The following is a 115,343-nucleotide window of genomic DNA, read 5'->3' on the forward strand; positions in this document are numbered from 1 at the left end:
GATTGACAAGGGCCGACAGATTTATTATCTGTCGGCCCTTCATATTAATTAGTTTATTACCTTCTATCTTTTCAAGTCGTTATTCCAACTCCACCATGGCCTTAATGACACCTGTAGCCGGATCGAGCCAGCTTTCAAATTCGTTTTTTACGGCATCAAAAGGTACGCGGTGGGTAATATAGGTAGCCGGGTTTACCAAGCCTTTTTTCATGCTGGCAATAACGTGCTCAAAATCCTGGCGGGTGGCGTTGCGGCTGCTCATCAGGGTACTTTCGCGCTTGTGAAACTCAGGGTGACTAAAGCTGAATGCTTCTTTCTGCAAGCCAATCAGCACATAGCGGCCGCCATGGGCCAGGTAATCAATACCGCCATTAATGGCGCGCAGGTTACCGGTGGCGTCTACCACTACAGATGCCATATCGCCGCCCGTAATCTCCCTGATTTTTTCTACTGCATTACCATCCATCGGGTTTACGGTGTGGGTGATGCCTAAGTTTTCGCGGCAAAACTGCAGGCGCTCGTTACTTACGTCCATCGCAATCACATTACCACCAGCTATGCGGGCAAACTCAATAGTGCCCAAGCCTATCGGGCCGGCACCAATTACCAGTACAAAATCGCCGGGGTTGATGCCGGCACGGCGTATGCCGTGTGCACCAATGGCTAAGGGCTCAACCAAAGCCAGCTCATCATAGGTCAGGCCTTCGCCATGTACCAGCGAGTACGAGGGTACCTGCAGGTACTCTACCATACCGCCATCGGCGTGCACGCCGCAAACCTGAATGTGCGCGCAGCAATTAGGCTTACCCGTACGGCAGGCCACGCAATGCCCGCAGTTAAAATAAGGAATAAAAGTTACTGCCTCGCCTATGCTAAAGCCTGGTGCGTCATCAACCTCTACCAACTCGCCCGATAGCTCGTGGCCCAAAATGCGAGGATAGCTAAAAAACGGCTGCGTACCTTTAAAGGCATGCAAATCGGTACCGCAAATGCCAATACGTTTTATTTTTATAATAGCGTGGCCGGGTTTTAGTTCTGGTTTTTCGGTTTCGCCGTAATCAAATGTACCGGGGGTGGTACAGGTTAATATTTTCATGGTGTTGTTATATATTGGGGCAAACCTGATGGCTTGCTTTGGTATTCAATTTTAGTTTATCAGATTTTTGGTGGTCACGTCGGCCTTAATGAGTCCCTTTTGTTCCAGTTCGCGCCAAAAAGCTTCGGGCACGGGTTGGTCTACCATGGCAATGTTCGGTTTAATTTTTTCGGGCACGGTTGTGCCAATGGCCAGCGTTTGCACACCGGGGGCCTGCACGGCAAACTGCACGCAGGCATGCGCCGGGGTTATGTTAAACTGTTCGCAAACGGCAAAAAACTTTTCGCGCCATTGCAGCAGTGCAGCACCTTCCGGCGTATCGGCACTTACAGGTTTGTAGTTGTAATGCTTACCGCCGGTTAAAAAGCCACCGTTAAACACTGCCGAATTGATGATAGTTACACCTTTGGCACTTAACTCCTGCATGTAGGCCCACAAGTCGGCCGGGTGACTGTGCAACGTCATGCTGTTGGCAATCATCACCCAATCCAAATTTACCACGTCGGTAATTTGTTTGATGATGTGCCAGTCTTTAGCGCCAACGCCCACGGCATCTACCTTACCGGCAGCCTTAAGCTCAAAAAGCGCCCGGTAGGCTTCTTTTACATCTTCAAAACGCCTTACTTTATCCTCATCAATATGGGCAGCGGCCAGGTACTCGTCCGGGTCGTGCACCGATACCAGGCCGGTGTGGTAACCGTCCAGCAGCTCAAGCCCCTGGTGGTAGCAATCCAGTATGCCCTGGTAGCTGATGCGTTGTTCGGCATCGTATTGTAAATCTATCCATACGCCCGGTTCAAAAGTAGGCTCCGGGGTTGTGAGCGGAATCCGGTACCAGCCCAATTTATTGCTGATCATAACCTCCTCCGGTTTTATTGCCAGGCTGCGCAGGCATTGGCCCAAACTTTCGAGCGCCAAACCTGCACCATATTTGCCTGCCGTATCAAAAACGGCCGGCTGCGGCGACTCGGCTATCCATTCTTTTACCAGGCTGCACTTTTCGTCGTCGCTTTTGGCCACATATAAGTTGCCTAACGGACTGGTGCCAAATACCACGTGCGGCAACTGGATAACTTTTTTTTGAGCGGTTTCCATCTTTGTAAATCTATAAAAAAACAGGTTTATCTGTAAGTACATGGTGAGCTGGTTGGCAAGCCGGAAAAACACGGATCTTAACAACCTTACCCTGATTGGTTAGTGAGTAAGTAAGCGCGACGGCAACCGGCCCGAACCGGCTACCGCCGCTGTTTACACTTAAATACAAAAGTAACGGCCGCTACTGATTAGCTTTTATCTATATTAGACTTTGTTTTATACAAAACCGACATTTTAATATATACAAGTTATGAAACGACGGCTGCTCACCTATTCATTCTCTTTACTCAATGCCGACTCGGTAAAGCTCGACCAGCAATGGAATTATACCAACGTCATCAGCCCTTATTACCGGATGTATTATATTGATGGCGGCAGCGGCGTGCTGTCTGATGCACAGCATACGCTCACCCTACAGCCCGGTTATTTATACCTGGTGCCAAGTTTTACGCTTTGCAGCTACCACACACCCGAATTTTTGAGCCAGCACTTCATCCAGTTTTTTGAAGATTCGGTCGATAAAATTTCGCTGTTTCATGCCAACCGCACGGTCATGCAGCTGGAGGCTGGCCCTGCAGACGTTGAGCAATTTAAGCGTTTACTGGCTATTAACCCCGGCCGGGGGCTATACCGGTCGGACGATCCACGCATATACGAAAAAGACATTTACTATAAGGAGTACCAGGAACTCAATAACCGGCAAAGCCTGCCGGTATACCTCGAAACGCAGGGTATTTTGATGCAACTAATTTCCAGGTTTTTAACGCCTGCAGTATTTAAGGCGGGGCAGTTAGAAAACATCCCGTCAAAAATCATGGACGCTATTAGCTACATTCAGCTCAACCTGCATCAGCCTTTAACGGTGAACCACCTGGCCGAGCGGGCCAACCAGCACCCCGACTATTTTTCGCGCCTGTTTCTGGAGTATACCGGCGCCCGGCCGGTAAAGTATATACAAGATAAACGCATTGAGCGGGCACAGTATCTAATAACCACCATGAACCTGCCCTATGCGGAAATTGCCCAGCAGACCGGCTTTGAGCACCTACCCTATTTTTCGAAGTTGTTTAAACGGATTACCGGCTTAACACCGGGCGAATACCGCAGGCAACACCAGTTGTTTAACCGGGTTAGTTAAAATGATCAAGCGTTCCTGACAGGTAAATAAACTTCGGCCAAAAACATTCCACCAGTAACTGATAACTGCAGCTGCCCGCCATGTGCCTCAATAATTTGTTTGCACAACCACAAACCCAGGCCCGAGCCTGAGGTAACCGAACGGTTAGTGGTAAAGGCATTATCTAAGTGATGTACTGATATCTGCTGAACGTCTACTTCATTTTTAAAGACGACTTTTAACCCTGTTGTTGCTGGTAAAATGTCAGCAAGTATAGTAGTGCCTTTAGGCGAATGTTTGATGGCATTTTGCAGCAGGTTTTGCCAAACCACGTCCAGTTTGTCGGCATCGGCATCTAATACAAAGCTTTCAACCTCATTACTAAAGTTTAATATAGTTTGCTTTTGCCAGGTTTGCGCTAAGGGGGCATTTCGGGCAAAAACTGTCATCAACTGGTCCGACAGGTCGGTTGGGCGGGTATTGAGCACCAGGCCTTTGTGCTTTAGCTGGCTCACCAGCAAAAACTGCTCAACCACCTGCTGCAGACGCCTGATTTCTGTAAGCTGACTGTTAAATAATTTTTGATCAGCAGCCTCATGGGTCTGATTGAGCCGCAGTTCGGTTTCGGCCTGCAAAATGGCCAGCGGGGTGCGTAACTCGTGCGAGGCGGCGGCAAAAAAGTTATTCTGAATTTCCTGCTCGTGAGCTATGTGGCCAAGCATGTCATTAATGGTTTCGGCCAGTTGCTGCAACTCATCGTAAGTGGACCTGATGCGCAGGCGCTTATCCAGCCGGTGAGTGTTAATATCGGCAGCTTGCCGGGCCAGGTTACGGATGGGTTTTAACAACCACATGGAGGCAAAGTAAGATGCCACCGACCCTGCCAGTACACTTACCACCGTAGTGAGCAGCAACATGAGCGACAGATGCCTGAGCCGGGCCGCTATATATCTGTTAGGCACCGTCAGCAAAATTTCTACCGGGCGGCCATCATAATTTTCGCGCTTCAGGTAAACGCCATGCTGCTCAAGGGTATCGGTAACGCCCAGCCGGTAAGGCACGGGCAATTGGGCAATGGGTCCCGGCGATTGGAAAACGGTAACCGGCCGGCCATCATTATCATGGTAAAAGATGCGGATAGATTCGCCCGAGTCGGGCAAGGCAATCAGGTCAGGGTTAATTTCGGTTCGGCTTAAAACGGTTTTTGCCCGGTTAAACAGGTATTTGTTGTAGTTATTAAGATAGGTGTTTTTAAAATAGCGATAGGTGAAGCTGCTGAGCACAATATTAATCAGCAAAAAAACAACGCTGAAAACCATCGTTATTTTAAACCGTATGCCTTTATAAATATGCCGGTTCATGATGCCACGGCTACGGTTTTAAGGGTATAACCCCGGTTAATAACCGTTTGTATATGCTGATGCTCAAAGCCCTCGTTTATTTTGCGCCTCAGCTGGTACAGGTGCACCTCAATCACATTGCTGCCGGGGTCAAAGCTCATATTCCATACCTTATCCAGTATCTGCGTTTTGGTGAGTACGGTATCCGGGTTGAGCATCAAATATTCTAAAAGTAAAAACTCACGGTTGCTCAAATTTATTTGCTTATCCCCGCGCTTTACCTGCCGGGTGTATACGTCAATCTCCAGGTCGTTAACCTTAACCTTGGCCTGGTTTTTTACCGTTTTTTGGCGCTGTAACACCCGTACCCTTGCCAGCAGTTCCTGCATCTCAAAGGGTTTTTTCAGGTAGTCGTTAGCACCGGCATCCAAGGCTTTAATTACCTGCTCAGTACTGTTTAAAGCACTCAATACAATCACCGGCACCTGGTTATCAAACGCACGCAGATTTTTAAGGATATCAAACCCATTTTGGCTGGGCAGCATCAAATCCAGCAAAACAAGGTCGTAGCTATTTACCATAGCGGCCTGCAGGCCTGCGGCCCCATCGGTTTCATGGTCGGTTACGTAACCGGCCTGCTCAAGCGCGGTTTGCACAAAACCGGCCAGCTTAACCTCATCTTCTATCAGCAGTATCTTCATGTATATTGTTAGTCGCGGCCTTTAATCATACACTGTACGGCTTTGCTGCACCGTACAGTGTTTAGTTTTATTATTTATCTTACCAGGTAAGCCTGCCCGTTAATGCTTATGGTTTGGGCGGCAATCATTGTAACATTCTGGCTATAAACCACGCCCGGGCGTTTTGGTTCTGCGAATCCGTTTACAATTACTTCGGTACCGGCTTTTAGCTGGCTGCTCAGCTGGTTAGCTATATGCGGTGGTATGTTTACCTGCTCACCCGATGACAGCGTAAAGCCATTTACTTCTTTCTGCGGCGTGTAATTCAGTTCCTTAATTTTAGCGGTGATGCTTTTTTGCTCGCGCGCTACGGTTAACTGAGGTGCCACAGGTGGGGTATCGGTAATCATGGTGCCATTCACGTTAAGCGTTACCAATCTAAACTCAGCTTTACCTTCGGGGTTAGTGCGTTCAAAACCGGTAATGGTTACGGCCGCCCCGCCTTTGGCCTTAGCCAAAATCTGCTCGCCTAAATGCGGCGGAAACAGCACCTGTGTGTTGCCGCTGGCTGTTTTTACCAACAGGCCATTATACTCAAAGCGGTCATTAGCTACCGGGTTTACCACGGTGCCCTTCAGAGTAGTTAGTTTAAGGGCCTCTTGGGGCATCTTGCCGTTTTCGGGACCAACCGGCATAGGCCTTTTAGGCGGGCGTGGCGGCTGCGGACCGCGGGCTAGCATATCAGGGCCGTCTTGCGGCTTTGGTGGCTGAGGTAATTGCTGTGCCTGGGCTGCAAAAAAGCCGGTTACTAAAACGGCTGTCATCCATACTTTATTCAATTGCTCTTTCATGTTGTTTAAAATTTATACCTCAAAATTACGGTCACCCTATGAGGCCGGCATGAAAGCCAAATTAATTTTTCTTCATATCGGTATGCCGGGTAAACATTTAAACAGGCCTTTAGTTGTGTTCACAATTGAGCGAGATACTGATTATATATAGTTGATGATGAGTGAAGAAACAGAAAAAAAACACAGCCTGAAGTACCTTAACTGGCTTAATTTTTCGGCTGCCGACGTAGCCACAGGCCTGGGGCCGTTTTTGGCAGTCTACCTGGCCTCCAACCTGCACTGGAACCCTTCGCAAATTGGTATAGCCATTGCCGCTATGAGTTTTGCCACTGTGGTTGCACAATCGCCGGCCGGGTGGTTATGTGATATTAGTCAAAAAAAGCGATTGGGTGTAGTGGTGGTATCGATTGCCATTGCGGTGGCCGGGTTTTGCATGTTATTTTTCCCTGAATTTTATGCCGTGATTGCCTGCCAGATAGCCATTGGTATTTCGGCAGCTTTTTTTGCACCAGTATTGATTGCCCTGGCAATGGGCATTGCCGGCCGAAACCAGTTTGACAATACCATCAGCAAAAACCAAACATTTAACCACGCGGGTAACGTAGCCTCGGCCGTGCTGATTGGCCTGCTAGGCAAGTTTACCCATAATGCCGGTATATTTTACGGTCTGGCTGCTTTTTGTGCCATGAGCGTTATTTTCTCGCTGTCTATCCGCGAGGAGGATATCGACCATCAGGCCGCCAGTTCTGCGGAAGACGAAAAAAACAAACGAGCCAAAAAAGAAACCTCGTTTTTAGACATGCTCAAAAACAAAGGCTTTTTGATTTTACTGTTCTCGGCTGTTTTATTTCACTTTGCCAATGCGGCCATGCTGCCCCTGGTTGGGCAGGAATTAGGCCAAACCCGTGCTTCTAACGCTTCCTTATATATGTCGGCCTGCATTGTGCTGGCGCAGTTGGTGATGGTGCCTATGGCGTTTTGGAGTGGTAAGTGGGCGGCTAAGGGGCGCAAAAAATTGCTGATGATTGCCTTTATCATTTTGCCTATCCGCGGTGTACTCTACACCTTAGGCCATGGTTCTGCCTACCTGGTAAGCGTCCAGATTTTGGATGGCGTTGCGGGCGGTATTTTTAGCGTAGTGTCTATCCTCGTGGTTTCCGATTTATTTTGCGGATCGGGCAAGGATAATTTTGCGCAAGGCATACTGGCAACTGCTGTGGGTTTAGGGGCGTCGCTAAGTAACGTCATCAGCGGGTACATTGTTAAAGCCAGCGGGTTTGATTTTGGGTTTTACGTATTGTCGGCACTGGCGCTGATAGCCTTTCTTGTGTTTTGGCTGGCCATGCCCGAAACTGTATCCTGCGCTAATGATCAACGGCCCGAATCAGACATGAACTTAAAATTAGCCTGATCCTGCCATGAGTAATACCCCTTTATTATACGCTCACCTCGGCGATCTGCACATCACTCAGGCTAAAGAGCAAAATTATACCGATCTGCTCTCTATCATCGCACAGTTAGAAACCGAATGTGCCGGCAAGCTGGATTTTGTTTATCTGCCCGGCGATAACGCCGACAATGGCCTGCCGCAGCAGTACCGGCTGGTAGCTACCGCCCTTAAAATGCTGAGCGTACCGGTACATATCATCACCGGCGACCACGATATGGAGCAAGGCAGTCTTGATAATTTTTACCGGTATCTATCAACCGAAAAATTACCTAAAGCCGTGCAGGTTAAACGCGTACGCTGCCTGTTTTTAAACGTTTGCGGCCCGGGCACTGGCGGGCCGGATTTTAAGGTGGCACAGGCGCAAATGGAATGGCTGCGCCAAGAATTGCAATCGGCCCAAAGCACCAACCAGAATACTATTATTTTTACCCATACCTACCCCGACGATTTAACCGGCGACGGCGAGACGCAGGTGCTTAATCAACTCATTGCCGAGTATAAAGTAACGCTGGTTGACATGGGGCACACCCATTACAATGAACTGGCCAACAACGGGCAAACTATTTTTGCGGCTACACGTTCAACCGGGCAGATTGAAGAAGGGCCGGTAGGTTACACCCTGGTTTCGGCAGATGACGGTGTGGTGAGCTGGCGCTTTAAACCCCTGCATGATGCGTTTCCACTGGTGATGATTACCTCACCGGCCGATTACCGGTTGAAGGCCGATAACGCAGCTGCGCCGAACGGCATCACCGCTGTACGCGCCGTGGTTTTTGGTCATCGCAATACTACGCAGGTAGCTTGCAGCACAGACGGTGCGCAATGGCACGTCATGAGTTTAAGCAACGACGGCAAAACATGGCTGGCAAACGTAGATTTGAACGGTGCAGCTGCCTTAACTGTTAAAGCCACCGACGCAAGCAACCGGCCGGCAGTACACACCATTGAGTTGCAGCCGCCAGCCGGTTATCAGCCCGTACGTAAGGCCGACGGCAGCGATGCTGACAGTATTGGCGCATGGCCGCAAAACGGGATTTTTGGAACACAGCTTGGCCCTAACCGAAATGGTAAGCCCTCTTAATTTTTATATACAGAGATGACGAATATTTATATATGGCTGATTTCTTTTTTAGCCATTGCCGGGGTAATTGTACGCCCGTTTAAAATTGCAGAAGTATACTGGGCGCTGGCAGGTGCCTTAATTTTATTGTTGTTTGGGTTAATTGCCCCGCGTGATGCCGCCGCCGGTGTAGGCAAAGGGCTGGATGTTTATCTGTTTTTGACCGGCATGATGCTGCTGGCCGAAACTGCCCGCGAAGAAAAACTTTTTGACTGGCTGGCCGCCCATGCCACCCGCATGGCCAAGGGGTCGCCCAAACGCCTGTTTTTTTTAATTTACCTGGTGGGTGTGGTGGTCACTTCTTTTTTATCTAATGATGCCACCGCCGTGGTGCTCACACCTGCTGTTGCTGCTGCGGTTAAGGCCGCCAAGGTTGAAAAACCTTTGCCCTACTTGTTTATTTGTGCTTTTATTGCCAACGCGGCCTCGTTTGTGCTGCCTATCTCTAACCCGGCCAACCTGGTTATTTACGGCAAACACATGCCCACCCTGTTAGCATGGATGTCGCATTATCTTATCCCCTCAATTGTGTCTATCGTGGTAACTTACCTTATTTTATTTACCACCCAGCGCAAAGACATTGAGGGCAGTGTTGCAACCGACGTTGACCTGCCCGAGCTTACCGCCGGTGGTAAAACCGCACTAATTGGCATTGGGGTTACGGCTATCGTATTGCTGATTTCTTCGGCGTTAGATATTGAACTGGGCTTACCTACAGCCGTTACGGGCATCCTCACCTCTATCATTGTCATCATCCGGGCGCATAAAAACCCGATGATCGTGATAAAAGGTGTTTCGTGGGCAGTGCTGCCACTGGTGGCCGGTTTGTTTGTAATTGTGGAAGCCCTGAACCATACCGGCATCACCCAAAAGCTGGCGCAACTGTTGCAACATCATGCCGCGCAAGACCCAACCGCCACGGCCTGGGGCAGCGGCATCATCACGGCTTTTGCCTGTAACCTGATGAATAACCTGCCCGCCGGACTAATTGCCGGCAACGTAGTGCAAGGCGGCCACGTACCCGAACTGGTTAAAAGCGCCACCCTCATCGGTATCGACCTGGGCCCTAACCTATCCATGACCGGCTCGCTGGCCACCATTTTATGGCTGGTAGCCCTCCGCCGCGAAGGTCAGGAAGTAAGCGCCTGGCAGTTTTTAAAAACCGGCGCCGTGGTAATGACGGTAACACTGTTGTTTGTACTGGCCTCGTTGTGGATTTAGCAATTACCTTGTAAAGTAGAACTTTGAGTTATAGTGATATTCTACTTTCTTTAATTAGCATAAACTATTTAAACAACAGCGCCTTATGATTTCGCTATCATAAGGCGCTGTTGCTAATATATTGTAATTAATACTGATTGCTTACAACGGCTAATTCACATCAAACCACAATTTAGTCGTCAGTAAATCAGCCCCCTGCCGGCTAACGGCGGCGGTATAGTTGGCGCCATTGAGCGATTGCTCGGTGCCGGGGTAGATAAAACGCACAGGCATTTTGCCATTGAGCGAACCGGCAACGGCGGGTTGCAGCTGCGGGTAGTCCAGTCTGCGCCACTCGGCAAACGCTTCCAGTCCTTGCCCAAACAAGGCAATCCACTTTTGCTCACCTATTGACTTTTTATAATTAGAGGCATTGTACCGCACCGCTGCCGAATTAGCATAAGTTGCTGCCGCAGTACCGCTGATACCGTATTGCGTTAAAGAGGCTTGCACGGCTTGGTTGTATAAATCGGCAGCCGACTCGCCGGTAAACCCTCTGGCGGCGGCCTCTGTCCTGTCAAACAGCACTTCGGCATAGCTCATAATAACGGCCGGTGCATTGGGTGCTCTAAAGTATGTGCCCGGTTTAGAGGTTTTGGTAAAGCCCAGGTTACTGGCATCGCCCACCAGCAAACCATTCGGTATACCTACATAAGTTTGTGCCGTAGCATCCTGCGTTGGTGCCGCATAAATGGGCAAACGCGGGTCGTTGAGGGCAAACAAACGGTCGACAATGCTTTTACTGATGCGGTAGTCATCGCGGGTATCAAACAAATTGCTGATAGGATTTTGGTTAGGCGAGTTTTGGTAAACGAGTTGTGCAATCTCGCTGTTGGCACTGATATAGCCGCTGCCCTCGGCCTGTATGTCGGCTATTACCTGCCGGGCTTTGGCGGCATCGCGGTCGGCAATGCGCAGGGCTACCCGCAAGCGCAACGAGTTGGCAAACTTTTTCCATAAGCCTATATTATTGTTGTAGATGATATCGCCACCGATGGCTTTGCCCGAGATGCTGAGCGATGCCTGGGCAGCTTTCAAATCATCCAAAATGGCGTTGTAAACATTTTGCTGGGCATCATAAGCCGGTGTAAGGTATTGGTCGATGCTTGACGCCTGCTGATAAGGCACATCGCCAAAGTTATCGGTAAGCAAGGTAAACACCCACGAGCGTAGTACCAGCGCCACGCCCTTATAATTGGGGTTAGCCTGTGCATCGGCCAATTTAATGATCTGGTTATAGTTCACTACGCCTTTAGAGTAGCCAATGTTCCACAGATCGGCAAACGCCGTGTTGGCATAAATATAGCGGTCGGGGTCGGTATACTGTATTTTAGCCCAGTGCTGTACAAATAGCAGGGCGGCATCCATGTTGTTACTGGTTCCCCAGTAGGTATCTACTACGGCCTTGGTAGCACCGGTAAGCAGGTAATCGGGCTGCGCGTTTTGTGAGGCATTAGGATTCTCATTAATGCCGGTCAGGTCTTTTTTGCAAGACGTTGCCGTAAACGTTAAAGCTGCAGCCAATACCAGGTTTATATATCGTTTTTTCATTTGATTAAAATCTGAGGTTAATGTTAAAGCCAAAGTTGCGTACAGTAGGCAGGCCTAAGTCTTCCAGGCCTTGTCCGTTGCCGGTGTTAAAGGCAATTTCGGGATCAATATTCGGCACGTTTTTGTGAATGATCCATAAGTTACGACCCACTACAGATACCGTTGCGCCCTGAAACCCTACCGCTCTTACCCATTTAGAGGGCAGTGTGTAGCCGAGTTTTACCTCGCGCAGTTTTACGTAAGAGGCATCGTACACAAAAGCCTCATCTACGTTAGTAAATCCTTTATAATAAGATTGTGCCGAAAGAATTTTGGTATTCGGTGTACCATCAGCTTTCACACCGTTAAAAACCATCCCGTCGGTGTACACGGTTTCGCCATTGGGGGCACTACCGCCGGAAACCTGCACGGCATTAGCCGCTGTATTGTTGGCCGGGTAGTAATAGCTTAAGCCACCGTTAGCTGTACCGCGGCCCGGCAAGGTGCTGGCCAGCACACCAGTATACGTACCGGTACGGTTGGTGTTGGAGTAAATAGAGCCGCCAATGCGTGCATCCACCAAAAAGCTCAGGTTAATACCTTTGTAGTAAAAGCTGTTGTTGATGCTGCCTAACCATTTTGGGGTATACTTGCCTAAGTATTGTTTGGTAGGATTAATGGCCGGTGTACCATCGGCATTTACAATAATTTGCCCCTGCGCATTACGCAGGTAGGCGTTGCCAAACAGGGTACCATAAGGCTGCCCCACGGCGGCCAGCACCTGCACGGTACGGTTGGTACCCAAAATGTAACTTTGCAAACGGCCCTCGGCATCTAATGATACCACCTTGCTGCGGTTAAACGAGTAGTTGGTGGTAATGTCCCAGCTAAAATCTTTGGATTTTACCGGGGTGATGCCTAACTGCACCTCTAAACCTTTGTTGTTAATTTTACCGCCGTTAATCAGTTTTTGAGCGTAGCCGGTGGTTGAGCTTACATCAACATTTAATATCTGATTAATGCTGTTGGTGTTATAATAACTTACATCAAGATGCACCCGGTTATTGAGTAAACCTAACTCAAAACCGGCTTCGCTTGATATAGTGGTTTCGGGTTTCAGGGCCGAATTTAAGCTGATGCTGGCTGCCGTTTGCTGCGGATTACTGCCAAACGGAGCGATGAAATTATAGGTATTCATGAGTTGGTAAGGTGTAGTGGCCTTACCAACCTTAGACCATCCGCCTCTTAATTTAGCGTAGCTAAGCACGTTGCTTTTAATGCCCAACGCTTCAGAAAGCACCAGACTGCCGTTTACCGACGGATAAAAATACGACAGGTTTTCGGCAGGCAGGGTCGACGACCAGTCGTTGCGGCCGGTCACGTTCAGGAAAGCGTAATTGCGGAACCCGATTTGGCCCGAACCAAACAAGCTGTACGTTTTAAGTTTGCCGTAGTAGTTAGACGATACCAGCGGATCGCGCGAGTTGCTAAGCGTGTACAAACCAGCTACGGCCAGTTTAGGCGCCACCTGGTCGTTTTGCTCGTTTAAGATAGCATTGATGTTACCGCCGCCAAATACATCCAGCGAGAAATCACTGTTCAGCTTTTTGGTGTACTGCAAGCGGGCCTCGGTATTGGTTTCAGTTACGTTGTATACGTCCTCCTCGTACGAGCCGAACGGCGTGCCGTTGGTGCCATAGGCCACTTTAATGCGGCGTTTATCATTATAGTAATCGGTACCGGTACGGAAGTTGGCCGACAAGCCGTCTGCAATTTTATAATTCAGCTCAATGCTACCGATTAGCCGGTTTTTGTTTTGGCTCACCGTGTTTTCGTACGCTAAAAAGTACGGGTTAGAGTAGTAGCTGTTGTTCCAGTTAAAGGTGTTACCGTTGGCGTCGCGGTAGTTTTTAAGCTGGTTAACATCCACCTGGCGGCCAAACCACGTAAACTGCAGCATGGTACTGGTGGCACGGCGGCCGTAAGCACCAGGCAGGTTACCGGCATCATCTTTTAAATAGTTGGCAATGGTGGTAACAGTTAATTTAGGCGTTGGCCTGAACGTGCTGTTAAACGCAAACGAGTTGCGGCCCAGCGAGGTATTAGGCACCACACCGGTCTGGTGCAGGTTATTGTACGACAACCGGTAATCAAACTTATCGCTGCTGCCGGCCAGGGCAACGCCATTGTTGAGCGTTACGCCGGTTTGAAAATAGTCGCGCACGTTGTTGGGGTGAGCCACAAATGGCACGGCCTGCCCGTTAGAGAAAAACTGCGGAATTAAGCGGCCATCCAGCGGCGGGCCCCAGCTTTCGTCAACACCATCGTTTATACCGCCGCCTTTACCGTCAACATAACTAAAACGACCGTTTGAGCCCTGACCAAATTCGTTTTGATACTTGGGCAAAACCTGGATGTTAGAAAATGTGGTGTTAGAATTGATGGTTACCCCTAAGCCTTTGGCGCCTTTACCGGTTTTGGTTTTTACCAGAATAACGCCTGCTGCCGCACGGTAACCGTAAAGCGCCGCTGCGTTTGGCCCTTTGAGTACGCTGATCGACTCAATATCCTCGGAAGGAATACTGGCCAGTGCGTTCGGGAAATCGCGCGAACCGTTGGTGCCCTGAAATTGCGAGTTATCTACAATGGTACCATCTATCACAAACAAGGGCTGATTGTTGCCCGAGATAGAGGTTTCGCCCCGGATGACGATACGCGACGAGCCCATATCGCCCTGGCTGTTGGTGATGTTTACGCCGGCTATTTTACCGCTTAGGGCGTTGATGAAGTTAGTTTCTTTAGCCTCGGCAATATCCTTAGCTTTTAAGCCCTGCACGGCGTATCCTAACGACTTTTTATCTTTAGAGATATTAAGTGCCGTTACCACCACCTCGTTAAGCGAGTTAGGCTGTTCTTCGAGCACGATTTTGAGGTCGGCCTGGTTACCGGTCACCGGTATTTCCTGGGCAATAAAGCCTACAAAAGAGGCCCTTAATATATCACCTTTTTGCACGTTTAAGGTAAAACGGCCATCGCCATTGGTTTGCACGCCGTTGGTGGTGCCGGTTACGGCCACACTTACGCCGGGCAGCGGCTGTCCGTCGGCCTTACTCACAATAATACCGCTTACCTTGAGGCCTTGGGCAGCGGCGGTTTTAAACAGAAGTGCCTGCAATAATACAACAAGCAGCAACAGATACTTTTTTGACATGTTTTTTGTTCGGGTTGTGATGACGAGGCGCCACACTAATGGCCTTGAGGCAGCCTATGGAGCATGCCTTTATACCTCAGCAATAAAAAAAATTTATTAAAACCGGGATGATTGATCGGCACTCAGCCGCAGCACGTATTAGCGCAGGCTGCAACAGCAGCAGCAACAAGGATGGGCAGGTACGAATGAGGATGAGCAAACGGTGTGACGGGTGGCGGGTGCTGCGGTGGCAAACGCCGGAGACGCGGCTCTTGTCCGTCTATGCGGATTTACAGCGTGGGCCTGGAGCGATAAGTAAAAATTTGCGTTCATATACTGTTTTGTTGGATGATGTTTGTTTTGTTAACAGAGGCGTGAGGACGGATTCGAACCGCCGTACTGGGTTTTGCAGACCCGTGCCTAACCACTCGGCCACTCCGCCATGGGCACCGTTTATAGCGATGCTTTTACTGAGGACTGGCTGGCCAGGCGGTCAATCACCTGTACCATTTGGCCGAATTCTTTTTCGTCATATAGCCGCGTCAGGTAAACGATTTTGCCCGATGGATCAATCACCACATTACGGGTAACGCCCGACTTTTTATTGGCGAAACGTCCAAAAATGTCGGCCCCCGGGTCTAGTGCCAGCGGATACGTGATTTGCATATCCTGATGGAATTTCTGTACTTTCTCCAGCGGTTCGTCGCGGTCTACGCCTATCAGCACCACGTTTTTATTTTGGTAGGCTTTCCAAACATCTGCTTCCAGGTGCGGCATTTCTTTGCGGCAAACGCTGCACCAGCTGGCGGTAAACTGCAGCACCACTATTTTGCCGCGTAACTGCTTAAGTGAAGTCTTTTGTCCGTTTTGCAGCACCAGTTCAAAATTATCGGGTGCTTGGTCGCCTACTTGTACTAGGTAGCCACGGTCGGCATCGGCTGGGGCAGGCGTTGCAGCAGTAACGTTATTTTGCTGGGCGCGGGTGATATTGGCCACGAGCAACATGACGGCAAATCCAAGTGTGTATGTAATTTTTGATAATGTTTTCATTGCGTAATTAAGCAGCTAAGGTTTGATAAATTTGATGCAGGGCTTCCAGTACACGGTCAATCTCGTGCCGGGTGTTAAACTTGCTGAATGAGAAACGGATATGGTCCTGATCATCAGCGGCAGCAATGGCCTGTAGCACGTGCGAAGCTGAACCGGTAGAACAGGCACTCCCGCCCGATACCGCAATGCCGGCATCGTCCAAACATCGCAGCAGGTTGGGGCCGTAGCTTAATGCTGGTAAGCCTACATTTAATACGGTGTAAAGACTTTGCTGTGCGCTGGCCGAATTACCGTTAAACGTTACGCCGGGCACCTCGCTGGTTAAGCGGGAAATCATGTAGTTTTTTAGATTTTGGATGTGCTGATGGTGCTCGTCGATATGGCTATAAGCAATCTCTAAAGCTTTGGTAAGCCCTACAATACCGTGGATGTTTTCGGTACCGGCACGTAAGCGGCCTTCCTGTCCGCCGCCATGTATGAGCTGCGACAGCTGGATGCCCTTACGACAAAATATAAACCCTACCCCTTTTGGGCCATGGAATTTGTGCGCCGATGCCGCCAGAAAATGCACTTTTAGTTTTTGCATATTGAGCCGGTAGTGCCCCATGGTTTGTACCGTATCGGTATGAAAAAGCGCATCGTAACGCTCGCTTATTTCGCCTATTTGAGCGATGTCGTTCAGGTTGCCAATCTCGTTGTTGGCATGCATTACCGATACCAGGCTGCGCGGATGAGTTTGCAGCAACTGCTCCAAGTGGCCCAGGTCGAGGTTGCCTTTAGCATCATGTTTAATAAAACTTATTTTAATGAGCCCTTTACGTTGCAGATTACTTAACGTATGTAATACTGCATGATGCTCAAACCGGGTAGTGATAACATGCTGTATGCCATAGCCATGTACGGCTGTAAGTATAGCTGTATTATCAGCCTCGGTACCGCCCGAGGTAAACACAATTTCTTCGGGCAACGCGCCAATTAAACCGGCAATAGTTGCTCTGCACTGCTCAATAGCCTGCCGGGCCTGACGCCCCTGTGCATGGTGCGACGACGGGTTGCCGTAATGGTTTAGCAGGTACGGTGTCATGGCATTAAACACTTCGGCGTCGAGTGGTGTGGTGGCTGCGTTGTCTAAATAAATACTCATAGCTTTTGTATGCTGCTTGTTAAAAATTGGAAAGTCTTGTAAATCAAACCCAGAGAAGGCTGCAGCACAGCACAACAATTTTAACAAGCAGGAGCACTTGTTATCTTATCTTTCTTTTGCATTAGCAAAAGCAGGAATTAGCACCTTATGCAGCTTAAAAAGCCGTATAGGTTGCCAAGACGTCGCAGGGCCTTTCCCTCAGTCTTTCTGGATAAGTTGACAAAGAACTATCGTTTACAGCAGCAAATATAGCCCAAAAAATATAATTCCTATAGAATTTGTAGATATTTTTATTTTTAGATGTTTTGATGACAAACGACAGTTTCGCCTATGAATTGGAGAGCGCAGATTTAATGGCCAAAACTGCCCAGAAATAGCGTTCGGCTTAAACAAAATTCGCTGCAAGTCTGTGCTTTAAAGCACAGACTTGCAGCGATATGTAATGCTATAAATAAAGCTTTTTTTTATTTAGCTGGATTTACCTTCCACCAGTCAAAATAAAACAGGTCTTTTTCTCCTTTAAAAACAAAGTACACATCATGTACGCCTTTAACATTTTTAAGAGGACTGGTTACATTGCCAAATACATCGCCCTGGGCAACATTGTTTACGTTAACCACCCCCACTAAAGGGCCATCAATTTTATCCGTATGCACTTCCATCTTGCCGCCGCGTAACGCCGCTACACAAACCTCAATAGCCGAAGCACCCGATGCAAAATCAACGCCCTGTACTTTTAGATAGTCGCCATTATTTATAGAACTCACAAAGATGCGTTCAGCTTTCTTTTTCCCTTTATCCCAAGACACGTTACGCTCCCACTCGGTTACGTTATCCGTTTTTAGGCCTTCACTGTAGGCGATGGTTTCGGCCTCAACCTTGCTGTAAGGATTTAACGTGCCGCGCTGTTTAACGCCGGTTACCGACCAAAACGGCAAATGCTTAATTGTACCGTCGGGGTTAAACGTTAATTCTTCGAGCGATACCGACCGGCGTTCATAATGCTTTGACACGGTTTGCTTCATGATATTATAATTGAAGCCGAAAACGTACCAGGTGCCTTTGTAATTGATAATGCCCGGATGGTTGCCTGACGAACGCGGGTCGCCATCCATAATGCTGCCACCGTACTCCCATGGGCCGGTTGCGCTTTTACCCATAGCATACCCTATCCCTTCGGGGCAGCAGGTTGAGGCATATGCCATGTAATATTTACCATCGCGCTTAAATGCCCAGGGGCCTTCCTGGTAATGGAATGGGTCGGCCTTACCGGCCACTTTGGCTATAGAAGGGTCTTTAATGATCTCGCCTGAATACGAAATCATATCCGGGTTTAGTTTTACGTAGTATAAATTGGGGTTGCCCCAGTACAGGTAGGCTTGCCCGTCATCGTCAATTAAAACCGTCGGGTCGATATCGTCTTTACTATTTTTAATCAGCGGCTTTCCTATCGCGTCTTTAAACGGCCCGTACGGGCTATCAGACACCAGCACACCGATGCCTACATTGTTGGGCAAAGGGCAGTACAAATAAAATTTGTTATTGCGGTGCACGCACTGCAGTGCCCAGGCCCCGTTATCAATACCGCCCCATTTAAAATCTTTTACAGAGGCTATAGCGCCGCGGTCGGTCCAATTTACCATATCGGTAGAGGTATACAGCAGCCAGTTCTGCATTTTAAAGCCAAATGCATCATCCTCATCATGGCCGGTGTATAAAAACACGGTGTCGTGGTAAACCAGCGGTGCCGGATCGGCCGTAAACTTGGTTTGAATAATAGGGTTTTGGCCAAACGCAGTGGCCGCCATGGCGCAGAGCATGGCAAAGATGCTTAAGGTTTTCATACAACTGGTTTATTATGGTAGCCGCCCCTAGGATGAGCGGCTACACACTACAAATATGCCCAGGATAAATAAAACTGTAGTTGAATAATGTAGCAATTTTGTTGAAATATTGAGGTTACAACCCATAAAACCAGGCCTGACGACTATTAGGGTACGAGTTTCTGTAAATCCTGTACTGTAAGAGATTGCATCCAGGCAATGTTTAGCTTATGGGATATTTTACTGTTTTGGTCTAAACAAAAGTAGCTGGGATAGCCACCTTTACCCAGCATGGCCATCAATTCGCTTGACAAGTTTTTGTCAATAAAAATGTGGGTACCGGGTTGTTTCAATTCTATAACTTTAGTCTTCCATCGTTCGAGCGTTGAGCCATCGGCCGTACACAGGTAAACAAATTCGATAGGTAAACCGGCAGCTTGCGTATGCAGCTTTGCGCTGTAGGGCATATCGCCAAGGCATGGCGCGCACCAGGTTGCCCATAAATCACAAACTACGGCTTTGCCTTTAAATCGCTGCGCAAATTTGCCTAAAAACTCGGCTGCTTTCATCCCCTTAACGGATGATAATGTTGCGCCGAATGCAAACCTGGCCACGGGTGTTCCAATCACAGAATCGGCACTTACATCGCTGCTCTTTTTAAGCGCCTCGTTTAATTTACTTAATTTACTTAGCGTGAGCCGCTGTTCATTTTCCACGACGGACTTTACCCAGGGCGTATGTATCTTGCTTAAGATGCTTTTTTGTATCTGCACATTTTCATCAAGATTGCGTGCCGTGCTTTTTAAGAACAACCTATCTGCTGCGGGCATTCCCATCAACTCGGCAAACTTTGCGTCGTTGTGTTCCGCTTTCCGGTAATAAGCATAATTAAAAAGCGCGTTAGCAAAATTTTCGGCATCGTTAGATACCAGTTTAGGCTTGTGGCTTTTAATTTTATCCCATAACCCGGGCGTAGCGTGTTCGGGCATCCAGAACCACAGCAGTGTATGGTAGTAATCTGATAGCCGTTCGTTTTCGGGTATCCATGAAAAGGGAGCCGGGTTTAGTTTGACATATTCCTGGTTAACCGTCTTGAGCAAATCACTTAACGAATCCAGCTTACTTAAATAATCAGCCTGCGTTGGTTTGAGCGCCTGTATAGCACTGCCAATAGCAAGCTGATCCTTTCGTTTATACAATACTTTATTATTCATCCAGGCAGTAAGAGCTCCGTCATTGCCGGAGTACATTACTCCCTTACCATTAAACTGCACATTTTTCTTTTTTAGTTGCGCAAAATCAAGCGTTAAGTTTAAACCGCGGTTTAGGTATAAGCCGGCATAAAAATAGTCGCCCACGCTAAGCCAAACCTGCTGATAGGGAAACGGATAAGGCAGCTTTACTTCAAAACTACCATCGGCTTTAATGGCCGTAGTACCTTCTTGCTGCATTTGCCCCATAGGCTCAACTAAACTGTAAGAAACCTGTAAAGCCGGCAAATCATTATTGGTAAAGTTAACGATCTTGCCTTTAATTATCGGCGGACTGGTTTTGAAAAAGTAGATGTTAAATGCAGGGTCGGACAGCGAAACGGGTTGTTTTACAGGCTGAGCAAAGCCGAGTTTTACCAATAGCAAAAAGCTTAATAAAAGTGACAGGCGCATGGTTGGGTGTTTTGATTGCTGTAAGTTAAGCAATTATGTTGGTTTTGAACTGGGTACCAACATTCAGAAACAAACAATTCTTTTAATTGAATTAACCAGATATTGGACTTTCCGTTTTACCGTTCCTATGCCCGGGCATGCCATCACTATCCGCCTTATTTCAGCGTCCTGATAAAAGGGTTTGTGGCACGGCTTTACGGAGATCTGTTGCTTTTCAGGATACATTTATCCGGGCGGACAAGTGCTTAATTAAAAAACCTGGTTGAAGACCACCCGCTGTGTTACGATTGTTGCTACAGGCTTCCCATTAAGCAGGCCCGGAGCATGATCACCTTTTATCGACTTAATACAACGCAAGGCTTCGGTATCCAAACTGCTGTCTACCGGTTTGGCCACGTAGTAATCTTTGGTATGACCATGCTCATCTACGGTAAAAGCTATCATAACAACTCCCAACGCCCCGCGGCGCATAGCATCGGCCGGAAAACGTAGCCCACGCACCAGCGCTCTTCCTTTTACGTCGTTGCCTGGCAAATAAAAAGGTACGCGGTCGAGCCGGACAGAAACCTGTTGCCCGTTTTGCAGGATGATATTATCGACACTATCTTGTGCAACCGGCTTATGGTATACAAACTGCCCGGTATCAAAATTATAAACGTTTTCTTTTTCACCGAAGCGGTCAGTATATGTCCACTCGCCTACCGGCTTGCCGTTTTTGTAACTGCCCTGTACCGCTACCTTGTTCTGGTAATTATACTCCTGCCATACATTATCTTTCAGGTTATCTTTATAAAAGCCGGAGGTAAGCAAGCGGCCTTCACGCGTACTGACCTGGTAAGGGCCATGCTTAATTTTTTTATCGCTTTTAAGTACGGTAAAGGTTTCGCGAGACGAGCCGCCCTCAACTGTGTGTGAAATCTCTTTAACCGGCTGCGCCATCAGTTTTAAAGAACTCAACAGGCTTAATAATAATATCAGCTTTTTCATCAATTGTGAACAGAATGGTTTAAGTACTGCTTCGTCAGCGATGTAAATATAGCTTTTACCGTCAAAAACATTACTATGATTTCAGGAGTATCGCAACTGACTTTACACTTTTTGAGCTGATACCGCGCAGCCTACCGGAAGCCGCGCCTATGTACGACTTTGATAAACTACTGCAGTTGCCTGCAGCTCCGCATAAAACCAGAGGAGATAAACTGTTATCAATTAAATTTTCCGGGACAAACATCAACCATCTTCTTCAACCCCAGAAACCTTTAATTTTAATATTGAAATGGCCAAGGCTTTTAAGCACTTTACGCAAACGTACTACCAGGGCCTTGTTGCCTGTAAGGTAAAAAGATGTATGGTCGGTACAATATTGCTCAGTTAAAAGCCAGTTAACAAGCGCATCCTCGTTTAAATGCAATGCGGGCGACCATGGAAAATAGCTTTTTAATAACTGACCGGTAGCTGCGCTGTCCGTGAGTACGGCGCAGGTAAAGCGAATGGCAGGCAACGTCATTTGACGCAAAGCCAAGAGGTGTGCCAAACTGGTATTATCGCCCAGAGCTACCACTAAGTGAGTACCATGAGGTGTTTGATGCGTGCTTTCTGTTTTTAAATACTGCACCGTTTGGCCAATCGTCAAACTTTTTGCCCAGCAACTGCCAGGCCCGTTATGAGCAGCATCAATAAGCAAAGAGCAGGTGGAGGTTTCGGCATCCCAGCCAAAAGGCGTGTAATCTCTAAAATACCATTCGCCTACATTAAACTTTATAGCGGGCACTTCGCTCCATTGGTGCATGGCCGCGCCCGGCAGGTGTAAGTCAATTTCTATGAGCGGCGAGTTAGGCCAGTATCGTATATCCAGCACTTTACCTTGCTTTAAAAGCCGATGATTTATTACATTTTGTACTTTATTTTTAAACTGACGAGCAATAGACAATTCCATGTGTATCTGATTTATTAACACAAAGAAACCGCCATTGTACGTTAAAAAAAATAGATGGATTAGCGTAAAGATAGGACTATTTACGGTTTTGTACTCTAAACTCGTTGGCAGGCACACCGGCTACTTTTCTAAAAAGCCGCGAAAAATAGGAATGATCGGTATAACCCAGTTGGTGTGCTATTTCTTTAACAGTTAACGGACTGTAGTACAACAAACGTTTGGCTTCCATCATCACTTCTTGCTGTATCCAATAAAGAGCAGTAAAGCCGGTGGCCTTTTTAAGCGCTTCGCTCAAATAGGCTTCAGATACATTTAACCGTTCGGCAAATGCAGCAGGACTTTTTAACGTTCGTATTTCGGCCGTTAACAGCGTACGAAATTGTGCTGTTATTTGTGTTGCGCGAGACGACTTAATTTCTAAACCCAGACAGCGCTCGTAATGCCCTGCTACGGTAGCTAAAAATGAGGTGAGCAGCGAATGCCACGCCAATGTGCCTAAAGTGCCATTCTTTTCTTCTTCACATTTAAACTGTAGCAGTAGCAACAACTCGTTAAGTTGTTTAACTTGAGCAACATCAGGACAAACGGGCTGCTGTAGTAAAAGATTCCCTTCAAAAACTTTACGGCATTGGGCGTGTATCAAGGCTGTGTCGACCGCAATAAACCAACCATCGGCAACATTACTGTGCAGGGGCTGATGCACCTGGCTCGGCAAAACATAGTATATAGAACCACCGGGCAAGTGCATCGTTTCGAAATCAATCATGAGCGAAGCCGAACCTTTCTCTAACAGAAAAAAGATATAATGATCGTCGCGGTGGGCCTCTTGATGTTTAATGTGCTCATTATACCTAACACTGCTCTCGAAGCGCTTAAGAATAACGCCTTGGTCTGTCCGTTCTTTTAAGATATGTACCGGTATTGGCTTCATCTGTCAAAAATAATATTTTGAGCTGCTTGCTACTGTTTTTCGCCTTTTCTTTGCGTGTTAATGTATTGCGAAGACTAAACCTAATGATAGAATATGCCCCCGTTATGTACCACTCTAAGCTAAGTATTCCAAAAATTTATTGGGCCGCTAAAACATAAAATTACACATATCAACTTTCGTCAATCAAAAAAATTAATGTCCTTTACGCCTACCATGACCGAATTGGAGCAATACATTCATCAGCACTTTGCCATGAGCGTTGAAGACTGCGAAAAGGTAAGCAGTCTCTTTTATACAGAAACGCTTAAAAAAGGGGATTACTTTTTACGATCAGGTACGCACTGCAATAAGCTTAGCTTTATTCGGGATGGCATTTTAAGGGTGTACGTCACCCTGCCCAATGCCGAGGTAACGCAATGGATAGCTACCCGCGGTTATTTTATGACCGATTTAAACTCGTTTTTTTATGGTCAGCCTGGCAGGTTTAATATGCAGGCACTTACAGATACGCCATTATATACCATTGATGCCGACCAATATGCCAGATTAGGTAAACTGGTACCGCGATGGAACGATTTTGAAAAACTGTTTATGGGCAGATGTTTTGTAACGCTCGAAAACCGGGTGTTTGATTTGATTGCCCTGCCCGCCGAAGCCCGCTACCAAAAACTATTTGAACAAAACCGCGATTTATTTAACCAGGTGCCGCTGCAATACCTGGCCTCGATGCTGGGCATGACGCCCGAAACGTTAAGCCGCATCAGGCGTAAAGCGCTTTCTTGATTTTTGTCAAGCGCAAGGCCTTATTTAGCATCGTAGGTTTGTATCAACAAAACAAATCAACGATGAATACTATAAAATCTATGGCCATCACCCTGCAGGCCGAGGAAGCTGCCATTACCGCTCTTGCTATATACGGTTTAACAAGTTTAGACCTGCATCTGCCACTATGGGCCTGGGTACTATTGTTTTTTGCTCCGGATTTGTCCATGCTGGGCTACCTTGCAGGTACCCGGACAGGCGCTTTTACTTATAACTTATTTCACCACCGGGCGGTGGCCGTAGCAATTACAGCTGCCGGTATAGTATTGCATCATGATGCCGTTATTGCAGGCGGATTACTACTTTTTGCACATTCGTCATTTGATCGTATGATGGGCTTTGGCTTAAAATATCCCGACAGCTTCAAAAATACGCACTTGGGCAAAATGCAACAGCCGGCCCTGCTACCGTAAGTGTTTAGTCAAATTAGGCCATTACCCCCAAAAGACACTGTAATATTGTTAGGCTTATGCATATTTGAGGGCCAATAGGCGACAACATTATGTACGATACGGCCGGACTACTGCAAACTATAAAACATCATCCCAAACTGCCCTTACTCATCAATGAGAACTGCGCCATACCATTACCGCAGGAGGTGTTGAATAAACTGTTCAGCCCGCATAAGCTATCGTTTTATTACCTAATGTTTGTGTACCGGGGCCGTGCTAGTTTTGTGGCCGATTTGCAGAAAATTTCGCTAACCGACGGACAGCTTGTATTTGGCTTGCCCAACCAGGTTTTTGCCAACAAACGTTTTAATGCAGATGACTTGCATTACTCATTATCGTTTGACGAAGAGGCATTGAGTTTACTGCCCAACACCTACGCCTTTATGTTAAACCCTAAAGGCGGGCAATCGGTTACGTTTGACCTTAACGCACAAGAGCGGGTTAAGCATTTATTTAGTACACTGTTCAGGCTGGTGCATGCAGGCACCGAGCCTCAGCAACCGGAAGTAATTTTGGCATATTTGAATACGCTGCTTATCGAAATCAATTCGGCTTACTTAGCTCAGCACGAGATAAATGCTACACAGCATGATAGCAGACTGAAAAAATATACTGCTTTTAAACTGGCTGTTGAAACACAACTTACCAAACAGCCGGAGGTGAATAATATTGCCGCACAACTTTCGCTCAATACGCATACGTTATATGGCATTGTGAAAGAGTTTGCAGGAGTATCGCCCAAAGAGTGGATGACTAACCGGCTTATACTGGAGGCGCGGCGCCGGCTGCAGTATGCTACCCCATCGGTTAAAGAACTGGCCTACCAATTAGGCTTTAACGACCCGGCCTACTTTTCCAGGTTGTTTAAAAAAAATACAGGTAAGAGCGTGACCCATTACCAGGCAGACTTGCAGGATTTGTACCGCAATTAATACGATTTGTCCTCACTGCGTATTACAAGACCAGGTACCTTTGTTTTAAATTAAAACATCGCATGAAAACAGCATTAGTAACCGGTGCCAACAAAGGTATTGGCTTTGAGGTGGCCAAAATACTGGCACAAAACGGATTTTACGTATATATAGGCGCCCGCAGTTTACAAAACGGACAAGCCGCAATTGCCAAATTAAACGCAGAGGGCATTACCACTGCCGAAGCTTTAACGCTTGACGTTACCAACCAGGCTTCGGTAGACGCTGCCGCCGCAACCTTAACCCAAAAAATTGACGCGTTAGATGTGCTGGTTAATAACGCCGGTATATCGGGTGGGTTTCCGCAATCGGCTTTGGATGCCACCTCCGAGCAATTTACCGAAGTGTTTGAAACCAATGTATTTGGTGTGGCGCGGGTTACGCAGGCCTTTATCGGGCTACTTCGCCAATCGGCACAGCCTCGTATTGTTAACGTAACCTCGGCTATGGGTTCGCTCAGCCTGGCGGCCGACCCATCGAGCGGTACTTACAATTACAAGATGGCGGTATACCAGTCGAGCAAGGCAGCACTGAACATGTACACCGTTAACTTGGCTTACGATTTACGCAATACCCCGTTTAAAGTTAATGCCGTGTGCCCGGGCTGGACACAAACCGACTTTACCAACCAACAAGGTACCAGCACCCCCGCCCAGGCCGGCGCGCGCATTGCCAAATACGCGCTTGTGGGACCTGATGGCCCCACCGGCCAGTTCATCAGCGAAGAGTACTTTCCGGCACCGGCCACCTGCCCCTGGTAGTTGAAAAAATCTTTTTGTTGAATAACAATCATAAACAAAAACGGCTTCTGCATAATTAATGCAGCAGCCGTTTTTGCAAATATATATAAACGATTATTCGCCAACCACTTCCTGCAGCGTATCGGCCAACCACTGTGGGTCTTCAAGCTGGTACAGGTGCCCAATGCCCAACGTAGTTTTAAGCTGGGTATGCGGTGGCAGGTTGGGCAAGGTATCTTCTACCGTCATTTTAAACGTAACGGCAGCATCATCGGTTGAGGTGATTACCGTGATGGGTAATGTCAGCTTTTTAGTGTCGTTGGCAATAGAATGATTCATGCCCTCCTCAATCCACCAGCGCCAGGCGTTGTTGTCCGTTAACGACTGTGTACCCACGGCCATGGCATACCGCTCGGTATCTAATGGCTTTACCGTCACTTTTTTTACTGTGATTGCAGCCTGCTCGGCACTCGGGTGAATTAGCATCCGCTGCTTTTCGTCGTCGGGCATACGCTCAACAGACATAGGCGACGGCGCGAGCAAGATTAATTGACTGATTTTGCTCTTACCTCCCTGCTGCTCATTGACAGCCACCTGGGCGGCAATTTTACCGCCCATGGAGTGGCCTATTAAAACATAATCATCTATCTCTAAATCCTCAACAACTTGCTGCACATACGCGGCAAAACCGGCAATCGAGGGCTGCTCGAGTGCGGGGGCACCGCCAAAACCGGGCAGGTTGATGCATACACATTTATAACGGTCGGCAAGGCTATCCAACATCCACTGCCAACTGGTAGCGGCTCCGCCAAAATAATGCAGAAACACCAGTACCTGCTCGCCTGCCCCTCTCACTATAGCCTTACCGGCCGAAAATGTGTTATTCATCACCCACTAAATTAAAATGCCGACTCTACTGCGCCACCGTCTACACGGTAGTTGCTGCCATTTACGTAACTGGCTTGTTCAGATACTAAGAAAGCAATTACTGCAGCTACTTCTTCAGGTTTACCACGACGACCTACGGCTAAATGCGGACGATCATTTTTCAGGAAAAACTGAATAGCTTCTTCTTTATCGGTACCACGCTCTTTGGCCAAATCTTCCATCATGGCATCGGTCATCGGTGTTTCGATGTAGGCCGGTGACACACAGTTAATCAGCAGGTTAGCGTTTGAGTAAGCTCTCGATAAGCATTTCGATAAATTGATTACTCCGGCTTTACAAGCATTATACGGGCTTTCTTCTTCGTATGGCTGGTATGCATTTTCGGAAGCGATAAGCACCACGCGGCCCCAACCCGATTTTTGCAGCTGCGGAATAAACGCACGGCAAATGCGCACGGCGCCCAGCAAATCGGTGTTGATGGTGTTTTGCCAGTCCTCGTCGGTCAGGGTTAAAAAGTCGCCGGCAGCACCGCGAGCACCTGCACAGTTGATGAGGATGTTGGCTGCGCCAAACTCACTCTCCACTTTGGCGGCCAGTTGCAACACGCTGTCGTTTTGGTCGATGTTGGCCTTGGCAGCTACCACTTTTACCTGCGGATAGGCGTCCCTAATTTTTTGCGCAGCTTCTTCCAGACTATCAGCGTCAACGTCTGATAATACAATATGAGCGCCTTCGGCAGCTAACAGCATAGCTGTTGCTAAGCCCAGTCCCGAATCGCCGCCGGTTATTACGGCTACTTTTCCTTCAATGTTCAAATTCATAACTGTTTCTCGTATCGGTTAAAATGTTAAGGAAAAGCAGCCGCTCAGGTTAATGTAAGATTGTGCCGCAATCCCGGTGAAATCAACCATAAAAGTATGCTGATGTTTTATTACGGCCGGAAATAGTACAATTATGTTTAAACAAAAAAGGAATACACCACGCAATTACAGCTAAATCTTTATTTACCTGTAAGAAAGTTAGTTGCTGAAGGAGGTGTGTTGCCTGATGTTTGCTTCGTACTTGTTGCCTAATAATTTTTGCGGGATGAGTATTGCCTTAAATACATATCATTTAAAAACTAAGCGAATGATTATTGCCCGATTGTGGCTAAGGCTTGTTAATTTTACACCCTATGCGTTTTGATATTATTACCGTACTGCCGGGCCTGCTCGAAAGCCCTTTTGCCCATTCTATTTTACAGCGGGCACAAAAAAAGGGAATAGCCGAAATTCATGTGCACAACCTGCGCGACTATTCGGCTAATAAGCATAAAAACGTAGATGATTACCCCTATGGCGGCGGCAGCGGTATGGTAATGATGATTGAGCCCTTCGCGGCTTGCATTGATAAACTTAAAGCCGAACGCCACTACGACGAAATTATTTTTATGACCCCCGATGGCGTAACGTTAAACCAGGGCATTGCCAACCAGCTGTCTACCCTGCAAAATGTGATTATTTTGTGCGGCCATTATAAAGGCATCGATCAGCGGATACGCGATTTATTTGTAACGCGCGAACTTTCTATAGGCGACTATGTACTTTCGGGTGGCGAACTGCCGGCCGCTATTGTGGTTGATGCCGTTGTGAGGCTGATTCCGGGTGTACTGTCTGACGAAACCTCGGCTCTGTCTGATTCCTTTCAGGGTGATTTGCTGGATGCCCCGCTTTATACCCGCCCGGCCGACTGGAACGGCCACCGCGTACCCGACATTTTACTGAGCGGCAACACCCCCGAAATTGAAAAGTGGCGCTTTGACCAGGCTATGGAACGCACAAAACAGCGCCGGCCCGATTTGTTAGAATAACACCGTAAGCGCGACTTCAAGCCCCACCCCGGCGCTCCCGTTAACTGAAGGGAGATATGATTCAATTAGTTGTAATTTACCAGGATCTTAACCGGGCGGTTTAATTCATCGTTCGATAATTGTTGGGTGTAAAACCTGTTTTTTGTTTGAATAAACGGGTAAAATGCTGCGGGTATTTAAAACCTAGTTCATAGGCAATTTCGCTCACCGATTTATACTTGTCAAACACCCGTTCTTTGGCCATATCTATAACTTTTAATTGGATGTATTCCTGAGCAGACCGGCCGGTTTCGCGCTTAATAACGTCGCCAAAATAATTGGGCGACAGATGCAGTGCTTCGGCGCAATAAGCTACCGATGGCAAACCTTCTAACTGTGGCTTGTCAGACGCAAAATAACTTTGCAGCAGTTGTTCAAATTTTTCCAGTATGCCTTTGTTGGCATCGTCGCGTGTAAAAAACTGGCGGTCGTAAAAACGGGTGCAGTAATTAAGTAACAACTCAATATTAGACGTAATGAGTGTTTTACTGTGCTTATCAATGCTCTGGTCAATTTCGTCTTCTATCTTATCAAAGCAACCCAGCACTATACCCTTCTCTTTGTCTGACAGGTGCAGTGCTTCGTTTGCATCATACGAAAAAAATGAATACTCCTGCATATGCCTGCCTAATGACGTGCCTTTTATCAAATCGGGATGAAAGATGAGTACGCGCCCTTGAGGGAGAGACCGCTCTGCGCCGGGATGCACACCTACTACCTGTCCGGGTGCTAAAAAAAACAAACTTCCGTTTTGGTGATCGTAGTGGCTTCTGCCGTAACGCAACTGCCCCAAGTGCAATTCTTTTAAACTGATAACATATAAACCAAAATTTATCGAATGGGCAGTTATCACCTGTGCATCGGCGAGATCAATCACCGTAATTAAAGGGTGTTTGGTGGGACAGCCCCGCAGCGAATTGTAGTGGGCAACGCTGTCAATTTTTAGAATTTCTTCCATTATTTGTTGTTTACCATATAAACATAGGCAATCTCCCCCGCATCAGTATCTCTGCTTTGGGCAATCAGTAATTTTGGTAGCAAAACCAGTAATCTATATAATCAGTTGGCCAATTTGCCACCCTAATTTTGCAGTAAACGAATAACTACATGAAAACACGAAAATTAGGAAACTCAGGGTTAATGGTGTCTGAGCTTGGTTTTGGCTGTATGGGCCTTAGCCATGGCTACGGTGCCGCAACCGCTGAGCAAGAGGGTATTGCACTAATAAGAAAGGCCTACGAACTGGGCGTCACTTTTTTTGATACAGCAGAAGTTTACGGCCAGGGTGCCAATGAACAACTGGTAGGTAAAGCATTACAACCTATGCGTAACCAGGTGGCTATAGCTACCAAATTTGGCTTCAACAACGGCCGAAACACCGATGGCTTAAATAGCAGGCCCGAACGCATCAGGCAAGTGGCAGAAAATTCGTTAAAGTATCTGCAAACTGATTATATCGACTTATTTTACCAGCACCGTGTTGACCCTGATGTGCCTATGGAAGACGTGGCTGGTACAGTAAAAGATTTGATTGCCGAAGGTAAAGTGAAATACTTTGGCATGAGCGAAGCCGGCGCCCAGAGCATATGCAAGGCACACGCCGTGTTACCGGTAACAGCGCTGCAAAGCGAATACTCCATGTTTTGGCGCGAACCTGAAAAAGAGATAATCCCATTACTCGAGGAACTGGGCATCGGTTTTGTTCCGTTTAGTCCGCTGGGTAAGGGATTTTTGACCGGCAAGATCAATGCCAGCACCGAGTTTGAAAAAACCGACTGGAGAAACGTACTGCCCCGGTTTAGCAAAGAAAATCGCGAAGCAAATCAAAGCATTGTAGACCTGGTGACCGTCATTGCGGCCGAACATAAGGCAACACCTGCGCAAATTGCCCTGGCGTGGCTGCTGGCTCAAACGCCACATAACGTGCCCATACCCGGAACTACCAAAGTTACACGCCTGGAAGAAAATATAGGTGCCCAATATATCACGCTAACCGCGGACGATTTAACCAATATAAAGCAGGCCTTAAATAACATTAATTTGTTGGGAGAACGGTATCCGGCAATACTGGCTGGCTTGCAGGGCAAGTAGCACATTTTACGGCGACCAACATTTTAAAGGCTTGACACCGTCTTGCTGAAACGACAAAAATAACCATTTAACATGGCGACGCTGTTATTGCGGGCACTGAGCCTGTAATAACAGCGTTAAATATTTTCGGTAATTTACCCAGATCTTTTCCAAACGTCCGCGGTAGAAAATTTAATTCATGTATAGTTTGAACCGACCATCCAAGTCCCTCCCCTTTGCAGAGGGTTAGGGAGAGGTTACCTTGTCCAAACCTTTACAAACAGCACCGCTAAGAAAAGCACCATCAACCCCAAACCAATGGCCAACCACAGCAGGCCGCGACTTTTGGCCGTCAGTGCTTCTTTACGCTGCTCGGTGGCGGCCTGGGTTTGAGCCAGCACTAACACTTGCATGCGCAGGCTATCTTCAACCGCAGTGCGGGTGTGGTACAGGGTATCTACCCGGAGTTTGGTTTGCTGCAGGTAGCGGGTAAAAATGACAGTATCTTTAGTTGATGGCGGGCAATTGACCGCCAGTTGCAGGGTATCGGTTTGCAGCAGTGTATCCTGACCGGGTTTGAGCTCCTGTTTAATGGGGAAAGCCTGCTCGCAGAGGCCGGCAAGCTGCAGCGGATATTGCTGGTAAAAGCGCTCGGCGCGCTGTTGTTGTTTACGATAGCCGGCGCAACCGGTTAAGGTTAGCGCCAGCAGCAGGATAAGGTATGTCTTCATGATTTGGCAAATAGTTTGAGCACGGCGTTCCAGTGCTCGATGATGAACATGATGGCCGTACCGGCACCGCCGGCCACGGCCATATAAATGCGCTGTTTAAACATCAGGCTGCGCTGCTCTTCGGCAAAAGCTTCGAGGCGTTCCAGGCGGGCCTTGTACGAACTGTCGGACCCATACTCGTTGCCCAGTATAGCCTCATTCATCCTATTGAGCGTAGTGGTGATGGTAAGCAGCTGGCGGCTTACCTCAGCCTTAAAATCAGATATGTTTTCTTTCAGCTTTTCCAATTCGGTTTGTTCTTGTCCGCTCATAACTCGGTAAGGGCGCGGTGAAATATGCGGGCGTAACCGGCTACCTTTTCGGCACAGTCGGTTCCGTTTACAATTTTGCGGGCCTGCTCCCAGTCTTCGCGGTCGTCGTTAAAATAGGTATCGAGCTTAACGCCGGTAAACATGCCGCGCGTCATGCCGGTAACGATGATGCGGCACGATATATCCATTTGCAGGGCCAGCTCCGGGTGGTTTAATAAATCCAGCCCCAGGATGCGACCCATGTACTCGTAGTTTTCGTACCAGGTAAGCTGCACCAGTCCGCGGCCGTAAAACAGCTTATCCGGAAAGGCATAGGGCTTGCGGTTGCGTTTAACCATGCGGCCGTAATCAAACCCTTTGCCTTTGCCATACTCCTCAACGGGCTGCATGATTTTGGCCGTTTCGTGATAGGCGGTGGCCAGGATGTAAGCCCGGTGGCGCGGGTCGGTTAGGTGGTCGGTGGCGTTAAGCAGGGCCTCTATACCGTCTACCTGCGTTTGCTTTACTTTTTTAATACCAAAAAGCGGCTTACGGATAGCCTCATAAAATAACTTCCGGTTCATGGCTGCTCAGGGTTATAGGATGTAACCGCAAACTGGCTTACGGCAGCCATTACGCCGCCAACCGTAGCAACGTAACCCAAAACAGGTACGATTACGGCAGGCAAACCTGGCACGGCCACCAGGGCGGCCGACAGCGTAACCAGCGACGCACCCAACCATTGTACTTTTTTAAAAAAACGGGGCGTATCGCTCTTAAGCCTGGCCCATAGTCCCATCTTGTCCATTCTACACAATTATTAAAGGAAGGTGAAAAAGAGGGGCCTAACGAAGCTCACAAATCACGCACACCAGCGGCCCCTCTTGGAATAAGACTAAGATACCAGTTTGTTTAGTAAATAACAAATATTTAGTACTTTATTTACTAATTTATTTAGCATAAAGTAATATTGAGTTTGGGTTAGTGATACTTTAAAGATAATTTAAGGACTTATGAATTTAAATCAGTATGTAAGCGAATTATGTTCGCTTAAGCGGAGGTAGTCAGACTAATGATGATCACTGCACTTGTGATGACAATATTTTGGGAGCGCCCATCTTGACGTTTAATTGTAAAATTTTAAATAAGGAACAAATTGGCTAAGAATAATTGGCGACAGTCGTCCTGCATTTAATAATTTATAATAATACTTAGAACTGTTGGGTGATTTTAATTAGGTTTTATAATATATCAATATATTTGCTAAGTTCAATTTCAATCTACCGTTATTCTACAATGCATCATCACACAGCCAAGACCAAGGGCATTGAATTTAATTTAGAAGCACTACGCGGGGCCTGTGCGTTTTTTGTAGTAATCTTCCATGTGGTTTTGTACCAAAAATATATTGATCCACATTATTTTCCGCGATGGATGAACGCTTTCAACATTCCTGGGCATTTTTGTGTGCTTATATTTTTTGTATTGTCGGGTTATGTTATCGGTATCAGCAACTCCGGACGGCTAAGCGCCGATAAAATAATACCGTACTTAAAAAAGAGGTTTATCCGAATTTATCCGGTTTACTTTGTTTGCCTTACGGCGGCGTTGCTTATAGCGGTACCTTATACCATTAAAACTATTGTGGCAAATTACACAATGATGCAAGGGCTTTTAGGAGCGGTAGTATGGGAAAACAATCCGCTATGGTCGCTCAATTATGAGATAATCTACTACTTGCTATTTATTCCGCTATCGTTTTTTGAAATTAAACCTTGGGTTGCACTAGTTGGAGCAATTGCAATTGGCTTGATTAACTTCTTGCTGTTTCCAACTATTAGTTTACCTATTATATCCGCTTATAGCTATGGTTTTGCTTTTTGGGCTACCGGATGGTGCTTAGCTGTTTATTTTAAAAACAAAGAGGTTGCGGTAAGCCCTCAAAAATTACTAAGTGGAATATTTTTGTTAGCCAGCGCGCCGGTTAATATTGTTTTAGCATACCCTTACCGTTTGGTTACTCAAGTATTTGATAATGAATTGCTTTACCCTAACACGGTATACTGGGCTAAAAACATGGTAAAGTTTGATGATTTTACTTTGATGCCCTATTGTTTTTTGCTGGTTGTGCTATTTTCGGGAACGCGGTTTCGTTTTAAAAAGCAGCTTTTTTCTTTCCTCTTTATTTTACCCGCAATTTCGATAGCATTACTTATTAAAGGCTCCAGCTCAATAGCAAGCCTTAACGACCAAAGGATACCTATGCTTTGCTACCTTATTAGCCTGGTGTTGTATTTTATACCTAATACACTGTTCAATAACCTTAGCCGTAAAATAATAAATCTTTGTTTTTGGCTTGGGTCTGTCTCCTATGGGCTTTATGTAATTCACTTTCCGGTCATGATTGTTTTTGGAAAAGTAACAGCTTTTAGCGGCTCAACCGTTACGTTTATCACCAGGTTTCTGTTGCTCTTTTTACCGGCTTGCCTGGCGGCGGCTTACGTCCTTGAGAAAAAAATGCAGCCCTTGGTTGGGCGCAAACTTCGCAATGTGCTTTTACCAAGCGTGGCAAAGCGGTAATACCGCTTACTAAACAAAATGAAAGCAATGCCGGGCGCACTGGCTATAGTTATCAAGCGCATAAAATTATGACGCTTTGCGTGTAGGCAACCACCAACGGCAACCCGAATTAAACTTTCGCAGTAGGCTTCTTAGAAACGAAAGTGCACAAACAATTGAGACACTGAAAACGCCGGAGGGGCAAGAAGCCTAAAAAGCTTTTGACAAATTTTGCTCGCGGTACGCGATGTATATTCAACGACTTGCAACGAGGACAACAAATTTGTTTAACAGCACCCATAACACTAACAGCAAATATATTCCGCAAATATAATATTCCAACATTCGTTTAAGTTAAAATATCTTAATGTTTTTAACGTTTTTTTAACGTAATTAAAATACGTTGATACTTAATCACGTACTTTTTAGTTAGCCAACTACATAGCAAAAATGGTTATAAGTTAAAGTGGTACAATTAAAGTAATATAACCCAAACTGAGTGATGATATTGAGGTACACTCTTATTCAATCATCGCACTTATTTACTGCAGTTGCTGCCCTTGGTAATTTTATAAGAGGTCAGTTAACTGCCGGTTAATACATCATCAATAAACTTGCCTTGAGCTAGATAATTCGATAACAGCTCTGAAAGACAACTAAGTGATAATTGCCTAAAAATAGACTTGCAATGATTGAAAATACACAACAGACTCAATATTTTGTTGTGATTTTTTTAATTAAATATACCTTTACGGCAAGTTAATTAATATGAATTGAGGTCTAATGAAAAACAAATTATTGAACTTACAGGCCTTAAGAGGAATTGCGGCCGTCAGTGTTATGTATCATCATAGCCAAATGATATTTACTGACCACGCTCATGATGCTGTGTTTAAATATATTGAGGGTACGATAGGCGTTCAGGTGTTTTTTATTATCAGCGGTTTTGTGATGAGTTTTACCACCAGGCACTTAACCGCGTCTCCTCTTGAAAATTTTAAAGACTTCGCCATCAAGCGGGCAATCAGGATATTTCCGCTTTTCTATTTTGCAGTGCTACTCACTATATTAGTAAATCACGCTACGCTAAGTTTAATTTTTAATGATCACTTAAGTACGTTAATACGTGTACTTTTATTTCAGCCTACATTTATTAACAACCAAGGGCCTTACTTTGGTCTCTGGTTACTGCCAACCGTATGGACGCTTAACTACGAAATGCTTTTTTATGCCCTGTTTGCCATCAGTCTTATTGCCGGACGATTTAGGTATTACGCGTTATACAGCTTACTCCTTGTGTTCGTGGTAGTAGTACCGCTTATATTAACCCATCAATTTAGTTTTTCGCCAGATGTTAATTACCCTTTTACAATCCAATATCTCAGTTTTATCACCAACCCTATAATATTGTTATTTTTGAGCGGCTTACTCCTGGCCTATCTTCTGCCCAAGGTTAAACTGTCTAAAACAATCACGCTTGTATTTTTTGTTTTGAGCACGATAATATTCATTTTATATATTCGCCGCATTTTACCGGTCTCTCCCATAAACAACATCCTGGCCTGTACGCTCCTTGTTGCCGCCGTTATATTAGTGGATATGCAAAACCTTTTTGCCCCTCCAAAATGGCTTATATACTTAGGCAATATGTCGTTTTCTGTTTACATATTGCATATGGTTTTCTTTACTTACCTACCGATGATGTTTGAGCAAAAATTAAGTTTTTTAAACCTCAAAGATTCGTGGTTACAGGTGGCAATAATTTTTATAATTGTCTTCGTTTTTTCGGCCATTACCTACGAGCTGATTGAAATGCGCTTTACTAATTATTTAAAAGACAAACTGTTTACTAGAAAGACAAGGCTCTAACTAATTACGTTTGATATTGATTTCGAACGTCTACATATAATTAGTAGAAGATTTGAACTATTTACTTAGTGATTAAACGATAAAATTATTTAGCGTTTAATACAACTGGCTTTACAATCTTGCCTGTTTTGTCGTCAAAAGCTTTTGATACTTTTTTAGTCAACATAATTGAGGATTGTTCAAATAATTTATAGAACAAAAAAGATGCTAACATTACGGCTATAAATCCAAGCGTATAGTAGACGGCTAAGTTCATTGTTGGATTTATACTTAGTTTAGACATAACAATTATATTAATCAATTCCAGAACAGGTGCATGTATAAGGTAGATGCTATATGCAGCCAAACCAACGGTTGCCAACGGCTTATATTGAAGTACAGAAAGCAATTGACGACTTCTACCCAATGTTAATCCGGCCATTAGAAGCGCCACAGCGAACCCTAAAAACACGTCCGATACCATGTACGACAGGTCACCAAAGTACGTGCCTTTATTTAGTACGAACGCGATAACTAAACACAGCGTTAATAATAAATAAAATGGTGCTTTCTTAAATAAAAATTTGCCTTTGCTGTTTGAAGAAAACCCGTATTGCGCAGCCAACATACCTAAAGCGAAAAGACCGAAAAAATGCAGGCTTATACCATTGAAACTTGTGTACCAACCGGCTGCTTTAGCTGCGATCATCGCTAAAGCGGAAATGGTGGTTAAAGACAGCGCGACTATGACCTTGTTATATTTTCTAAACAGCCAAATCAAGAACGGGAAAAACATATAAATGCGCCATTCAACCGATATTGACCACAAAACGTAGTTAACATTATTTGAGGTGTTCGCAATGTCTTGTATTAGAAAAACATGTGATAGGATGGTCCAAAGGCTAACGGGGCTGGAAGTTAGTTGGACGCCCGAAGGACCTCCAAAAACATTATTAACTAACAGTACTGATATTATGAGGACCGCAAAATAAGGAGGTAATATTCTTGTAATGCGTTTAACATAAAACATCTTTATATCGAAAGCCTTTTCGGGCCTTTTAACAATAGGCAAGAATAGCAGATAACCTGATAAAACTATAAATAAATCAACTGCCTGATGTCCATAGTTAAACGGCGAAACAAAAACTTTAAACAATGCAGGTGAAAGATTTTTGTCAACATAAGGATGCATGTGATGTATAACTACATATAATGCAGCAAGCGCCCTTATGCTGTCTACATAAGCTAAATGATTGGTAGAAGATTTTTGTTCCATCATGATAAACGACAGACGAAGATAACAAAATTAAAAAGCCCAGCATTGCGCCGGACTTTTAAAAACATTCTACTATTAATATTCCATTGTTTGAAAGAACTCTTCGGGATCATTTAAATGAATTTCTGGTCGTTCTTCTTTTTAATCATCTTGCTTTTGCTCAAAGAGCGTTGCAAAACAAGTCTTAAATCGGGTAAACGGGAATAGCAAACGTTGCTAACATAGCATCAAAGTTTATAGAGCTTTAAAACTATAAAATAAAGTTTACTGATTTAAATCCTAAAGATTTTCACATTACACTTAATAGCTATACCCCCATTGCTTGCTGTATGCCTCGCATCCAAGCCGGAGCCATAACCAGATTACGCCCTGTTTCTGACGGATGCTTATAGTCCCCTAAAAATTCCGGATAATCATGAAAAAAAGCTAACAGCCCATTGCCCGAAACTGTGGTGTTATTGCGGTATACATTAATCGCGGCGTTTATATCCTGTACCACTTGATCTTCAAAAACTGTTGGTACTTGTTGTATTACAAATCTTTGTACAGCAGGTAAATCCTCCCTTAGCTGAGATAATAACAAATCAAGGAGTTGTATAAACTCAGTCGCTGTTGAACCCCCTGAATTTGTACCTAATGCAATGCTAACCGTTTCAACCTGCGCCGCCTTGAGCTGCGGTATCCATGTGTTATAAAGGTTTACCGCGTCCCCGCCGAAGGGTGCGGCATCACGTACCCAATGCGTGATATAGGAACCGCCCCGGCCAGTATTTAACACCGTTACGTTTGCATTTGGGAATATACCTTGCGCATAAGTCTGGAAATCGTTTGCAAAATTAAATGTATTGCTATCGCCAATTAAGCCAATCCGCACATTTCCGATAATGGCTGGCTTTACAGGCGCTTGCTGCCATGGTAATGGCCGGGTTTCTTTCCAGATACCGTTAAGCAGATTGGCGGGTATTACCTCGGTGCTTTGCAAGCCTAAGCCTTTTACGATTAAAAGGTTTAGATCTCCGTTTTTGGAAACGCCGTCCACTAAAAAGTCCTTTCCTATGTCGGGACGGTTATAATCACTTAATAAACGAATAACGGAGCCGTGCAAGTCCAAGCTTGGGTTACTATCTACGTCGATCAAAGCGTTAGTATTTTGGTTAACATCGCTGTAAAACCTATTCAAACCGCTTCCCTTTTTGCCACCGCCATCTTTAATACCGTAAATTAGCTTATACCCTACGCTTGCAATATCTTGACTGCCGTCTAACAAATATTGACCCGTAAAGCCTGTATTGTTAGGGTAGTAAGTTTCAGGTAAGGCAATTGTGTGACCATAAGCAATATTCATGTTTTTAATTCTTACCCACACCTTAGGTGTTGGCCCGCTAGTAATTATAGCAATCCGGTTATTATCTGTGTCTACATCTAACTCAGCGTCAGACCCATAAACTAAATATTTGTTTTGGTTTATGCTTTGCAATATGCCCTCTTTGAACGTATACGGTACCGCTATTGCTCCGGAATCCAGCGTAGTCACGTGTACAACATCTGAGAGGGATGACGCATAGCTGGCCTGCGGTAAACTTTTTACCTGGTAGTAAAAATCTGTTTTATCAGCAAGACCAGTAACAGCCTTAGTTAGTTCTGTGCCTGAGTACACCATTACCGCTCCCGCCATATCCCCAGTAGATGCCTGTAAAAGCACATAAGAAGCGGCATGATCTACAGCACCCCAACTAATATTTACGGAGCTTTCAGTGACCTGAGCGGCAGTAACAACAGCTTTAGTAAGATCCGTTAAGGTTTCGACAGTTACGTTAACAACGTTCGAAATTTCAACCTGACTAAACTCGTCTCTAACAACGCAATAATAATTGCCGTTGTTGCTGACTAAAGCGTTAGGAAACGGTAATATACCCGTGCTATTGACTGCTACAGAAACGCCACTCCCTAATAACCCTTTAAAAAACTCATATTTAACAGCATTAGGAGCAACCACTGTTAAACTGAAATTTGTGCCCTCCTTACCGGTAAATGGTAGCGGCTGGACAGTAATTACCAAGGCGGGCGGCACAAAGTGAATCGCCCTCTGCTTTTCCGCCTGCAATAGTATTCTTTGATTATAGCTTAAATCCATGATTAGTTTTTAATTACCCAGACGCCGCCCACAATATTTGAAGTAATACCGTTCGTGCTTACTGGAGTAAGGCGGAAAACCCGTGGTTTGAATGGGTTGCCACTCGCATCGTTTCCACCGTCAAGTTCATTAAGGTTAGATATAACATAGTCCTGCGAGGAAGTAACGCCACAATAGGCAGTTTCTACCGTCATGGTTTTACCGTTTTGGTCTAAGCCGATTTGACTATCTACATCCCAATAAACGCCACTGGCACCCTGGTCGTATTGGCGTAAATTCGTACCACGAACGCCACCACCATTTTTTATGCCGCGAATTATTCTATATGAGATATCAGTAATTACAATACCGGCACTGTTTAACACTTTTGTGGCTCCTCCAATAGTATCATTACTATCATTATCATTGTATTCTTTTAAGAATACATTAGTATTATCCAGAAAAGTGTTAGCACCGAAAATGTCATTGTAATAAACGCTACCACCTTCGTGGAGTTCAATAATATGTTTGTAATCACTTAACAAAATGGGAGTAGTCGGGTTTCGGTATAGCGTTGGATATTGTTCACTGACACTGTTTAATTTACCTTCAATATTATTAGGGTGCAAAGCGTTGAGATAGGTAACAAAGGGTTCAATATTAATCATCCAATCAGAGGCAGGCTTGCCCGACCTTGCTTTCTCCCTAACCTTTAACCCACCGGCGGAAATATTATTGGTAACCGAAAGACTGTTTTCAGAAATATCAGTTATCGGGCCTCCGTTTAATTGATACTCCTGCGTTGACGGGTTAAGCGTATCAACTGATTTAGTCCAGCTTGCCTTGCCTTTGGTTTTATCGGCAGGATCTTCGGCCAGCCAAACCAAGCCCGTAGGCGGCGCAATCAGCGATCCGGTGAAGGGCAATGTATTGGTGGCCCATGCTGAGGCGTTATGTGTTAAGGTTTCCCGGTAGCGGATACCGGCCAAGCCCGACGGCAAATTTACATCGCCTACCATTAACTTAAAGTTGCTTAACCCTATCACCACCGGGTTGGGCGCAGTGGCATCCAAAGTGCCCTCAAACAAATCAGATCCTTCGCCGGATGCAGGGGTAACATTTAAGGTGCTGCTCACGCTAAGGTCGTCCATTACCACTACCGGGGCTGCTTTGTTTTGCTTAACCGGCGCAACGGTTACCACGGCGCTTTCGGCGGTAAAGGTTTTCTTTTGCAGTTCGGTTACGGCCGGGGTAATTACCGTGGTGCCGTCGGCATCTACAACAGCAGGGGCAACCACCACCGCCACTTTGTAACTGTTGGTACCTACAAACTGGTAGCTTTTGGTGTACAGGGCGCTGCCGGTAAACGTACTGCCCGAGGCTACCTGGGCACCACGCACCCCGTTTACCACCTCAAAGCAACTAACGGCCGGCGGTGGTGTTCCGCCAAATTCGGCCGTTAGTTCAAAGTTGTTACCGGCAGGCAGGGTTTGCGGTTGGGGCTGGGTTTTAAGGTAAACACTTTCGGCCTCGCCCGGCTTAATAAATTTAGCGGCCGAGCGGGTTTCGCCATAATCGTTACGGGCAATTACCTCGTAAGCACCGGCGGTTTGCTCAGCCACTTTAACCAACAGGGCTGCACCGGTGGCATCGGGCACGGGCTTGCCGTCGCGCTCAATCGTGTAATCGTCGGCCCCGGCAAATTTGGCCCATACCTCGGCATACTCGCCGTCTAAAACCGTCTGGCTTACCGATTCGTCGAGTAAAACAGGTTTGCCGGCATCAGCCGAGGCATCGGTATGCATATCCAGCACCCCGGCTATATAGCGGGCCAAAATTAGCGTGTTACCGGTACGGTTAATCAGCACCGGCACACCATCAATAGTTAACTTTTTACCGCCGCCCTGTGGCTGGCGGGCATGCAGCTCAAAAAAATAGCCATCCACCACATATTTAGTGGTAATGTGCAACAAGTCGGCCGTAAGCTCCAGGTAAACGCGGGGCTGGCTTAACACGTTCCAGGTAAGCGAGGTTAAGGCTTCGAAAGGGATAACTTCACGGCCCTGCTCCAATTGGGCAAACAAATCACTGGCGGCAATGGTGCGGGCCTGGTTGCCGTCGGGCGTTGGGTTCTGGGCCATATCCACCACCACCAGGCGCAGGTCGGTACGGTTGTAATTGCCCACGAGAGGGGCTTTGTCTTCTATGTTCATGGGTTTAAACGGTAATGATGAGGTTTGCAATAATTAGGGGTTGGTTGCCTATAAAAACAGCCCCCGGCGGCATCACGGGCTCGGGCCTGCCGGCAATTTCGGCACGGAGGCGGGCAATGAGCCCGTCCATTTCGGTTTTGGTATAACCGGGTATCTGCCGTTCTACCACGGTTTCGCGTACTACTTTTACGGTAATGTCTGGCATAATGAGTTTTTTATTCGATGACGAAATCGCCCCGCATCAGAGTGTTAACGGTACCGTCGGCCAGGGTTTGTTTAAGGGTGTAACTAAAGCTGCCCTTCAGCTGCATCTGGGCGGCCGGTTTGTACAGCCGTATCGTGCTGCTGCTGAGCCACTCCAGCCCCTTACCTTGGGTGAAGCTAAGCTTAACCAAGCCGCCTTCGCCGGTTACCTGCATCTCAAAGGTACTGCCCGAAACATCCAGGTGGTAACTGCCAAAGGTGCCGTAACTAAACTCGAGCCGGGTGCTAAACGTGTCGCCGCTAACGGCATAAAGGGGCACCACGTTGGGGGTGTAAACGCCTGCAATGGCCATAAAAAATTTGATAGTTTAAATAAAAGGATTGATGATGCCGCAGCCCAAGGCATACGGCGTAGTGTTAAACTGGGTACGGTCTATTCCGCTGATGCGCGCGCCGGGCTGCCTGGCCGTGCGGTTGGCCTGGTTAACCTGCCATGTGGGGAACAGCGCCCGGTTATCCTGCAAAAACTTTTCGGCTTCGTTGCAGTAGGCATTGGCAATGCTGCGGTACTCGGTAGTAATGCGCAGCACATCCTTGTAAGGCAGCGCCTCCGAATGGTCCGACCGTTTAACGACCGGCCCCGAAGCGGTAAAGCGCACGGCATCGCCCTCGGCAAAACGGGCAAAGGCAAAGTACACCAGCGCGGGCAGCAAACCACCGTAAGTAATGGCGTGCCCATGCGCATCGGTATATTCGCCACCCTGCCAAAGGGCTTGGTAAGCCTCCGGAGCGTCGGGTTTTAACCGGGCGATGCCCTGCTCGTCGGCCGCAAACTGTTTGACCAGACTGCTGTACAAAGGCAAACCCAAAAAAGGTTTCAAATCCAGGTTCTGCGCCTTGCCTATAAAAGCCAGCATCCGCCCCCCGCTCACATTACAGCTCAAATCTTCAAAGTTGAGAAAGGTGTCGGGGTTGATGAGGAATATTGGGGTCATGGTTATTGGGTTATTGGTTGAGTAGTTGATTGGTTTTATTCATGGATGATGGTTCATAGTTCATGGCTCTAAAAAAACGCGTCATTGCGAGGATACGGGCGCCATCTCTTTAAGCTGACCCAGCGTTTGGGTATACGGTTTTGCATAGCGGCGACATGTCCGACGGCGAGCTTGTCCTAAAAAGATGGCGCCCGTATCCTCGCAATGACGCGGTGGGGAGAAAAACAAGAACCAAGAGCCAAGAACCGAGACCGCTTGTTTATTCACTCATAGATTTCACTTGGCTAATGGCTCTTGGCTCTCTCCTTCCCCCGGTACCATGGCCCTGGCCTCGTCGGGTTTGAAGCCGTAGGCGTGGATGAGGATGGCGGTTTTGTTGGCGGCGGGCAGGTTGGAGAGCAGCAGGTCGTTGAGGTTGCCACCGGCTTTGATACCTGGGGCGTCTTCGGCCACAATAGCCGGGATGGCTACTTTGTTCCAGTTGCCGGATGGGTTGATGTCGGTATAAAAATGGGCGAAGAGGGTTTGGTAAACCTCGGCAATATCGGCACGGTCGGGCGCGGTAATGTCGTTAAATTCGCGGATAGCCTCCTTTTTTTCGGCGCCATTGTTATTGAGCCCGCCCTGCTGCTCGTTGGTCACCAAAGCGCGGGGTATACTAAAGCCTTTGATGATGCGGGCCTCTACGCTCCTCTCGGTACTCTCAAACAGCTTGTCGTTGTTCTGGATGTCGTAAGGCTTAAACTCGGGGCGGGTATCTTCATCCTCATACTCTATCACGATGATTTTCTGCGCGCTTTTGGCACCCTGAAAAATCCCCAGATCGCGCTCCAGTTGCGACGGTGCCCAATTGTACTCTTGCGCATCGGTGCCGTAAGTGTCGGCTTCCTCGCGGCGGGCTTTCATAAACAGCATGGTGCTGGGCAAAAAACCAGTGGTTACCTCGCGGTTGTTAAAAGTTTTGATACCGGCCTCGGTTTCAAAATCCTCCCATACGCTGTCGGCCTCAATCAAAGGGTAATCATCTACCTCGGGGTTAAAATAATACAGCTGACCTTTATAGTGCTCCAGTCCGCCGGCCTCGGCAATTTGCTGCTTTACAACTTCCGGCTCGGGGTTAAACGGGTGCAGGATGTGAAACTTAGACCGCATGATGTTTTTCCAGGTCTTGCGGCCCCAGTCGTTGTACAGCACAAACTTGCCGCACAACTCGGGGCTGTCGGTATTACCCATGCGGATATCCTCAAACTTCACATAATTCAGCTCCGCAATTTTGAGGTTGGCATTGTAGTTTACCTGCACACCAAACCCACGAAACAGCCCCTTATCCTCGCTGATGGCCTTATCCAGCCGGGCCAGCGTTAGCCCGCGACCATTAACCACCTGCTTGCCCAGACCCTGCTCTTCAAACCCGTTGCCGCCAATAAACTTGGCGCGCTTGTTCCAGCAGTCTTTAGCCGTGGGGCTGCCGGCCACCAGTTCGAGCATGCGCTGCGGGTAAGCATTGTCGGCATCGTAACTCAGTATGCCGTAGGTTTGGTTGGGCCTTACAATAATGCGGCGCTCTATCTGCGGGAGGTAGGTTTTCATCGGTTAGATTGGTTTACACGCCGGCCGTTAATTTTAACAAACAGCGGCGCAATGTGCGGCAATTGCTCCAGGTACCAGGCCAGTTCGGCATCGGTAGTGGCAGCCTGACTAAACAGGTGCCCACCCGGCAAAAACTGATGACGGCCCGGCCTTAGCACGTAGTTTCTTTTTTCTTTTGACATATGTTTCGGTTTCGGGTGATGAGTTGCGGGTTGCGTGCAGTTTGATTTTGCGGGATTGCATACCGTTGCTTTGCCTGTTCGTCAAAACTCCCCCTTCAGGGGGCTGGGGGGCAAAAGCGGGTCGCCAATTTGGCTACCCGCTTTTCATCAAACTAAAACAACTCAAAAACAGGTTACCGGTTATTAAACCAGTTTCTCGATGCCAATCAGCGTAGACGTTGGCGATGCGGTACCTCCGCCCTCGGGGGCTAACACTACCGAGCGTGGTGGGTAAGGCTCGCGGAGCTTGTCGGGGTTGGTGAGCTTTAATTTGTAGCCACCTTCCATACCTTCGTCGGATGCGTTGCGTTCGGCCTCGGACATGATTAAACCGTTGGCGGCACCAAACAGCTCCACCGTCGAATCGCCCGATTTGTAGTTGTTAACGATGATGGCCTTCACGCGGCCGTAACCCATGGCCTGTATCTGCTTTTTGATGTCTGTGCTGTTACCGGCCAGGTTAAAATCAATCTCTTCGGTATAGCGCGGTCCAACCGCTGTTTTGGCCATTTTTGATACGGCATTAAAGCTATTGTTGGTACCTTCAAACTTGTACAGTTTGCCGCCGGCCGCTACGGGCGTTAAGCCTTCGACCAGCAGCGGGTTGGTGCTGTTGTACGAGATATTAAAGTCGCTCTCGTTAAAAATATAAATCACATCCTCAATACCTGAGGTTACGGGGCTGGCTGCACCCAGGGCAAAGCCGGCTGCTATTTTGTTATAGTCGGGCATAATATAGTTTAGTTTAAATAATTAGTAATTAAGCACCTAAATAAAATACTTCGTTGTAAAACTTCACCTCGGTGGCAGCCTTCATACGGGCTTTCATGCGCACCACGTTGTCGTTGGTGTAGGGCTTCAGGTAAACGGTAGACAATTCGGAGGCATCGCCCAAAAGGTCGACCCCTAAAAACAAATTTGAAGTGCGGGCGCCTACAATGCAGTTGGCAAAAAAGTGGTTCATAGGCTCCAGCGGGATGCCTAAGTACTCCAGCTTTTTGTCCTCGCTAAAAGCACCCAACACGTTGAGTGCGCGGGCGGCCTGCGCCTCTTTATAAGCCAAGGCCACGTGTAACGGAATCAGGATTTTAAAATCGGGCTGCACGCGGTCGGCATAATCCAGCTGGGCATAAACCGACTGCAATACCGATATAACGTTACCCGCATTAATGTAGCTAAATGCGCCTGCGGTAGCTGTGCCGGTAAAGGTGGCGTTGCGGCGTTTGTTTACCTCGTTGTAATTGCGTTGCAGCTTAAAGGTAGTAGCCGTTACGTTGTTGATGGTGTACGACTGACCGGTCAGATCGCCGTACAACTCATCCTTAATGCTACCGGTGACGCCGGTAAAGGTAATCATGTCGCCGGCTACCAAGCCTGCGGTGCTGCTTACTGTAACCACACCTGCAGCGGTGATACCGGTAACGCTCATGCTGGCGGCAGGGTTACCCGACAGATTTACTTTGTAAGTATCAGTACTGGATGCAATTTTAGGCAGCAAACCCGGAAACGCAGCCGAGAACGAAGCCTCTAACACATTGCTTTTGCCCAGCCAGTACAAACGCTCGTTAGCGATTTGTATTTTGGTGAGGTAACGCTGCACTAAAAAGTCGGACAAATCAACTACGCCTTCGTAATCGCTGAAAGCGCCGGGCTTGATGCTTTGCGACTCCCAAGAGTTCACGAGTTTGTCCCACTGTTCCTGTTTCATGAATTCGTATACTACCGGGTCAAGGTAGCTTTCGGTTTGGGTAGCGGTTGTGCCCTGGTCGTTAAACATACCCGACGGGTTTTGCAGCACGATGTCGTCATCCACGTCAAGAATGAGCTTGCGCGATTTAACATCGTTAATCACCGTCAGCAAGCCGCGTTTCACTGAGTCGGCTTCGAGCAGGGTGCTGGCCATGAAACCGGCCAGCGCTTCGCCCGCATAGGTATTATTGGTAAAAGTAAATTGTGCCATTTTTTTAGTTAATAGTTATTGAGTTATTAGGGGGGATTGGTTATTGGGTTGTTGGGATGAAAGCGTTCATGGTTCTTAGACCATGGCTCACTAAAAACACGTCATTGCGAGGAACGGGCGCCATCTCTTTAAGCTGAGACAGCGTTTGTGTATATGACGTACGTTACGTGGTGGGGATAATTGTGGATGACCTGCCAGACGACGAGCCTGTCCTAAAGAGATGGCGTCCGTATCCTCGCAAAGACGCAGTCGGGATTTTCAGATTCACTAGTATAGCATATAGACGATTGAATAACGTCAATTACTCATCGCAAGTAGCAAAATTTCTCACTATCGTTCGAAATGACAGGATGAGAGAACCGAGTGCCAAGAATGCCTTTATTCACTCATTCAAAACTCACTCATTAATTTCACTTGTCTCTTGCTTCTTTACTTCAACCCTGCTACCGCGGCTTTCACGGCGTTGGCGGCCAGGGAGCCTTGGGTGGGTTGCAGGAAGCCGGGGATGGCGGCCTCGACGGTAGCTTTGTTGCTGCGCCTGGAGTTTTCGGGTACAAAGCTGGAGCGGATGTCGTTGCTCAGTTCTTCTTTGTTTTTGCGGAGCTGGCGGTTGGAGGCTTCCAGCGCGGTGGAGGCTTCGGTAAGCAGTTCGCTTTGCTTGCCAATCAGGGTTTTCAGGCGTTCAATTTCCTGTTTTAAGGCTTCGTTTTCGTCTTGCAGGTCATCCTCGGTGGGTTCGGTGTCGTCTTCTTCTTCTTCCACATCTTCGGGGGCAGGTTTGCTTTTAGTGGGTTTTAGTTTTTTCCTGGGGTCGGTTTCTTCGTCCTCGTCTTCCGGTTTTTCGCCTGGGGCGGGTTTGCCGGATTCTTCGGCTTTGAGACCGCTTACAAACCTCACCAGTTTGTCCAGCACCGATTGGTTACCGGCAGCTCTTTCTTTGCTTTTTACGTTCATGTTATTGTTATTTTGATTAGGGGATTGGGCTAATTGCAGGGCGCGGTCTATCACGGCATCCAGCGTGGCAATGCCGTCTATCAGGCCATTGCCGATGGCCGTTTGCGCCAGGTAAACTTTGCCGGTTAAGGGCTCCTGGCAAAGCACGCCATCGGTTTTTACGTTGGTGAGTTTGAGCTTGCCGGCGCGGTTGGCTTTGACGGCGTTCATAAAAATGTCGTTGGTAGGGTTTAGAATATTGACCTTGATGCGACTGTAGCTGCCGGCCAGTGCAGCAAAGTAATCCTGGTTTTTATCGGGCGAGGTATCGGCGTTGATGACGTGCTCTTTGTAACCTTGCTTTTGCAGGGCTTCGCTGTCGTCCATAAAACTTATCATGGTACCAATGGAGCCAACCTCGACGGTTTGGTGCGAAGCGTAAATTTCGCTGCAGGCCGAACCTATCCAGTACGCAGCCGAAGCCATCAAACCGTCGCAATAGGCCAGTACCGGGATGCTTGACTGCTTAATGACCTCGGCAAACTCGCCCGTACCGGCTACCGAACCACCGCCGGAGTTTATTTTGAGCACGATAGCCTCTACCCTGCCGCTTTGCCCGGCCTGTTTGACCCAGGCCGACAAGGTATCCGTACCAGGACTACCGCAGTAATCATCCTTCATCAACGCGCCGCTTACCGGGATAACGGCTACCGACCCCGGCTGAACGCCGCTCCAGATGTTATCCTCGATAGTAGTTTCGGTAATTTGTCCGTTATGGTGCGCCACGGGCATTTCGAGCGGTGGCGCTGGGGCGGGGCCGCCCTCCTGGTGCAAAAACCGCAGTGCCAGCGGTACCAGTCCGTGGGCGGTGCGCGGCTCCATCAACCACACGCCCCGGCTAATGGCCGAAGCCAGTTTATTTAATTTCATGTGCTTTAATCAGGTGATACTAATTTCGGGATTAAAGCGGACGAAAGTGGTGACACAAGTGTGTCAGTAGTGGAGGGAATGGATAAAAAAGCTTCTTAGTTCAAATCAGTCCTATTAGCCATAGTAATTTTAAATCACCTTTTACGACACAAATAATTATGCAAAAAGAAAAAAGCTGCTTTACGTATACATACAGCTTATTTAAGCCGAAATTTACTTACTTAGTAAAGTATTGACTCCTTATCGCCTCTATGCTTAAACCACTATTTGTTGCATGCCTATTTGCATTTTCATTGTGTGCCTGGGCTCAACCCAAAAATACAGTTATTGAGGGTGAGATAAAAAATTCATTGGCTAATCAAGTTGATCTTGAATTATTTAAGTACATCAATATAGTTGAAGGGGTAAATTTTTCCAAAGAGCTTTCTGATGGCAAATTCAAATTCAATTTTAAGTTAACTGAACCCGCTTACTTTAATTTGCAGGCAGAGAAAGCCGGGCTTACCTTTTTTTTAATTGAACCCGGAGACAGCTTGCATTTAAGTATAGATGCAAAACTACCAACCCAATTTACGTTTTTGGGCAAAGGTTCCGCTTCGGCAACCTATCAGTACACTGCAGCACAAAAATACAATAGATGGTTTAATCCCCCGGTTAAGATTGCTGTTGAAAACTACCCATTATACTTTGCCTACATCGACTCGAACATAGCTGTACAGTTAGATTACCTGAATGCCTATAAAAATCTTTTATCACCAGTGGCTTATCAAACACTGCATGCTGACATCATATATGATGGCGAGATACATAAATCATGGTTTTGGGGCTCCGTAAAATCGCAGGACGGTATCGAATTGTATTACAAGAAGCTTTTTGCACGCAAGAGGCTGATCATTAACGACAGCATGGTTTATTCAAGAAACCTACCTTATTATTTGTTAACACAAAACGAGATTGACTACCAACGGCTGTACAATATCGATGGGGGAAAGTTCAGTTTTAACGGTAAATATATGTTGCTTAAGGCTTTAACCAATGGCCGGGTTCAGGAACGTGCACTTGCACAGCTTATGCTTCAACAAATCTCCATTTTTGGTGATCAGATGGCGCTTAGCGAGAAAGACTATTTAAATGGTCCGTACAACGCTGCGTTTAAGGAGCGGGTGCGCGCCCGGTATGAATTGCAGCAAAAGTTTGGCGTTGGAAAACCGGCGATCGACTTCACTTTACCTGACATTAATAACAAAAAAATATCGTTATCAAATTTTAAAGGTAAACTGGTCCTTCTGGATTTTTGGTATAATGGCTGTCCGTCCTGTGCGAAGGTCTTCAATGCCATGAACACAGTTAAAGATCACTTTAAGAGCAACGCTAACGTAGTTTTCTTAAACATTTCGGTTGATCAAACTAAAACACGTTGGCAACAGGGAATTGATTTGTATAAGATTAATGATGGCGTAAATGTGTACACAGAAGGCAAAGGCGAAAATCACGAGGTGATTAAAAATTACGGAATAAATGGCTATCCCTCTCAGTTTTTAATAGATAAGCAAAGTCGTTACGTTAGCTATGCGCCGCCGAGACCTGAGTTGGATAACGGAAAAGCATTGATTGCGCTGATGGAAAATGTATTAGCAGCGAAAAAGTGATTTTATTAATGACGGACAAGGCTTTTTAGCGCAAGTCTTAGCGCAGCTGGAACACGCCGTGCCTGACTTGAGCTTTATAATTGTTTATGTGATGAAATGTACCAAAGCTAAAAAAAGCCTAGGTCAGCCTTGCTTACAACACGACCGCAATAAGACTCGTGCCTTAATGCGATTATTATAATTTTTCTTAAATAAGCATAATAACAAAGATATCAATAACATATAATGCCTTTTCCATTCTCCATGCACTTTTCCAAACCACTAAAAGCTGTTATCACACCTGAGAATCGGCAGATGGTATTAAATTACATTAAGCAAAGTATCACCGATAAGAAAGCTGATAATGTAGTAATAAATTTAGATCATGTAAAGTACAAAGGTTCAACATCAAACAGCAGAACATCGCTTTTTGGCACTGTGGATTGTGGTGTTTTTTCTGTAATTCTTGAAAACGGCCGCTGGTATGTAAGCTACCAAATTTTTATAAAAAAGCTATTTTTATTTGCTTCGGCATTTTGTACGCTTGGAGCCTTCATCACTAATATTTGGTTTGGCGTTATAGGGTTTTTATGGCTATTTGGTCTGAATTGTTTAGTTGCCCTCTTTCAGGACATGAGTTCGGCTGGTACCTTGATGTTAGGCATTGACGAACTAATTTGTGGTAAGGAACCGGAAGTGTATGAAGTGAAGGACGAAGATTCTGAAAAGCTTAAAAGTTGGTTTTAGCAGCGGGTATAAGTTCTAATATTGGCAACCCCATCCACCGGCGCGAGTATACAGCGCTGCCGTGCGGGCTCCTACTCGTGACTATGAATAAAGGTGCGAGTATTAAACGCTCTAATAAACCTATATACTCGTGCTTATAAACCGTCCGGGCAGTGTAATTGTTATTAAGTTTTGCCCATCAACTTACCAACCCTTACCTTCATCGCATGCGGATAGGTCTGTTTACTTATGGTTCCAGGGGAGATGTGCAGCCTTACATTGCTTTAGCGCTTAGGCTGATGCAAGAGGGCTTTGATGTTACTCTGGGGGCTCCCGAAAACTTTAAGGCGTTTGTGGAGAGTTTCGGGGTTACGTTTTTCGGGCTTTATGGTAATGCAGAGGAAATTATTTATTCGGCGGAGTGTCAGAAGATTATTAAGTCCGGCAATAACCTGGCGTTTGTTAAATTTTTGTTCAGTGCGTTGTCCGACCGCAGTGGTGAGTTGTTTAGCGGCATTTTGAGTTTTTGCGAAGGGGTGGATGTGGTGATTGCCAATAACGTAGGTGCAACCACGGTTAGCGTAGCCACCGAATATCTGAAACTGCCCCTGCTTATTTTGCAGCTCAACCCGCCGGTTATCGAAACCACGGCTTTCCCCCTGCCCGGCGTACGCATTCCTAACTATGCCCGGTTAAACCGTTTGTCGTACCGCCTGTTTTACCGGCTCATGTGGCATTTTGCCAAACGGGATATCATTGCGTTCCGGAAACAGTTGGCGCTGCCCAACGCCAAAACCTCAGTTTATCATTATATCAACACCAAAAAAATCCCGGTGATGCATGCCTTTAGCGAAGCACTCATCAGTCGCCCGGCCGATTGGGACAACCACCAGGTGGTTACCGGCTTTATAACCCTCGACGAGCAGGCCCGCACGCATAACCGTTTTGATGCCACAAACCCAGAACTTGTGGCCTGGATAAAAAGCGGCACCAAACCCATTTATATAGGCTTTGGCAGTATCCCGGTGCCCGACCCGCTTAAACTGCGACAAATGATTGCGGACATCCTTGAGCAAACCAATGAGCGTATTATTTTATGCCAGGGATGGTCAATTTTACCCGACATTCCCAAAAACGACAGGCTGTTTATCATTGTCTCCGCAAATCATCAGTGGCTGTTTCGGCAATGCAAAATGGTGGTTTCCCACGGCGGCATCGGCACCCTCACGGCCGCCATGAAAGCCGGTGTACCCGTCATCGTAATTTCCATCTTTGTTGACCAGCCTATCTGGGGAGACATCATCACAAAAAAGAAACTGGGCATACATTTGCCTTGGCGTAAAATCAACACTAAAAAATTAGTGAATGCGATACAGGTAATAAACCAGGAGCCGGATTATGGCAACCGCGTTGCGGCGGTAGCCCAGGTTTTAAACCGGGAGGATGGCACGGGTGCGGTGATTATTTTCATGAAAAAATGGCTACTGACATCTACATGATTCACTGGTGGCAATCTATATCTAGTTATTGTCACCATAGTATTTATCGTAAAAGTAAAATTTCGATCCACATTCCTTTAAGTCATGATTACAACTGAAAAACTAAATATTTATCAACGCTTTAATGGCGACAGTCATGAATGGGGCCAGTTTGGTTCGGAGGCAGATAAGGCTGCTATGGATGATGACGACTGGATGATTATTGATGGGCTGGTTCAGGATATATGCCTCGTTAATACCGGTCTTGCGGCTGACGCGTTAATAAAGTCTGTAGACGAAAAATTAGATGAGTATTGTGCAGATGAATACGCTATACACGCTTTGAAAAGTCTTGCTTTAGGTAAGCCCGCCAAATAAACCTTACTATTGCGCTATGCTTAGCATCAGCAAAGATTGGTTCATGAAAACCCTGCCAGCTTGCGCCATCATATTTTTGATGATTGGCGCGGCCATGTTCCTTAATAACACTGAAATCATCTTACCCGAGGTAAGTGCTTTGGCCATCGGCAGCTTGGTGTACCAAAACCCGGCATGGCTGGCCAGGCCGTTTTATTTGTTTTTACTGCCATCGCTTACTGCCATAGGCGGGTTTTTGATTAACCAGTTAGCGATTGACCAGGCTGCCAAGCTCATCATGGTGCTCGCGCTGGTTATCTTGGTGCTTACTATTTTTAAAAGCGCACTGGCCCCGGCCTTTGCTACGGGTTTGCTGCCTGTTATTACCCATGCCGGCTCGATGATGTTTGTATATTCGGTAGTGGTTCTTACGCTTTTACTGTACGCGTGCATCCGTTTCTTTTACAAATACTTACCTACAACGGAGCTCGTCAAGTCGCCCGGCCGTCAGCACAGATGGCTGTATTTTGCTTTTTTGTCGGTTTGGATACTCGTTTGCCGAGCTAAGGGCTGCATGATGATGGCAGCCATTCCTCCGGTTGTGGTGGTGGGTTACGAGTCGATGCATAAAGACACCTATCCTGTCGGCGTTTTGGGCAAACAGATAATTTGCCTGGTGGCTGCCGCGCTACTGGGTACGGCAAGCCTCTACCTGTTTAAAAATCTGCTTTTGGCCACGCTGGTTGATTTTGTCGCAATCACGGCTTTATTCAGCATTGTTAGGTTTAAACTTACGCCTGCCTACGCCATGTCGCTATTGCCCATGGTGTTGCCAGGTACGTCGCATGCTTATTTTAGTTTGTGGGTTTTGCTGATGTGCATCGTGATCTTCGGGTTTGTATGGGTTTATAAAAACATCAGCTTTTCGGCAGTTTTACCACAGGCAGAAGCTAACTAAAATTAAACAAACTGCTGATGACTATACAGCATTCCAGAGGAAAGTTTCGCATTTAAGTATATCACCGCAACTGCATGGCTTTCATTTAGCAGGTGAGATACCGGCCTTCGTCGGCATAACCGGAAAGCTTTACTACATGGATGTTATCTATCTAAATTTAACCTGTTTCTCCCTTCTACCGGCCAATTTGTCAAAAATTAAAACCGGTACCCTGTTAGCCAGTTAAGTATCCTGAAGATTGTTGTCCGAAGAATTAAGGATGATAATACAGTTGTTGTAATTGCTGATACTTAATTATACCCCATGCCTAAAATTAAAACCAACGACTCCGTTTTAGTGATTGTACGCCGGGCGCTGTCGGAGTTTTTGCTGCTTCCCACCATCATCATTATCTTGTTTTTGTGTTTGGCGGGGTTCAGCAGCTTTTTAGATCAGGAACGTATTGCCAGTGCGCGCCCGGTGAGGCATTTTTTGCAGACGCATATTTTTGCCAACGCCGACGCCACCAGTAATTTGTTGGGGGCCATTGTGTCGGGCACTATCTCGGTAACTACGCTAACTACTACCTTGCTACTGGTGATTGTGCAGCAGTCGGCCGGGTCGATGACGGCGCAGGTGTTCGACCAGTTTTTGCGGCGTAAAACCAACCAGTTTTACCTGGGCTTTTTTGTGGGACTGGCCCTGTACGCCATGATTATACTGGCCACGGTAAATAAGCCCTTTAATCCGGTTTGGGGCGGCACCATTGCCTTTTGCCTCACCGCGCTTGCCCTGTACTTTTTGGTGTTGCTGATGTATACCACCATAAACCAGATGCGCCCCGCCGAAATTGTAAACGCCATTTACTACCGTGTACTGGAAGCCCGCGAAAGGCAGTTAAAGGCTTTGAGTTTTACCACGGCCATCCACACTACCTGTGCCGATAAAACCAGCGTACTGGTGTGCGAAAAAGGCGGCTATATTATTGACATTGATACTAAGTTTTTGGCTGGCTTTGTAACCGACAATTGCCCCGACAGCAAAGTAATACTGCATCACTGCATGGGCGACTATGTGGCTTTTGGCGAAGAACTGGCCATGGTGGTAAACGGGCAACCACATGAGCTGGCACTGCAACAGGCCATCCACAAAAGCATCCGGTTTGATATACAGCGCGACATTGATTTTGATGCGGCCTACGGCATTACCCAGATTGAAACTATTGCCTGGACGTCGGCCTCTACCGCCCACTCGAACCCTGCCCCCGGCGTACTGTGCGTAAACGTGTTGCACAACGTTTTGGGCGCCCTGAGTGCCGAAAAAGAACTGCCGAAAGAGAAAGGCAGTGAAGTAATTTTATACAGCGATAACGTTTTTGAGGTCCTGATGACCGGTTTTGAAAACTTACTGGTGGTATCGTCCGAATCTATGCAGCACCAGGTGTTTGTAGGCGTCATCAACACCCTAACCACCAAAATGGACCGTTTCCCGGCCGACCAACAAAAGCGCATGGAAGACGTCCTGCTGCTGTCGTTATCCGTAATGGGCGACCACGTGCTTACCCGCACGCTCGACCGATGTTTGTCGGCAGCCAGCCAAAAACTGCGTACCCTCGGTTTCACATCCACCGCGCAAGCCGTTGACGAAGCGCACCACCACCTGAAAGAAAGTGTTGGAAAGTTAAATTCGAGGTCGACGAGGGTTTGATAAATGCCCCTCCAGTATTTGTTGATGGCAAGTTGATGGAATAAGTTGTTACCTTTATCGTTAGCTTTAACCTGAATGGATACCCAGCGAATATTAGATAAGCTTCACCAACTTATTGAACTTAATCCTAATGGAGATTACGGTTACATTAACAAACCAATACCCGAAAGCGATTTACTCGACTTTGAAGCTAAACATCAGGTAAAGCTCCCGCCAGATTACCGGGCTTTTATTAATCAAATATTTGATGGCGGCGTAGGCCCGTGTCAGATTATGCCCTTAAGTTATTGGGACTCCACCCATAACGCAGTGTATTTAGACAGCCTGGAAAACAAATTATCCGAACCTTTTCCGTTAACGGAACGCTGGACCAGAGGTAACTTCAACTATGGCCGCGTTGTCAATGATTATCAACGAAATGCTATCATCAACGGCACTATACGCCTATGCCACGCGGGATGCGGAACGTTCCTTTTTTTGGTTGTAAATGGAGCTGAGTATGGAAATATATGGGTTGACGACAGAAGCTCGAATCAGGAGATTAAGCCGCTGATTGACGAAGAAACCGGAGGCCGGATAAATTTTGAAAAATGGTACAATGACTGGCTTGATGCTGAAATTAAACTATACCAACGCCGGCCACGTAGGCGCAGGCAGATGGTTACGCAGCTCAGTGAAATACAAGTCCAGGAACCCAAACCCGAAGTTGTTGAGATAGTCCGGGAAGAGGCTGCCGAAGAACCTCTAAGCACTTGGAACCGTTTTAAAAACGGCATTGTACATGCCTATAAAATTGTGGTAGAAACATACGCGTTGAGAAAGTCTGAACATTAAACAAGCTCGGGCAGCAGAGAATTAGTCGCTACTGCAAACTTTGTCATTAATCCTCCTTTTTATGCGTTGAGTTTGGTAAACAATCAATTGCATTGTTTTATCCACTTAGCATCCTCAGTCATTCAACCACTTTAAAGCCGCCTCCAGCGCCGCGTCTGTTTGCTGGCTATTGCCTGGTGGCACCAGCACATCGGGCGGAATGTTGACCATATATTTCTTTTGATTACGGTCGGCCGCGTAGCCGGCAGCTAGGTACAGGTAGTCGCCGGTGGAGAGTTTGATTTGGGAGTTAGTGGTTACGTAGCCCGCGGTGGGCTGGCCGAATAGCCGGGCGTTAGGTTTACCGGCAAAACTCAGGGTGGTCATTTCGCCGCTGCTGGCGGTGCCGGCGCCAATCAGTACGGCAATCTTACTTTCGGGTTTGCGCAGGGTGTACGGACGGGCAACCGTTACATATTTGGCGCGACCAATGGCAAAGCTGCCCTGATGATAGGTCCAGGCGCTGCTTTGGCTGTCTTTAATTTCGGGGTACAAAAAACCGCCCAGCGTGCCCTCGCCCACCAGCGGCCCCAAGCCGGCCATCATGGGGTACATGTTACCGCCATTGTTCCGGCGCAAATCAACCACCCAGCCTTTAACGTCCTGACGCGTGTCTAAATCCTGAATGAGCTGCTGTATGTGCGAGGCAAAGTTTACACTGGCCGTATCGCTCACCGACCCAAAGGCCGGCACCGATATGTACCCAACCCCACCCGGTAACAGCTTACTTTCAGGCTGCCGCGCCACGCTGTTGCGGGTAGCGTAATCTTGCGCCATGGTTTTGCTTTTATAGTTGGAGTGTTTATCGCCGGCCAGCCGTAGCCTCGACACCATGTAATCTAAAATTACCGGGCTATCCTCCCTGGTGAGGCCCGAGGCGGTCAGTTCCTGCAAGCCTTGTTCTGCAGCCTGCCAGTTCACCGAGTCGGCATATATAGAACGCCGTTTAACCATGGCAGTAACCTCGCGGCTGAATTTAACGAGGTCTTTGGATGGGGCGCTGTTTATTTTGGGCAAGTCTTCGGTAGCAAAATCGTCGAGCCAAACGGTGCCGGTTCCGGTCAGTTGCGCGCCGAGCAGCAATGTTTTAGCATTACTGTCGATGGTAAGTTTAAGAGTGAGCCTTTTCCAGTCGTTGGTGCCGCTCAGTGCTTCCTGCTGCATTTGCGATGTCTGGTGGCTCAATATCCTGTTTCGGCTGTCAAATACCTGAGCAAGCAGCTGTGCGTTACTTTTTACGTCGCTGGCTTTAAGGTATGCCATCACTGTAATACGCTTTAAAACAGACGTTTGAATCGGTATTACTTGCGATACCGTTTGATAAGCGCCCGGCGCGGCCCCTGCACTTTGTATTTGTAATGATTTACTCCCGGCATGTTTTTCCTGCTCGGTTAACTTTACGGTATAGCCCGCCGTCGGCCTCCATTTCCAGGATTGTGGCGTAGTAGCCAGGGTGTCGGACGTGGTTTCGAACCCGGCATTTGCTATCTGGGCTTGGGTAGCATTAAAGGCAAGGCAAAAGGCTATTATGGCGGCAAGTCGCTTCATGTGGTAAGGGTAAAGTTTAATTGGGTTGAACGAGGTGGTAAGACAGGGCTGGGATGTTAAGGTTTAACTTATAGCCAATTAAATTTATCCTCGATATTAGCTTGTTAATATCCGTGATGTTAGATAAATAGCGTTGCTGTGTATTTTAAGTCATAATTGTTAGCTTTAATTTATGCAAATGTTAAAAAAGCTATTTCAGATACGGAACGCGAATGGTTTCTGCTGTGATGATTTTGAAATTCGCCTCCAGCTGCCATCAACATCGGCACCTAACATCAGGATAGTAAAGATTTTACCACACCCAACTTGGGAACAAGACAGAGTTTACTTAATGCGTGTTATCACGTTAGGTTACGAAAAATTTGACATCATGAAAGTAATTTTCATGCATATTACTTACTGCCCCTACTGTGATGCAAATTTGAAAAAATATTATAAGTCTGAAAAATATGCTAATGAGATCGAGGGCGTTACTTTTTAGAAGTTCTATGATTATTTTACTTTTTTGAATTTATAATCTTACTTGTCATTAAGATTCATTTAAAACTGGAAATCTTTAGGTAACGGATACTTTTACGCCTCCCCCCATGCACCTCACCCGCAAACAACCACCCACCCCAACCCACGTGCTCGACACCTACTGGAAGTTTGCGACCGAACGGCAGGAGGTGTTTTTTAACCGGCTCAATGGGGTAATGCCCCTAACCGCCGACCCTATCCTGCTCCGGCATAAGTTTACCAATGCCTACCGCGCGGCCGACCGGGTGAGCCAGTATCTCATCCGCGAGGTAATTTACCGGGGTGAGCAGTCGACCGACGAACTGTTGTTCAGGATATTGCTATTTAAGCTGTTTAACAAGATTGAAACCTATGAGTTGCTGCTGCACGACTTGGGCGAGCTGACCTGGCGCAACTATGATTTTAATCGCTACAGCCAGATACTGCACCAAGCCTTGCAAGCGGGCGAACGTGTTTATTCGGGTGCGTACATGATGGCCTCGGGCAGCAGCGCTTTTGGCTACGCCCGCAAGCATGAAAACCATTTGAAACTTATTGAGGCCATGATGCAGGCCGGGCTGGCGCAGCGCATTGCCGATGCGCCAACCATGCAGGCGGTGTATGAGTTACTATTAAGCTTCCCAACCATCGGCAGCTTTTTGGCTTACCAGTACACCATTGACATTAATTACAGCACGCTCACCAATTTTAGCGAGATGGACTTTGTGATGCCTGGTCCCGGCGCCAGGGATGGCATCCGCAAGTGTTTCAGCAGTTTAGGCGATTATACCGAGGCCGACATCATACGCTACGTAACCGACCTGCAGGAACGCGAGTTTGAACGGCTGGGTCTTAACTTTAAAACATTGTGGGGCCGCCCGCTGCAACTCATCGACTGCCAAAACCTGTTTTGCGAAACCGATAAATACGCCCGCGTGGCCCACCCCGAAGCAAATGGCATCTCCAACCGCACCCGCATCAAGCAGTTGTATACCCAAAGCAAGCTCGAACCTATCTCCTACTTTTTCCCGCCCAAATGGGGACTGAATGACAAGATGGCCGGCAACAGTTAGTTACCTTACCATTTTAATCTCTTCCATGCTAATCCCAAACTGGTCGTGCAATAGCTTGGCCACTTTGCCCTCTGGGTTGATGGGATGCACTTTTTTGGGCTTTACCTTGCGGTAAGTGATAGATACCCGGCGCTCGCGGTGTTTCAATGTACCATCGATATTGTCTTTTTTTCGCGGCGGGATGGCATGCTTCCACTTTTTACGGGCGTCGTCCTGCATTACGTAAACAGACCGCCGCGGAACCTCGATATCAATCACCTCTTCATTTTTACCACGGATGAACCGCATGATACAGCCGCTGCCCAGGTTTACGCCGCAAATCTGGTTTTCGTAATACGCGCGGTCTTTGTGCGGCTTAATACCCTCGCCGGGCACATACTCGTTAATAATTACCTGGTCGGGCTGCAACAAAATGATTTTTTGTTCTACCAGTTCTTCCGACAGCTGCCGCATGAGCGGAGGCATCTCTATCGGGAACGGAATCAGGTCGTAGGGCTTGTCGAGCTCGTTGCGGTACCCGTAATATTGCAGGCGGCGCAGGTAATCTACAATCCAGGTCTGGCTGTCAATTTCGGCCAGCAACTGCTGCTCGCGCGCTTCGTCAATAAAATCGGGGTATAAAAATAATCCGGGCAATGCTGTTTCCATCCGTGTGTTTGTTTTGGCGGCCCTGTTATTGGCCGGCTTTAAATAACAGGCAGATGGGATTTAGGTTTAGAATAAACGAGATTACGATGGTACAATCTAATTGTTGTATAGCAGGGTTTTAAAACGGCAGTTTAATGAAAAAGAATAGATGACACCTGTTAATTAAATCACCACAATTGTTAAAATTATCTGCTATTGGCAACTATACCAATTAACTACAGGATTTTACCTCGCGGCAGTGAGTCGGATGAGCGTTTAACACGATGCCTAAGGTAGCCGATGATGCCTATAAAGTAAGAAAACATTTGAATACGATAAATTTAAGCATTTTTAAAATTTGGCGTCGATGTTTTAATACCTGGCGATTAGAAATTGCTGCTTTCTTTCTAATTTAATTTAAATCTTTTTCCTGTAACCTTTCCGGCATTTATTGGGTATAAACGTACAGAACGCTGGCATAATATCGTCAGCGTTGTTTTCAACTATGCCGCAAAACGAGGAAAACCGGATACAAGCGGTTAAGCGATTCCTGAACTTAGAAATTAGTAAGGAAAAAGAGCTGGAGCACATCATTCAACTAGCGGCTAAAGTTTGTGGTACCCCTACAGCCCTCATCACTTTTATTGATGAAGACACGCAGTACATCAAATTTAAACAGGCTTTTGCTTATGAGCAAACAACAAGGCATGACGCGTTTTGCAACCAGGTTATTCAGGGTGATGAGGTGATGGTTGTACCCGATGCCCAGCTCGACCAACGTTTTTTAAACAACCCCCTGGTTACAGGCGACCCAAATATTCGCTTTTATGCAGGCTCTCCCCTCACCACCAGCGACGGCTACCACTTAGGTAGTCTGTGCGTTATCGATCAAGTACCCGGCCAGCTAACCGAGCTGCAAAAAGACATGCTGCAAGGCCTGGCTAAACAAGCCATGCAGCTGCTTGATTTTGAAGTAAGTGTACAACTTTTAAAACAGCAGTACGACGAAGCCAGACGCTCAGCCATTGAGCACCGGTCTTTCTTCGAGAGTACAATTGATAGCCATTTACTGCTCGGGTTAAATTTTGAGGTATTGGCTTTTAACCAGGCCTGGGCCAGTTATGTAACTCATAACTACGGCAAAACATTAACCCGCGGTAAGGGCATGGCTGATTACCTACTACCCGAAAACCTTTTGTTTTTTTACAAAGCGTACGTAAAAGCGATGACAGGCACCGCTGTATTTGACGAAAGGCAAGTACGCACCGTGGATGGCGATACCTGGCGTATGATTAAGTTTGAACCCGCTTTTGATCCTGAAGGCGTCATCATAGGTGTATCTGTAAATTCTACGGATACTACACAAAATGTGATTAACAAGGCTGTAGTTGTTGCTCAAAAAGACTCTTTAAAAGAGATTGCCTTTATCCAAGCACATGAACTCCGCAGGCCCGTAGCCTCTATTTTGGGTTTGATGAACTTGTTAAAAATGGATGGCTTTATAGAAACCCGAGAGGAATTAATTATGCTGGCGGCCGCTGCAGAAGAACTGGATGAAAAGATCAAATTAATTATTACTCATGCTACTGATCCTGACCCCGAGTCTGCTACAGATAACCATTATCAAGAACACCCAATAACTGTAGGTAACCCATAACTATTCGTACTATTACCTAATCTTGTACCTAAATTCATGCCCTGCATTCAGCTGGTTGCATTGTTAAATAATTATAGATAAGACGTTAAAACTGTTTGGCGAGTTCAGATGACGTGCTTGTATGTTAACACCAATCACCCTTTAAATTGCGGCAGTGTGCAACATTTGGATAGGGCTGCTTACGCCTTTGCCCCTCGCTCATAAGCTAACAATCTTAATGAGTAATATCATTGCTCATTGTATAAGCTGAGTACTCATACTAAAGTCTGCTTCTGCCTCAATTCCTCAAATTGGTTTGAGGTAAAAAAGAAAACCTGGTCGCCTGCGCATAACACGTAATGCCCGGCTACTTTCTTAAAGCCGTAGCGGTTTAAATCAATACTGTAAGTGATACCGTTTTTATAAACGTGCATCATGCTACCGGTTAAGTTTATGGTAAGCGTTTGGTGCCTGAACAATTTCCAATGAAGCGGCATAAATGGATAGAAAAAGAAGAACATCACTCCTAAAATAAAAATCCCTGTATAAATGGGATCCATATGATTTAGTAACGACAAGTATAGTCCAACTATGCACAACACCCCACTAAAAACATAAGCGTAAAAAAAACGGTCTTCTACCAAGTAATAGCGGTAAGCGCCGTATTTTATTTGTTGCCACGATGTGATATGAATTTTCATTCAAATGTAGTTTAGGTATTTTATTCGTTTAAAATAATACGAACGCAATATCCAAATAATATTTAGACAGACAATAAGGCAAACTTAAAATGTTTTTATTTGCCGGGAAGCCGTCATCATCACAATTTCACTTATAACCGGCAGATGATTTAAATTTTAATAAGCTAAATTTACACTACTCGATTATGTACTAACAAAGCAGGTTGCTACATGATTTAACTTTAATATGCAGGCAGACGTTATAGAGATTAAAAACACCAGATTCCGGTTCACGCTGGTGGGTACCTGGCTGGTTCTGCTTTGCATAGCGGCCTTGCCATGGATATTGCTGGTATTTAACCACGAAACGGAAATCCTGTTGTTTATAATAACGCACATCATCGTTTTGGCCATGTTGGCATTTATTAAAATTAACTACAGTGTTACCATCTGTACTCCAAAAACAGTAATTACCCACGAATGGATAACCTTATTGGGCGCCCGGAAACAGAGCAGCATCAACTTATTGGGCGCACAAATTTTGCTGAATCATGTGAACTATAGAGGTAACGATTTACTAAAACTAATTGTGGCAGAGCAAAAGCCGGACGGCCAAAAAATAGCGTTGACCGAGGCCAACGGATTTGACAGGAACCAGATCAGCACCTTGTACAGATATACGATGTTGAGCGTACGGGCGAAACTTTAAAGCAGCTTGCTAAGTTTTTTAAGTCCTTCTTAATTACTACTGATTAACAGTTAGTTAAATTCACTTTCTTTTGATGTTTATTACTAATTTACTTAGTTTTGGTCAAATCACAAAACCATGTCACAACAGAAACAATGCCCTAACTGCGCAAGTTACCGTACTATAGTAAGAGGACGCTTTTATAACAAATTTCAAGGGTACGGCCTGCTTTTCCTTGCTATCATATTCTTGTACGGAACTTTTGCCTTATCAACAGGCTTTGTAATTTTTGGCGTACCGCTTTTGCTGTGGAGTATGTGGTTTTTGTACAAAGCCTATTATAAGGATTTGGCTAAAGCCTGGTGCCGCCACTGTAATTACCGGTTTAGCTATTCGGAGGCGTAATTATATAAGGTAGACACTTTAGTTTAGCGCTGTATGTTATGATTGAGTATCAGCATTATTCTCGATGCTAATACTCATTTATTTGCATACCTCAATCAACTTTAAACCATAACAAAGAAAATTAAAATTCTTGCCGGGGTGGCACTGCTTGCGCTGTATCCGGCCAAAAAGAGATAAATCAAAACACTGAGTAAAATCTAATAATTCAACTAACGCAAAGTTGGTCAAACAAAAAAATCGCGCCCGTTTACAGGCGCGATTTTTTTGTTCTGCAGATAGTTTAACAACTTGATGATGAAGTATAGGTGCCATGTCCTTTAGCGGAGTATGCGTTTATGCCTGGTACATATAAATGACGTCTACCTGTCCTAAAGAGATTGCTTCGTTCCTCGCAAAGACGAGTTAGAGATTTACGAGCATGTTCAATCAACCCCGTACCATCATCCGCATACTCTCAACCATTATCAACCGGGAACCTTCAACCATGAATTATCATCTATGAACCATCAACTCAACACCTCCTCATCTTCAAAATTATTAAGGGCGCGCCAAATGGTGCGTTGGTCGCGGTCAAAAAATTCTTGGGCCTCAAACACTGCTCGGTTTTTGGAGATGCCGCGGGCAAATATCTGGGCATTTATCCAAAGGTAAATTTCGCGGTAAAGGAATATCTTCTCGCTTAAAAAACCGGCTTTGTACAAATCGGCCAGCGTTCCGTTGTCAAATAAAGAATTAGCGGTTTGTATGGTCATGCAGCAAATGCATCGTGTGGTTTAACGTTTATAAATTGGCGCGGCTTTCGGACTGGGCCAGGCGCTGCTGCTGGGTGTTTACGTCCTTGATGTCCATAATGGGCGGCGGCATGCTGGCCATGACCGCGGCCAGTTTACCGTAATCAATATTGGCATTAATTACCGGCTGCATACGGGCCGGGTTGCTGGTGGTGGGCAAATACTGGCTGTTGCTAAAAACACCGCCTGCTGCAAAGGCCCTGCCGCCAAACGACTGGTTAATGTCCGACACCATTTGCCGGGCGTATGGGTTACGCATAGCCTCGGACACTACAATGCCTTCGCCGTCGCGTAAAAAGGCATTAACGTTATCGTAACGGCTGTAACCGGGCAGCACCCCGCCGCGGCCATCGCTGGCGTAGCGCCTGCCGTGTACACCACCCAAAGCGTAAGCGGGTGGTTTTTGCCTTAAAATGGTAGCTACGGCAACGGCAGTTTGCGCCGCAATAAGCGGACTAAATGCAAAAGACAGAATACCGGTTTCTGCAGCCACCTTGGTCATGGCCAGGGCGCCGTTAATGAGGGCCTGGGCTATGGATGCCTTTTGCTCGGCTCGGAAAGCTTTAACCTTTTCTTCCAGCTGTTTCTTTTTATATTTTTCTTCAACGGCTTTTTTTTGGGCACTGGTGAGCGACGTGTTGGCCAGTTCGCGGCTTTTGTCTTCGTCCAGGCTTTTCAGGCGCACTTCTGAAGCTGATTTTATACTGTTCTTTAATATGCTGAAGCCTTTTTCGGCAACCTTTTTGGCGCTACCGATCGCTAATTCTTCACGCTTTTTGGCAAAATCTTCGTGCAGTTTATGTAGATCTCCTTCTTGTTGCAATTTCAATGTATACGTTGATTCCCCGGCTTTTTCAGCGGCCGCAATCTCCAACTGATACTTTTTATTTAAAGCCTTTTCCTGGGCTGCCAGTAAATCTTTATCGCCTAAAAACGGCTTGGCTTTTTTGCCTTTTTCAGTAACGTCGGCATTTAGCTTATCCAGTTCGGCGTTGTCCGCCTTGGCATTTTTACCGTCTTCGTACTCTGTCTGAGATTTTTCTCTCTTCGTTTTAAAATATTTTCTTACCTCTTCCTGTGCTTGTTCATTGTCTTTTACAATTTTAAGTTGCTTATCAAGCTTTCTCTGTAAACCATTGAGCTCCTCGGTGTATTGCTTTTTATCCTCCGCAGTCCTGTAAGAAGACGCCTTTGCTTTAAAAGCAGCTAATTCGTCTTCCCATTGTTTCTGCTTCTCCGATTCTTCTGTATGCCGCTTCTCCAGATCTTGCACTTTTTCTTTTTCCTGCTGGTCATATTCAGCTATCTGGCGCTCGTGCTCGTCACTCAAATTGGAGATTTTCAAATTCTCCAATTCATTATCTGCGGCTTGCACACTGTCGGCCATGTCGCGGTTAAAGTCGGTGATCTGCTTCATCCGCATGGTAAAATGCTCTTTATGCAGTTGCTCAATGTTTTTTAGCGAGATGCGGTAAGCCTTTTCGTTGGCGGCGCGTTCGGCACCCTTCATGTTGTTATAAGTCTCGATGAAATTGCGCTGCTCACGCTCCATCTGCCGGTAATGCTCATCGGTACTGCTCAATTCTTTCGCAAAATCCGACATTTTAAGTTCCAGCATCCGCTTAACAGACTGCTCTTGTTCTTCGTTTGCCTTGCGCTCAGCCTCCCGGCCTTTGGCTCTTATTTCTGCTGCTTTTTTGCCGGCTTCAACAGCCTTTTCATGATCTGCTCTGGCTTGATCGGCTCGTTGCTTACGCTTTTGTTCCTGCTGATCTGCCCAAGCCTGGGCTGTTTCTTCACTCTTTTTATCGCCCTGTTTTAGCTTATCAAGATTTTGCTTGGTTTTCAAAATCTCTTCGAGAGAAGATTTTCCGTCTACCAAGCCATGTTTTTTATCTAATTCAACTGCATACGCAATGCCTTTTTCCCTAAGCGTATCAATTTCTTCTTTAGTAAACCCGCGTGCCATAACAGCCTTGCTTACCGCGTTGTCATAAGCTTCGTTAGCGGTAGCTAAGTCGCGTGTGTACTTTTCGGTATTTGTTTTTTGTATGTCTTTAAAAGCTTTCAGCTGTTTAGCGTAGCTGGCATGGCTATCTTTCATCTGCGACTCCAGTTCAGCTATTTTGGCTTCAGCTTCGCTGTCTGCGGCTTCATTAACCAGCTTTTTCCTCTCCATATCCTGGATTTTCCCTTCAAGCTTTGCACTTTCTGCATAGGCTTTTTTCATATTGCCAATGAGGTTACCGAAACCATCTCTGTTTTTTAGGGTATTGGCAAACGCACTAAATGCACCTGTAACACCGGCCCAGATTCGCGCTACTTTTTCAGCTATCGGTGTAAACTTCATTAACCAACCCACTAATACACTTATCAGTTCAATAGCCGCAGTAAACGGACCACCAGCCGTACTGGCAGCCTCGCCCGTCGTCTCCAGCGCTTCGGCAGCGTCTCCTGCTAACATACCGGTAACGTTGAAACCTTTGGCCAACGATCCCAAAACAGCAGTTAGCTGCTCGCCTCCAGGTAAGGCGTCGATACCTGTTTTGGCGGCTTCGGCTATAGCATTTGCATACTCTACCGTCTTATTGGTGGTCTTTGTTAGTTCACCTTCCTGTTTTTTTAGATGGCCGTTAAGGTTACTTATGCGTTCTGCGTCTTCATCCTTAGCTTTACCCGATCGCTCATACTCAGTTGTTAAAAGTGCTACTAAAGCTTTATTTTGATTGATTGAATCATTCTCGAGTTTAACTGCCTTTCTGTAATCAGCAATAGATTTTTTGTTGTCCGAGTACTGAGTATTTAACCTTTTCAGTTCTTCAGTCGTAGCTTTGAAAGCTTGCGAATTTTGCGCTCCGGTACTTATTAAGTGCTGTTGATCTTGAATTAATTGGTTTATTTGTGCCCTTATAACTGGTAGTTCTGCTTTCCAGGAATCTGCCTTTATTTTTACCTCTAACAATAAGTTTTTCGAAAATTGCCCCTGTTGATCACTCATCACAATAATTTTTTATCATACATTCAACAAATAGTATATTTATATTATTTACTTATCAATAGAATTCGCCCTTCCCTTACCCCAACCAAACCAGCTCCACCTTGCAAGGCTGATTTTTTACCCAGCTGTCAATTTTGTTGATGTAGAAGTAGGCGCCGTCTTGCCGCAGGTAAATGGGGATGAGCAGGTCCAGCTCGTAGATGTCGCGCGGCGAGAGCATAAAAAACCGGGTTACCTTTTTGCAGCGCCGCAGGATGTGACCCAGCTCTTTGTAGTAAGTGCTTTTTAAGCCGGGGTTGCTACCCATATCTTTCCACGAGAGGCTATAGGCGCCGTCGGGCTTATAAAAGTACGGCACAGATATTACGTCGCTAACTGTACGGTTGTTGGCTGCATTACCGTCGGTAAACGTAACCGATTTGCCCAGCGCAGCCAGATTAAGCTTTTGGTCAATCAGGATGCGGGGCTGCGTGCTTATCGAAAAATCATCATTCTCACTGTTGGCGTCTACTTTAAGTATCTGGGCAATGGTACCGCCCAGGTACGGACGGTTGATGCTCGGGGCAAACTGGCTTTCAAACAAAGTATTAGTTTTGGCCAGCGTTTTATCATCAACCAAAATCTCATCGTCAAAATACCCTTTAGGTAAGGGGTTTACGTTGTTGGGCGATGCCGTAGTAAGCCCGTCATCATCCTTATACTTTAGGGCATTGCTTTGGGCATAGTTACCCAGCCTGAACTCGATGGTACGGCCCTGGTTAATACATTTGCTGCTCCAGTCTTTAGCCCGGGGCAGGTTTTTAACAATATCGCGAAAACTACCAAAGGTGATGCTTTTATTAAAAACGTCGGTTTGGCAGGTTAAGCCAAAGCGCTGTAGGTTATCCTTAAGTAAATCTTTTTGAGATATGTCCGGAAACAGGCGCTCGCACTGTACCTGCTCCCCATAATGCACATTTTGCTTGGTTTGTGTTACCGTAAGCCGGGCACCTGCCGGTATACTAAAGTATATACCATCCTTCTTTTTTTGCGGAATATGATACCATACAGCCACAAACTGCCCGCTGCCCAATGTTTCGGTAAAGCTTATTTTTTGGCGTCGGTACCAAATAGGGTCGCGGTCGTTAGGATGATAAGGCGTTGCTGGGTAACCTTCTTTTACCCATCCTGTGCCGGGGGTGTAAACTTCAAAACCTACGGTTACCTCGGCGTCATCTTTAGATACTTGCACAAAAATGTCAAACTCAACCGTTACCTCCACCTCCATATTAGTGGTAGCCAGGTACGAACTAAAACTGGCATCGTAAAAAGAACTGTCGCCAATTAAAATCTGGCCAAAGCGCAGCGCAACATCGGCACCGTCGCGGCCGTAACGGTACTCTTGCGCCACTGTGCTCAAGGCCTGCAGGTTGTTGCCAGCCTTGTTATTTACATAGTCGATGCCGTGCTCAAAACTATCGTTGGCCATCATTACCATCAGTTTTGGGTAAAGCGGATCAAATTGTAGCGCATTATGCACCTGGTTTATTTTGTAGCCAGCATTAGCAATCATCAGCTCGATAGCGGTTTTTAGAAAAAAGCCGGGCCGCTGGTGGCGCACATCAATGGGCTGGTCAAAGTTATCGGCAGATATTTTGCCATAGTCAACCACGGGCCATATCCAGCCCTCGGTTTTGGTTTGACTGCCGGCTATGTTGGCTGCACTCCATATATGATTATAGTCCTTCCATACCAGGCTTTTCCCCAATTGGGTTACGTCTGAGGCACTGTCGCCCATGTCATATATCTTGGCATCCAGCGCATCAAACAAATCTACGTTACCCGATATTACCGTGATGTTGGCATCGTTGCCTTCAATGCTATTCAGCTCGGCAAAGCTCCCCTCCGGGATAATCTCAAAACCATCTTGTAAAACCTTAGCGGGATACTTTTTATAAGGCAGCGATGTATCGAAAGCCACCTCATCCGGAAAGTCCAGCAAGCGCCGGTTACGCTGCGTAAGCGGAATTTTAAATTGCTTGGATACGGTGCCCTGCTGGTTTTGTACCTCGGCCAGGTTGTTAATCTGAAAGGTAAGCTGCAGCAGGTCTGACCCCACATCGGCAGGCTGATGATTTAAAAATAATTGCAGGTTTTGCATGGCGGCTTATCAATTTTGTGGGAATAAACTATGCTGGCAGGCGGTTTCGAAACGGCGGGTAAAATCGTACCGCTCGGGTTGCTGTAGCAGCTCGTACAGGTAGATGCAGCCGGCCTCAACGTGGTGCCCCTGCTCGTGCTGTTTAAACCAGGTGCCTTTTTTACAGGGTAAGCCGTGGCTAACAGCCTCATCCTCGCGAACGCAAAACGATTGCCCTAAGTGCAGGTCGAGGATGTAATAGCGGGCAATACGGCCCAGTTGGGTAATGCACTTTTGCTGTGCTGCAGTAAAAAGCATATTTAAATTAGATTGTATTTTTAGTTTTATATGGTTTGGCTGATGGCCACCCGGGCTTTACCACCCGGCAACCATCATTGGCTAAAATCTTTGAAAAAAACAAGCACAGGCGGGCAAATCATGTCCGCGCAGCCTCGCGCCGCTCTGCCCCGCATCATTTAACATGAGGCTATTATAAACTATGCTTGTTCCGGCTGTACTACCGGGAAAATCGGACGTATGAAGCGCCCTGGCTACCATGCCCCCTTGTAACGTAATTATTCGCGCAACCCAAACCCGTGGGTATAATACAGCCTGGTATCAAGTATTTTATTGAGTAATGAGTACAATTCAATAGTACAAATGAGTGCGATAAGTTGGTAAGACGGTAAGTCTTGAGAGGAAGCGGAAAAGCATTCATTTCCCCGTCTCATCATTGAGGGTACTTTTTTGAGCGTAAAAAGTACAGAATCAGCCATACAGAAAACTTAACCAATCCACTCATTTATCGCAAGTATCAAGATGTCTCGCTATCGCTCGACATGACAGCATGTATTATGATCTATTAACTCACCCATTCACTACTCACTCCTGGCTCGATTCACTTATTCACTCACTCTATCATTCACACATTCACTAACTCTATATCACTAAGATAACGCTTTGTTCAATAAATAACAAATATTTATTACAAATAAACTTTTTCAATTTGTATTCGTTAAATAATTAACTTTACTTAGAGCCATGCCAAAACCAACTACGCCCACTATTAATCAGCGCCGACGCGGACCAGCTAATAAGGCAGCCGATCAGAAAGTGCAGTTAGGGTTTTACCGGATGCCGGCCAATGTGGTGAATGCGCTGTATCAACTCCCGCTCCCCCGTAACCAGCGCTACCGGTTTATTACTGATGCCGTGCTCGAAAAATTTGAGCGCGAAGGTGAGCAGATGCTTCCGGCGGCCACCCCACCTAAAACGGTGCTGGCCGAAATGGCTTTAGGCATGTTACCCGTGGCCAAACAAAAGCTGACCCTCTTAGATGACATTGCCGGCAAACGTACAGGAGCCAAATCGCACTGGCTGGCCGCCGCTATCCTCGAAAAAGCCCGAACTTTTAAAGATGACATTAAACCCGTGCCCAGCCAGGCCGGGCAGGATGCGCTACAATTTAAAGCCTTGGTTGGACAGCGCCTGTACCGTCTGATTAACGAAAAGCTCTCGAACGTTTTTACAATTACCCGCGTTGATAATAACCGTGCCTACATAAAAACTATGGCCACCGAACTGGCCTTTGCCCTACCCCTTAAAGACCGCAACCACCCCTTAGGTTCGCGAATAAATAAACAGAGTAAAGCGGTGTATTATGTGCTGGAGACGGCGGCGTTGAAAAAGAAGTTTAAAGTGAAGTGATTATTAACGAGTTAAGGTGCCAGTGTGCAAATGTGCTGATAGAAGATAATGAGAGATCTTGATCGGGGCGGCAAGCAGGATTTCTCGCTATAGCTTAGGATGATAGGATGAATTTTATTCACTCACTCATTCAAAATTCACTCATTGCTTTACTGCCTCACGCTGGCACCAATAACTGTTTGGCCGGCGTATACCTGCGCTATAGCTTGGTAAAGCTCGTTCATGTCGCCGTTTTTGAGCAGGTAACCGTTGGCACCTGCTGCGAGGGCGCGTTTTAAAAAGGCCGCTTTGGCGTGCATGGTTAAAATAATAACCTTAAGATTGGGGTAACCGGCCATTAGCTGTTCGGTAAGTTCAATGCCATCCATATCGTGCATATTCAAGTCGGCAACTACCACATCGGCCTGTAAACCATTTTGCAAAAGCCGGAGGGCCCCCAAACCGTTTTCGGCTTTGCCGGCTACCGTAAGATTTTTTTGAGCCTGAAGCAATCCGCCTAAAAGTTCGCGCACTTTGTGGTTGTCTTCAACCAGTAATATATTTATCATGATTTAAAATCTACGTTCATAAATAACTGGTACGGAAAACGTACCTCTATTTTGGTGCCCTGGCCCGGTTCAGACCATATCTCTACAGTGCCCTTTAATAGTTCGGCTTTACTGCGGATGGACGATAATCCAATGCCCGGTTTATTTTGGTTATTGACGGTGAGCCCTTTGCCATTATCCTGAACGGTGACGCTTACTTCGCCGTTACGTGCCTTAACTTGCACGGTAGCATGTGTGGCCGAAGCATGCTTAATAACGTTGATCATCAGCTCCTGCACGGTACGGAACACGGCTAACTCCAGATAATTATCCAACTTTACGTTATACAACAACACCTGGCACCTAAACCGCACGCCATCCTGCAGCTGCTCACAAATGTCTTGAATAGCAGCTTTTAGGCCAAACTCGGCCAATACGGTAGGCATCAGTTCATGTGATATCCGGCGCGACTCGTTGATGGCATCTAAAAGTAACTGCTCTGTATACCTGTGCGAGATGTTAAACTGTTCGGGATTTACAGCGGCTACCTCAGCGTTTACCATGCTCATGCTTAATTTAGCAGCATACAGCAACTGGCCCAAGCCGTTGTGCAGACTTTCGGATATGCGTCGGCGCTCCTCTTCCTGGGTATTTAACGTTACTTTAAATATTTGTTGTTGCTGTTCGGCCTCCATGTGGCGCAGGCGGCTTTCGGTATGGCGGGCGGCGGTGACATCCATATCTACCCCCAACAACCGGATGGATTGCCCACTTTCGTTTTTAACTAAGGTAGCTTTGAGGTGGATGATTTTAATAGCGTTATTTACGGCAATCTTTATTGTTTCCTCAAAATCGCTGCTGCCGGTGCGTAATTTAGTAATGATGCTTTTTGCAATAGGCTGGCAGTCGGGTGTGGCATATTGCATATAAATTTCGGGGGTAACCTCAGTTTCGTGCTGCAGGTTAAACAGACGGTACATGCCCTCACTCCAGCTCATCAACCCCGAACGCAGGTTAAAATCCCAACTGCCGGTTTGCGCCAGTTGTTCGGATTGCTGCAGCAACAGGTAATTCTTAAATCGTTCGTTTTCAGCCTGTATACGCTCAGTAATATCTAAATTAGTGCATACCAACGTATCTTGCCCTTTTACAAACATAGTTGAATACCACTGGTCTATACCATCATACGTGTAGTGATACTCCATCTGGCCAGGCTCGCCGCTTTGGTATGTTTTAACCATCAGCTCAAACAATCCCATTCGCTTAATACCCGGAAATAGCTGGCTATACAACTGGCCTGTCATATCTTGCCTACCCGTGCTGCGCTCAATTTTTTTGTTAACGATAAGTACTCGAAAATCGGTAATGCAGTTTTCGGCATCAAAGACAGGTGCAAAAACCGACATGCCTATCAGTGTGGTATCAAAAACAGATTGCAATCGGTCCCGGCTTTCCTTAAGGGCTAATTCGCTCTCGCGCCTTTGGGTAATATCCTGGGCAATAAAAAGCGCCTGGGTGGCATTGCCGCCGGCATCACGCCTAAAAACCTGGCCGCGTACAGATAACCGCACCCAGCGTTGCTGTTTATTTTGCAGGCGATACTCCACCTGGTTAAGTTCATGATCAGGTAAGGTTAAAAACCGGTCATAAAAAGCCTGAACAAGTGGCAAGTCATCCGGATGAAACAAGCTGGTACGTTCTTCAAACGTCATGCGCACAATTTCGTCGGCATTAAAACCCAGGGAGCTTAAAATATCGCAGTTATTAAAAATGACGTTGCGCGAAGGCAGCTCTACCACGACCAGTATGTCGGGCATCATATCAGTGATACTTTTTACAAAGTAGGCATAATCTTTTATAGCCTCTTCGGCCTTTTTACGCTCGGTGATATTAATGGTGTTGGTGGCCACGCCATCACTCAGCTTTACCACCGACTGGTGATACCAACCATTAAATTGCTCATGAGCATAGTGAAGATCATACTGTTGAGGACTGCCCGATTCAGTAACCTCAATAAACCGGTCAACAACACCCTCGGTTACGGTGCCCGGAGTAACATTGGTTAAGCGTTTGCCTATTACATCCCCGTAAATTTGAATAGAAGCAGCATTGTTAAGTGTCCATTCAAAATCTACAATGCGGCCGTTGTCATCACGTACCGCTTTAAATACCTGTATCATTTCAGGGTTACTATCCAGCGTAGCCTGCAGCAGTTCTTTTGTTTTGTGAACTTCGGCAGTCCGTTCAGTTACTTCAAGTTCCAGGCGGTTATTTAAGTGATGGAGCTGCAATTCGGCATTTTTACGGCGCGTGATGTCATTACCCGCCCCCATCCATTCTATAATATTACCCTCAACATCCAGCAGCGGCACCGCACGCGAAAACACCCAGCCAACAGAGCCATCAGCTAAAATTACCTGGTGCTCCAGCTCAAATGTTCTTTTATGATTGATACAATCGTTAATGGCTTCCCATACACGTTCACGCTCGGCTTGTGGGATGTATTTATCAACCCAATTGGTGATAGGCTCGGGTGTCTCTTCTAAATAATTTGTGCCGGTAAGCGCATACATTTGCTGCCAGTCGGCACTCATGTGATAAAGCAAGTTTGAACTGGCCGAAACAAACAGCCTGAACCTTTCTTCGCTTACCCTCATGGCGGCCTCAGCACGGGCCCGCTCAACGGCCGTCCAGATACGCTCGGCCACCTCAACGGCCATATTTGTTTCGGCGGTGGTCCATTGCCGTGGTGCACTTTGTACAATGCATAAAATTCCTACCGGGCGCCCCTCTTTAATTACCGGAACATCCACGAACGAGATGACCTGCAGTTGCAGGCAGAGTTGGCGCAGGTTGTTATCTACTAACAAGCTCTGGCTCACATTATCTACAACAAAAGGTTCGCCGGCCTCTACCACCTTGGCAAAAATGGGCATGCTTTGCAGGTTGTACACGCCGGTTACGCTGGGCAACCCGGCACGGGCGGCATCATGCCTGATGATGGCCTCGTCGTTTATAATTTCGCTGTAATAACAGCGATCGCATCCAAAGTGCTGTAGTATAAGGCGGGTAGCAGTTTCTTGCACTGCAGCAGGGTTAGATAGCGGGCGCAAAGCATCGCTTAGCTGCATCATAAATTCGCGACGCTGCTCTTCCTGCTTCCGCTCTGTAATATCATCAAACACCAGGGCCAGTTTCCGGCTCTCGTTGCCGCCAATGCGCGATGCAAATACGTTATACCAACGTTTGGTATCAACGTTATAATTTTCGAAACGCGCAGGCTCACCGGTTTGCAAAACGCGGTGGTAAGTATCTATCCAGCGTGGCTCCAGGCCGGGTGCTACCTCGCTTACCAGTTTACCTGTTACGTGGTTAAGCCCCGTTTGCCGCACAAAGGCCGGGTTAATTTCCAGGTACCTAAAATCGTGTGGATGGTTTTGCGCATTATACAGTAGCTCGATCACTAAAAAACCTTCGTCAATAGCGTTAAACAGCGAGTAGTATTTGTTGCTCACCTGCCGGGCCATCTCGTCTTTTAAGCGAAGTATTTCCTGCTCGGCCTTTTTACGCTCGGTGATATCTTCGGTGTTCATCAAAAAGCCATCGCCCATCTTGATGAGTGTTTGATGGTACCAGCCATTAAATTGCTCATGAGCATAAAACTGTTCATGATTTACAGGTATACCTGTTTCGGTAACACTGACAAATAAGTTAAACAGCCCGGTTTCAACCACGCCGGGGTTATGTTCCAGCAAGCGCTTACCGGCCATTTGGCCATACTGGTCGTTCCACACTTTGTTGGTTAAAATCCACTCAAAGTCAACGATGGTTCCGTCTTCATTACGAACAGCTTTAAAAGCCTGAAAAGTGTAGGTAGTACTATCGAGCGTAGCCTGCAGCATTTGATTAGTGGTTTGCAGTTGCTCCTCTACCCGGCTACGGTCGGTAACATCTCGTACTACGCCCAGCAATTTTACCACTTTGCCAGTGGCATCAGTAACCACTTTACCGTGCGACTCTACCTTAGCCCAGTGCCCGTTGCGCTTGCGGATGCGGCGGGTATACTCGTAAGGCTGTGCGGTGGCAAGGGCCTGTTCTAATACCTGACGTATCCTCCCGGCATCTTCTATATTAGAGCGCGAATCAATTAAAGCAAGGCTGGGCACAAAAGCGCCCGGCTCCTCGCCAAAAAGGCGAAACATACCGTCAGAAAAATGAATGCTGCCACTGGCTACGTCAAACTCGTAGGCACCAATGCAACCCACTTCTTCAAGCGCCTGAACTAAATTTTCGGGTTGTAATAATGATGGCTGCTGCGGAGCGGGGATGGATACAGGCTGGTTTTTCATGGATGCTCTTAATTATTTCGGTACAACACGGCGCATATCAACAGGTAAGAGCTAAAATCGGGCTTATATTACAACTTTGCGCTCTGATATTAAAACAAATTGGAAGAAAATAGTTTGGGAGTTGATTGCCGAGGAATGAATTGAGTTAAAGTTATATAAAGTCGGATAAAACCCTCCCTGCCCTCCCAAGGTAGGGATGATTTGCGCCAAACAAGGCGCTCGTCAAACAAAAAGCGCAAAGGCCCGCTGTTGCGCCCGGGCCAGCGAGGGCCTTGTGCGGTGGTGAGGTGATCGCAACAGATAGGTGTTTTGGGCACTTTGTGGATATGCCAAAGTACTTGGCCTCCGCGGACGAGAGCGGACGAAATAAGTAAACAACTACCGGCTCAAATTTAACGAGTAGAAACGACGAATTACTCAGCGCATGGGATGCCGAAATAAATTCGGCATGAAGGGTTTGTTTCAATTCATTCACTAACCAACCCCACCGATCAAGATCTCTCACTATCGTTCGAGATAACAAGATGGCCTTTATTCACTCATTCACTCAATCTATCATTCACTCATTGGCTTCACTAACTCATCCGCCACGCCCATCGCCTTACGCCTTACCATACTGTGCTTACGGCCATACGTAAAATAAATGACCAGGCCAATGGCCAACCAGATGATCAGGCGCAGCCAGGTGTCGGCGGGTAAAAAGGTCATCATGGCAAAGCAGGTAAGGATGCCGAGGATAGGCACCAGCGGCACCAACGGAGTTTTAAACGGGCGATGCAAGTTGGGCTGCTGTTTACGCAGCACCAGGATGCCCGCACACACCAGCACAAAAGCCAACAGGGTACCGATGCTGGTCATTTCGCCCACCACCCGGATGGGTACAAAGGCAGCAAAAATGGCAATAAAAGCACAGAGTACGATATTGGATTTCCAGGGTGTGCGAAATCTGGGGTGCACGTGCGAAAACACTTTGGGCAGCAAACCATCGCGCGACATCGAGAAAAACACCCGCGACTGACCTAACAGATCTACCAGTATTACCGAGGTATACCCAATTAATATAGCCAGCACAATAGCCTTACTGAGCCATTGGTAAGGCGTTTTTTCGATAGCGATAGCTACCGGGGCGCCCGAACCGATAAACTCCTTGTAGTTGGCCATACCCGTCATCACGTGGGCAAACAGCACAAACAAAATAGTACAGATAACCAACGAGCCGATGATGCCGATGGGCATATTACGCTGCGGATTTTTAGCTTCTTGCGCAGCAGTAGAAACCGCATCAAAACCTATGAATACAAAAAAAACCAGCCCGGCGCCACGCAGTATACCCGACCAGCCATACACGCCCCACTCGCCTGTATTTTGCGGAATGTAAGGGTGATAATTTTGCGGACTGATGTACGACCAGCCCACAGCAATAAACACCAGCACCACCCCTACTTTAAGGGTTACAATAATAGCGTTAACCAATGCCGACCCTTTGGTGCCGCGGATGATGATACCGGTTACCAACACCACAATGAGTGCTGCAGGCAGGTTGATGATGCCCGTAATTAGGTCGCCGTTGGCGGCTTTGGCCGTCTCGAACGGCGATAGCGTAAGCTGCGGCGGCAGGTACAAATCAAACCACGACAAAAATTTGGTTAAATACTGCGACCAGCTGATGGCCACCGTAGCGGCCCCCACCGAATACTCAAGCACCAGATCCCAGCCGATAATCCAGGCAAAAAGCTCACCCATGGTAGCGTACGAGTACGTGTAGGCGCTGCCGGCCACGGGTATCATGGCCGAAAACTCGGCGTAACACAGGGCGGCAAACGTACAACCCAAAGCCGCTATTAAAAACGAAATGGTAACGGCAGGCCCCGAGTGCTGCCCTGCGGCAATACCCGTGAGCGAGAATAGCCCGGCACCGATAATGATGCCAATGCCAATGAGGATAAGGTTGACCGGCCCGAGCGAACGCTTGAGTGCGTGCTCACCTTCTTCGGTAGATTCTTTAAGTAATAAGTCGATGGGTTTCTTTAACATACGTATTGCAATTACACCTTTGGGTTGATTAAAGTTTACAGGTTGACCGCCCAACTTAATCCATCACTTTGGTAGAACTTGCAAAAGTAACCTTATCAACGAGGTTTACGGCATTGGGTTAATGATCTGACGGTGATGTTACAAAGCAAAATGGAATAAGAACCCTGTAAACAATGGCTGGTTTTAACTTAAAAACTACCTTAGCAGGAAGCAACTTGAAAAGATAGGCAACGCCCGATGTTAGAGTTTCGTCCATGGTGATCAATATGCTTTAACCTTTCCCATCCGTTATGCTGATGCCGATTGACGTGCCACACGCTAAGTAATGAATGGGCAATCGACTGAAATGCAAACGGTTGACCTGTGCCATGGGATGCCAATATGCATCGGCATGACTTATCACAAAACCTTAATCTCCCAACCTCTATGGATGGAGGCACCAACTTTAAGCTGCGACGAACGCAGCCTCTTCTAAATCGTCATATGAATTGAAAACTCTAAAATATATAACAGCCATCCATTCAGTAAATTCTATAATCCTGAAAATTCAGATCTACATCGCATAAAAAGTCTTCATAAAGTTGAGGGCTACGCCTGACGAGAGGGTTATTTCGTTATCCGAAAAAAGCTCATCCATATCCAGGTAGCCGGGGTGGTCCATGTAATCCTGCCAGCCCATTACTTTGAAGCCCATTACCCAATCTTTAAAACTACGCTGACCAATGTGGCCAATCTGTAAAGGCATAATTTGGTGATGACGCGGGTCTGTTTTGATACGCTCAAAAAGGGGTTTGATTTCGCTTTCGTCGCCTTCAATTACCTGCATAAACCGGCCGGTGATCTGGCTCATCATGTGGCGCTCCACATACAGCAACATGCCGGATATACCAACCGACTCGTTCCACCGGCGGGATTGCTGAAGAAGGTGACTTAAGGACTCACCGCTTAGCGGTGTTACCGCCTTGCTGATGTAAATAACGTGATATAACATGGCAAGAAAATACAATTGCGATAAAGCGTTACCAAAATAAATTAACGATTAAAACTAATAAATTATATGACACTATATAGCAACAATGTCGAGCAGTTGTTTTAAAAAGTAGCTCTTAATTAAAACTGAACTCCCGATACTCAGGTCTGGATACTGTAAAAAGATTTCATGAAATTAAGGGCAACACCTAACGATAACAGCGATTTGCTTTGTGTGAATTGATCATCGAGTTTTATAAAGCCGGGTATTTGCACGTACTCATCTTCCAACAACGACCTAAAGCCCATTGTCCAGTCGGTAAAGCTGCGCAGGCTGATCGGCCCCTGGTGCAGTAAGGTTACTTGCTGATGGCGGCTGTCGCGTTTAATGGTTTCATACAGTGCGGTTACCTCATGTTCCTCGCCTTCAAGCGCTTGTATAAACCGCCCGGTTACAATGTCATTGGCGTCTCTTTGTTTTACATACAACAACATACCGCTTAGATGATTGTCGGCATTGTTTTTTCGTGCATACGAAAGCAAGTCGAGCAATTCATCGTCGGCAAAAGGCTTTAAAGCTTTACTGATATAAATTATTGTGTACAATGCATAAGTTTACGGTTTTTAACTAACCTGTAAAAACTGCAAACTATTATTTTTTTTTTTGGAGGTGTAAACCCATACAGACACAACCGCACACCGGTAAGCTTTACGCATCATAACGCACTGTATAAAAAACGATTATGGTCAAAAATATAAGATTGTATTTTACCTATGCGTTTATTTAAATGCAACAATATTTTTACTTTTAATTTAACGGAGCAGCTTATTTCATATCACGAGGTGCGGTGGTTTCGCGTATAAATATGACGGCATCAAAGGTGATGCCCAAGGTATAAGTAACGTAGCTGGCAGGGTTGCCCTTAGTGTACTCGCCGCATTAAATATACGCAAGTGTTTAAACAAAGCAAATATGATGGCAATTAAACAATACCTAATTAAATACGCATCAACTATTGTAAAAAGCGCTTGCCTTTATTTGCAAGTTCAAAATATAGACATCAAATCTTTTAAGCGTTTCTGAATCTACAACATACACCAGGATGTAGTCAACATCAATCCATCCCCTTCATACTATCCAGCTTGATTGCTTTTACCTTTACTTTACCTTGCTTTAAGGTGTCATAGCGGGCTTTAATATACATCAACACCTCGTAGTCTGATTGGCTTTTAAGCTCGCCGGCGTCGGGGCGGTAAGTGCTGATAAAGGTTTGGAGCGAATCGCCGCGGAGTTTGGTTATGGCCGCTACCCGGCGTACCGAAAAACGGCGGTCGGCATAGGCATCATCTTCATCGCGCTGCAAGGTTTTTTGCAGCTTGGTCTTCGATTTTTTATTGCCGTCCAGCAAGGCCAGTGCCTGCAATACATTAATACCGGCAATTTGAGTGGTGTTGTTAAGCGCGGTCATATTATCGTAAGGCTTAAAGCTAACATCGGCACGTCGCAGCATGGCATCTTTAACCGTTGCGCCCTGGTAATTAAAAACATCGGCAAACTCGCGCCGGGTGCGGACCGAATCGAGCAGGTAAAGCTGCCGCCCTTGTACGGTAACCGGATTAAGCAGCATCGAAGCCGGCTGCAAATAAAAACGCAAAGTGTCTGCGCCGCTTTGCCGGGTAAGCACCTGCTTTACAGTTTGGTAACCTATGCAGCTTACCACCAGGGTATCGCCGGGGTGCCACTGCCACAAGGTAAAGAGCCCGTCGGCCGTGGTTAATGTTCCGCCTTTGGCACCGGTAACTACGGCGGCGGCCAGCGGCTTGCGCGAGCTGCGGCTAAACACTTTGCCTGCCAAACGGCCTTGCGCCGTAACCTTGCTAAAAGTAAGTACCGAGAGTAATACTATGGCCAGTATTACTAAACCTGGGTTATGCCGTTTCATCATCGCTGATTTGCTTTAGGCTAATTTACTACAAAGTTATTTACCCATACCACTTTTTAACAGGATTTAACAGCCTGTGGCTATCACTTTTATAAATGCAATTGTTATCTGAGAAACTCACCAAGATTGCTACCTTGCCTACAAAGCTTTTCTACCATGAAATATCTGCTTGTACTGCTGCTAAGCGTCTGTGCCTGTACTGCCATGGCGCAAAACCCTGCTGCATGCTTTTATGGCACCAACACGTTGCAGGGCAAACTTATTTATAAAGACCTCATCCACCCTGTACGGCTGGACACCATTAAACATGCACTTGTTTTTGAGTTGCCGGCATCTATTTTATTTAAGGCAAACAGCGCCGGTACAGGTTATGAAGATAGCACCACCGCCCGCTACATTAGGGTATACAGCGATGCCAATGGCACAACGCCTGCCGAGTTAAGGTATAAGCCCCTCATTGGTAAACCTATTGCTATTACTGCCAACTACAGGTGTTCGCCATCAATGGATTATACGCTACCGGTTAACATTAACGAAGATTTTAAGTACAAGCTGATTAAGCAAGATAAAAGCAGGCCGTAAGCTTACGGTAGCCGCAACCCATGGTGATATTACGGTAACAGCGTATAAATTGGTTAGTTGCGTTAGGCAAAGCTCGTAAGGTGCATTGCAGGGCTGCCGAATGAATGCCCGCCATGGTACAAACACACAACAGGCCCGGCAATTTATACCGGGCCTGCTATCATTTTGTATATTATAAAAGCTGCTGTTTGCCAACAACATCACGAGCTTTACTTAGAGCTTGGCGGCGTTGTACGCGGCGGGTTGGTTGGCGGCGTTGTAGGCGGCATTGTAGGGTTGGTCGGGTTGGTTGGATTAGTCGGATTGTTAGGTACCGGCTGCGTAGGCGACGTTGGGTTAGTGGTTGGCCTGTTCGGATACGTCGGATTAGTAGTTGGATTATTGGTTGGGTTAGTTGGGTTCATCGGACGGGTCGGATCCATTGGGTTTGTTGGATTTACCGGACGAGTTGGCGGCTGATTTTTTTTATTTTTCTTACGGTTGATGGTATCCTGCTGTACCGCTGTGGCCTGATCAAAACCCGCTACTTTATGATTATTTGTTGATGCTTTTGCAGCGGCATACTCAAATACAAAAACTGAGGCTACTGCCATCATTAAATTTGCTACTTTCATGACTGTTTATCTATAGGTTTATATAATTAACTATAAAATACAACTGGCGAGAAAGCTTACAGTTTTTATTATTTTGAATTAAGTAAGGTGGAAGTGGTTATTTGTAAGGTTGTTATTTAATGACTTTGCGTTTGAATGGGGAAAAAACCCTTGTTCGCTTGTGTTTTGTTAGCCATGAAAAATCTCTGGCCAGTCATGTCGGCGTATATCGGCATTTTACCCTAAAAACTCTTCATCAAGTATTAGCGTGTTTCATCACCCATCATGTGGGATACCGATATGCATCGGCATGACAGGCGGAAATAATGATAGTTTAAAACCTATTGTACTTACATAAACAACAGCTCCCCTTTTGGTCTGCTTTGCACTATCTCGCTATCCTAATTATTGCGCCCCTTAAACCGGCGGCTGTTACATCTTTACTACTTTACCCATGTTTCGCATATCCTGTTTAATCTTTTCGCGATGTTGGGCACCCCAGTCGCGTAGCTCCTGCAATACGTTTTGCAGGCTGCCGCTGTAAGGGGTGGTTTTGTATAGCACCGATACCGGCGTGGTGGGATACACATTGCGGGTGATGAAACCATTCAGTTCCAGCTCTTTCAGCTCTTTGGTTAATATCTTGGGCGTAATACCGTACAGCACGCGCTGAATTTCGCCAAAGCGCTTAGGCGATTCGGTAAGGGTAAAAATAAGCGGCAGTTTCCATTTACCGTTAAGCACATACAGGGCATCGCGGATGTGGTTAACACTGTTGGTACATTCCTGGTGGCTGATGGGGTGCGGTGCTTGCAGAGTTTCCATAGGGTAAAGTTAGCTACTATACTGCACGATACTACTATCCTTCAGGATAGTAGTAACTTTTTGATACTATGCCCGGTGTAGTTTTGCAATACATAATTAAACCCGTAATGAAAGCGATAAAAATTACCTACTGGATTACCACCGTTATAGTTGCCCTGATGATGATGAACTCGGCCGTGATGTATTTAACCAAGCCCGAAATGAAGCAGGCCTTCGTACACTTAGGCTTCCCTAACTATTTCCGTATAGAACTGGCTGTATTTAAACTTTTGGGCGCTGTGGTGCTGCTCACGCCACTCACTTCCCGCCTTAAAGAGTGGGCTTATGCCTGGTTTGCCATTGTATTTGTATCAGCCTTTATAGCACACGCTGCCTCCGGCGATCCGGTGGTTAACCGGGTTATGCCCCTTGTATTTTTGGTAGTGTTGCTGGTATCGTATTTTACCTATCACCGTTTGCCGCAATTTAAAACCGGCAAATAAAGCCACAGTAGTAACTTTTACCATCATATTTGTATTATGGAAATCGGAATAGATAGTTTTGCATCGGCTTTATATGGCTCACAATCGCTCAGCAGTGTTGATGCCATGGAGCAGTTGCTGGACCGCATGGTGCAAGCCGACCAATCGGGCCTGGATGTGTTCGGCATCGGCGAACACCACCGTAAAGAGTTTCTGGATTCGGCCACAGCCGTAGTGCTGGCAGCGGCGGCGGCGCGTACCTCGCGCATCAGGCTCACCAGCGCTGTTACCGTGCTTAGCGCAGCCGACCCGGTGAGGGTGTTTCAAAACTTTGCCACCCTCGACCTCATTTCAAAAGGCCGTGCCGAAATGGTGGTTGGCAGGGGCTCTTCAGTTGAGGCCTATCCATTGTTTGGTTACAATTTGGATGATTACGACGCCCTTTTTAGCGAAAAATTAAACCTGTTGCTCCAGATACGCGACCACGAGTTTGTAAACTGGCGCGGCCGTTTCCGGGCGGCCATCCCTAACCTCCCCGTTTATCCGAGGCCGGTGCAGCAGCAATTGCCCGTGTGGCTGGGTGTAGGCGGTACGCCCGAATCGTTTGTACGGGCGGGCACGCTGGGCCTGCCTTTAATGGTAGCCGTTATTGGCGGCAATACGGCCAGGTTTAGGCCTTTGGTTGATTTATACCGGCAGGCCGGTGCCCAAGCCGGTTTTGCGCCCGACCAATTGAAAGTAGGATTACACTCGCCGGGCTATGTGGCAGCCACTACCGAACAAGCCGTGGCCGAATACTATCCCGGTTATGCCGAGCTATGGACCAAGCTGGGACGTGAACGCGGTTGGCCACCCGTAACCCGCCAGCAATTCGACCATTTAATGGGTCCGCAGGGCGTGTTGCTGGTAGGCAGCCCCGGACAGGTGGCCGAAAAACTGCAACGCCACAGCCAGGCCCTGGGCGGTATCGACCGCTTTACCTTCCAGATGGATAATGCGGGCCTAACACACCAGCAACTCATGCAATCCATCAAACTGATTGGCGAGGAGGTGATACCTTTGGTAAATCAACAGAAATAATTGAGGAGAGAGTTTTTGCCTGTGGTTGATGTTCGTCAACCATAGGTGTTGGGAAGAGTGAAAAAAAGTATGATTGTGGGATGCTAAATTGAGTTCAGTATCCCACAGTCAGGTTCACCGCCATGCATCTTTACCTAAATTTTATTACTTAGCCCGTGGGATGCCGACCTTCACCAGCATGACGGCGGGAAAGGTAAATCTTCCCAGCAGCTATGACAACACCAACCTCAAGCTGAAAAACAGTTAATGCCATGCTCATTACAGCCGCTTAAACCATTTACTTACCCTCTGGCGTAAGGTTGGAGGCGATGCCATGGTGATGAAGTTTTTCCATTCCTGAATCAGGGCTTTGAAATCATCCATGTGAATCTCCAAATGATTCTCCAGCAAAAAGTATGGATTGTTAAATTCAATTGCAATGATTTCTGTTGCATCGGTAAATATAAAGTCAGGGTCGTAAGGTAAATTGTTTTGAATTAGAGTGATTTCATCAATGAAGTGGTCTGCTTCAAATACATCCAGAAGATTTAGGAAAAAGAAGCAGCCATAAGGGTTGTAATCTTCAGTGGACTGACATGCAAAATCAATTTGACCATCTGCAGGGCTTTTTATTTTCAAAAATTCCAGTTTAAATTCTTCTCTTTTGGTCATGTTTGATATGCTAAACCTATGATTTATTTTATAAACAAACATCTGTAACGTAATCAATCACTCAATACTTAGCGCGTGGATGGTCACAATACCAACCTCAGGCTGTACAATAGTTTGCTATTTTAGACTTTTGATAAATTAACTTTGAGTCCGTGAAACCTAACCTACTAAAACTATCAATGACAGCTTTCTTGTTGTCAATGATTTGTTCCCGATCTTCCGCACACAACTGTTCCATCTTCCAGTTAATTCTAAAAACTGAAGCCAATATCTCTAACAACGCGTCAACAGATACACCCACCGTACGTCCAGAGGAAGTATCAAAATTTGTTGGCAAGATTGTCCACGTCGAAATTTATACGCAAAATAGATATATTGTCGGAAAATATTATGTAATTATTGCTCATAGTTACTATCCGGATACAACAAAAACATTACTAAAGGTTAAGCTAGCCAACGAGCCGCTGGCAGCTTTTAAAAATCACCCTTCGTTTATGATTAGGGTAACAGGAAGAGTGATGTTGAAGAAAGGACTTCCGCATATTACCGTCACAAAAATATCTGATTATAAGTCAGGCACGACTGTTATATAAATCGATTAGGCTAATTAATAGTCATTTTACAATTTCTATCTGTGTATCCATCCAACAGTTGTTGTCCCCTATCAACGCTGCTTTTTCAACCACGCCTGATAAGCCGCTTTTCCGGTTTCAAATTCGGCAGCTGTTGAATAAAAATGGTGCGATTTATCGTTTTTTTCCACGTCTAACACATAATACAAATAGGTGGTGCTGGCCGGTTGAAGCGCGGCTTTGAGCGAGCTTTCTGATACCGACGATATCGGGCCTGGCGGCAGACCGATAATTTTGCGGGTGTTGTAGGGCGAGTCGGAATCTAAATCGCTGCGGTTAATTACGCCGTCCCAGCGGTTTTCCATCTTGGCAATGTAAACGGCCGTTTGGTCTATCCCCAGTGGCATGCCTTTTTTGATGCGGTTATAAATGACCGAAGCTACCACGGGGCGCTCGTCGTCAAAACGCGATTCGGTTTCTATGAGCGAAGCAATGGTGATAATTTTATGCGGCGTAAGGTTTTGCTTGGCAGCCTGCGCGGCATAGCCCGAGTTCCATACTTTTTTAAACTCGTCAACCATGGTTTTGATGATAGCCTGGGTGCTCACCGAGCGCGGGAAACTGTAGGTGTTGGGGTACATGTAACCTTCCAGGTTTTTGGCATCAGGGTCAATATCTTTAATGAGCGAAACATCGTCCATCAGCTTCAGAATAGCCTCCTGGCCCGAAGGCTGGTTTTGCGGAAACTGGTCGGCTATGCGCTTGGCAATGTCAAAACGGGTAAAACCTTCGGGTATGGTTAGGTTTACGGTACGCAGCTTACCTTTTTTAAGTTCGTCTAACACCTCCAATGGGGTGATGGGCGACTTAAACTGGTACTCGCCTGCCTGCAGGGCGTTGCCGGTACCGGTCATTTTCATGTATACTTTTAACGGTGTTTCGCTCGTCAGGATGCCATCAGCCTGTAGCTTGGCCAGTATCTGGCCCGGCGACGAGCCATGCGGTATCTGGATGTACTGGTTACTTTTATCGTGCGTGTGCGGGCTGCGCAACGAAATATAAATCCAGCCTGCAAAAGCAACCGCGGCAACAACTGCTATAATGATTAATGATTTTAACGCTTTCATGCCATAAATTTCGGTTTGAGCACAAGTTTAATAAACGATTGCCCGCTCAAATATATGACAAGTGCCTTAAATTTTTACATTTCGTGTAAGGGCGCTATTTTTTTGGCTGACAGCTTAACAATTGGTCCGGCAGCTCTCCTGAAAAGATGTTTCAGTAAGAATAGTTCTGCATAGGCCGGCAGCTTGATGATGTTTTTCGTTACAATGTGTAACATTAGGCCCGGATGCACGTCTTATCCGTAGTTTTCGTTTACGGCAATCTATTATCTGCATGCAAATACTCAAAAGCTATATCGTGGCAGCGGCCCTGCTTTGTGCTGGCGGCGTTCAGGCGCAGGTCAATTCGTTTAACATCGACAGCACAAAATTTAACCGACCGCTTAAGGCAACGTTGGACAGTGTTTACCAGTTAGACCAGGCCCCCCGTTTTAAGTATTTAGAAGCCCGGCAAAAAAACAATAACCCGGCGCTGGTTGATAGCCTACGCAAAGCGATGGTTGAACACGACCATGATAACCTGAAAAAATGCATCGCCATTCTGGAAAAATATGGCTGGCAGGGGCCGCAAAAAGTAGGCATGGAAGGCAGCCAGGCTTTGTTTTTGGTGATACAGCATGCCGACCTGCCCACCCAGAAAAAATATCTGCCCATGATTAGAGACGCCGAACGCAAAGGCGAAATCCTGTCGAGCAACCTGGCCATTCTTGAAGACCGCATCAACGTGCGCGAAGGCGCCCAGCAGCAATACGGCAGCCAGGCTTTTACCGACAATCAAACCAACAAGCTATACTTTTACCCCATTGCCAACTTAAGCCAACTGGAAGAACGCCGCAAACGCATGGGCCTGGTACCCATGGCCGAGTATGCCAAGCTGATGCAGATGGACTGGAACCCGCAGCAATACCAAAAATCATTACCCGAGATTGAAAAAATTATTGCCCGGCAAAAAAAGAAGTGATGGTTTTGAGGGATTGGGGTACGGGTTGGGCTTACCTGCGCAAATAACCTGAGCATTCAATTTGCTGAGGAGCAATCATCTTTAACCTTTTGTTGTAGCGTTTTAATGATGCGCCGCGTATAGGTTAAAAAACTAAACAAACCTCATCATGAAAAAGCTGATTGCCGGTGTACTACTCATATGCCTGGTGGCCTGTAAAAAAGAAAATGTTTATGGTCCGTTGCAGTTGCGCAATGGCCAGGTGGTAGAACTGCAGGTTGACCACCGCTACGCGGCCGACCAGGACAAACTGCTTAAACTGCCCGAAAATGTGGATGCAGGCTCATCACTCGTTGGATTTATCAACCGCGAACCGGGTTATACTTACCGCATAAAAGCCCGTTTTACCCACACCGATAATCCCCCCGCTGATGGCGCGTCGAGCGCTTACGAGTTCATCAACATCATCAGCAGCGAAAAATACCAGGGCAACGAGCCGTTCACGGTGCCGCTTATTGTTTCTTACATTCCGGGCGGACCATCTATCCGCCTCAGCAAAGCAGGCAACAACTATTACATCGAAACGGATAAACTACAGCTTACCTATAACGACCCGGCTATAGGTGCCAAGCTCGAAGATATCTGGCAGCAGGCGCTGTACATTCGCACCAACTGGCAAACCGCCGGCCGCCCTAAATGGACCGCCATCAAAGCCACCGTTACCCACGACCCGCAAAAATTTAGCAAAGCCTATTTGGTGCAACAACTGGAGTTTACGCCGTGAGGATGGGTTGACTTTATCGTTACACCCGTCACGCCGACGCGTATCGGTATGCCGCGCTGAGTAATCAAATATTAAAATATAGCGGTAAACCTGTCCTGTGGGATGCCGAAATAAATTCGGCATGACGGGCGAGGTTGAAGTTGAGAATGCCTTAAATCAAGTCCAATTCGGCCTTTAAGCATATCATGGTAGGATTTACTGAGCGAATTAAATTTAACTTCCAATCGCGGTGCCAGCGTTTGAGTTGCTTTTCACGGTCAATGGCATCGGCGATGCGTTCAAAGTGCTCTACATACACCAAATCATTCAAACGGTGGCGCTTCACAAAAGCTGAACCCTCGCCCTGTGTGTGCTGCCACATTCGCGTATGCAAATCGGCAGTTACACCTATGTAAAAGGTTGTTCGATAGGTGTTCGTCAAGATATAAACGTGTGCTTGTTTGAAAAGCATATTGTAATAGAGTTACAGGATTAAGCGTTAAAGTTGCCAATGCTGCAATTTAAAGCCATTTCTTCTATTTCCACCTTTATTACACAAACAACCACCCGTCATGCCGAATTTATTTCGGCATCCCACGCGCTAAGTCATGAACTATTCAAGTGCAACGTTCAGCCTGTCCTGTGGGATGCCGAAATAATTCGGCATGACTGTCTGGGATTGGAATTAAGGTTAATGGTGGCGGTGATAACAACGTTGCTTAAACTCCCCTTGCCCCTGCGAATCTTCATCATTCTTCGAAAGCACAGCCACAGCCGCCTGCAGATCTCTTTGGGCTACCATCACCTTAACCGGTGCGACACCGCCGGCCGAGACCAGCCAGGGGGCAATGACACCCAGATTTTCGTTTTCGATGAATGACTCGATGTCGTTAATTTGAAGCATGGCCTGAATTTCCATGGCTTCGTTAAAGTCGGCAGCATAAACCTGCACTAAATGATTGGCTGAGTTTTCCATGGTATAACTCTTTAGATATCGTTAAATTTTGTTTTCTTTATGCAGATGAGCGCATCGCTTTTGTTTTAGCCAGTACGGCCGTTAACCCTCAATTCCCCAACCTAAAATCAGATACGCTGTTTTGCGTCAGGCTTACATCGTCAAAGTAGCTCACGGTGCCTTTGTCTACCGGGCATTGTGAGCTGAGGCCTACCCATAGCTTGGCGGGATAATCGTTTTTGTACAGGCGCACCAGGTGCCATTCCTTCTTATCGAGCGAGTAATAGCTGCCTACGGTTTTGGTGTCTGATGATAGCTTCATGTAAACAAAGGGGCGTTGCACTACGTCGTGGTTATTATCGTCGGACGTGCCGATGGTGCGCACCGTAACCATGCGGTGCTTACCGCGTTCATCTTGCTCAAAGCAAAATTTCTGGTAAAAGTTATCGTTTACGTACAGGTAAAGTACACCAGCGTTGTACAAACCTGCCGGGGTAAAGGTGGGCGTTACCCTGGAGATGAGCGTAAAAGGCCTTTTATTATTAACCTCGGTAAGTAAAATGGGCGCGGTATTGTTTGACAGCTTGCCGTCAGGATCCGAAAAATAATCTTTCTTTTCGCCTACACTAAATGCCATACGGTTACCAGTAATTTTGGCTAGTGTATCGGCACCGTTAACCGATTTGGTAAACCGGATGCCGGCAAAACTGACATTGCAGGGCGTGCCGTTTACACGCGCCGACTGCACCCGGTGGTGCGGCGCATCGGCATTGGCCCCCGTGCCATAATGCTGCGGATTATTACAGGCCCCCAATAAGCCGGCGCTAAGCAAGGCCATGGCAGTAGGTAGTTTTACTTTCATAAGTAAGGTGGTAAGCGGCCGGATTAACTAATTGTTTTACAGCACTGCAAAGTATTTAAGGGGTCGGGTTAATCTTAAGCCGGATGTGGCATATGAAGCCGTAATTATTAAATAGCTAAACAACAATTGCAGACCCAAGTAAAATAAATGTGAAACCTTACTATCAGCTTCGCCACAACAACCATCATTACCAATAAAATTAACAACCAACTACAAATACTATATAAAGATATGCAGCCGTGCATAGCAGCAGCAACACGGTAATAAAGACGACCAGCTAACCTGCCGTTGTCTGTAGTAACCTGTTCATGTTTGAGTTGGGCACTGTAAGGGCCAGGCGCACGTTCAGGTTGTACAACAGGGTTACTGACAGCAATGCTAAAATTAAATCTATGGGGCTTAGCTGCATGGGCTTTTCAAAAGGTTTAGATATTTAAAATAGCACACTGGAAGCACTATAGTGAAAGGTGTTTCTCTACAGCAATAGTTGATCCTAATTCTCCCCTGAAGTTGAATACAGCAACACCACTCCCACTCATTCACACCTTCAGCGTCAGCCTCACCTTTTGCATTTGCTCTACCAGCAAGATAATCACGAATGATATGGCCAACGCTCGCAAAATGGCGGGTACGCCGTTGAGTAAGCCGTTCGGATAATGCAGGTGCAGCAATTGCATACCATACACCTGAAAGTACGGAATGAGGTAGCAGGTAAGCGTACTGGTACCGGCGGCGGCAATCCATTTAAACCAGTGGGCTTTGCCTTTTACGTCGGTAGCGTAAACCAGCAAGGCATACACTATTAGGCTGACTCCCGCGGTGATGAGTACCCAGGCCGGGGTTGAATATATTTTAGAGATACCGCCCGCGTATGGCCTGAGCCACAAACCTATAACTATGCAGACCAGCCCGCTCAGTACTGCGCCAAAAACAAACTTGTGTACCGCAGGGCGACAGGCCGCATAAGCCAAACTGGTAACCACACCCGCCATAACCAAACAAACCGACGAGGCATCATTAATGAGCCAAAAGCTAAACCTGCTAACCCAGGTATGCAGCAAAATATTGATAACCAAAAGTACCGCCAGGCAAACCAGCAGCGTTTTAAGACTACCCTTACTTAACCAGTATAGCAGCGACGCCACCAGGTACGACCAGCCGATGATGCCTAATATGCCCCACCACTGCGGCTGCATACCGTTATAGCCACTCAGGTTATTGTACGACCCTTTATAAACCAGCGCCAGCACAACAAGTATAGCATAACCCGCCCCAATCATGCCGTACCTTTCGCCTTTGGCCACGGTAGATTTATAGTTGAGCCAGATCATAAAAAAAGCCACGGTAGCCAGTATGGCCCATGCGGCTTTGGGTAGCCAGTGGTTTTCGTTATAAGTTTCGAGGTTAACCTGGTAAAAGCCCATCACAATTAAGGCAAACGAGCGGTAGCCAATGTAAGCCAGCACACCCCTCGGCGACGCCCCCTTTTGCTGCTTGCTGCTGATGGCGAAAGGGATAGACAACCCTACGATGAATAAAAACGCCGGAAAAATGGTATCGGCAAAACCCAGCGCATCGGCATTAGCCTCGGCGTGGTCTATCCAGCCGGGGATAGCTTTGGCACCGCTCAGCTCGTTCACAAAAATCATCAAAAACATGGTAACGGCTCTGAATACATCAACGGAGTGTAAGCGGGATGAGGTATCGGTCATGATGATTGGTTTTACATGGTTACCACTGGCGGCAACCCGGCTTGGTTAGCAAAGTAAATGTAAGCAGGCGGTTTGCCTTTTGCAAGGGTTTGTCAAACCTATTGGTTTTAAAGGTTTGAATGGGTGATTTAGCAGTCAGGTAATTGGGTGGTATTGCTGCCGGCAATTACAAGAAACTTCATATTTAAAATTTAACCTCGTGTTATTCAGTTGGTGCCGGGAGGATTTAACACGTCCCCCGTCATGCCGATATGCATCGGGATGATGGGGTGCGGCATTATATCTTCTATACCCTAAATAAAGGCTTAATTTAACCTATTGATTAATGCGCCAGTATTTTGAATGCAGCGCCGAATGTTTATCTTCAACCTTTATCCTGCCCTATCCTATGAAAGTCGCCCTTAAATTCGCTCTAATTACGCTCACTGTGTTCAGCGCTTCTTGTAAGGTTTCTCAATACACATCGCCCATCTCAAAAGGTGAATTTGTTTTTGCCTATAAAGCTGAAGCCTGCACAGCCTGCCTAACGTACATGGGCGCGGAAATTAAGGACGATAATTCACCCTGGTTAAGATTTGAAGTGTTGGGCGACAATTTTAAAAAACAGGCCCGGCTGGAAGGTAAAAACTTTACAGATACCATAAACCAAAAAGCCCGCTATTTTAAAGGCGGCGACCTGGAAGGCGGCAAGGCCATCACCAATGGTTGCCTCCTCTTGTTCGAAAGCCGCCACCTCGACTCGGCCGCTAAAGCTGCCTACCGGCAATTCTTGAAACAGCAAAAAGCAATTTGGGGAGGTTTGTAGCCGGACGGATTAAAAGCAATTGGTGACAACACTATTCACACTAACCGATTTTGAGAACACTTAACATCCCCGGATCTTTATCGTCAATCCACCATCAACAGTAAAACTAAACCATGAAAACTATCTGTCGCTTTGCAATCATAAGCTTGCTTTTTATAGCAGGATGCAGGTCGGACCAAAACAAATCCGAACAGGAGTCATCATTAAAAACTATTGATGACCAGGTCTTTAAACAAGAGTTTAAAGACCTGGTGATGTGCCACTGCGTGCTTTAAGGCATTGGCGATAAAAAATTCAGTAGCCAGATAGAGTTACAGGACAAAACTTTGTATAACCCCATCAGTTTTGTTCTTGAAGACCGGATTAACCAAATAATCGCACCTGTAATTAGCCAGATCAAAAGAGACTCTGTAACCTCGTTAACCACCGTTGGCGAAGGAGCTCAAGGGAAACGAATATTTTCTACGTGCCTTAGGTTTTACGAAAGCCAAACGCTCGACTCGGCTACCAGAGTCGCATTAAACGTCTGGAAGCATACCAACATCGACTCGGCAATGGCCGTTAAAGCACCTGCGTATTGATTGGCTGGCGAGCTATTTAGCAATACACACTATGCATTAGGCTGTTACATTTCATTGCTCATTGATCAACTCGTGCGCTATCATGGCCCCGGCAAGGTTGCCGGCACCTACTGCGGCCGCAACCGAACGCATGGGGCTGGTATTATCGCCGGCGGCAAAAATACCCGGAACAGTGGTCCTTTTTTGGTCGGTTACCTCGAGGTAGCCTTCAGCGGTTAGCTTACAGCCTAACTGTTCGGGTATTAGGCAATGCTGCTCAAAGGGTACACGTGCATACAATGCATTCAACGAATGCGTGCTACCATCGGCAAGGCGGAGCTGCGTAAGTTGCCCGTTGGTATGATCGATGCTGGTAATTTGGGTTTCGATGATGCCGATGTTACGGTTGAGCACGGCCTGCGTTTGCTCGGGGGTAAGCTTTGAAGGGCCGTTGGTAAACAAAGTAAGTTTAGTAGTCCAGTTTTGTATAAAGCGGGCAAAATCCGCCGTATGTTCATTGTTCATTAAAATACCGGTAGCCTGGCCGCGGTACTCGTAACCGTGGCAGTACGGACAATGGATTACCGATATACCCCAGCATTGCGCAAAGCTCGGAATGTTGGGCATCAAATCTTTAATACCGGTAGCAAACAATAGCTTTTTGGCGCTGATAGCGGCCGAATGCCCAGCCACCTCCACCTCAAAATTTTGGTTATAACCGGTAACGCCGCTTACGGTGCCTGCCAACCATTGTACGGTATCATAGCTAAGCACTTCGTTTTTGGCCACCTCCTGTATTTCGGCGGGGCGCCAGCCGTCGTGAGTAATGAAGTTATGCGAGTGCGGTGTTTGACGGTTGCAAGGCAAGCCACTATCAATAATGAGTACGCGCTTTAACGCCCGCCCCAACGACATCGCCGCCGACAAACCGGCATTGCTGCCGCCAATAATGATAACGTCGTATTTTGTTGAAGTATTCATAAATGTAATTTGAAAAGGTTGAACGAAAATTAAGATGATTGAGCGCCTGCAATAACCTGGATACCTACGCTGCGGCTAAACGAAAACCAGGCAAAATGCTTGATGTCGTTACGCGCCACGTTGCCGGAGTTAAGTGCGTTGATGGTGGTGGTTACCATGCCACCAAACAACACAAAAATCCAGGCGGGGGTAAGCTCAGTACTGATGATGCCCGCTTTTTGCAGCTTGCCTACTATGGCAAACCAATGCTTTTTAACGGCGTCAAATTCTCCCTCGTCGCCATCAGGCATTTGACGGTAAGGCGGGTGCTGCTGTAATTTATCTAAAAAAGCGTACTTGCTCCCACAGTCGATACCGGCATACAACATGTTTTCTAATTGCACGAGCGGATCGGTGCTGGTATTAATAGCAGCCATCATGGCTGTACGGCACTTGTACTGCATTTCGGTTTGGCAGGCATCCATGAGTTGGGTGCGATCTTTAAAATAACGGTGCAGTGTACGCCTGGTTACACCGGCCTGCTCAGCAACCAATTCCAGATTGGCCGATAGGTCGGTATTAAATACCTCAATAGCAGCATTTACAATCTTTTGCTCTGTAGCTTCCATAACACAAACGTAAGCCTTATTTCCCATTTTTGTGACATTATAGTTTAAATGATGACATTTTGATGTTTTGTTTGGGCGCTTCGAATTATCATTCAGCAATTAAAAAAGCAACTATAATAAAGCGATTGTCGTTTAAAGGTCTATTAGAAAACGGAAAATCTTGCTTTAATCGGAAGTATAAGCTTAGGGCTTAACCATGTCTTTAAAACAATTAAGTACTTTAACTCTGCCGCCAGTGGCAACAATTCAAAACTTAAAATTTATCGTGATACATTATACTGCAGATTTTGTTTTGTAAAATAATTATTACATGGCAATATTCACACTAAATTCTTTGTCACCTACTACTTGCGTTACTATCTTCGCACCGTATAATACTTAAACTTATCACTTTTGATACCCCTAATTAATAAGGGAGCCTTACTCAAAACAGTAGGCTCCAAAGCGTTTAGTTACGCAGTACTCATCACGGCTGGTACCTTTTTATTTTCATCGTCTGCCTTTGCTCAAAGCAAAAAAAAACCGGCTAAAGCTGCAGCCTCTTCAACCACCGCAACGGTGCGGAATAGATTTGAGCTCGGCATTGCTGGCGGACTAAGCCTCAACAAGTTTATTACCGGCCAATCACATGGCGGCTATAACACAGGTTACTCGGCCGGTGTGTCTTTGCACTATCCGGTATATAAAGGCCTGGGGTTACAATTGGAGGTAAACTCCATGCAACAGGGCGGGCAACTTATTAAATTTAAAGACGATACACGTTTAGGCCTGCCCGAAAACTTCCAGACTAAAAATGTAAGAAACAGCTCATACCAGATCAACACGCTCGAAGTGCCGTTACTGGTTGACTATACTTTCAACATCAAACCATCCTGGATACCGGTTATTTATGCCGGTGCAAGTTATGCCTACACTTACAACGTAACCGAGCATTACCAAAAGACAGGCAATTTGTTACCCGGCCAGAATGTGATAGCCACCGTACAAGGTTCACAAAATGCTACATCGATGTTTAACGATAACCGCCTTAACTTTATAGCAGGTGCTAAAGCCCGATTACCGCTTACCGCACGATTGGGCCTGACACTGGACTTTAGGTACGTAGCCGGTGCCACCCCTGTTTTAGACAGCTACTCTTACATGGATAAAGCGGGCTTTGGCAGCAGGGTAAGATCCAACTCCTTCGTTTCGCGCATTGGCCTGGTTATGCCATTGGGCAAATAAATATCTGCCTTTGATTTTACTTCCATTTATACTTTGCATACACACCATTCAAATATGAAACTTAAACCTACAGCCCTTTCATTAATGGCAGCTGCTATTATTTTTGCTGGTTGCTCTAAAGACAAATTTACCGAGCAGGATGCCGTGCAGGCACAAAAAGACTTGTTAACGTTGCAATATCAGCATGATATTGACATGGAAACACTTAAACAAAAAGGCGCCACTGCTATGCAGCAGTTAATTAATTCATCAGCCTTAGCCCAGCTTAAAATGAACGACAGCCTAACTCGTGCAGGCGTTGTTGCATCGCGTAAGCAAGATTACAGCGTTACCGTGGTTGACGTGGTTACCAACACCCCTATTGCAGATGCCGACGTTATGGTATCATCAGAAGGTAAAATGGTGACTGCTAAAACCAATGCACAAGGGATGGCTATGTTTAACTCGCTTTACCTGTTCCCGACCAGCGCATTCGTTATTTCTAAAACCGGCTATGCCGCTACGCAGATATTACAGCAAAATATCACACAGGGGCCTGCCAAATTATGGAACAGCGCTGATTTGTCGAACGAAATTTATGGTACGGTTTACATCGAGACCGATTTGACCAATACCACCAGCGAAAAAGTTGGCGAAAAAGTGTTGGTTACAGCTACTACTACTGTTTACAGCACCGCTACCGGCAATTACAATGTATCGTTTCCGGCTTACACTGCGGCCGATGGAAGTTACTCCATTAAAGTTCCTGCAGCAGCAAACATGTATAGCATAACCGGTGAGCAAATTACAGCAGACCAAAAACTGTTTGTGAACTCTACCGAAGATGATGGTATAAACGTACAGTTTCCTAACGCGTTGCCGCGTTTAACTACAATAAAAACGTATTTCAATGTAGCCCGTTTCAATGCTAATGTACCAGGTGTGTATACCACTTATTACTTTAAGTTTCCGGCCGATAAAGGTGGTAGAGTTTTATCCATCCCAGCATATAACCCCAGCTATAATTACGCTAACAACATTGCTTACGTATCTGCAGCAAACGGTAAGTTCCAGGTTGAAAAACTGAACATCAGTTCATATTATAACAACAACAGTAATTATATTGATTTGAGCAGTTACAGTTACGATGCTAATGCTAAAATTGATGTACAAATGGTAGATGTAACCGGAACATTAATACAAACCCCGCCGCAATTGATGGCAACTACTAATGCTTCAGGCCGTCTAAATTTTTATACTTCTCCCGAAGGCGGATCAGGTTATGTGCATTTAAAAAGAGACGCATCAAATGCCCTGGTAGCCAATGCTAAAGGCGTGATTAACAGAGTTAACCCTTACAACGGATACTATGACAGTTTTACCAACCTTTTCCAGCTATACTTTAGCGGCAACCTAAATACAGCAACGGGCAATGCATTTGGCTCAACCGCTTACCAATTAAGCGGTAAAAATGAAAAAAGAGTAGTAAATCTTTATTACGGTTCAGGCGACAGCCGTGTAAAACAGGTTTATTAATCAACCTAAACCATTACATAATAGCAAAGCCGTTCCATATATTCTGGAATGGCTTTGTTGTTTAAGGTGGAGGGGCAAATCACTTTTAAATGTGAAATTGCTACATTTATCCGCCCCAATCTAATATCCTAATGAATAGCGGCTTGTTAATTTATTTGTTCTCTGTTTTGCTTATGGTACTCATCTACCAAAGCATCATGATAATAACGCGCGTAAGGCCAAACTCTTACCTTGGAGAGTTTTTACAGTCGAGGTCTGGTAAGGTTTTGGCGGCTCTGATTAGCTTCTTAATTTTTTGTACTGTCGGGCTAATTTACCTTTTTTACTTTTCGGGTATTCATTGCTGAATAAAGAGTGGTTGGCAATGAGGATAATAAAAGGCTAAAAGTGAGAAGTTACGGACGGTCATGCTCTATGAAGTTCAGCATTACTCTACATAAGTTTACCTTCAGGCATGTTCCCCTGCTAATTCACTACTTAGCGCATGGGATACCGACCTTCGTCGGCATGACGGCGGGTGGTAAAAGTATTATTCAGTCCTGCGGTGGTATTGTCACTAACCGCACCACCAGAAAGGATGCGAGGCGGCATTACACCGTAAATAAAAAAGAGGTTGGTGACAACATAAACCACACGCTTGCCGTAGCTTAACTAGCAAGACCACTTAGCTTGAAGTTGGTGTTGTCACCAACCCCGCCGTAAGATAATATGTAATCGACTATAGGAGCGTTAACAGGCTTAGGCCTTAACCCCGATGTTATTAAAAATAAAAATAGTTGGTGACAACACCAACCACAGGCTAAAGTGAAAAATCTTATTTCCTGGCTTTACAACTCTCCTTCCCTACAGCGTCTGCACCACCACCCCCGGCAAAGTAAACTGCAACTGATAAGCATACGTGCCCATCTGCGTTTCGTACTCAACCGCCGAGCCGGTGGCTACGATGACGGTTTGCCAGCGCAGGGGGTTGCGCGAGGCAAGCCATTGCACTTTGGGACTGGTTTTGAGAGATTGCAGTGCGCGGATGTCGGCTACCGGCAGGTCTTCGGCAAATACCTTGATGCCGGTGGCGGCTTCTTTGCTGATGGTGTCTTCGGTGCCTTCGGTATTTTCGTAATCGTATACGTAGCGTTTAACGGTAACGGCGTTTTGCACGTTGAGGCTCATCTCCTGGTTCCAAACAAAGCGGTAATACTCCCACGATCCGCTGTAGCCTATCCAGCGTAAGTAAACAGAGTTTACATCAATGGCGCGGTCAATCCTAATCATCTTATCCTCAGTTACCTGCACCGGTCCGGCTCCGCTGTCGCGCCTTACGTTAATGCGCAGGTACCAGCAATTATCGGGATAGTTATTGGCACCAATCAGCAAACGGTTTAAGCCTACCTGCCTAACCAGATTATGGGTGATAGGATTGCCCAGGGTACGGCGGTTAACATCGAGCATGGTGATGTGCAGGTAATATTGATGACCGCCAAGCAACTCGCTGTAAATAAAGCCGCTATCAAACGGGTAACCTGCACTGTAGGCAGGCTCCTTAAAATCGGTAACAAACCGGGCCACCGAGCCCTCGCTGTTTGGTATAAACGGTGCCATGTTGCCGCCACCGGCTGCCTGCACCTGCATGGCCGAATACGTAACGTAAAAAGCATCCCCAATGCCAAACCAGCGGTCATCAGCCAGGCCTTCCCAATCCTTGCGGTAACTTACGGTATAGCTTGCGCACAGGTTTGGGTCATTGTGATTGATTTCGTCATATTTGCTAACGCTTTGCGGATTCACTAAACTGCGCAGCACGCCGCTATAGTCGGCCTCCACACGGCCGTTGCGCGGGTTAGGCGAGTGGCGAAACTCGCTTTGCTGCGCGGCACCGGTTTCCGGGTCGGTATAGGTAAGCCGGCTCACTACTTTAAAATAAGGGCGCAGGGTATCGCTGTTCATAAAACCGGTGGCCGCATCTATAAAATCAGTGTTGAGGGTAACGGTAGTATCGGTAGCGCTCAGTACCTTAAACAAGCCCACGTATGGATCAGCATCAAGATACACCTCATCATCCTTTTGAAGTCCGGTTATGGCGTCGCGGGTATAAATGCAGGCACGGCCGTTGTTGTTCTGCACATCGGTCACCTTAAAATCGCGGCGCTGGTAAGTAAATACCACCGGGTTAAAGGCAGCATTCCAGCGGCTATTGATGCCTGGCAAAATTTCTTTTTCGGGCGTGCCCAATAAAAACGGCTCGTCCAACGGCATATCAAAAGCAAATTTAGCTTGCCGGTTACTGATACCGTCGACTACCTTAGCTTCATGCAGCCCGGCGGTTAGTCCGCTAAACCTGGGGTTAACGGGTACATCGTCAATAAAATACTGCAGGTTGCTCATATTGTCGTTGGTAGCCTTTATGAGCACCACGCCGGTACCACCGGCTATATGTGCCGGCAGCAAAATAAGCACGTCGGTGATGGTGGGTCCGCCGTCCGGCCCCAAAGCCCCGCCCGGCTGTATATACTGGTCGACGGTTACGGTGATTGACGAGGTTTGATAGCCGGTACTCCGCAATAGCTGGTATGGATATACCACGGCCGATGTGCCGCTGATAGATACACTATACTGCCCGTGCGAAAAGTTGTTATCCAGCTCGGTATAGTATACCTGCAAACCGTTGCCACTGGCCGGCTGGCCGGTATTATCATCAATAACTTCAAAAGTTATAGTACCGTAAGTGTCGTAACCGTTGTTTGCGGAGTTATAAACCGGAGAATTATATTGGTAAGTTACATTTACTGATAATGCCATTATGGATGGTAATTAAGATTTGAAAAGGTCGATCATCTGCTGCAGTACCTGTGCGCTTATAAGTTGCGCCTGCTCCCCGGCATTGCCCAAACCCCTGTATTTTATTGCGGATGGATGCCCCAACTGGTGCGGACCACCATGCAGACCGCGCACCAACAGCCAGGCTTGTACAGCCGCCGTTAAAGGTACCGGCGTGGCCGGCTGGTGGTTAATTCTATAGGGAATTTTGGCGCGCGGCATACGTTTGCAGTAATTGATAAGGCTGATAAAGTAACCGGGCCATCAGTTGCGGAAAGCCGGCCACCCGGGGCTGCATCATAAGATTACCCCCGCTTTTACCCAGGGTATAATCGGTGTTGCGCCGGTAACAAATAAACAGTACCAGTTCGGGTTTGCTGAGCCGCCTGCCTAACAGGCGCTCGGCCTGGGCTAAGCTTTTCATAAAGTTTCGTGATACATGGTTTGCAGGGTTAGGGTAATGTAGCCGCCGGCCGTGAGGGTGTCAAAAGTATGGAGGTGATAAATGGTTTTAAACTCCACCTGCTGCCCCGCCTTGATGCGAAAAATGCGCCCCTTGTTATCGCCGCGCTGCTGCGATAGCTTAACCATAAACTCTTTGCACAGGCCCAGGGCTCGCTGCACCAAAATTTCCTGGTCGGCGGTACGGTCGCGGTTGGGGTCGGCTTTGTACAAAAAATACAAAAATACCGGCACCTCGTTGTGTACCGAGTGCGACAGCCCGTAACTGAGGTTAATGGCGGTTTCGGCCACCAGCCCCACTACCGGAAATCTTTTGGTGTTATCCAGTATCTCATTCAACTCGGCAGCGCTGGCAAAAATAAATTGCGGTTTTTCCGAAAGCTGGTTTACCACGCTTTCAATCGGTTGTTTAATAGGCATAGCGTGGCTTAGTTTAACAGTTTAACAAACCGCTTACCTAACCTGACGCCCTTGCAACCCGGTAACACCTCATCACTACTTAACGGTAAACAGCGGGTATTTTTTATGCTGATGCCTTTTTGCGGCAGGCGTATCCAAAACAACTGTGTTGATACATACATTAAGCCCAACTGCCTGCCAAACCACCGGATGCGCCTCAACCGCACCATGCTCAACTGCTCCACTCCCATCTCTCCAATATTTGTTTAACTCTAATTTACGCTTTTGTTTAGTAAATAACAAATATTTATAATTTAATGGATATTTTGGTTTGTATTGTTACGTAATGTTTTAACTCTTGCTATTAACTAAGATATCGTCTACTTCTTTTTTCTTTAAAAAAAAGAAGCAAAACTAAGCGTAGCGACCTCATGAACACGATTAAAACAAGCAATAGGTGAATAAATTCAAGTCACCTCCCGCTTGCTTCTTTTCGCATAAGGCCATTGCCCTGCAAAGCCGGGCTGCACCACAGGCTGTTTACATTTTGCGCCTTTGCACACTATGGCCTTGGCTTCAGCGAAAACTAAAAGGCCTTAGCCCGCGCACTGGGCCAACTTGTGCTGCCCGTCTTTCGCCCGAAGCTGGGGAGGATGACGGAGAGATAGGCAAAAGCTAGAAGTAATGCAAAGGTGTATTGCTTTCGTCTAAATCTGAATTTGCAGAATAAATGATTTTACAGAATCACGCATTCAAAGTCCTCCCTTCCGGGGAGGATTTGGGTGGAGCTTTTGTTGCTGGCCTTACGGCTTCATTAAAATTTGCGTTAAGAAAGGGTATACAGTCCACCTATTTTCCTGGTAGATATTGTTTGTTAGGAGGTATATTAGCAAGGTTATAAAATCACTCAAAAATTAAAATGAGCAGGTACGTCTATTTTTACGCATTAGATTCGAAGCAGGGAAGGGAGGAATTGTATGAGGATCTAACCTCGACTACAAAATACGCTAAATCATTTGCCGACTTTATTGCCGAGCGGACGGTTAAGTGCGGTAGTAGCTTGAGCGTTACTTACCAACAGGTGATTACATCGGTAAAAAACAACTTTGAGGATCTACAGCCAAGCCAGTTACGCGAAATTGTAAACTGGTATGAAGATATGTTCTACCGACGATACTGCAAGCCGCCGGAATACGAATGGGAACGGTACGAAAAGGCTGTAGAATCAGCTCTGAAAGGCGTTGGTATTGAGCCCTTATTTGAGATCACCAGCAGCAGCGCCAGTTGCTATGGCTTTATATTTCAATACCGTAATTTTGAATCTGTATACGAGCCTGATGCATTTAATGAAGATGGTGATAACGGAAGCAATATTAAAAGACATGAGTTTATCCGCTTTTTAAACTACATGATATTATTGATGTGCCGCATACACGATGAGAATTTAGAACATCAGTTTGACTACACTGAGCTACCCGAAAATCATCAAAAAGAAATAGAAAGTATTAAAACCGCTCACCGTGATGACGCCAAACTACAGGCATTGGTGGATAAAGAGTTTGAATGGATTAAAGGGTATTGGATAAAAGATCATGAGAATAACAAAGGGCCATGCCCTGAAGCACAAACCGTAAATGAACATCACCGGTTTTTGACAGCGTGTTTAGACATGAAAGCCACCCTCACAGAGGAGTATACCCGTGTACTGATGGTTCATGGTTAATATGGCACAAAACTCTCTTCTGTAAACTCAGTAATTAGATAAAACCCAGTTGCGCCAAATGCCTGTCAGGCACCTCATGGGATAAATTGACGAATTTGCTTATCCAGCACTCCCATTTGTTAATTAGCGGGTGGGATGCTGATAGGCATCAGCATGACCGGGCGGGTAAAGTCTAAGTTTTCCCTGACACTTATAAAAACATCTCACCCCCGCGTTAGAAACAAGCTCATTTGCAGATATGTAATTACCGGCACAAATATTTTTAAGCAGCATACCACCGTTTATCACATCTTCGCTATATTGCTATAACCAATATGCCCGACACCTACCATTTCCCAGTTACTGAACCTACCGACAGCGCAGCCAAAAACTGGGTAATAACCATTGGCCCAGCTTTAGTGCCTGTTATTGTGCGGTTTAACAGTTTACCTTACTGGATTTTTGGTGCCGTAATTTTGCTGTTCAACGTTTTTGTAACCCTGCTGCCCTTTAAACGTCCCTTGCAGGTAAGTATTGATACAGATGCCCGGCAACTGCATTACGTTTACGAAAACCTGGCAGGCCATGAACACACCCTGACCCTGAATTTAAGAAATATACGCGGCTATTACGAACGCGAACGGCAGAGCAGGTTAACGTTTGAGTGGCACCTGGTACTTTACAACCAATGGGGATTATATAAAAAACTATCTATTAAAGAAGGCAACGGTTACACCCACGAACAGCTGGACCAAATAGTAAAACTGATAAACCGGTGTAAGGATAGTGTGGTGTAGGAAACGGTTAAAAAAAGCAATCACCTCAAACCATACTATCCAAAATTAAAAGTCACTACACATCCACTTTAGCCGTCAGTTTATCATTGCTGATGATATTAAACAGCGCCCGAAACAAATTAAAAGCTACCCCAGCCTTCAGCATCAAACCTTTAACTACGCAGGCCAGCACGAAACTCTGCACATTACCCCGCGTGTAATCAGCGTTTTAAAAGCGGTTAAACTCATCAAAGCAAAACCGATTTCGATAGTGATAAGGTTTATAGCGATTTGAAGACAATATCCAGCCATAAAATCTAATTCCAGAAACGCAGTGTTTTGGGTGTTAACCCGTTTAAAACCTACAAGACGCAAAACCTGATTTTGTTCGCATTAGTTTACGATCAAAGTGCCGATAATTTTACCACGACGTCGGATTTTGTTTTAATTAAACCAAGCACCGCCAAAAGTAACCTACCTGAAATCTAAATTTACAACACCGTCAATGCACTATTTTCGGCCGACGGTAAAAGCGTTAAGATGGCCACTTTGGTAAACTGCGGATATGTGCCGCTATATCTGTTACCGACTGCACTGCATTCGTTTAAGTTGTTTTTTCTGAAAGATATGGCTGACCAGCAAGTCTGCCTGGCAACGTTTTCTGATTAATTTTAGGAACGATGCGATTGATAGGCAGTACCTTTGTGCTTGCACCATTAACAGCGAAAATAAAAAGCCAAATGAAAATGCAGAAGCCTACTACAAAAAACATCATGGCGATACTTGCCTTGGCGGCTTTGTTGATTGCTATAGCATCCTTATACTTTTTAGAAATATTTAGCCTCCACCCACCGGATTAATTGACTTGTGCAATCAGCAACTCAACAATTTGAATAAGGAATCACAGCCTGAGGTCGTGTTATCGCCGACCTGCCGCCACACCAGCTTTGCGCTATACATGACACCTATCAACTTTACTTCAAATGCCCTTGTCCAACAATTTGATAATAGTCTCCCGGTGCATCTTTTGCAATTAGTAATTTGACAGTATCACCTGTTTTAGTAGTATCGTTGGCAGGTACGCTGTAGTCTGTTTCATAACGCTTACCATCAAAGCTATACTGCAAGTACAAAATGGTAGTGCCGTTAGATATTAAACCATGGGCAACCACAGCGTTTACAACAATACCATTTTTAAGCGCTGTTTCTTTGTTTTTAGAATGCACTGCGCCACTCACAACATATATCGTCAATAGAACAGCATATCCAATAACTGTTATTTTAAATTGTTTATTAATCATAAGTTTCACGTCTGCTTTTAAATATAGCAAATTGTACGTGATGTCGTGATTTATTGCTATCGTTCGAAATGACAGCGCGGGAAAGCGACAGGAAGTAAGGGACAGGATCTGAAATTCAAGAGCCAAGATATAGTCGCTCAATTTCCTTCATCTGCACATCAAAATCATTCACTCATTCAAAATTTACTCATTCGCTCATTGGCTTCACTCACAGACTTATCGACGAAACCCAAAACTACTTTTTCCTAAAACCATTCTCCGTCAGCTTTACCTTGCTCATATCCAAGCCCATGGCTGCAAACTGCTGCGCAATGCCTGAGCGGAATTGTGGTAATTGTACGGGGTTTTTAAGGGTGCTTTGCCAGCCCAGGTAAAGTACCACGGCCTGCAGCTTAAGTTCTTCGCCCAGTTTGGCAATGGTAGCGGGCGTGGTGAGGCTGCGGTTTTGGCTTAGTATGCCGGCCGACTGCTGCTGCAGCGCCCTGTCCATAGCTGGAGTAATACCGCTTTGCACGTTATTCACCACCATATAGCCAATTTCGAGGTAGGCGGCCAGTGCCGTGGCGGCATTGTTGGCCGGCAGGCCCGACTCGCGCACCATTTGCGAAAACAGCTGCCCGTAACTGGCCTTGCCGCTGCCCAGCGCATTGCTGACGGCCTGTGCCGCCTGCGCATTTTTAGACTGCATTTTGGTCACCAGATTTTGCACGGTTTGCTGCTGCAAAGCCGCCGAGGGTATATAAGCCAGGTTAACTTTACGCGCCGACGCGCCTGCTGCAGCCGAACTTTTGCCGCTTTTACCCCGTGCATTGCGCATGGAAGCCTCGATAGCATTATTATTGAGCAGCACGGTGGTTTGCGAAAGCACCGAACTGGTGAAGTTGTCCATAATTAAATCGACCGACTGTTGCGCCTGCACCCGCGGGGCCATCAACACGCCCGAAGCCGCCATGCAGCCCCATAAAATCATTATTTTCCAAGTGGTTTTCATATACCGGTATGGTTGGTTTTACTTATAGGTAACGCAGGGAGTTGAAAATTGATTGCGTTGAGAATGTTTTGATAGTTAAGAGATAATCAATTATTGAGTAGTAAATGAGCGAATAAATAAGCTTGTCATTTCGAACGATAGTGAGAAATCCTGCTACTTGCGACAAGCTGATTAGCAGTTTAAAATACTAATAAACCGACCGTGGTGTTGAATTAATTACTGCATTAAATGCATTTGGTTCATGGGAGGTTTTGCATATTAAATTAGTTAGCTCAGCTTAACTTACTTTCAGTCCACATTTATAACCATAGACATATTTATTACTGAGCGAGTAGTTTGTGTTAAAGCGCAGCTAATTTGGAGATTAAATTGGCCATGCTGGTGAGAATGGGCCATGCAGTTGCTTAATAATCTGCAATGAGAAACAACCGGTTACCGTTTGCCATGGCCAATTTGCAAATCTCCAGAATGACATCCATTTCCTCCGCCGCCATTCTTTGAATTTCGGGCGAGTGTCTGATGTTTTGCAGATAGTTATAAAATTCCGGCAGGCGGTCAATTTCGACCTCACCTTCTATATAATTGCCCAAATATTTGGAATGGTGTAACCAATGCCAGCAAAAACGGTACACAAAACTTTCTTCGGGCAGAGCTTTATAATCGGGGCATTGCTCAAAAATCATCAATACACAATGAGACCATACCCCTACCTCAAAAACGCATTCGCCCGATGCTGTGCGTTCCCGAAAATAAGCGCCATCAATAGCCGCAATCGATTTTTGTTGAAAAGGCGTAATCAAGTCTATTTTTTTCATACGATAGGGTTATTAGTCGAGCATTTTTGCCCTCTGATTAGTCTACTATACTGAACGCTCAATTTTAGCATGGCATTTCACATAAACACATCCAGCAAGTTTTGCTGCTTATCAAGTGATTACCTATATGCAATATAAACGTTATTTATCATGGCTTCTTGACAAAAAATCGGCCTACGTTTTTAGCATCGAACGCCACCAGAACGCACTTATATTTCTGTAGGTCCAACTTATTAAAAAATATTAAGAAATATTATCCGACTACAAACAAACGTCAGATTATAGCTGTTTAATCAACTCACCATAAGTTATACCATATGAAGAAGCTACTTACCGCGTTTGCTATGCTGATGATAGGCATGAGCACTACTTTTGTACAAGCTCAAACTAAAACCCAGAAGGTAGAAACTACTCAAAAAACAATGACTAAATCGGACGGTACGCCCGATATGCGTTATAAGCACAACAAAACTACGACCACTAAAACTGCAAAATCATCTACCCAGGTAGACGCGCCGGTTCAAAGCACCAAGGAATCTAAAACTACAATTACCAACCCTACCAAAAAAGACGGTACGCCAGATATGCGTTATAAAACCAACAAAAGCACTACCGTAAAAAAGGTAACCCGTAAAAATTAAAACATCAGGCTGTTCGCCTGCACCGGCAACAGCCTGATGTTATTTATATTTTGATTAATAGTAGCCAAAGGGCAATTTCTGTACAGAAGTTGCCCTTTGGTTTTTTAGCAAAATCTGTTTACTGATAAGTGCGTTTTATGTCGATGAATAAGCCGGTTTAACTGCAACTAATTTTTAGATGCGCGCATGGTTGACGCTACATAATCTTAGGCAATGCATTATTATTTTGCAAGAATGACACGGAAGTGGTGCCTAAATTTTGGTCAAACCTGGATTCCAGTTAACATCACATATAGCGGGCGATACCCCTCCCTGCCCTCCCGAGGGAGGGATTAGCTGAATAGGTGCTTTGGTAAGCAAAAACGAAGTTGCTCGCTGCAACTGCAAGCGTCCCGCTTGTGGTAAACAGATTTCCTTAATATCATGCTATTTACCTGTCCGCAACACCACAAGCCAGAGGATTGCGGTAGCCAACGGGGCTTGTCACCCTCCCCAGCTTCGGCCGAAAGGCGGGCAGCACTAATTGACCGTGCGGTGGCAAAGGCATTTTAGATTTTGCAGAAGCGTACGCACAGCGCGGCGAAGCAGGGGCAAGATATAAGAAGCCTATGGTGCAGCCCGGCTTTGCAGGGTAAAGGCCCTGTGCGTAGAGAAGCAAGCGGGAGGTGACCTGAATTTTTGGTTACTTTTGTTTCAAGACAAAAGTAACATGCCACTGCGGCATAGAGCAGACTACAGTAAGTAAGCAACCACTGCCTCAAATTCAAAAACTACAGAACCAGCGATTTACTTAGCACGTGAGATCAATGCGCTCACTGCAATACTTACACGTACCAAAATTTCTCACTATCGTTCGAGATGGCAAGTTAGGCGTTTGTTCACTAAGTCTGTCATTCACTCATTAGCCACACTCCCCCACACATTCAAATTTCCCCCCTTACCTCAAACCCCGCTACCTACCGTAACACCTGGGTTAATACGTAAAATATCGGCAATAAAGGCGCTGCGGTTTTTGGGCGATATAACAATGCTATCGTACCGGTTGTAAGAGATTAGGATGCGATTGGCTTTCGACAGTGCCGGCGCTTGCCGGTATAGTTGCGTTTTTTCGATGCGGGTGATGGAGGCAATATTGATGTCTTCGTACTTAATAAAGCCGCTGCGTATTTTAAGCATTTCGCCATCGATAGTATAGGTGGTGTTCAGGAGTATTGGCAACGTGAGCACCGCAACGCCTGCCAATAGCAAACCTGCCGTCATGAACCCGTCGCAGCAAAAACCTACAAAAAGACCTATACCAGAGATGTATAGCAACGGTACGTAGTTGACAAAGCTTACGGCTGACGGGTAACGTCGGGGTGTGTTCATGGCGGAAATTGGATGTATCATTTGGGTATTATAATATCTTGTTATGTAACCCAGTTATCGGTTGAAGATACTTAAATGTCGTAAATTTTAGACTTGTGTAAGGGTAACCAGATTTTTTTTCATCTTAGCTCTTATTAATAAACACATGAAAAACCTTTTCCTTATCTTATTAGTGTGCGGCAGCTTTCACGCATTAGCTCAATCGCCGGCAGCTGACACCGCTTTACATACCTTAACCAAAATTGACCTGGGTTTTCAGGGTGTGGGCCTGAGCTACGAGCCACGCACCGGCAGTAAAACAACTGTAGATTTTGCGGCGGGTATAGGCGGCGGAAACAAGGTTTCGGAAGACCGTAATGAATACCGGTGGAATATTTTACAGCCTTCGTTTTACTTTATCATTAACCCTAAGTTTTATTACAACCGGCAAAAACGCATCCGAAAAGGCAAATCCTACTTAAACAATGCCGGTAACTATATTGGCGCCCGCATCAAATATGTGACCGGCAACGGCTCATCTAACTTCAATTTTGTTACCTATCCTGCGCTGTCGTTTAACGTACATTGGGGTATACAAAGGCCACTGGGCCAGCGATGGCTGGTAAACGCCCATGCAGGCTTGGGTTACGCCATTGATGTTAAAAGTGGTTGGGCCAATATCCTCTACCCTGCTATTGATGTTAAATTTGCTTACCTGCTGGGCTTGGGCAAAAAGTAGGGTTTCCAGTTTTCCAAAAGCTATAAGGTCAGAATTGGATAATGCAGTCGTCCACCGCAGACGCAATTTTTGCCGTGATTGCTCAGCGGGCCGATGATGCGGTGGCTTCGTGGTATACACAGGCTTTTTAAGCGTACAACTACTTTATGGTTTGCAACTTACACAGGTAAAGTAAAGTGCTTAATGCACCTTGTTTTGCTGTTGGCGGAATAGGCGTTGCAGCTGCATCATTTTGAGTTGTTCGCGCTGATTAATATGATCGCCGGTTAAAGGCGGAAAGTTAGTGCCGGAGGCCGCCTCTGGCTCCATGGCGTAACCCATAACATTTAAATCCTCTTTAAAAAAAGCTTCAAGATCAAACGGTTTGCCCATAATTTCATAAATACGCCTTACAATGGCTTCGCGGCTGGGAGCGTTAAAATTGCGGGTGGTGATGTTATTTCGCATCACACTGTTTTCTTCCGGACGGTAAACGCCTTTGGCATGGTAATATCCACCCTCGAAGATGCCTACAATTCCCGCATACCTGGGCCGGTTAAAATAGTGCTTCCATTTAATTGTAGCCGGGTTGTTACTCGTATCTACATTGGGATAAAATTGAGTAGCAAACAAAGGCCTGTCTTTTTCTTTAGCGACCTCTACATATTCATCGGCCAACAAACCAAACGTATGGCCGGTTTCGTGCACAAAGGTGAACTTCATATTGCTATGAACAGAAACCACCGCCAAACCACCGCCAGAACCGCCATAACGACTATCATTTACCAACACTACGGGTAATTGTATTTGCCAATAGGGCATTATTTTGTCGAGATATTTTGAAACCGTATCATAATTGCCTTCCCGTAATAGCCTGTCGTTTTCGGAAAAATAAGACTTAAATTTAGTTGCTGTACTTTGCGGGTCTAACTTGTTGAGGGCACCACGCTGATTAGATAGGGCGTAAACCTGATATACATTAAATACTTTTTTATAGCGATTGAATGGAGGAACTGAAAATAAATGATCAGTCAATTCCTTTACTTTCCGATCATAATCGCCCCCTACAACCAAGTCTTCTTTAATAAAACCATCACCTAAAAACACAATATTGGGCCCGCTGGGATCACCTTTCATCAGCACCCTTACTTCGCCATCAGTGTGATATTCGGGCACGCGGTCTTTTTTACACCCTGTTATAACAACCAGGCCCAGCAAACAGGCCCAAACACAAAATCGGATACGCATTGGATAAGTTCAGTTTTAAGGGGCAAGGATACGGATATTTATTGATGAATGGCCTACAAGCCCAAGCCTCCCAGCCCCCTAAAGGGGGAGTTTTTGATTGGCTGGGGGGATGGTTTAAATGTAAAGTTTTAATTAATCTATTATTTTGATGCGATGCATTATCTGCTATAAGGTACAGCATTGGCCGCATAACCTGCGCGATGCTAAACCTGATGTTTAATATCACTGGAAAGGCAGACGACAGATAAGCCGGTTACCTTTTTATGCCGAAATCGGCTTTGCGCAGTTTGCACATCCGGCCAGAGCCGTCGGTGGCATGAAAAACGATGCCTTCGAGGTTTTGCTCTTCTAAAAACTGTTTCAGGCTATCGAACGTCATGGTTTGGGTGTTGATGTTTAATTGGGCATCTCCGTGCTTTACCAATATATGGGCCTCAAAACTTTCGGGATTGCTTTGTACTTTGGGTCCGCAAAGCTCATAGGTATTGTCCGTAACCCCATTATTGGCCGCCAGCTGGTCAAAAGCCTCGAACGCATAGCGGTCTTCTTTGGCGTCGCGGCTGCATTTTAACCAGTGCGGGTGGTGGCCACTTATCGGGTCGGGCTCCTGACAGGCAATGGCGCCTTCCGGGATGGAGCGGCCCTTTTTTACGTCGTAACGCTTGTAAAGCTCGCCGCCGATGACAGCCATTGCTGTACCATCAAATTTTTGTGTGGCAATACTTCGCCCAAACGCCCATTCGTTTTCGGGGTTAATTTCATTAATAACTCTTCCCAAATTTTCGGGATTCTTTTTAAACAAGGTCGAAATTTTCTTCATTCAGTAAGTTTAAGTGAATAGCCCCCCAACCCCCTGAAAGGGATTTTTTTGATTAGCCGGGCGGCATTTAATTCGGGAAGTTAGTAATTTTTGGTTGATTTTTTGGATGGAATAAGATACTTAGCGAAACCCCTCCATACCCAAGCCCCCTGAAGGGGGAGTTGTTGATTAGTTGGGCTGCATCTTTTGATTCTGGAAATTATTTAATTCTGTAAATTCCGGTTAATATTAATCATAGCAGGTTAAACCCCTCCCTGCCCTCCCGAGGGAGGGATGAATTGCGCGGGACCTGAGCCGCTCATCAAAAGCGCAAAGGCCCGCTGTTGCGCCCGGGCCAGCGAGGGCCTTGTGCGGCTGAGAGGTGATCGCAACAGCTAGGCCGTTATTCACCTATTGTTTGTTTTCTACAGGTGTTCATGAGACCGCTACGCTAAGTCTTGTTTCTTTTGTGGCTATGACAAAAGAAATAGCCTCTCCGGCAATGAGGAGACTACAGTAAATAAACACTCACTGCCTCAAATTCAAAAGTGTAGACACAGCGATTTACTTAGCACGTGGAATCAATGCGCTCACTGCAATGCTTACACGTACCAAGATTTCTCACTATCGTTCGAGATGGCAAGTTAGGCGTTTATTCACTCATTCACTCAGTCTATCATTCACTCATTGGCCCCACCGACGTCCTAACTTAAAAAACCCAATATTAAACGCAAAAAACCGACCCTGTGTTACCACGGCCGGTTTTCATCAATACTCACTTGTTTAATCACAATCAGGTCGGTGCAGACTATCAAACTGCGCCGACCTGCATTAATACAGCTTACAATAACGTAAACTCAACACGACGGTTTTTCTGACGGCCTTCGGCAGTTTTGTTACTGGCGATTGGCTGGTTTGGACCGTAACCGGTAGCTTCGATACGTGATGCATTGGCACCTTTTTCTACCAGGTAAGTTTTAACAGCTTCGGCACGTTCTTTTGATAAACGCAGGTTCAATTCCATCGAACCGGTGTTATCGGTGTGTCCGGCCAGTTTCAAACCAAAATCTTTTTCTACCAACAAGCTCGCAACGCGGTCTAACGTAGGGAATGATTTTTCTTTGATGGTAGATTTACCTAATTCAAACTCTAAGTTTTTGATAGCCTCACCTACAACACGACGGTCGGCCTCGGTGATTACCACTTTTTCGCGGATTACCGGAGCCGGCACTTTTAATGGACAGCCAGAACCATCAACCACAGTGCCTGCAGGTGTACCGGCACATTTGTCAAATTTGTTAGCTACACCATCGCCATCATCATCACCCATGTCGCGGGCATATTGCTCACGGTCGCGGGCAGCATTTTGCTCAGCGGTTGATAACATTCTTCTCAGGTCAGCACTTTCGGCAGCACTCTCTTCGCGGATAGCGGCAATCGGGCTGAAGTTTTGTAACTGAGAGCTTCCTTTTTTACCCAAGGCAAATTCGAAACCTGCGTGAGCGTATGAGAAACGGTCGTTGGTTGAGGTACGCACACCATCAAAACCACCTGTTTTCATGAAGTATACGGTATAACCTAAATCGAGGTTAACGCCTTTGCTCAGTCCAAATTTAAAACCTGCACCTACCGGTACAAACCAGTTGCGGGTATAATGTTCAGGATCGGCACCCGGTACATTCATTACCGACGGGCTTGATGACATATAACCGGCACCACCAGTAATGTATGGCGACAAGATATTACGTTTTTGATTTAAGCTTAAGTTAGCCACGGTAAAGTTACCGCTAACCGATCCGGCCCACTCAATTTTGGTGCGGAAACCGCTGTTGTTTTGAGCAGCACTGCCGCCTGGCAATAAGTTGGCCCGGAAGCCTTTTACACGGCCACCTAAAAAGTCGGCCTGGATACCAAAGCCAGGTACAATTTGTTTTTTAATGTAACCGCCGTAACCCCAGCGCTCTTGCGGCGTAGCAAAATCGCCATTGCTTGGGCCGTTAAACGGCGTGTAATGAGTTAGCATACCGCCATTAAGGCCGATAGACCAGGTACGGAAGCTACGTTTTTCAAAACGTTTGGTTGAGTCAGAATTCATGCTCTGCGCAGATGCCGCAGTAGCCAGACCGGCCACTCCTAAGGTAAGTGCCAGTTTAGTAAAGTTAATTTTCATATTAGATCGCGTTTTCATATATCACACACCATTAAGCGCAAACCAGTCAAATGGTTTTCCACAAAAATGTGTTTAACCACCTAAAGGAGTGAAACACCCCTTTAAATGACACAAAAAGGCATATTCACAACGTGTAGGTGTAACTTTTTTGTGACGAAGATGTGGAATGCAGGGAGTGGATGAGGGATTTTTGGAGGAGTTAATGAAGTTAATGATGGGTTTTAGGGTGATTGAAAAGGGATAAAAAGAGTAAATGAGTGAATATGGGGAATAAAACATTGCTCTTGCTTCTTGGCTCTTACTTCCCGAAGCTCCTCTAACTTATCATCTCGAACGATAGTGAGAAATATTGATCCGTGTAAGTATTGCAGTAAGCGCATTACTTCCATGTGCTAAGTGAATCGCTGTTTCTGCAGTTTTGAATTTGAGGCAGTAGTTGTTCACTTACTGTAGTCTGCTCTATGCCGCAGTGGCATGTTACTTTTGTCTTGATACAAAAGTAACCAAAAACTAAGCGTAGCGACCTCATGAACACCAATGAAAACAAACAACAGGTGAATAAATAAAGTCACCTCCCGCATGCTTCTCTGCGCACAGGGCTATTACCCTGCAAAGCCGGACAGCACCACAGGCTGTTTATGTTTTGCCCCAGTTCCTGCACTTAGGCCCACGCTTCTGCAAAATCTAAAAGGCCTTTGCCAGCGCACATGGCCAAGATGTGCTGCCCGACTTTCGCCCGAAGCTGGGAAGAGTGACAAGCCCCGACGGCTACCGCAAGTCTCTGGCTTGTGGTGTTGCGGGAAAGGCAATACATAAACCACAAGCGGGACGCTTGCAGTAGCAGTGAGCTACTTCATTTTTTGCTTAATTCACCTTAGCACCTATTCCATTCATCCCTCCCTCGGGAGGGCAGGAAGGGGTATCGCCCGCTATCTATAAATTCAGGATCTGACAAACTTTCCCTTTAGGGGGCCGGGGGCTTGGGGGGATTCCCCTATTTCATAATACCTGCTCATATATTAAAATAACCTGCTACCTTGCAATACAATCAAACCTCACGCATGAAATCACGATTTACCCT

Annotated in this window: 108 protein-coding genes, 1 tRNA gene and 1 riboswitch (1 of these 110 cut by a window edge); of the genes, 41 read left to right on the plus strand and 68 right to left on the minus strand. The window is 46.2% G+C overall.

Features of this window, described 5'->3' with window-relative positions; translation table 11 throughout:
* Nucleotides 1-79: 79 nt before the first annotated feature.
* Both AAGR14_RS12630 and AAGR14_RS12635 read right to left on the minus strand, forming a co-directional pair.
* Nucleotides 80-1,096: a zinc-binding alcohol dehydrogenase family protein gene (locus tag AAGR14_RS12630; protein ID WP_342644575.1), complete on the minus strand. Its 1,017-nt coding sequence runs from the start codon at nt 1,094-1,096 to the stop codon at nt 80-82.
* Nucleotides 1,097-1,147: 51 nt separating this feature from the next.
* The gene (locus AAGR14_RS12635; RefSeq protein WP_342644576.1) at nt 1,148-2,191 is read right to left on the minus strand and encodes an aldo/keto reductase; all 1,044 of its coding nucleotides are present in this window, start codon (nt 2,189-2,191) and stop codon (nt 1,148-1,150) included.
* Nucleotides 2,192-2,441: 250 nt separating this feature from the next.
* On the opposite strand from AAGR14_RS12635, the gene AAGR14_RS12640 reads away from it, so the two are divergent.
* Complete coding sequence (locus AAGR14_RS12640; RefSeq protein ID WP_342644577.1) at nt 2,442-3,329, plus strand: AraC family transcriptional regulator; 888 nt, start codon at nt 2,442-2,444, stop codon at nt 3,327-3,329.
* A gap of 5 nt (nt 3,330-3,334) precedes the next feature.
* Here the strand turns inward: AAGR14_RS12640 and AAGR14_RS12645 are convergent, their stop codons facing one another.
* The 3 genes from AAGR14_RS12645 to AAGR14_RS12655 form a co-directional block, all read right to left on the minus strand.
* On the minus strand, nt 3,335-4,669 hold the full coding sequence (locus tag AAGR14_RS12645) for a HAMP domain-containing sensor histidine kinase (protein WP_342644578.1): 1,335 nt from the start codon (nt 4,667-4,669) through the stop codon (nt 3,335-3,337).
* The gene (locus AAGR14_RS12650; RefSeq protein ID WP_342644579.1) at nt 4,666-5,349 is read right to left on the minus strand and encodes a response regulator transcription factor; all 684 of its coding nucleotides are present in this window, start codon (nt 5,347-5,349) and stop codon (nt 4,666-4,668) included. The genes AAGR14_RS12645 and AAGR14_RS12650 overlap by 4 nt, the downstream gene beginning before the upstream one ends.
* 74 nt (nt 5,350-5,423) lie before the next feature.
* Nucleotides 5,424-6,179 (minus strand): hypothetical protein, encoded by a 756-nt coding sequence (locus AAGR14_RS12655; RefSeq protein WP_342644580.1) that lies wholly within the window; start codon nt 6,177-6,179, stop codon nt 5,424-5,426.
* Between the two features lie 154 nt (nt 6,180-6,333).
* Between AAGR14_RS12655 and AAGR14_RS12660 the strand changes: the two genes are divergently transcribed.
* Genes AAGR14_RS12660 through AAGR14_RS12670 form a run of 3 tightly spaced genes read left to right on the plus strand, consistent with a single transcriptional unit; the run spans nt 6,334 to nt 9,970 of the window.
* Nucleotides 6,334-7,590 carry an MFS transporter gene (locus AAGR14_RS12660; protein ID WP_342644581.1) on the plus strand — a complete coding sequence of 419 codons (1,257 nt, stop codon included), beginning with the start codon at nt 6,334-6,336 and terminating at the stop codon, nt 7,588-7,590.
* Between the two features lie 7 nt (nt 7,591-7,597).
* Complete coding sequence (locus AAGR14_RS12665) at nt 7,598-8,710, plus strand: metallophosphoesterase (protein ID WP_342644582.1); 1,113 nt, start codon at nt 7,598-7,600, stop codon at nt 8,708-8,710.
* Between the two features lie 15 nt (nt 8,711-8,725).
* Complete coding sequence (locus tag AAGR14_RS12670) at nt 8,726-9,970, plus strand: arsenic transporter (protein ID WP_342644583.1); 1,245 nt, start codon at nt 8,726-8,728, stop codon at nt 9,968-9,970.
* A 150-nt stretch (nt 9,971-10,120) separates the two neighbouring features.
* Here AAGR14_RS12670 and AAGR14_RS12675 read toward each other — a convergent pair whose 3' ends face one another.
* The 10 genes from AAGR14_RS12675 to AAGR14_RS12720 form a co-directional block, all read right to left on the minus strand.
* Nucleotides 10,121-11,560 carry a SusD/RagB family nutrient-binding outer membrane lipoprotein gene (locus AAGR14_RS12675; RefSeq protein WP_342644584.1) on the minus strand — a complete coding sequence of 480 codons (1,440 nt, stop codon included), beginning with the start codon at nt 11,558-11,560 and terminating at the stop codon, nt 10,121-10,123.
* Between the two features lie 4 nt (nt 11,561-11,564).
* Nucleotides 11,565-14,750, minus strand: a complete 3,186-nt coding sequence (locus AAGR14_RS12680; protein ID WP_342644585.1) for a SusC/RagA family TonB-linked outer membrane protein — start codon at nt 14,748-14,750, stop codon at nt 11,565-11,567.
* Nucleotides 14,751-15,099: 349 nt separating this feature from the next.
* A tRNA-Cys gene (locus tag AAGR14_RS12685) sits at nt 15,100-15,171 on the minus strand.
* An 11-nt stretch (nt 15,172-15,182) separates the two neighbouring features.
* A complete protein-coding gene (locus tag AAGR14_RS12690; RefSeq protein ID WP_342644586.1) occupies nt 15,183-15,779 on the minus strand; it encodes a peroxiredoxin family protein in 597 nt (198 codons plus the stop codon).
* 7 nt (nt 15,780-15,786) lie between these two features.
* A complete protein-coding gene (locus AAGR14_RS12695; protein WP_342644587.1) occupies nt 15,787-16,923 on the minus strand; it encodes a cysteine desulfurase family protein in 1,137 nt (378 codons plus the stop codon).
* Between the two features lie 102 nt (nt 16,924-17,025).
* Nucleotides 17,026-17,141: riboswitch (SAM riboswitch) on the minus strand.
* A gap of 246 nt (nt 17,142-17,387) precedes the next feature.
* Nucleotides 17,388-18,767: a glycoside hydrolase family 43 protein gene (locus AAGR14_RS12700; protein ID WP_342644588.1), complete on the minus strand. Its 1,380-nt coding sequence runs from the start codon at nt 18,765-18,767 to the stop codon at nt 17,388-17,390.
* Nucleotides 18,768-18,913: 146 nt separating this feature from the next.
* Entirely contained in the window at nt 18,914-20,410 is a 1,497-nt protein-coding gene (locus AAGR14_RS12705) for a TlpA disulfide reductase family protein (protein WP_342644589.1), read from the minus strand.
* Nucleotides 20,411-20,659: 249 nt separating this feature from the next.
* The gene (locus AAGR14_RS12710; protein WP_342644590.1) at nt 20,660-21,397 is read right to left on the minus strand and encodes a TonB family protein; all 738 of its coding nucleotides are present in this window, start codon (nt 21,395-21,397) and stop codon (nt 20,660-20,662) included.
* A 256-nt stretch (nt 21,398-21,653) separates the two neighbouring features.
* A complete protein-coding gene (locus AAGR14_RS12715) occupies nt 21,654-22,346 on the minus strand; it encodes a hypothetical protein (RefSeq protein ID WP_342644591.1) in 693 nt (230 codons plus the stop codon).
* A 76-nt stretch (nt 22,347-22,422) separates the two neighbouring features.
* Nucleotides 22,423-23,277 (minus strand): AraC family transcriptional regulator, encoded by an 855-nt coding sequence (locus tag AAGR14_RS12720; protein WP_342644592.1) that lies wholly within the window; start codon nt 23,275-23,277, stop codon nt 22,423-22,425.
* 195 nt (nt 23,278-23,472) lie between these two features.
* Here AAGR14_RS12720 and AAGR14_RS12725 point away from each other — a divergent pair, with 195 nt between their 5' ends.
* The 4 genes from AAGR14_RS12725 (at nt 23,473) to AAGR14_RS12740 (ending at nt 26,283) form a co-directional block, all read left to right on the plus strand.
* Nucleotides 23,473-24,060 carry a Crp/Fnr family transcriptional regulator gene (locus tag AAGR14_RS12725; protein ID WP_342644593.1) on the plus strand — a complete coding sequence of 196 codons (588 nt, stop codon included), beginning with the start codon at nt 23,473-23,475 and terminating at the stop codon, nt 24,058-24,060.
* A 62-nt stretch (nt 24,061-24,122) separates the two neighbouring features.
* Nucleotides 24,123-24,512: a DUF4260 domain-containing protein gene (locus AAGR14_RS12730; protein WP_342644594.1), complete on the plus strand. Its 390-nt coding sequence runs from the start codon at nt 24,123-24,125 to the stop codon at nt 24,510-24,512.
* Nucleotides 24,513-24,601: 89 nt separating this feature from the next.
* Entirely contained in the window at nt 24,602-25,483 is an 882-nt protein-coding gene (locus AAGR14_RS12735) for a helix-turn-helix domain-containing protein (RefSeq protein WP_342644595.1), read from the plus strand.
* A gap of 62 nt (nt 25,484-25,545) precedes the next feature.
* On the plus strand, nt 25,546-26,283 hold the full coding sequence (locus tag AAGR14_RS12740; RefSeq protein ID WP_342644596.1) for an SDR family oxidoreductase: 738 nt from the start codon (nt 25,546-25,548) through the stop codon (nt 26,281-26,283).
* 93 nt (nt 26,284-26,376) lie between these two features.
* On the opposite strand, the gene AAGR14_RS12745 is transcribed toward AAGR14_RS12740, so the two are convergent.
* Nucleotides 26,377-27,150, minus strand: coding sequence for an alpha/beta hydrolase (locus tag AAGR14_RS12745; RefSeq protein ID WP_342644597.1), 774 nt, complete (start codon nt 27,148-27,150; stop codon nt 26,377-26,379).
* Between the two features lie 11 nt (nt 27,151-27,161).
* Nucleotides 27,162-27,971, minus strand: coding sequence for an SDR family oxidoreductase (locus tag AAGR14_RS12750; RefSeq protein WP_342644598.1), 810 nt, complete (start codon nt 27,969-27,971; stop codon nt 27,162-27,164).
* A 353-nt stretch (nt 27,972-28,324) separates the two neighbouring features.
* Here AAGR14_RS12750 and trmD point away from each other — a divergent pair, with 353 nt between their 5' ends.
* A complete protein-coding gene (trmD, locus tag AAGR14_RS12755; RefSeq protein WP_342644599.1) occupies nt 28,325-28,999 on the plus strand; it encodes a tRNA (guanosine(37)-N1)-methyltransferase TrmD in 675 nt (224 codons plus the stop codon).
* A 100-nt stretch (nt 29,000-29,099) separates the two neighbouring features.
* On the opposite strand, the gene AAGR14_RS12760 is transcribed toward trmD, so the two are convergent.
* Nucleotides 29,100-29,996, minus strand: coding sequence for a helix-turn-helix transcriptional regulator (locus AAGR14_RS12760; protein WP_342644600.1), 897 nt, complete (start codon nt 29,994-29,996; stop codon nt 29,100-29,102).
* A gap of 149 nt (nt 29,997-30,145) precedes the next feature.
* On the opposite strand from AAGR14_RS12760, the gene AAGR14_RS12765 reads away from it, so the two are divergent.
* Nucleotides 30,146-31,129, plus strand: a complete 984-nt coding sequence (locus tag AAGR14_RS12765; protein WP_342644601.1) for an aldo/keto reductase — start codon at nt 30,146-30,148, stop codon at nt 31,127-31,129.
* 236 nt (nt 31,130-31,365) lie between these two features.
* Here AAGR14_RS12765 and AAGR14_RS12770 read toward each other — a convergent pair whose 3' ends face one another.
* Genes AAGR14_RS12770 through AAGR14_RS12785 form a run of 4 tightly spaced genes read right to left on the minus strand, consistent with a single transcriptional unit; the run spans nt 31,366 to nt 32,937 of the window.
* Nucleotides 31,366-31,839: a hypothetical protein gene (locus AAGR14_RS12770; protein WP_342644602.1), complete on the minus strand. Its 474-nt coding sequence runs from the start codon at nt 31,837-31,839 to the stop codon at nt 31,366-31,368.
* Nucleotides 31,836-32,150, minus strand: a complete 315-nt coding sequence (locus tag AAGR14_RS12775; protein ID WP_342644603.1) for a hypothetical protein — start codon at nt 32,148-32,150, stop codon at nt 31,836-31,838. Before AAGR14_RS12775 ends, AAGR14_RS12770 begins: the two co-directional genes overlap by 4 nt.
* The gene (locus AAGR14_RS12780) at nt 32,147-32,713 is read right to left on the minus strand and encodes a glycoside hydrolase family 19 protein (protein WP_342644604.1); all 567 of its coding nucleotides are present in this window, start codon (nt 32,711-32,713) and stop codon (nt 32,147-32,149) included. The genes AAGR14_RS12775 and AAGR14_RS12780 overlap by 4 nt, the downstream gene beginning before the upstream one ends.
* A complete protein-coding gene (locus AAGR14_RS12785; protein ID WP_342644605.1) occupies nt 32,710-32,937 on the minus strand; it encodes a hypothetical protein in 228 nt (75 codons plus the stop codon). Before AAGR14_RS12785 ends, AAGR14_RS12780 begins: the two co-directional genes overlap by 4 nt.
* 488 nt (nt 32,938-33,425) lie before the next feature.
* Between AAGR14_RS12785 and AAGR14_RS12790 the strand changes: the two genes are divergently transcribed.
* Together AAGR14_RS12790 and AAGR14_RS12795 are read left to right on the plus strand one after the other, a co-directional pair.
* Nucleotides 33,426-34,709 carry an acyltransferase gene (locus tag AAGR14_RS12790; protein ID WP_342644606.1) on the plus strand — a complete coding sequence of 428 codons (1,284 nt, stop codon included), beginning with the start codon at nt 33,426-33,428 and terminating at the stop codon, nt 34,707-34,709.
* A gap of 837 nt (nt 34,710-35,546) precedes the next feature.
* Nucleotides 35,547-36,557 carry an acyltransferase gene (locus AAGR14_RS12795; RefSeq protein WP_342644607.1) on the plus strand — a complete coding sequence of 337 codons (1,011 nt, stop codon included), beginning with the start codon at nt 35,547-35,549 and terminating at the stop codon, nt 36,555-36,557.
* 85 nt (nt 36,558-36,642) lie between these two features.
* Here AAGR14_RS12795 and AAGR14_RS12800 read toward each other — a convergent pair whose 3' ends face one another.
* The 11 genes from AAGR14_RS12800 to AAGR14_RS12850 form a co-directional block, all read right to left on the minus strand.
* Complete coding sequence (locus AAGR14_RS12800) at nt 36,643-37,815, minus strand: acyltransferase (RefSeq protein WP_342644608.1); 1,173 nt, start codon at nt 37,813-37,815, stop codon at nt 36,643-36,645.
* A 304-nt stretch (nt 37,816-38,119) separates the two neighbouring features.
* Nucleotides 38,120-39,946, minus strand: coding sequence for an immunoglobulin domain-containing protein (locus AAGR14_RS12805; RefSeq protein ID WP_342644609.1), 1,827 nt, complete (start codon nt 39,944-39,946; stop codon nt 38,120-38,122).
* 2 nt (nt 39,947-39,948) lie between these two features.
* Nucleotides 39,949-42,138 carry a hypothetical protein gene (locus AAGR14_RS12810; RefSeq protein WP_342644610.1) on the minus strand — a complete coding sequence of 730 codons (2,190 nt, stop codon included), beginning with the start codon at nt 42,136-42,138 and terminating at the stop codon, nt 39,949-39,951.
* A gap of 4 nt (nt 42,139-42,142) precedes the next feature.
* Nucleotides 42,143-42,343, minus strand: coding sequence for a hypothetical protein (locus AAGR14_RS12815; protein WP_342644611.1), 201 nt, complete (start codon nt 42,341-42,343; stop codon nt 42,143-42,145).
* Nucleotides 42,344-42,353: 10 nt separating this feature from the next.
* On the minus strand, nt 42,354-42,695 hold the full coding sequence (locus AAGR14_RS12820; protein ID WP_342644612.1) for a hypothetical protein: 342 nt from the start codon (nt 42,693-42,695) through the stop codon (nt 42,354-42,356).
* 15 nt (nt 42,696-42,710) lie between these two features.
* Nucleotides 42,711-43,337: a hypothetical protein gene (locus AAGR14_RS12825; protein WP_342644613.1), complete on the minus strand. Its 627-nt coding sequence runs from the start codon at nt 43,335-43,337 to the stop codon at nt 42,711-42,713.
* Nucleotides 43,338-43,613: 276 nt separating this feature from the next.
* Nucleotides 43,614-44,927 (minus strand): hypothetical protein, encoded by a 1,314-nt coding sequence (locus AAGR14_RS12830; protein WP_342644614.1) that lies wholly within the window; start codon nt 44,925-44,927, stop codon nt 43,614-43,616.
* Nucleotides 44,924-45,109, minus strand: a complete 186-nt coding sequence (locus AAGR14_RS12835) for a hypothetical protein (protein WP_342644615.1) — start codon at nt 45,107-45,109, stop codon at nt 44,924-44,926. The genes AAGR14_RS12830 and AAGR14_RS12835 overlap by 4 nt, the downstream gene beginning before the upstream one ends.
* Before the next feature lie 183 nt (nt 45,110-45,292).
* Nucleotides 45,293-45,880, minus strand: coding sequence for a hypothetical protein (locus AAGR14_RS12840; protein WP_342644616.1), 588 nt, complete (start codon nt 45,878-45,880; stop codon nt 45,293-45,295).
* A 28-nt stretch (nt 45,881-45,908) separates the two neighbouring features.
* Complete coding sequence (locus tag AAGR14_RS12845; protein ID WP_342644617.1) at nt 45,909-47,108, minus strand: hypothetical protein; 1,200 nt, start codon at nt 47,106-47,108, stop codon at nt 45,909-45,911.
* Nucleotides 47,109-47,537: 429 nt separating this feature from the next.
* Nucleotides 47,538-48,971, minus strand: coding sequence for a S49 family peptidase (locus AAGR14_RS12850; protein ID WP_342644618.1), 1,434 nt, complete (start codon nt 48,969-48,971; stop codon nt 47,538-47,540).
* A 350-nt stretch (nt 48,972-49,321) separates the two neighbouring features.
* On the opposite strand from AAGR14_RS12850, the gene AAGR14_RS12855 reads away from it, so the two are divergent.
* The 7 genes from AAGR14_RS12855 (at nt 49,322) to AAGR14_RS12885 (ending at nt 56,638) form a co-directional block, all read left to right on the plus strand.
* On the plus strand, nt 49,322-50,620 hold the full coding sequence (locus AAGR14_RS12855; protein WP_342644619.1) for a redoxin domain-containing protein: 1,299 nt from the start codon (nt 49,322-49,324) through the stop codon (nt 50,618-50,620).
* Nucleotides 50,621-50,845: 225 nt separating this feature from the next.
* Nucleotides 50,846-51,346 carry a hypothetical protein gene (locus AAGR14_RS12860; RefSeq protein WP_342644620.1) on the plus strand — a complete coding sequence of 167 codons (501 nt, stop codon included), beginning with the start codon at nt 50,846-50,848 and terminating at the stop codon, nt 51,344-51,346.
* Nucleotides 51,347-51,552: 206 nt separating this feature from the next.
* Nucleotides 51,553-52,824, plus strand: coding sequence for a glycosyltransferase (locus AAGR14_RS12865; RefSeq protein ID WP_342644621.1), 1,272 nt, complete (start codon nt 51,553-51,555; stop codon nt 52,822-52,824).
* 84 nt (nt 52,825-52,908) lie between these two features.
* Complete coding sequence (locus tag AAGR14_RS12870) at nt 52,909-53,181, plus strand: hypothetical protein (RefSeq protein ID WP_342644622.1); 273 nt, start codon at nt 52,909-52,911, stop codon at nt 53,179-53,181.
* Nucleotides 53,182-53,197: 16 nt separating this feature from the next.
* Nucleotides 53,198-54,118 (plus strand): hypothetical protein, encoded by a 921-nt coding sequence (locus AAGR14_RS12875; protein ID WP_342644623.1) that lies wholly within the window; start codon nt 53,198-53,200, stop codon nt 54,116-54,118.
* Nucleotides 54,119-54,421: 303 nt separating this feature from the next.
* The gene (locus tag AAGR14_RS12880) at nt 54,422-55,804 is read left to right on the plus strand and encodes a DUF2254 family protein (protein WP_342644624.1); all 1,383 of its coding nucleotides are present in this window, start codon (nt 54,422-54,424) and stop codon (nt 55,802-55,804) included.
* A 75-nt stretch (nt 55,805-55,879) separates the two neighbouring features.
* The gene (locus tag AAGR14_RS12885; RefSeq protein WP_342644625.1) at nt 55,880-56,638 is read left to right on the plus strand and encodes an SMI1/KNR4 family protein; all 759 of its coding nucleotides are present in this window, start codon (nt 55,880-55,882) and stop codon (nt 56,636-56,638) included.
* A 114-nt stretch (nt 56,639-56,752) separates the two neighbouring features.
* Here the strand turns inward: AAGR14_RS12885 and AAGR14_RS12890 are convergent, their stop codons facing one another.
* Nucleotides 56,753-58,225 carry a S41 family peptidase gene (locus tag AAGR14_RS12890; protein WP_342644626.1) on the minus strand — a complete coding sequence of 491 codons (1,473 nt, stop codon included), beginning with the start codon at nt 58,223-58,225 and terminating at the stop codon, nt 56,753-56,755.
* A 587-nt stretch (nt 58,226-58,812) separates the two neighbouring features.
* On the opposite strand from AAGR14_RS12890, the gene AAGR14_RS12895 reads away from it, so the two are divergent.
* Entirely contained in the window at nt 58,813-59,796 is a 984-nt protein-coding gene (locus AAGR14_RS12895) for a nucleotide kinase domain-containing protein (RefSeq protein ID WP_342644627.1), read from the plus strand.
* Here the strand turns inward: AAGR14_RS12895 and AAGR14_RS12900 are convergent, their stop codons facing one another.
* Nucleotides 59,797-60,444 (minus strand): alpha-ketoglutarate-dependent dioxygenase AlkB, encoded by a 648-nt coding sequence (locus AAGR14_RS12900; RefSeq protein ID WP_342644628.1) that lies wholly within the window; start codon nt 60,442-60,444, stop codon nt 59,797-59,799.
* Nucleotides 60,445-60,928: 484 nt separating this feature from the next.
* Here AAGR14_RS12900 and AAGR14_RS12905 point away from each other — a divergent pair, with 484 nt between their 5' ends.
* The gene (locus tag AAGR14_RS12905; protein ID WP_342644629.1) at nt 60,929-62,080 is read left to right on the plus strand and encodes a GAF domain-containing protein; all 1,152 of its coding nucleotides are present in this window, start codon (nt 60,929-60,931) and stop codon (nt 62,078-62,080) included.
* A gap of 254 nt (nt 62,081-62,334) precedes the next feature.
* Here the strand turns inward: AAGR14_RS12905 and AAGR14_RS12910 are convergent, their stop codons facing one another.
* The gene (locus AAGR14_RS12910; protein ID WP_342644630.1) at nt 62,335-62,760 is read right to left on the minus strand and encodes a hypothetical protein; all 426 of its coding nucleotides are present in this window, start codon (nt 62,758-62,760) and stop codon (nt 62,335-62,337) included.
* A 226-nt stretch (nt 62,761-62,986) separates the two neighbouring features.
* Here AAGR14_RS12910 and AAGR14_RS12915 point away from each other — a divergent pair, with 226 nt between their 5' ends.
* Together AAGR14_RS12915 and AAGR14_RS12920 are read left to right on the plus strand one after the other, a co-directional pair.
* Nucleotides 62,987-63,448 carry a hypothetical protein gene (locus tag AAGR14_RS12915; protein WP_342644631.1) on the plus strand — a complete coding sequence of 154 codons (462 nt, stop codon included), beginning with the start codon at nt 62,987-62,989 and terminating at the stop codon, nt 63,446-63,448.
* A gap of 117 nt (nt 63,449-63,565) precedes the next feature.
* Nucleotides 63,566-63,832, plus strand: a complete 267-nt coding sequence (locus AAGR14_RS12920) for a hypothetical protein (RefSeq protein WP_342644632.1) — start codon at nt 63,566-63,568, stop codon at nt 63,830-63,832.
* 506 nt (nt 63,833-64,338) lie between these two features.
* Here AAGR14_RS12920 and AAGR14_RS12925 read toward each other — a convergent pair.
* The 4 genes from AAGR14_RS12925 to AAGR14_RS12940 form a co-directional block, all read right to left on the minus strand.
* Complete coding sequence (locus tag AAGR14_RS12925) at nt 64,339-64,584, minus strand: hypothetical protein (RefSeq protein WP_342644633.1); 246 nt, start codon at nt 64,582-64,584, stop codon at nt 64,339-64,341.
* Between the two features lie 28 nt (nt 64,585-64,612).
* Nucleotides 64,613-67,621 carry a hypothetical protein gene (locus AAGR14_RS12930; protein ID WP_342644634.1) on the minus strand — a complete coding sequence of 1,003 codons (3,009 nt, stop codon included), beginning with the start codon at nt 67,619-67,621 and terminating at the stop codon, nt 64,613-64,615.
* A 76-nt stretch (nt 67,622-67,697) separates the two neighbouring features.
* On the minus strand, nt 67,698-69,761 hold the full coding sequence (locus tag AAGR14_RS12935) for a hypothetical protein (protein WP_342644635.1): 2,064 nt from the start codon (nt 69,759-69,761) through the stop codon (nt 67,698-67,700).
* Nucleotides 69,762-69,770: 9 nt separating this feature from the next.
* Entirely contained in the window at nt 69,771-70,058 is a 288-nt protein-coding gene (locus tag AAGR14_RS12940) for a hypothetical protein (protein ID WP_342644636.1), read from the minus strand.
* Nucleotides 70,059-70,781: 723 nt separating this feature from the next.
* Between AAGR14_RS12940 and AAGR14_RS12945 the strand changes: the two genes are divergently transcribed.
* Nucleotides 70,782-71,447 (plus strand): hypothetical protein, encoded by a 666-nt coding sequence (locus AAGR14_RS12945; RefSeq protein ID WP_342644637.1) that lies wholly within the window; start codon nt 70,782-70,784, stop codon nt 71,445-71,447.
* Nucleotides 71,448-71,596: 149 nt separating this feature from the next.
* Here the strand turns inward: AAGR14_RS12945 and AAGR14_RS12950 are convergent, their stop codons facing one another.
* From AAGR14_RS12950 to AAGR14_RS12975, 6 genes are all read right to left on the minus strand, one after another.
* A complete protein-coding gene (locus AAGR14_RS12950; protein WP_342644638.1) occupies nt 71,597-71,995 on the minus strand; it encodes a response regulator transcription factor in 399 nt (132 codons plus the stop codon).
* A complete protein-coding gene (locus AAGR14_RS12955; protein WP_342644639.1) occupies nt 71,992-76,323 on the minus strand; it encodes a PAS domain S-box protein in 4,332 nt (1,443 codons plus the stop codon). The genes AAGR14_RS12950 and AAGR14_RS12955 overlap by 4 nt, the downstream gene beginning before the upstream one ends.
* A gap of 555 nt (nt 76,324-76,878) precedes the next feature.
* The gene (locus tag AAGR14_RS12960) at nt 76,879-78,357 is read right to left on the minus strand and encodes an amino acid permease (protein WP_342644640.1); all 1,479 of its coding nucleotides are present in this window, start codon (nt 78,355-78,357) and stop codon (nt 76,879-76,881) included.
* 553 nt (nt 78,358-78,910) lie between these two features.
* On the minus strand, nt 78,911-79,348 hold the full coding sequence (locus tag AAGR14_RS12965; RefSeq protein WP_342644641.1) for a BLUF domain-containing protein: 438 nt from the start codon (nt 79,346-79,348) through the stop codon (nt 78,911-78,913).
* Between the two features lie 140 nt (nt 79,349-79,488).
* Nucleotides 79,489-79,932, minus strand: a complete 444-nt coding sequence (locus AAGR14_RS12970) for a BLUF domain-containing protein (RefSeq protein WP_342644642.1) — start codon at nt 79,930-79,932, stop codon at nt 79,489-79,491.
* 509 nt (nt 79,933-80,441) lie between these two features.
* Entirely contained in the window at nt 80,442-81,272 is an 831-nt protein-coding gene (locus AAGR14_RS12975; RefSeq protein WP_342644643.1) for a carboxypeptidase-like regulatory domain-containing protein, read from the minus strand.
* Between the two features lie 153 nt (nt 81,273-81,425).
* Here AAGR14_RS12975 and AAGR14_RS12980 point away from each other — a divergent pair, with 153 nt between their 5' ends.
* Entirely contained in the window at nt 81,426-81,851 is a 426-nt protein-coding gene (locus AAGR14_RS12980) for a hypothetical protein (protein WP_342644644.1), read from the plus strand.
* Between the two features lie 209 nt (nt 81,852-82,060).
* On the opposite strand, the gene AAGR14_RS12985 is transcribed toward AAGR14_RS12980, so the two are convergent.
* Both AAGR14_RS12985 and AAGR14_RS12990 read right to left on the minus strand, forming a co-directional pair.
* Nucleotides 82,061-82,465, minus strand: coding sequence for a hypothetical protein (locus AAGR14_RS12985; protein ID WP_342644645.1), 405 nt, complete (start codon nt 82,463-82,465; stop codon nt 82,061-82,063).
* Nucleotides 82,466-82,876: 411 nt separating this feature from the next.
* A complete protein-coding gene (locus AAGR14_RS12990) occupies nt 82,877-83,269 on the minus strand; it encodes a helix-turn-helix domain-containing protein (RefSeq protein ID WP_342644646.1) in 393 nt (130 codons plus the stop codon).
* 107 nt (nt 83,270-83,376) lie between these two features.
* Here AAGR14_RS12990 and AAGR14_RS12995 point away from each other — a divergent pair, with 107 nt between their 5' ends.
* Both AAGR14_RS12995 and AAGR14_RS13000 read left to right on the plus strand, forming a co-directional pair.
* Nucleotides 83,377-83,751 carry a DoxX family protein gene (locus tag AAGR14_RS12995; protein ID WP_342644647.1) on the plus strand — a complete coding sequence of 125 codons (375 nt, stop codon included), beginning with the start codon at nt 83,377-83,379 and terminating at the stop codon, nt 83,749-83,751.
* A gap of 36 nt (nt 83,752-83,787) precedes the next feature.
* Nucleotides 83,788-84,810 carry an LLM class flavin-dependent oxidoreductase gene (locus tag AAGR14_RS13000; protein ID WP_342644648.1) on the plus strand — a complete coding sequence of 341 codons (1,023 nt, stop codon included), beginning with the start codon at nt 83,788-83,790 and terminating at the stop codon, nt 84,808-84,810.
* A 258-nt stretch (nt 84,811-85,068) separates the two neighbouring features.
* Here the strand turns inward: AAGR14_RS13000 and AAGR14_RS13005 are convergent, their stop codons facing one another.
* Nucleotides 85,069-85,461 carry a hypothetical protein gene (locus AAGR14_RS13005; protein WP_342644649.1) on the minus strand — a complete coding sequence of 131 codons (393 nt, stop codon included), beginning with the start codon at nt 85,459-85,461 and terminating at the stop codon, nt 85,069-85,071.
* 152 nt (nt 85,462-85,613) lie between these two features.
* Here AAGR14_RS13005 and AAGR14_RS13010 point away from each other — a divergent pair, with 152 nt between their 5' ends.
* Nucleotides 85,614-86,054 carry a hypothetical protein gene (locus AAGR14_RS13010; RefSeq protein ID WP_342644650.1) on the plus strand — a complete coding sequence of 147 codons (441 nt, stop codon included), beginning with the start codon at nt 85,614-85,616 and terminating at the stop codon, nt 86,052-86,054.
* A gap of 71 nt (nt 86,055-86,125) precedes the next feature.
* Here the strand turns inward: AAGR14_RS13010 and mltG are convergent, their stop codons facing one another.
* Complete coding sequence (gene mltG, locus AAGR14_RS13015; RefSeq protein WP_342644651.1) at nt 86,126-87,160, minus strand: endolytic transglycosylase MltG; 1,035 nt, start codon at nt 87,158-87,160, stop codon at nt 86,126-86,128.
* A gap of 271 nt (nt 87,161-87,431) precedes the next feature.
* Here mltG and AAGR14_RS13020 point away from each other — a divergent pair, with 271 nt between their 5' ends.
* Both AAGR14_RS13020 and AAGR14_RS13025 read left to right on the plus strand, forming a co-directional pair.
* Entirely contained in the window at nt 87,432-88,118 is a 687-nt protein-coding gene (locus AAGR14_RS13020; protein WP_342644652.1) for a DUF6624 domain-containing protein, read from the plus strand.
* Between the two features lie 148 nt (nt 88,119-88,266).
* Nucleotides 88,267-88,881: a hypothetical protein gene (locus tag AAGR14_RS13025; RefSeq protein ID WP_342644653.1), complete on the plus strand. Its 615-nt coding sequence runs from the start codon at nt 88,267-88,269 to the stop codon at nt 88,879-88,881.
* Nucleotides 88,882-89,032: 151 nt separating this feature from the next.
* Here AAGR14_RS13025 and AAGR14_RS13030 read toward each other — a convergent pair whose 3' ends face one another.
* From AAGR14_RS13030 to AAGR14_RS13045, 4 genes are all read right to left on the minus strand, one after another.
* Complete coding sequence (locus tag AAGR14_RS13030) at nt 89,033-89,332, minus strand: GIY-YIG nuclease family protein (protein ID WP_342644654.1); 300 nt, start codon at nt 89,330-89,332, stop codon at nt 89,033-89,035.
* 219 nt (nt 89,333-89,551) lie between these two features.
* Nucleotides 89,552-89,836 (minus strand): hypothetical protein, encoded by a 285-nt coding sequence (locus AAGR14_RS13035; RefSeq protein WP_342644655.1) that lies wholly within the window; start codon nt 89,834-89,836, stop codon nt 89,552-89,554.
* A gap of 88 nt (nt 89,837-89,924) precedes the next feature.
* Nucleotides 89,925-90,677, minus strand: coding sequence for a DUF1349 domain-containing protein (locus tag AAGR14_RS13040; RefSeq protein ID WP_342644656.1), 753 nt, complete (start codon nt 90,675-90,677; stop codon nt 89,925-89,927).
* Nucleotides 90,678-91,216: 539 nt separating this feature from the next.
* Nucleotides 91,217-92,389 (minus strand): DUF5009 domain-containing protein, encoded by a 1,173-nt coding sequence (locus AAGR14_RS13045; RefSeq protein WP_342644657.1) that lies wholly within the window; start codon nt 92,387-92,389, stop codon nt 91,217-91,219.
* A 388-nt stretch (nt 92,390-92,777) separates the two neighbouring features.
* On the opposite strand from AAGR14_RS13045, the gene AAGR14_RS13050 reads away from it, so the two are divergent.
* The 3 genes from AAGR14_RS13050 to AAGR14_RS13060 all read left to right on the plus strand — a co-directional run bounded on the left by AAGR14_RS13050 (nt 92,778) and on the right by AAGR14_RS13060 (nt 93,775).
* Complete coding sequence (locus AAGR14_RS13050) at nt 92,778-93,194, plus strand: hypothetical protein (RefSeq protein WP_342644658.1); 417 nt, start codon at nt 92,778-92,780, stop codon at nt 93,192-93,194.
* 113 nt (nt 93,195-93,307) lie between these two features.
* Nucleotides 93,308-93,469 carry a hypothetical protein gene (locus tag AAGR14_RS13055; protein WP_342644659.1) on the plus strand — a complete coding sequence of 54 codons (162 nt, stop codon included), beginning with the start codon at nt 93,308-93,310 and terminating at the stop codon, nt 93,467-93,469.
* A 51-nt stretch (nt 93,470-93,520) separates the two neighbouring features.
* Nucleotides 93,521-93,775, plus strand: coding sequence for a hypothetical protein (locus tag AAGR14_RS13060; protein WP_342644660.1), 255 nt, complete (start codon nt 93,521-93,523; stop codon nt 93,773-93,775).
* Nucleotides 93,776-93,826: 51 nt separating this feature from the next.
* On the opposite strand, the gene AAGR14_RS13065 is transcribed toward AAGR14_RS13060, so the two are convergent.
* A complete protein-coding gene (locus AAGR14_RS13065) occupies nt 93,827-94,735 on the minus strand; it encodes an NAD(P)/FAD-dependent oxidoreductase (RefSeq protein ID WP_342644661.1) in 909 nt (302 codons plus the stop codon).
* Nucleotides 94,736-94,764: 29 nt separating this feature from the next.
* Nucleotides 94,765-95,343: a TetR/AcrR family transcriptional regulator gene (locus tag AAGR14_RS13070; protein ID WP_342644662.1), complete on the minus strand. Its 579-nt coding sequence runs from the start codon at nt 95,341-95,343 to the stop codon at nt 94,765-94,767.
* A gap of 393 nt (nt 95,344-95,736) precedes the next feature.
* On the opposite strand from AAGR14_RS13070, the gene AAGR14_RS13075 reads away from it, so the two are divergent.
* Both AAGR14_RS13075 and AAGR14_RS13080 read left to right on the plus strand, forming a co-directional pair.
* Nucleotides 95,737-96,567: an outer membrane beta-barrel protein gene (locus AAGR14_RS13075; protein ID WP_342644663.1), complete on the plus strand. Its 831-nt coding sequence runs from the start codon at nt 95,737-95,739 to the stop codon at nt 96,565-96,567.
* 54 nt (nt 96,568-96,621) lie between these two features.
* Nucleotides 96,622-98,082, plus strand: coding sequence for a hypothetical protein (locus tag AAGR14_RS13080; RefSeq protein WP_342644664.1), 1,461 nt, complete (start codon nt 96,622-96,624; stop codon nt 98,080-98,082).
* An 843-nt stretch (nt 98,083-98,925) separates the two neighbouring features.
* Here the strand turns inward: AAGR14_RS13080 and AAGR14_RS13085 are convergent.
* The 5 genes from AAGR14_RS13085 to AAGR14_RS13105 all read right to left on the minus strand — a co-directional run bounded on the left by AAGR14_RS13085 (nt 98,926) and on the right by AAGR14_RS13105 (nt 102,057).
* Nucleotides 98,926-100,875, minus strand: coding sequence for a hypothetical protein (locus AAGR14_RS13085; protein ID WP_342644665.1), 1,950 nt, complete (start codon nt 100,873-100,875; stop codon nt 98,926-98,928).
* A gap of 12 nt (nt 100,876-100,887) precedes the next feature.
* Complete coding sequence (locus tag AAGR14_RS13090) at nt 100,888-101,115, minus strand: hypothetical protein (protein WP_342644666.1); 228 nt, start codon at nt 101,113-101,115, stop codon at nt 100,888-100,890.
* On the minus strand, nt 101,090-101,317 hold the full coding sequence (locus AAGR14_RS13095; RefSeq protein WP_342644667.1) for a hypothetical protein: 228 nt from the start codon (nt 101,315-101,317) through the stop codon (nt 101,090-101,092). The genes AAGR14_RS13090 and AAGR14_RS13095 overlap by 26 nt, the downstream gene beginning before the upstream one ends.
* A complete protein-coding gene (locus tag AAGR14_RS13100; protein WP_342644668.1) occupies nt 101,314-101,775 on the minus strand; it encodes a hypothetical protein in 462 nt (153 codons plus the stop codon). The genes AAGR14_RS13095 and AAGR14_RS13100 overlap by 4 nt, the downstream gene beginning before the upstream one ends.
* 75 nt (nt 101,776-101,850) lie before the next feature.
* Nucleotides 101,851-102,057 carry a hypothetical protein gene (locus tag AAGR14_RS13105; protein WP_342644669.1) on the minus strand — a complete coding sequence of 69 codons (207 nt, stop codon included), beginning with the start codon at nt 102,055-102,057 and terminating at the stop codon, nt 101,851-101,853.
* Between the two features lie 154 nt (nt 102,058-102,211).
* Here AAGR14_RS13105 and AAGR14_RS13110 point away from each other — a divergent pair, with 154 nt between their 5' ends.
* The 3 genes from AAGR14_RS13110 to AAGR14_RS13120 all read left to right on the plus strand — a co-directional run bounded on the left by AAGR14_RS13110 (nt 102,212) and on the right by AAGR14_RS13120 (nt 104,253).
* Complete coding sequence (locus AAGR14_RS13110) at nt 102,212-102,433, plus strand: hypothetical protein (protein WP_342644670.1); 222 nt, start codon at nt 102,212-102,214, stop codon at nt 102,431-102,433.
* 240 nt (nt 102,434-102,673) lie between these two features.
* Nucleotides 102,674-103,477: a hypothetical protein gene (locus tag AAGR14_RS13115; RefSeq protein WP_342644671.1), complete on the plus strand. Its 804-nt coding sequence runs from the start codon at nt 102,674-102,676 to the stop codon at nt 103,475-103,477.
* Nucleotides 103,478-103,791: 314 nt separating this feature from the next.
* Nucleotides 103,792-104,253, plus strand: coding sequence for a hypothetical protein (locus AAGR14_RS13120; RefSeq protein ID WP_342644672.1), 462 nt, complete (start codon nt 103,792-103,794; stop codon nt 104,251-104,253).
* A 953-nt stretch (nt 104,254-105,206) separates the two neighbouring features.
* Here the strand turns inward: AAGR14_RS13120 and AAGR14_RS13125 are convergent.
* The 3 genes from AAGR14_RS13125 to AAGR14_RS13135 all read right to left on the minus strand — a co-directional run bounded on the left by AAGR14_RS13125 (nt 105,207) and on the right by AAGR14_RS13135 (nt 107,339).
* Nucleotides 105,207-105,533 carry a hypothetical protein gene (locus AAGR14_RS13125; RefSeq protein WP_342644673.1) on the minus strand — a complete coding sequence of 109 codons (327 nt, stop codon included), beginning with the start codon at nt 105,531-105,533 and terminating at the stop codon, nt 105,207-105,209.
* Between the two features lie 235 nt (nt 105,534-105,768).
* Complete coding sequence (locus AAGR14_RS13130; protein ID WP_342644674.1) at nt 105,769-106,524, minus strand: hypothetical protein; 756 nt, start codon at nt 106,522-106,524, stop codon at nt 105,769-105,771.
* A gap of 404 nt (nt 106,525-106,928) precedes the next feature.
* On the minus strand, nt 106,929-107,339 hold the full coding sequence (locus AAGR14_RS13135; protein WP_342644675.1) for a hypothetical protein: 411 nt from the start codon (nt 107,337-107,339) through the stop codon (nt 106,929-106,931).
* A gap of 317 nt (nt 107,340-107,656) precedes the next feature.
* Between AAGR14_RS13135 and AAGR14_RS13140 the strand changes: the two genes are divergently transcribed.
* Nucleotides 107,657-107,980 carry a hypothetical protein gene (locus tag AAGR14_RS13140; RefSeq protein ID WP_342644676.1) on the plus strand — a complete coding sequence of 108 codons (324 nt, stop codon included), beginning with the start codon at nt 107,657-107,659 and terminating at the stop codon, nt 107,978-107,980.
* A gap of 942 nt (nt 107,981-108,922) precedes the next feature.
* Here AAGR14_RS13140 and AAGR14_RS13145 read toward each other — a convergent pair.
* Nucleotides 108,923-109,348 carry a PH domain-containing protein gene (locus AAGR14_RS13145; RefSeq protein ID WP_342644677.1) on the minus strand — a complete coding sequence of 142 codons (426 nt, stop codon included), beginning with the start codon at nt 109,346-109,348 and terminating at the stop codon, nt 108,923-108,925.
* 145 nt (nt 109,349-109,493) lie between these two features.
* Here AAGR14_RS13145 and AAGR14_RS13150 point away from each other — a divergent pair, with 145 nt between their 5' ends.
* Nucleotides 109,494-110,066 (plus strand): hypothetical protein, encoded by a 573-nt coding sequence (locus tag AAGR14_RS13150; protein ID WP_342644678.1) that lies wholly within the window; start codon nt 109,494-109,496, stop codon nt 110,064-110,066.
* A 180-nt stretch (nt 110,067-110,246) separates the two neighbouring features.
* Here the strand turns inward: AAGR14_RS13150 and AAGR14_RS13155 are convergent, their stop codons facing one another.
* From AAGR14_RS13155 to AAGR14_RS13165, 3 genes are all read right to left on the minus strand, one after another.
* On the minus strand, nt 110,247-111,293 hold the full coding sequence (locus AAGR14_RS13155) for a M64 family metallopeptidase (RefSeq protein ID WP_342644679.1): 1,047 nt from the start codon (nt 111,291-111,293) through the stop codon (nt 110,247-110,249).
* A 253-nt stretch (nt 111,294-111,546) separates the two neighbouring features.
* Nucleotides 111,547-112,113, minus strand: a complete 567-nt coding sequence (locus tag AAGR14_RS13160; RefSeq protein WP_342644680.1) for a DUF5565 family protein — start codon at nt 112,111-112,113, stop codon at nt 111,547-111,549.
* A gap of 820 nt (nt 112,114-112,933) precedes the next feature.
* Entirely contained in the window at nt 112,934-114,262 is a 1,329-nt protein-coding gene (locus AAGR14_RS13165) for an OmpA family protein (RefSeq protein WP_342644681.1), read from the minus strand.
* A gap of 1,061 nt (nt 114,263-115,323) precedes the next feature.
* Between AAGR14_RS13165 and AAGR14_RS13170 the strand changes: the two genes are divergently transcribed.
* Nucleotides 115,324-115,343, plus strand: partial view of a hypothetical protein gene (locus AAGR14_RS13170; RefSeq protein WP_342644682.1) — the 5' portion only. The gene runs 586 nt beyond the window's last position; only the first 20 of its 606 coding nucleotides appear in the window; the start codon lies at nt 115,324-115,326; the stop codon falls past the right edge of the window.

Source organism: Mucilaginibacter sp. CSA2-8R (assembly GCF_038806765.1).
GTDB lineage: Bacteria > Bacteroidota > Bacteroidia > Sphingobacteriales > Sphingobacteriaceae > Mucilaginibacter.

What these genes read in the sequence shown, in the direction of transcription:
- AAGR14_RS12980 (WP_342644644.1), top strand. Translation starts at nt 81,426, where the DNA reads ATGAAATATCTGCTTGTACTGCTGCTAAGCGTCTGTGCCTGTACTGCC.
- AAGR14_RS12680 (WP_342644585.1), bottom strand. Translation starts at nt 14,750, where the DNA reads ATGTCAAAAAAGTATCTGTTGCTGCTTGTTGTATTATTGCAGGCACTT.
- AAGR14_RS12935 (WP_342644635.1), bottom strand. Translation starts at nt 69,761, where the DNA reads ATGCAAAACCTGCAATTATTTTTAAATCATCAGCCTGCCGATGTGGGG.
- AAGR14_RS12995 (WP_342644647.1), top strand. Translation starts at nt 83,377, where the DNA reads ATGAAAGCGATAAAAATTACCTACTGGATTACCACCGTTATAGTTGCC.
- AAGR14_RS13005 (WP_342644649.1), bottom strand. Translation starts at nt 85,461, where the DNA reads ATGACCAAAAGAGAAGAATTTAAACTGGAATTTTTGAAAATAAAAAGC.
- AAGR14_RS13125 (WP_342644673.1), bottom strand. Translation starts at nt 105,533, where the DNA reads ATGATTAATAAACAATTTAAAATAACAGTTATTGGATATGCTGTTCTA.
- AAGR14_RS12700 (WP_342644588.1), bottom strand. Translation starts at nt 18,767, where the DNA reads ATGAAAACCTTAAGCATCTTTGCCATGCTCTGCGCCATGGCGGCCACT.
- AAGR14_RS12860 (WP_342644620.1), top strand. Translation starts at nt 50,846, where the DNA reads ATGCCTTTTCCATTCTCCATGCACTTTTCCAAACCACTAAAAGCTGTT.
- AAGR14_RS12770 (WP_342644602.1), bottom strand. Translation starts at nt 31,839, where the DNA reads ATGAAGACATACCTTATCCTGCTGCTGGCGCTAACCTTAACCGGTTGC.
- AAGR14_RS12670 (WP_342644583.1), top strand. Translation starts at nt 8,726, where the DNA reads ATGACGAATATTTATATATGGCTGATTTCTTTTTTAGCCATTGCCGGG.
- AAGR14_RS13080 (WP_342644664.1), top strand. Translation starts at nt 96,622, where the DNA reads ATGAAACTTAAACCTACAGCCCTTTCATTAATGGCAGCTGCTATTATT.
- AAGR14_RS12850 (WP_342644618.1), bottom strand. Translation starts at nt 48,971, where the DNA reads ATGAAATTAAATAAACTGGCTTCGGCCATTAGCCGGGGCGTGTGGTTG.
- AAGR14_RS13145 (WP_342644677.1), bottom strand. Translation starts at nt 109,348, where the DNA reads ATGAACACACCCCGACGTTACCCGTCAGCCGTAAGCTTTGTCAACTAC.
- AAGR14_RS12655 (WP_342644580.1), bottom strand. Translation starts at nt 6,179, where the DNA reads ATGAAAGAGCAATTGAATAAAGTATGGATGACAGCCGTTTTAGTAACC.
- AAGR14_RS13100 (WP_342644668.1), bottom strand. Translation starts at nt 101,775, where the DNA reads ATGCCTATTAAACAACCGATTGAAAGCGTGGTAAACCAGCTTTCGGAA.
- AAGR14_RS12900 (WP_342644628.1), bottom strand. Translation starts at nt 60,444, where the DNA reads ATGGAAACAGCATTGCCCGGATTATTTTTATACCCCGATTTTATTGAC.
- AAGR14_RS13030 (WP_342644654.1), bottom strand. Translation starts at nt 89,332, where the DNA reads ATGCTTTTCAAACAAGCACACGTTTATATCTTGACGAACACCTATCGA.
- AAGR14_RS12835 (WP_342644615.1), bottom strand. Translation starts at nt 45,109, where the DNA reads ATGTCAAAAGAAAAAAGAAACTACGTGCTAAGGCCGGGCCGTCATCAG.
- AAGR14_RS13085 (WP_342644665.1), bottom strand. Translation starts at nt 100,875, where the DNA reads ATGGCATTATCAGTAAATGTAACTTACCAATATAATTCTCCGGTTTAT.
- AAGR14_RS12950 (WP_342644638.1), bottom strand. Translation starts at nt 71,995, where the DNA reads ATGATAAATATATTACTGGTTGAAGACAACCACAAAGTGCGCGAACTT.
- AAGR14_RS12690 (WP_342644586.1), bottom strand. Translation starts at nt 15,779, where the DNA reads ATGAAAACATTATCAAAAATTACATACACACTTGGATTTGCCGTCATG.
- AAGR14_RS13090 (WP_342644666.1), bottom strand. Translation starts at nt 101,115, where the DNA reads ATGCCGCGCGCCAAAATTCCCTATAGAATTAACCACCAGCCGGCCACG.
- AAGR14_RS12845 (WP_342644617.1), bottom strand. Translation starts at nt 47,108, where the DNA reads ATGGCACAATTTACTTTTACCAATAATACCTATGCGGGCGAAGCGCTG.
- AAGR14_RS13095 (WP_342644667.1), bottom strand. Translation starts at nt 101,317, where the DNA reads ATGAAAAGCTTAGCCCAGGCCGAGCGCCTGTTAGGCAGGCGGCTCAGC.
- AAGR14_RS12975 (WP_342644643.1), bottom strand. Translation starts at nt 81,272, where the DNA reads ATGATGAAACGGCATAACCCAGGTTTAGTAATACTGGCCATAGTATTA.
- AAGR14_RS12765 (WP_342644601.1), top strand. Translation starts at nt 30,146, where the DNA reads ATGAAAACACGAAAATTAGGAAACTCAGGGTTAATGGTGTCTGAGCTT.
- AAGR14_RS12865 (WP_342644621.1), top strand. Translation starts at nt 51,553, where the DNA reads ATGCGGATAGGTCTGTTTACTTATGGTTCCAGGGGAGATGTGCAGCCT.
- AAGR14_RS12740 (WP_342644596.1), top strand. Translation starts at nt 25,546, where the DNA reads ATGAAAACAGCATTAGTAACCGGTGCCAACAAAGGTATTGGCTTTGAG.
- AAGR14_RS12830 (WP_342644614.1), bottom strand. Translation starts at nt 44,927, where the DNA reads ATGAAAACCTACCTCCCGCAGATAGAGCGCCGCATTATTGTAAGGCCC.
- AAGR14_RS12650 (WP_342644579.1), bottom strand. Translation starts at nt 5,349, where the DNA reads ATGAAGATACTGCTGATAGAAGATGAGGTTAAGCTGGCCGGTTTTGTG.
- AAGR14_RS12955 (WP_342644639.1), bottom strand. Translation starts at nt 76,323, where the DNA reads ATGAAAAACCAGCCTGTATCCATCCCCGCTCCGCAGCAGCCATCATTA.
- AAGR14_RS13050 (WP_342644658.1), top strand. Translation starts at nt 92,778, where the DNA reads ATGAAAGTCGCCCTTAAATTCGCTCTAATTACGCTCACTGTGTTCAGC.
- AAGR14_RS12985 (WP_342644645.1), bottom strand. Translation starts at nt 82,465, where the DNA reads ATGAAAGTAGCAAATTTAATGATGGCAGTAGCCTCAGTTTTTGTATTT.
- AAGR14_RS13160 (WP_342644680.1), bottom strand. Translation starts at nt 112,113, where the DNA reads ATGAAGAAAATTTCGACCTTGTTTAAAAAGAATCCCGAAAATTTGGGA.
- AAGR14_RS12745 (WP_342644597.1), bottom strand. Translation starts at nt 27,150, where the DNA reads ATGAATAACACATTTTCGGCCGGTAAGGCTATAGTGAGAGGGGCAGGC.
- AAGR14_RS13115 (WP_342644671.1), top strand. Translation starts at nt 102,674, where the DNA reads ATGAGCAGGTACGTCTATTTTTACGCATTAGATTCGAAGCAGGGAAGG.
- AAGR14_RS12795 (WP_342644607.1), top strand. Translation starts at nt 35,547, where the DNA reads ATGATATTTACTGACCACGCTCATGATGCTGTGTTTAAATATATTGAG.
- AAGR14_RS13120 (WP_342644672.1), top strand. Translation starts at nt 103,792, where the DNA reads ATGCCCGACACCTACCATTTCCCAGTTACTGAACCTACCGACAGCGCA.
- AAGR14_RS12715 (WP_342644591.1), bottom strand. Translation starts at nt 22,346, where the DNA reads ATGGAATTGTCTATTGCTCGTCAGTTTAAAAATAAAGTACAAAATGTA.
- AAGR14_RS12675 (WP_342644584.1), bottom strand. Translation starts at nt 11,560, where the DNA reads ATGAAAAAACGATATATAAACCTGGTATTGGCTGCAGCTTTAACGTTT.
- mltG (WP_342644651.1), bottom strand. Translation starts at nt 87,160, where the DNA reads ATGAAAGCGTTAAAATCATTAATCATTATAGCAGTTGTTGCCGCGGTT.
- AAGR14_RS13155 (WP_342644679.1), bottom strand. Translation starts at nt 111,293, where the DNA reads ATGCGTATCCGATTTTGTGTTTGGGCCTGTTTGCTGGGCCTGGTTGTT.
- AAGR14_RS12905 (WP_342644629.1), top strand. Translation starts at nt 60,929, where the DNA reads ATGCCGCAAAACGAGGAAAACCGGATACAAGCGGTTAAGCGATTCCTG.
- AAGR14_RS12720 (WP_342644592.1), bottom strand. Translation starts at nt 23,277, where the DNA reads ATGAAGCCAATACCGGTACATATCTTAAAAGAACGGACAGACCAAGGC.
- AAGR14_RS13165 (WP_342644681.1), bottom strand. Translation starts at nt 114,262, where the DNA reads ATGAAAATTAACTTTACTAAACTGGCACTTACCTTAGGAGTGGCCGGT.
- AAGR14_RS13025 (WP_342644653.1), top strand. Translation starts at nt 88,267, where the DNA reads ATGAAAAAGCTGATTGCCGGTGTACTACTCATATGCCTGGTGGCCTGT.
- AAGR14_RS12750 (WP_342644598.1), bottom strand. Translation starts at nt 27,971, where the DNA reads ATGAATTTGAACATTGAAGGAAAAGTAGCCGTAATAACCGGCGGCGAT.
- AAGR14_RS13065 (WP_342644661.1), bottom strand. Translation starts at nt 94,735, where the DNA reads ATGAATACTTCAACAAAATACGACGTTATCATTATTGGCGGCAGCAAT.
- AAGR14_RS13045 (WP_342644657.1), bottom strand. Translation starts at nt 92,389, where the DNA reads ATGACCGATACCTCATCCCGCTTACACTCCGTTGATGTATTCAGAGCC.
- AAGR14_RS12890 (WP_342644626.1), bottom strand. Translation starts at nt 58,225, where the DNA reads ATGAAGCGACTTGCCGCCATAATAGCCTTTTGCCTTGCCTTTAATGCT.
- AAGR14_RS12735 (WP_342644595.1), top strand. Translation starts at nt 24,602, where the DNA reads ATGTACGATACGGCCGGACTACTGCAAACTATAAAACATCATCCCAAA.
- AAGR14_RS13055 (WP_342644659.1), top strand. Translation starts at nt 93,308, where the DNA reads ATGAAAACTATCTGTCGCTTTGCAATCATAAGCTTGCTTTTTATAGCA.
- AAGR14_RS12825 (WP_342644613.1), bottom strand. Translation starts at nt 43,337, where the DNA reads ATGACCCCAATATTCCTCATCAACCCCGACACCTTTCTCAACTTTGAA.
- AAGR14_RS12780 (WP_342644604.1), bottom strand. Translation starts at nt 32,713, where the DNA reads ATGAACCGGAAGTTATTTTATGAGGCTATCCGTAAGCCGCTTTTTGGT.
- AAGR14_RS12775 (WP_342644603.1), bottom strand. Translation starts at nt 32,150, where the DNA reads ATGAGCGGACAAGAACAAACCGAATTGGAAAAGCTGAAAGAAAACATA.
- AAGR14_RS12925 (WP_342644633.1), bottom strand. Translation starts at nt 64,584, where the DNA reads ATGACCATACAAACCGCTAATTCTTTATTTGACAACGGAACGCTGGCC.
- AAGR14_RS12640 (WP_342644577.1), top strand. Translation starts at nt 2,442, where the DNA reads ATGAAACGACGGCTGCTCACCTATTCATTCTCTTTACTCAATGCCGAC.
- AAGR14_RS12805 (WP_342644609.1), bottom strand. Translation starts at nt 39,946, where the DNA reads ATGGATTTAAGCTATAATCAAAGAATACTATTGCAGGCGGAAAAGCAG.
- AAGR14_RS13035 (WP_342644655.1), bottom strand. Translation starts at nt 89,836, where the DNA reads ATGGAAAACTCAGCCAATCATTTAGTGCAGGTTTATGCTGCCGACTTT.
- AAGR14_RS12785 (WP_342644605.1), bottom strand. Translation starts at nt 32,937, where the DNA reads ATGGACAAGATGGGACTATGGGCCAGGCTTAAGAGCGATACGCCCCGT.
- AAGR14_RS12810 (WP_342644610.1), bottom strand. Translation starts at nt 42,138, where the DNA reads ATGAACATAGAAGACAAAGCCCCTCTCGTGGGCAATTACAACCGTACC.
- AAGR14_RS13020 (WP_342644652.1), top strand. Translation starts at nt 87,432, where the DNA reads ATGCAAATACTCAAAAGCTATATCGTGGCAGCGGCCCTGCTTTGTGCT.
- AAGR14_RS12815 (WP_342644611.1), bottom strand. Translation starts at nt 42,343, where the DNA reads ATGCCAGACATTACCGTAAAAGTAGTACGCGAAACCGTGGTAGAACGG.
- AAGR14_RS12725 (WP_342644593.1), top strand. Translation starts at nt 23,473, where the DNA reads ATGTCCTTTACGCCTACCATGACCGAATTGGAGCAATACATTCATCAG.
- AAGR14_RS12710 (WP_342644590.1), bottom strand. Translation starts at nt 21,397, where the DNA reads ATGAAAAAGCTGATATTATTATTAAGCCTGTTGAGTTCTTTAAAACTG.
- AAGR14_RS12840 (WP_342644616.1), bottom strand. Translation starts at nt 45,880, where the DNA reads ATGCCCGACTATAACAAAATAGCAGCCGGCTTTGCCCTGGGTGCAGCC.
- AAGR14_RS12920 (WP_342644632.1), top strand. Translation starts at nt 63,566, where the DNA reads ATGTCACAACAGAAACAATGCCCTAACTGCGCAAGTTACCGTACTATA.
- AAGR14_RS13070 (WP_342644662.1), bottom strand. Translation starts at nt 95,343, where the DNA reads ATGGAAGCTACAGAGCAAAAGATTGTAAATGCTGCTATTGAGGTATTT.
- AAGR14_RS13000 (WP_342644648.1), top strand. Translation starts at nt 83,788, where the DNA reads ATGGAAATCGGAATAGATAGTTTTGCATCGGCTTTATATGGCTCACAA.
- AAGR14_RS12730 (WP_342644594.1), top strand. Translation starts at nt 24,123, where the DNA reads ATGAATACTATAAAATCTATGGCCATCACCCTGCAGGCCGAGGAAGCT.
- AAGR14_RS12940 (WP_342644636.1), bottom strand. Translation starts at nt 70,058, where the DNA reads ATGCTTTTTACTGCAGCACAGCAAAAGTGCATTACCCAACTGGGCCGT.
- AAGR14_RS12915 (WP_342644631.1), top strand. Translation starts at nt 62,987, where the DNA reads ATGCAGGCAGACGTTATAGAGATTAAAAACACCAGATTCCGGTTCACG.
- AAGR14_RS12945 (WP_342644637.1), top strand. Translation starts at nt 70,782, where the DNA reads ATGCCAAAACCAACTACGCCCACTATTAATCAGCGCCGACGCGGACCA.
- AAGR14_RS12930 (WP_342644634.1), bottom strand. Translation starts at nt 67,621, where the DNA reads ATGAGTGATCAACAGGGGCAATTTTCGAAAAACTTATTGTTAGAGGTA.
- trmD (WP_342644599.1), top strand. Translation starts at nt 28,325, where the DNA reads ATGCGTTTTGATATTATTACCGTACTGCCGGGCCTGCTCGAAAGCCCT.
- AAGR14_RS12870 (WP_342644622.1), top strand. Translation starts at nt 52,909, where the DNA reads ATGATTACAACTGAAAAACTAAATATTTATCAACGCTTTAATGGCGAC.
- AAGR14_RS12635 (WP_342644576.1), bottom strand. Translation starts at nt 2,191, where the DNA reads ATGGAAACCGCTCAAAAAAAAGTTATCCAGTTGCCGCACGTGGTATTT.
- AAGR14_RS12965 (WP_342644641.1), bottom strand. Translation starts at nt 79,348, where the DNA reads ATGTTATATCACGTTATTTACATCAGCAAGGCGGTAACACCGCTAAGC.
- AAGR14_RS12910 (WP_342644630.1), bottom strand. Translation starts at nt 62,760, where the DNA reads ATGAAAATTCATATCACATCGTGGCAACAAATAAAATACGGCGCTTAC.
- AAGR14_RS12820 (WP_342644612.1), bottom strand. Translation starts at nt 42,695, where the DNA reads ATGGCCATTGCAGGCGTTTACACCCCCAACGTGGTGCCCCTTTATGCC.
- AAGR14_RS12630 (WP_342644575.1), bottom strand. Translation starts at nt 1,096, where the DNA reads ATGAAAATATTAACCTGTACCACCCCCGGTACATTTGATTACGGCGAA.
- AAGR14_RS12895 (WP_342644627.1), top strand. Translation starts at nt 58,813, where the DNA reads ATGCACCTCACCCGCAAACAACCACCCACCCCAACCCACGTGCTCGAC.
- AAGR14_RS13150 (WP_342644678.1), top strand. Translation starts at nt 109,494, where the DNA reads ATGAAAAACCTTTTCCTTATCTTATTAGTGTGCGGCAGCTTTCACGCA.
- AAGR14_RS12875 (WP_342644623.1), top strand. Translation starts at nt 53,198, where the DNA reads ATGCTTAGCATCAGCAAAGATTGGTTCATGAAAACCCTGCCAGCTTGC.
- AAGR14_RS12790 (WP_342644606.1), top strand. Translation starts at nt 33,426, where the DNA reads ATGCATCATCACACAGCCAAGACCAAGGGCATTGAATTTAATTTAGAA.
- AAGR14_RS13040 (WP_342644656.1), bottom strand. Translation starts at nt 90,677, where the DNA reads ATGAAAGTAAAACTACCTACTGCCATGGCCTTGCTTAGCGCCGGCTTA.
- AAGR14_RS12660 (WP_342644581.1), top strand. Translation starts at nt 6,334, where the DNA reads ATGATGAGTGAAGAAACAGAAAAAAAACACAGCCTGAAGTACCTTAAC.
- AAGR14_RS12960 (WP_342644640.1), bottom strand. Translation starts at nt 78,357, where the DNA reads ATGTTAAAGAAACCCATCGACTTATTACTTAAAGAATCTACCGAAGAA.
- AAGR14_RS12645 (WP_342644578.1), bottom strand. Translation starts at nt 4,669, where the DNA reads ATGAACCGGCATATTTATAAAGGCATACGGTTTAAAATAACGATGGTT.
- AAGR14_RS12760 (WP_342644600.1), bottom strand. Translation starts at nt 29,996, where the DNA reads ATGGAAGAAATTCTAAAAATTGACAGCGTTGCCCACTACAATTCGCTG.
- AAGR14_RS12800 (WP_342644608.1), bottom strand. Translation starts at nt 37,815, where the DNA reads ATGATGGAACAAAAATCTTCTACCAATCATTTAGCTTATGTAGACAGC.
- AAGR14_RS12880 (WP_342644624.1), top strand. Translation starts at nt 54,422, where the DNA reads ATGCCTAAAATTAAAACCAACGACTCCGTTTTAGTGATTGTACGCCGG.
- AAGR14_RS12705 (WP_342644589.1), bottom strand. Translation starts at nt 20,410, where the DNA reads ATGCGCCTGTCACTTTTATTAAGCTTTTTGCTATTGGTAAAACTCGGC.
- AAGR14_RS13130 (WP_342644674.1), bottom strand. Translation starts at nt 106,524, where the DNA reads ATGAAAACCACTTGGAAAATAATGATTTTATGGGGCTGCATGGCGGCT.
- AAGR14_RS13140 (WP_342644676.1), top strand. Translation starts at nt 107,657, where the DNA reads ATGAAGAAGCTACTTACCGCGTTTGCTATGCTGATGATAGGCATGAGC.
- AAGR14_RS12885 (WP_342644625.1), top strand. Translation starts at nt 55,880, where the DNA reads ATGGATACCCAGCGAATATTAGATAAGCTTCACCAACTTATTGAACTT.
- AAGR14_RS13135 (WP_342644675.1), bottom strand. Translation starts at nt 107,339, where the DNA reads ATGAAAAAAATAGACTTGATTACGCCTTTTCAACAAAAATCGATTGCG.
- AAGR14_RS12665 (WP_342644582.1), top strand. Translation starts at nt 7,598, where the DNA reads ATGAGTAATACCCCTTTATTATACGCTCACCTCGGCGATCTGCACATC.
- AAGR14_RS12990 (WP_342644646.1), bottom strand. Translation starts at nt 83,269, where the DNA reads ATGGAAACTCTGCAAGCACCGCACCCCATCAGCCACCAGGAATGTACC.
- AAGR14_RS12695 (WP_342644587.1), bottom strand. Translation starts at nt 16,923, where the DNA reads ATGAGTATTTATTTAGACAACGCAGCCACCACACCACTCGACGCCGAA.